This window comes from Arthrobacter sp. NPDC055138, assembly GCF_053607305.1.
Genome location: NZ_JBSGTH010000001.1, coordinates 270,175 through 383,679, shown reverse-complemented (window position 1 = coordinate 383,679; position 113,505 = coordinate 270,175). Strand labels below are relative to the sequence as shown.

Annotated in this window: 106 protein-coding genes and 1 pseudogene (2 of these 107 cut by a window edge); 50 read left to right on the top strand and 57 right to left on the bottom strand. The window is 64.2% G+C overall.

What is annotated here, in order from left to right; genetic code table 11:
- From ACWF5H_RS01830 to ACWF5H_RS01770, 13 genes are all read right to left on the bottom strand, one after another.
- Window positions 1-782: the 5' portion of a DUF4261 domain-containing protein gene (locus tag ACWF5H_RS01830; RefSeq protein WP_452034454.1), read on the bottom strand. The gene continues 103 nt to the left of window position 1, outside the view; 782 of the gene's 885 nt are visible here — the first part of the coding sequence; its start codon is at window positions 780-782; its stop codon lies off the left edge, out of view.
- A 41-nt stretch (window positions 783-823) separates the two neighbouring features.
- Complete coding sequence (locus tag ACWF5H_RS01825; RefSeq protein WP_452034452.1) at window positions 824-1,252, bottom strand: hypothetical protein; 429 nt, start codon at window positions 1,250-1,252, stop codon at window positions 824-826.
- 135 nt (window positions 1,253-1,387) lie between these two features.
- A complete protein-coding gene (locus ACWF5H_RS01820) occupies window positions 1,388-2,026 on the bottom strand; it encodes a hypothetical protein (protein ID WP_452034450.1) in 639 nt (212 codons plus the stop codon).
- Window positions 2,027-2,036: 10 nt separating this feature from the next.
- The gene (locus tag ACWF5H_RS01815; protein ID WP_452034448.1) at window positions 2,037-3,386 is read right to left on the bottom strand and encodes an MATE family efflux transporter; all 1,350 of its coding nucleotides are present in this window, start codon (window positions 3,384-3,386) and stop codon (window positions 2,037-2,039) included.
- 89 nt (window positions 3,387-3,475) lie between these two features.
- On the bottom strand, window positions 3,476-4,627 hold the full coding sequence (locus ACWF5H_RS01810; protein WP_452035319.1) for an MFS transporter: 1,152 nt from the start codon (window positions 4,625-4,627) through the stop codon (window positions 3,476-3,478).
- Between the two features lie 144 nt (window positions 4,628-4,771).
- Complete coding sequence (gene allB, locus ACWF5H_RS01805) at window positions 4,772-6,124, bottom strand: allantoinase AllB (RefSeq protein WP_452034447.1); 1,353 nt, start codon at window positions 6,122-6,124, stop codon at window positions 4,772-4,774.
- Between the two features lie 39 nt (window positions 6,125-6,163).
- Window positions 6,164-6,979 (bottom strand): bifunctional allantoicase/(S)-ureidoglycine aminohydrolase, encoded by an 816-nt coding sequence (locus tag ACWF5H_RS01800; protein WP_452034446.1) that lies wholly within the window; start codon window positions 6,977-6,979, stop codon window positions 6,164-6,166.
- Entirely contained in the window at window positions 6,976-8,262 is a 1,287-nt protein-coding gene (locus ACWF5H_RS01795; protein WP_452034445.1) for a DUF6986 family protein, read from the bottom strand. Before ACWF5H_RS01795 ends, ACWF5H_RS01800 begins: the two co-directional genes overlap by 4 nt.
- Entirely contained in the window at window positions 8,262-9,860 is a 1,599-nt protein-coding gene (aceB, locus tag ACWF5H_RS01790; RefSeq protein ID WP_452034443.1) for a malate synthase A, read from the bottom strand. The genes ACWF5H_RS01795 and aceB overlap by 1 nt, the downstream gene beginning before the upstream one ends.
- Before the next feature lie 62 nt (window positions 9,861-9,922).
- Entirely contained in the window at window positions 9,923-10,831 is a 909-nt protein-coding gene (gene pucL / locus ACWF5H_RS01785) for a factor-independent urate hydroxylase (RefSeq protein ID WP_452034442.1), read from the bottom strand.
- 5 nt (window positions 10,832-10,836) lie between these two features.
- Window positions 10,837-11,178, bottom strand: a complete 342-nt coding sequence (gene uraH / locus ACWF5H_RS01780) for a hydroxyisourate hydrolase (RefSeq protein WP_452034441.1) — start codon at window positions 11,176-11,178, stop codon at window positions 10,837-10,839.
- Complete coding sequence (gene uraD / locus ACWF5H_RS01775) at window positions 11,175-11,669, bottom strand: 2-oxo-4-hydroxy-4-carboxy-5-ureidoimidazoline decarboxylase (protein WP_452034440.1); 495 nt, start codon at window positions 11,667-11,669, stop codon at window positions 11,175-11,177. Before uraD ends, uraH begins: the two co-directional genes overlap by 4 nt.
- A 793-nt stretch (window positions 11,670-12,462) precedes the next feature.
- A complete protein-coding gene (locus tag ACWF5H_RS01770) occupies window positions 12,463-13,041 on the bottom strand; it encodes a TetR/AcrR family transcriptional regulator (protein WP_452034439.1) in 579 nt (192 codons plus the stop codon).
- 179 nt (window positions 13,042-13,220) lie between these two features.
- Here ACWF5H_RS01770 and ACWF5H_RS01765 point away from each other — a divergent pair, with 179 nt between their 5' ends.
- The 5 genes from ACWF5H_RS01765 to ACWF5H_RS01745 all read left to right on the top strand — a co-directional run bounded on the left by ACWF5H_RS01765 (window position 13,221) and on the right by ACWF5H_RS01745 (window position 18,942).
- Window positions 13,221-14,660 carry an APC family permease gene (locus ACWF5H_RS01765; protein ID WP_452034437.1) on the top strand — a complete coding sequence of 480 codons (1,440 nt, stop codon included), beginning with the start codon at window positions 13,221-13,223 and terminating at the stop codon, window positions 14,658-14,660.
- Window positions 14,653-15,726 (top strand): MBL fold metallo-hydrolase, encoded by a 1,074-nt coding sequence (locus ACWF5H_RS01760; RefSeq protein ID WP_452035317.1) that lies wholly within the window; start codon window positions 14,653-14,655, stop codon window positions 15,724-15,726. Before ACWF5H_RS01765 ends, ACWF5H_RS01760 begins: the two co-directional genes overlap by 8 nt.
- Before the next feature lie 45 nt (window positions 15,727-15,771).
- Window positions 15,772-16,107: a cupin domain-containing protein gene (locus ACWF5H_RS01755; RefSeq protein ID WP_452034436.1), complete on the top strand. Its 336-nt coding sequence runs from the start codon at window positions 15,772-15,774 to the stop codon at window positions 16,105-16,107.
- A 23-nt stretch (window positions 16,108-16,130) separates the two neighbouring features.
- Window positions 16,131-17,432: a flavin monoamine oxidase family protein gene (locus ACWF5H_RS01750; protein ID WP_452034435.1), complete on the top strand. Its 1,302-nt coding sequence runs from the start codon at window positions 16,131-16,133 to the stop codon at window positions 17,430-17,432.
- Between the two features lie 73 nt (window positions 17,433-17,505).
- Window positions 17,506-18,942, top strand: coding sequence for an aldehyde dehydrogenase family protein (locus tag ACWF5H_RS01745; protein WP_452034434.1), 1,437 nt, complete (start codon window positions 17,506-17,508; stop codon window positions 18,940-18,942).
- Window positions 18,943-19,202: 260 nt separating this feature from the next.
- Here ACWF5H_RS01745 and ACWF5H_RS01740 read toward each other — a convergent pair whose 3' ends face one another.
- Together ACWF5H_RS01740 and ACWF5H_RS01735 are read right to left on the bottom strand one after the other, a co-directional pair.
- Window positions 19,203-20,564: an MFS transporter gene (locus ACWF5H_RS01740; protein WP_452034432.1), complete on the bottom strand. Its 1,362-nt coding sequence runs from the start codon at window positions 20,562-20,564 to the stop codon at window positions 19,203-19,205.
- Between the two features lie 35 nt (window positions 20,565-20,599).
- Window positions 20,600-21,841, bottom strand: a complete 1,242-nt coding sequence (locus ACWF5H_RS01735) for a M20 metallopeptidase family protein (protein ID WP_452035315.1) — start codon at window positions 21,839-21,841, stop codon at window positions 20,600-20,602.
- Between the two features lie 118 nt (window positions 21,842-21,959).
- Between ACWF5H_RS01735 and ACWF5H_RS01730 the strand changes: the two genes are divergently transcribed.
- The 3 genes and pseudogenes from ACWF5H_RS01730 to ACWF5H_RS01720 all read left to right on the top strand — a co-directional run bounded on the left by ACWF5H_RS01730 (window position 21,960) and on the right by ACWF5H_RS01720 (window position 25,820).
- Window positions 21,960-22,961 (top strand): Lrp/AsnC family transcriptional regulator, encoded by a 1,002-nt coding sequence (locus tag ACWF5H_RS01730; RefSeq protein ID WP_452034430.1) that lies wholly within the window; start codon window positions 21,960-21,962, stop codon window positions 22,959-22,961.
- Window positions 22,962-23,083: 122 nt separating this feature from the next.
- Window positions 23,084-24,480: pseudogene (locus ACWF5H_RS01725) on the top strand (IS1380 family transposase).
- A 383-nt stretch (window positions 24,481-24,863) separates the two neighbouring features.
- Complete coding sequence (locus tag ACWF5H_RS01720) at window positions 24,864-25,820, top strand: formylglycine-generating enzyme family protein (protein ID WP_452034428.1); 957 nt, start codon at window positions 24,864-24,866, stop codon at window positions 25,818-25,820.
- 43 nt (window positions 25,821-25,863) lie between these two features.
- Here the strand turns inward: ACWF5H_RS01720 and ACWF5H_RS01715 are convergent, their stop codons facing one another.
- Window positions 25,864-26,505 carry a TetR/AcrR family transcriptional regulator gene (locus ACWF5H_RS01715; protein WP_452034427.1) on the bottom strand — a complete coding sequence of 214 codons (642 nt, stop codon included), beginning with the start codon at window positions 26,503-26,505 and terminating at the stop codon, window positions 25,864-25,866.
- A gap of 309 nt (window positions 26,506-26,814) precedes the next feature.
- Here ACWF5H_RS01715 and ACWF5H_RS01710 point away from each other — a divergent pair, with 309 nt between their 5' ends.
- The 6 genes from ACWF5H_RS01710 to ACWF5H_RS01685 all read left to right on the top strand — a co-directional run bounded on the left by ACWF5H_RS01710 (window position 26,815) and on the right by ACWF5H_RS01685 (window position 33,497).
- Complete coding sequence (locus ACWF5H_RS01710) at window positions 26,815-28,401, top strand: amidohydrolase (protein ID WP_452034426.1); 1,587 nt, start codon at window positions 26,815-26,817, stop codon at window positions 28,399-28,401.
- A 41-nt stretch (window positions 28,402-28,442) separates the two neighbouring features.
- On the top strand, window positions 28,443-29,429 hold the full coding sequence (locus ACWF5H_RS01705) for an ABC transporter substrate-binding protein (protein ID WP_452034425.1): 987 nt from the start codon (window positions 28,443-28,445) through the stop codon (window positions 29,427-29,429).
- Between the two features lie 30 nt (window positions 29,430-29,459).
- On the top strand, window positions 29,460-30,227 hold the full coding sequence (locus ACWF5H_RS01700; RefSeq protein ID WP_452034424.1) for an ABC transporter permease: 768 nt from the start codon (window positions 29,460-29,462) through the stop codon (window positions 30,225-30,227).
- Window positions 30,224-31,003 carry an ABC transporter permease gene (locus tag ACWF5H_RS01695; RefSeq protein WP_136787816.1) on the top strand — a complete coding sequence of 260 codons (780 nt, stop codon included), beginning with the start codon at window positions 30,224-30,226 and terminating at the stop codon, window positions 31,001-31,003. Before ACWF5H_RS01700 ends, ACWF5H_RS01695 begins: the two co-directional genes overlap by 4 nt.
- An 89-nt stretch (window positions 31,004-31,092) precedes the next feature.
- Window positions 31,093-31,902 (top strand): ABC transporter ATP-binding protein, encoded by an 810-nt coding sequence (locus ACWF5H_RS01690; protein WP_452034422.1) that lies wholly within the window; start codon window positions 31,093-31,095, stop codon window positions 31,900-31,902.
- Entirely contained in the window at window positions 31,899-33,497 is a 1,599-nt protein-coding gene (locus ACWF5H_RS01685) for a sulfatase family protein (protein ID WP_452034420.1), read from the top strand. Before ACWF5H_RS01690 ends, ACWF5H_RS01685 begins: the two co-directional genes overlap by 4 nt.
- A 456-nt stretch (window positions 33,498-33,953) precedes the next feature.
- On the opposite strand, the gene ACWF5H_RS01680 is transcribed toward ACWF5H_RS01685, so the two are convergent.
- The 5 genes from ACWF5H_RS01680 to mobC all read right to left on the bottom strand — a co-directional run bounded on the left by ACWF5H_RS01680 (window position 33,954) and on the right by mobC (window position 38,858).
- Entirely contained in the window at window positions 33,954-35,048 is a 1,095-nt protein-coding gene (locus ACWF5H_RS01680; RefSeq protein WP_452034418.1) for an ATP-binding protein, read from the bottom strand.
- Between the two features lie 173 nt (window positions 35,049-35,221).
- The gene (locus ACWF5H_RS01675; protein WP_452034416.1) at window positions 35,222-35,521 is read right to left on the bottom strand and encodes a hypothetical protein; all 300 of its coding nucleotides are present in this window, start codon (window positions 35,519-35,521) and stop codon (window positions 35,222-35,224) included.
- 128 nt (window positions 35,522-35,649) lie between these two features.
- Window positions 35,650-36,885 (bottom strand): hypothetical protein, encoded by a 1,236-nt coding sequence (locus ACWF5H_RS01670; protein ID WP_452034414.1) that lies wholly within the window; start codon window positions 36,883-36,885, stop codon window positions 35,650-35,652.
- A 31-nt stretch (window positions 36,886-36,916) separates the two neighbouring features.
- Entirely contained in the window at window positions 36,917-38,548 is a 1,632-nt protein-coding gene (locus ACWF5H_RS01665; protein ID WP_452034412.1) for a relaxase/mobilization nuclease domain-containing protein, read from the bottom strand.
- A 4-nt stretch (window positions 38,549-38,552) separates the two neighbouring features.
- The gene (gene mobC, locus ACWF5H_RS01660) at window positions 38,553-38,858 is read right to left on the bottom strand and encodes a plasmid mobilization relaxosome protein MobC (RefSeq protein ID WP_452034410.1); all 306 of its coding nucleotides are present in this window, start codon (window positions 38,856-38,858) and stop codon (window positions 38,553-38,555) included.
- Between the two features lie 323 nt (window positions 38,859-39,181).
- On the opposite strand from mobC, the gene ACWF5H_RS01655 reads away from it, so the two are divergent.
- Window positions 39,182-39,493, top strand: a complete 312-nt coding sequence (locus tag ACWF5H_RS01655; RefSeq protein WP_452034409.1) for a hypothetical protein — start codon at window positions 39,182-39,184, stop codon at window positions 39,491-39,493.
- A 1,125-nt stretch (window positions 39,494-40,618) separates the two neighbouring features.
- Here ACWF5H_RS01655 and ACWF5H_RS01650 read toward each other — a convergent pair.
- From ACWF5H_RS01650 to ACWF5H_RS01620, 7 genes are all read right to left on the bottom strand, one after another.
- Window positions 40,619-40,831, bottom strand: coding sequence for a hypothetical protein (locus ACWF5H_RS01650; RefSeq protein ID WP_452034408.1), 213 nt, complete (start codon window positions 40,829-40,831; stop codon window positions 40,619-40,621).
- Window positions 40,832-40,853: 22 nt separating this feature from the next.
- Window positions 40,854-41,129 (bottom strand): DNA/RNA non-specific endonuclease, encoded by a 276-nt coding sequence (locus ACWF5H_RS01645; protein ID WP_452035313.1) that lies wholly within the window; start codon window positions 41,127-41,129, stop codon window positions 40,854-40,856.
- 178 nt (window positions 41,130-41,307) lie between these two features.
- Window positions 41,308-43,029, bottom strand: coding sequence for an ABC transporter substrate-binding protein (locus ACWF5H_RS01640; RefSeq protein ID WP_452034406.1), 1,722 nt, complete (start codon window positions 43,027-43,029; stop codon window positions 41,308-41,310).
- Window positions 43,030-43,151: 122 nt separating this feature from the next.
- On the bottom strand, window positions 43,152-44,306 hold the full coding sequence (locus tag ACWF5H_RS01635; protein ID WP_452034405.1) for a class II histone deacetylase: 1,155 nt from the start codon (window positions 44,304-44,306) through the stop codon (window positions 43,152-43,154).
- A 30-nt stretch (window positions 44,307-44,336) separates the two neighbouring features.
- On the bottom strand, window positions 44,337-45,386 hold the full coding sequence (locus tag ACWF5H_RS01630; protein ID WP_452034403.1) for an ABC transporter permease: 1,050 nt from the start codon (window positions 45,384-45,386) through the stop codon (window positions 44,337-44,339).
- Window positions 45,387-46,898 carry an ATP-binding cassette domain-containing protein gene (locus ACWF5H_RS01625; RefSeq protein WP_452034401.1) on the bottom strand — a complete coding sequence of 504 codons (1,512 nt, stop codon included), beginning with the start codon at window positions 46,896-46,898 and terminating at the stop codon, window positions 45,387-45,389. It lies immediately after the preceding gene.
- 14 nt (window positions 46,899-46,912) lie between these two features.
- Window positions 46,913-47,896: a sugar ABC transporter substrate-binding protein gene (locus tag ACWF5H_RS01620; RefSeq protein ID WP_452034399.1), complete on the bottom strand. Its 984-nt coding sequence runs from the start codon at window positions 47,894-47,896 to the stop codon at window positions 46,913-46,915.
- 354 nt (window positions 47,897-48,250) lie between these two features.
- Between ACWF5H_RS01620 and ACWF5H_RS01615 the strand changes: the two genes are divergently transcribed.
- The 9 genes from ACWF5H_RS01615 to ACWF5H_RS01575 all read left to right on the top strand — a co-directional run bounded on the left by ACWF5H_RS01615 (window position 48,251) and on the right by ACWF5H_RS01575 (window position 58,712).
- Complete coding sequence (locus tag ACWF5H_RS01615; RefSeq protein ID WP_452034397.1) at window positions 48,251-49,000, top strand: polysaccharide deacetylase family protein; 750 nt, start codon at window positions 48,251-48,253, stop codon at window positions 48,998-49,000.
- On the top strand, window positions 48,997-49,809 hold the full coding sequence (locus ACWF5H_RS01610; RefSeq protein WP_452034395.1) for an SDR family NAD(P)-dependent oxidoreductase: 813 nt from the start codon (window positions 48,997-48,999) through the stop codon (window positions 49,807-49,809). Before ACWF5H_RS01615 ends, ACWF5H_RS01610 begins: the two co-directional genes overlap by 4 nt.
- A gap of 53 nt (window positions 49,810-49,862) precedes the next feature.
- Window positions 49,863-51,014 (top strand): C45 family autoproteolytic acyltransferase/hydolase, encoded by a 1,152-nt coding sequence (locus tag ACWF5H_RS01605; RefSeq protein ID WP_452034394.1) that lies wholly within the window; start codon window positions 49,863-49,865, stop codon window positions 51,012-51,014.
- Entirely contained in the window at window positions 51,007-51,738 is a 732-nt protein-coding gene (locus tag ACWF5H_RS01600) for an SDR family NAD(P)-dependent oxidoreductase (RefSeq protein WP_452034392.1), read from the top strand. Before ACWF5H_RS01605 ends, ACWF5H_RS01600 begins: the two co-directional genes overlap by 8 nt.
- A 32-nt stretch (window positions 51,739-51,770) precedes the next feature.
- Entirely contained in the window at window positions 51,771-53,117 is a 1,347-nt protein-coding gene (locus ACWF5H_RS01595) for an APC family permease (protein ID WP_452034390.1), read from the top strand.
- A gap of 87 nt (window positions 53,118-53,204) precedes the next feature.
- Window positions 53,205-55,262 carry a hydantoinase/oxoprolinase family protein gene (locus ACWF5H_RS01590; RefSeq protein ID WP_452034389.1) on the top strand — a complete coding sequence of 686 codons (2,058 nt, stop codon included), beginning with the start codon at window positions 53,205-53,207 and terminating at the stop codon, window positions 55,260-55,262.
- Between the two features lie 2 nt (window positions 55,263-55,264).
- Window positions 55,265-56,923 (top strand): hydantoinase B/oxoprolinase family protein, encoded by a 1,659-nt coding sequence (locus tag ACWF5H_RS01585; protein ID WP_452034388.1) that lies wholly within the window; start codon window positions 55,265-55,267, stop codon window positions 56,921-56,923.
- Complete coding sequence (locus tag ACWF5H_RS01580; protein ID WP_452034386.1) at window positions 56,920-58,332, top strand: NAD(P)/FAD-dependent oxidoreductase; 1,413 nt, start codon at window positions 56,920-56,922, stop codon at window positions 58,330-58,332. Before ACWF5H_RS01585 ends, ACWF5H_RS01580 begins: the two co-directional genes overlap by 4 nt.
- Entirely contained in the window at window positions 58,332-58,712 is a 381-nt protein-coding gene (locus ACWF5H_RS01575; protein WP_452034384.1) for a cupin domain-containing protein, read from the top strand. The genes ACWF5H_RS01580 and ACWF5H_RS01575 overlap by 1 nt, the downstream gene beginning before the upstream one ends.
- 234 nt (window positions 58,713-58,946) lie before the next feature.
- On the opposite strand, the gene ACWF5H_RS01570 is transcribed toward ACWF5H_RS01575, so the two are convergent.
- The 16 genes from ACWF5H_RS01570 to ACWF5H_RS01495 form a co-directional block, all read right to left on the bottom strand.
- A complete protein-coding gene (locus ACWF5H_RS01570; protein ID WP_452034383.1) occupies window positions 58,947-60,122 on the bottom strand; it encodes an NAD(P)-dependent malic enzyme in 1,176 nt (391 codons plus the stop codon).
- A 77-nt stretch (window positions 60,123-60,199) separates the two neighbouring features.
- Window positions 60,200-60,682: a hypothetical protein gene (locus ACWF5H_RS01565; protein WP_452034382.1), complete on the bottom strand. Its 483-nt coding sequence runs from the start codon at window positions 60,680-60,682 to the stop codon at window positions 60,200-60,202.
- Window positions 60,682-61,431, bottom strand: coding sequence for a maleate cis-trans isomerase family protein (locus ACWF5H_RS01560; protein ID WP_452034381.1), 750 nt, complete (start codon window positions 61,429-61,431; stop codon window positions 60,682-60,684). Before ACWF5H_RS01560 ends, ACWF5H_RS01565 begins: the two co-directional genes overlap by 1 nt.
- 60 nt (window positions 61,432-61,491) lie before the next feature.
- Entirely contained in the window at window positions 61,492-62,295 is an 804-nt protein-coding gene (locus ACWF5H_RS01555; RefSeq protein WP_452035311.1) for a GntR family transcriptional regulator, read from the bottom strand.
- 2 nt (window positions 62,296-62,297) lie between these two features.
- Window positions 62,298-62,567, bottom strand: a complete 270-nt coding sequence (locus ACWF5H_RS01550) for a hypothetical protein (RefSeq protein WP_452034379.1) — start codon at window positions 62,565-62,567, stop codon at window positions 62,298-62,300.
- Window positions 62,564-63,424, bottom strand: a complete 861-nt coding sequence (locus ACWF5H_RS01545; protein WP_452034377.1) for a nitrilase-related carbon-nitrogen hydrolase — start codon at window positions 63,422-63,424, stop codon at window positions 62,564-62,566. The genes ACWF5H_RS01550 and ACWF5H_RS01545 overlap by 4 nt, the downstream gene beginning before the upstream one ends.
- Before the next feature lie 4 nt (window positions 63,425-63,428).
- Window positions 63,429-64,571: a DODA-type extradiol aromatic ring-opening family dioxygenase gene (locus ACWF5H_RS01540; protein ID WP_452034375.1), complete on the bottom strand. Its 1,143-nt coding sequence runs from the start codon at window positions 64,569-64,571 to the stop codon at window positions 63,429-63,431.
- A gap of 2 nt (window positions 64,572-64,573) precedes the next feature.
- Window positions 64,574-65,587, bottom strand: a complete 1,014-nt coding sequence (locus tag ACWF5H_RS01535; RefSeq protein WP_452034373.1) for a hypothetical protein — start codon at window positions 65,585-65,587, stop codon at window positions 64,574-64,576.
- A 14-nt stretch (window positions 65,588-65,601) separates the two neighbouring features.
- The gene (locus ACWF5H_RS01530; protein ID WP_452034372.1) at window positions 65,602-66,375 is read right to left on the bottom strand and encodes an SDR family oxidoreductase; all 774 of its coding nucleotides are present in this window, start codon (window positions 66,373-66,375) and stop codon (window positions 65,602-65,604) included.
- A 93-nt stretch (window positions 66,376-66,468) separates the two neighbouring features.
- Window positions 66,469-66,663, bottom strand: coding sequence for a ferredoxin (locus ACWF5H_RS01525; protein WP_452034371.1), 195 nt, complete (start codon window positions 66,661-66,663; stop codon window positions 66,469-66,471).
- Window positions 66,654-67,925, bottom strand: a complete 1,272-nt coding sequence (locus ACWF5H_RS01520) for an NADH-ubiquinone oxidoreductase-F iron-sulfur binding region domain-containing protein (protein WP_452034370.1) — start codon at window positions 67,923-67,925, stop codon at window positions 66,654-66,656. Before ACWF5H_RS01520 ends, ACWF5H_RS01525 begins: the two co-directional genes overlap by 10 nt.
- Window positions 67,922-68,596: an isochorismatase family protein gene (locus tag ACWF5H_RS01515; protein ID WP_452034368.1), complete on the bottom strand. Its 675-nt coding sequence runs from the start codon at window positions 68,594-68,596 to the stop codon at window positions 67,922-67,924. Before ACWF5H_RS01515 ends, ACWF5H_RS01520 begins: the two co-directional genes overlap by 4 nt.
- Window positions 68,593-69,972, bottom strand: a complete 1,380-nt coding sequence (locus ACWF5H_RS01510; RefSeq protein ID WP_452034366.1) for an aromatic ring-hydroxylating oxygenase subunit alpha — start codon at window positions 69,970-69,972, stop codon at window positions 68,593-68,595. Before ACWF5H_RS01510 ends, ACWF5H_RS01515 begins: the two co-directional genes overlap by 4 nt.
- Window positions 69,973-70,030: 58 nt before the next feature.
- Window positions 70,031-70,579, bottom strand: a complete 549-nt coding sequence (locus ACWF5H_RS01505) for an aromatic-ring-hydroxylating dioxygenase subunit beta (RefSeq protein ID WP_452034365.1) — start codon at window positions 70,577-70,579, stop codon at window positions 70,031-70,033.
- Between the two features lie 113 nt (window positions 70,580-70,692).
- Window positions 70,693-72,630 (bottom strand): oxidoreductase, encoded by a 1,938-nt coding sequence (locus tag ACWF5H_RS01500; RefSeq protein WP_452034363.1) that lies wholly within the window; start codon window positions 72,628-72,630, stop codon window positions 70,693-70,695.
- Window positions 72,631-72,711: 81 nt separating this feature from the next.
- Window positions 72,712-74,262 carry a purine-cytosine permease family protein gene (locus tag ACWF5H_RS01495; RefSeq protein ID WP_452034361.1) on the bottom strand — a complete coding sequence of 517 codons (1,551 nt, stop codon included), beginning with the start codon at window positions 74,260-74,262 and terminating at the stop codon, window positions 72,712-72,714.
- Between the two features lie 323 nt (window positions 74,263-74,585).
- Between ACWF5H_RS01495 and ACWF5H_RS01490 the strand changes: the two genes are divergently transcribed.
- From ACWF5H_RS01490 to ACWF5H_RS01475, 4 genes are all read left to right on the top strand, one after another.
- Complete coding sequence (locus ACWF5H_RS01490) at window positions 74,586-75,365, top strand: VOC family protein (protein WP_452034360.1); 780 nt, start codon at window positions 74,586-74,588, stop codon at window positions 75,363-75,365.
- Between the two features lie 165 nt (window positions 75,366-75,530).
- Window positions 75,531-76,352 (top strand): SDR family oxidoreductase, encoded by an 822-nt coding sequence (locus tag ACWF5H_RS01485; RefSeq protein WP_452034358.1) that lies wholly within the window; start codon window positions 75,531-75,533, stop codon window positions 76,350-76,352.
- A complete protein-coding gene (locus ACWF5H_RS01480; protein ID WP_452034357.1) occupies window positions 76,352-77,125 on the top strand; it encodes an SDR family NAD(P)-dependent oxidoreductase in 774 nt (257 codons plus the stop codon). Before ACWF5H_RS01485 ends, ACWF5H_RS01480 begins: the two co-directional genes overlap by 1 nt.
- A 77-nt stretch (window positions 77,126-77,202) precedes the next feature.
- A complete protein-coding gene (locus ACWF5H_RS01475) occupies window positions 77,203-78,033 on the top strand; it encodes an SDR family oxidoreductase (RefSeq protein WP_452034355.1) in 831 nt (276 codons plus the stop codon).
- A gap of 148 nt (window positions 78,034-78,181) precedes the next feature.
- On the opposite strand, the gene ACWF5H_RS01470 is transcribed toward ACWF5H_RS01475, so the two are convergent.
- Window positions 78,182-78,823 carry a flavin reductase family protein gene (locus tag ACWF5H_RS01470; RefSeq protein WP_452034353.1) on the bottom strand — a complete coding sequence of 214 codons (642 nt, stop codon included), beginning with the start codon at window positions 78,821-78,823 and terminating at the stop codon, window positions 78,182-78,184.
- 309 nt (window positions 78,824-79,132) lie between these two features.
- On the opposite strand from ACWF5H_RS01470, the gene ACWF5H_RS01465 reads away from it, so the two are divergent.
- Together ACWF5H_RS01465 and ACWF5H_RS01460 are read left to right on the top strand one after the other, a co-directional pair.
- Entirely contained in the window at window positions 79,133-79,720 is a 588-nt protein-coding gene (locus tag ACWF5H_RS01465; protein WP_452034352.1) for a recombinase family protein, read from the top strand.
- Between the two features lie 48 nt (window positions 79,721-79,768).
- Complete coding sequence (locus ACWF5H_RS01460; protein WP_452034351.1) at window positions 79,769-80,626, top strand: hypothetical protein; 858 nt, start codon at window positions 79,769-79,771, stop codon at window positions 80,624-80,626.
- A gap of 155 nt (window positions 80,627-80,781) precedes the next feature.
- Here ACWF5H_RS01460 and ACWF5H_RS01455 read toward each other — a convergent pair whose 3' ends face one another.
- Together ACWF5H_RS01455 and ACWF5H_RS01450 are read right to left on the bottom strand one after the other, a co-directional pair.
- Entirely contained in the window at window positions 80,782-81,675 is an 894-nt protein-coding gene (locus tag ACWF5H_RS01455; protein WP_452034350.1) for a hypothetical protein, read from the bottom strand.
- A gap of 244 nt (window positions 81,676-81,919) precedes the next feature.
- A complete protein-coding gene (locus tag ACWF5H_RS01450; RefSeq protein ID WP_452034348.1) occupies window positions 81,920-82,591 on the bottom strand; it encodes an Abi family protein in 672 nt (223 codons plus the stop codon).
- A gap of 423 nt (window positions 82,592-83,014) precedes the next feature.
- Between ACWF5H_RS01450 and ACWF5H_RS01445 the strand changes: the two genes are divergently transcribed.
- The gene (locus ACWF5H_RS01445; RefSeq protein ID WP_452034346.1) at window positions 83,015-87,142 is read left to right on the top strand and encodes a hypothetical protein; all 4,128 of its coding nucleotides are present in this window, start codon (window positions 83,015-83,017) and stop codon (window positions 87,140-87,142) included.
- On the opposite strand, the gene ACWF5H_RS01440 is transcribed toward ACWF5H_RS01445, so the two are convergent.
- Complete coding sequence (locus ACWF5H_RS01440; protein WP_452035309.1) at window positions 87,130-87,600, bottom strand: nuclear transport factor 2 family protein; 471 nt, start codon at window positions 87,598-87,600, stop codon at window positions 87,130-87,132. The two genes, ACWF5H_RS01445 and ACWF5H_RS01440, sit on opposite strands and share 13 nt — an antisense overlap.
- Before the next feature lie 58 nt (window positions 87,601-87,658).
- On the bottom strand, window positions 87,659-88,333 hold the full coding sequence (locus ACWF5H_RS01435; RefSeq protein ID WP_452034344.1) for a TetR/AcrR family transcriptional regulator: 675 nt from the start codon (window positions 88,331-88,333) through the stop codon (window positions 87,659-87,661).
- 128 nt (window positions 88,334-88,461) lie between these two features.
- On the opposite strand from ACWF5H_RS01435, the gene ACWF5H_RS01430 reads away from it, so the two are divergent.
- On the top strand, window positions 88,462-89,241 hold the full coding sequence (locus ACWF5H_RS01430) for a DUF4386 domain-containing protein (protein ID WP_452034343.1): 780 nt from the start codon (window positions 88,462-88,464) through the stop codon (window positions 89,239-89,241).
- A 215-nt stretch (window positions 89,242-89,456) separates the two neighbouring features.
- On the opposite strand, the gene ACWF5H_RS01425 is transcribed toward ACWF5H_RS01430, so the two are convergent.
- Window positions 89,457-90,665: a cytochrome P450 gene (locus ACWF5H_RS01425; protein ID WP_452034342.1), complete on the bottom strand. Its 1,209-nt coding sequence runs from the start codon at window positions 90,663-90,665 to the stop codon at window positions 89,457-89,459.
- Window positions 90,666-90,833: 168 nt separating this feature from the next.
- On the opposite strand from ACWF5H_RS01425, the gene ACWF5H_RS01420 reads away from it, so the two are divergent.
- The 11 genes from ACWF5H_RS01420 to bcp all read left to right on the top strand — a co-directional run bounded on the left by ACWF5H_RS01420 (window position 90,834) and on the right by bcp (window position 101,583).
- A complete protein-coding gene (locus ACWF5H_RS01420) occupies window positions 90,834-91,616 on the top strand; it encodes an IclR family transcriptional regulator (protein WP_452034341.1) in 783 nt (260 codons plus the stop codon).
- Window positions 91,594-93,273, top strand: coding sequence for an HAL/PAL/TAL family ammonia-lyase (locus tag ACWF5H_RS01415; protein WP_452034340.1), 1,680 nt, complete (start codon window positions 91,594-91,596; stop codon window positions 93,271-93,273). Before ACWF5H_RS01420 ends, ACWF5H_RS01415 begins: the two co-directional genes overlap by 23 nt.
- 376 nt (window positions 93,274-93,649) lie before the next feature.
- Window positions 93,650-94,573, top strand: a complete 924-nt coding sequence (locus tag ACWF5H_RS01410; protein ID WP_452034339.1) for an ABC transporter substrate-binding protein — start codon at window positions 93,650-93,652, stop codon at window positions 94,571-94,573.
- Window positions 94,570-95,514: an amino acid ABC transporter permease gene (locus tag ACWF5H_RS01405; RefSeq protein WP_452034338.1), complete on the top strand. Its 945-nt coding sequence runs from the start codon at window positions 94,570-94,572 to the stop codon at window positions 95,512-95,514. The genes ACWF5H_RS01410 and ACWF5H_RS01405 overlap by 4 nt, the downstream gene beginning before the upstream one ends.
- Window positions 95,511-96,278, top strand: a complete 768-nt coding sequence (locus ACWF5H_RS01400; RefSeq protein WP_452034336.1) for an amino acid ABC transporter ATP-binding protein — start codon at window positions 95,511-95,513, stop codon at window positions 96,276-96,278. Before ACWF5H_RS01405 ends, ACWF5H_RS01400 begins: the two co-directional genes overlap by 4 nt.
- Window positions 96,275-96,397, top strand: coding sequence for a hypothetical protein (locus ACWF5H_RS01395; RefSeq protein ID WP_452034334.1), 123 nt, complete (start codon window positions 96,275-96,277; stop codon window positions 96,395-96,397). Before ACWF5H_RS01400 ends, ACWF5H_RS01395 begins: the two co-directional genes overlap by 4 nt.
- Window positions 96,394-97,689, top strand: a complete 1,296-nt coding sequence (locus tag ACWF5H_RS01390; protein ID WP_452034333.1) for an alpha-hydroxy acid oxidase — start codon at window positions 96,394-96,396, stop codon at window positions 97,687-97,689. The genes ACWF5H_RS01395 and ACWF5H_RS01390 overlap by 4 nt, the downstream gene beginning before the upstream one ends.
- Window positions 97,667-98,803 carry a histidinol-phosphate transaminase gene (locus ACWF5H_RS01385; protein ID WP_452034332.1) on the top strand — a complete coding sequence of 379 codons (1,137 nt, stop codon included), beginning with the start codon at window positions 97,667-97,669 and terminating at the stop codon, window positions 98,801-98,803. The genes ACWF5H_RS01390 and ACWF5H_RS01385 overlap by 23 nt, the downstream gene beginning before the upstream one ends.
- Window positions 98,804-98,850: 47 nt before the next feature.
- Entirely contained in the window at window positions 98,851-99,816 is a 966-nt protein-coding gene (locus tag ACWF5H_RS01380) for a PDR/VanB family oxidoreductase (RefSeq protein WP_452034330.1), read from the top strand.
- A gap of 299 nt (window positions 99,817-100,115) precedes the next feature.
- Entirely contained in the window at window positions 100,116-100,982 is an 867-nt protein-coding gene (locus ACWF5H_RS01375; RefSeq protein WP_452034328.1) for an SGNH/GDSL hydrolase family protein, read from the top strand.
- 136 nt (window positions 100,983-101,118) lie between these two features.
- Entirely contained in the window at window positions 101,119-101,583 is a 465-nt protein-coding gene (gene bcp, locus ACWF5H_RS01370; protein WP_452034327.1) for a thioredoxin-dependent thiol peroxidase, read from the top strand.
- A gap of 171 nt (window positions 101,584-101,754) precedes the next feature.
- Here the strand turns inward: bcp and ACWF5H_RS01365 are convergent, their stop codons facing one another.
- On the bottom strand, window positions 101,755-103,014 hold the full coding sequence (locus ACWF5H_RS01365; RefSeq protein WP_452034325.1) for an MFS transporter: 1,260 nt from the start codon (window positions 103,012-103,014) through the stop codon (window positions 101,755-101,757).
- Between the two features lie 96 nt (window positions 103,015-103,110).
- Here ACWF5H_RS01365 and ACWF5H_RS01360 point away from each other — a divergent pair, with 96 nt between their 5' ends.
- From ACWF5H_RS01360 to ACWF5H_RS01350, 3 genes are all read left to right on the top strand, one after another.
- Window positions 103,111-104,208, top strand: coding sequence for a WD40/YVTN/BNR-like repeat-containing protein (locus ACWF5H_RS01360; RefSeq protein ID WP_364649100.1), 1,098 nt, complete (start codon window positions 103,111-103,113; stop codon window positions 104,206-104,208).
- Between the two features lie 15 nt (window positions 104,209-104,223).
- A complete protein-coding gene (locus ACWF5H_RS01355; RefSeq protein ID WP_452034324.1) occupies window positions 104,224-104,526 on the top strand; it encodes a MoaD/ThiS family protein in 303 nt (100 codons plus the stop codon).
- 69 nt (window positions 104,527-104,595) lie between these two features.
- Window positions 104,596-104,811, top strand: a complete 216-nt coding sequence (locus tag ACWF5H_RS01350) for a hypothetical protein (protein WP_452034322.1) — start codon at window positions 104,596-104,598, stop codon at window positions 104,809-104,811.
- A gap of 46 nt (window positions 104,812-104,857) precedes the next feature.
- Here the strand turns inward: ACWF5H_RS01350 and ACWF5H_RS01345 are convergent, their stop codons facing one another.
- Window positions 104,858-105,397 (bottom strand): DinB family protein, encoded by a 540-nt coding sequence (locus ACWF5H_RS01345; protein ID WP_452034321.1) that lies wholly within the window; start codon window positions 105,395-105,397, stop codon window positions 104,858-104,860.
- A gap of 34 nt (window positions 105,398-105,431) precedes the next feature.
- Here ACWF5H_RS01345 and ACWF5H_RS01340 point away from each other — a divergent pair, with 34 nt between their 5' ends.
- Window positions 105,432-106,016 carry an LOG family protein gene (locus ACWF5H_RS01340; RefSeq protein WP_452034320.1) on the top strand — a complete coding sequence of 195 codons (585 nt, stop codon included), beginning with the start codon at window positions 105,432-105,434 and terminating at the stop codon, window positions 106,014-106,016.
- Between the two features lie 135 nt (window positions 106,017-106,151).
- On the opposite strand, the gene ACWF5H_RS01335 is transcribed toward ACWF5H_RS01340, so the two are convergent.
- The 3 genes from ACWF5H_RS01335 to ACWF5H_RS01325 all read right to left on the bottom strand — a co-directional run bounded on the left by ACWF5H_RS01335 (window position 106,152) and on the right by ACWF5H_RS01325 (window position 109,843).
- Window positions 106,152-107,132, bottom strand: a complete 981-nt coding sequence (locus ACWF5H_RS01335; protein WP_452034319.1) for an ABC transporter substrate-binding protein — start codon at window positions 107,130-107,132, stop codon at window positions 106,152-106,154.
- A gap of 209 nt (window positions 107,133-107,341) precedes the next feature.
- Window positions 107,342-109,030 carry a long-chain-fatty-acid--CoA ligase gene (locus ACWF5H_RS01330; protein ID WP_452034318.1) on the bottom strand — a complete coding sequence of 563 codons (1,689 nt, stop codon included), beginning with the start codon at window positions 109,028-109,030 and terminating at the stop codon, window positions 107,342-107,344.
- Between the two features lie 126 nt (window positions 109,031-109,156).
- Window positions 109,157-109,843 carry a transglycosylase family protein gene (locus tag ACWF5H_RS01325; protein WP_452034317.1) on the bottom strand — a complete coding sequence of 229 codons (687 nt, stop codon included), beginning with the start codon at window positions 109,841-109,843 and terminating at the stop codon, window positions 109,157-109,159.
- 477 nt (window positions 109,844-110,320) lie between these two features.
- Between ACWF5H_RS01325 and ACWF5H_RS01320 the strand changes: the two genes are divergently transcribed.
- Complete coding sequence (locus ACWF5H_RS01320; RefSeq protein ID WP_452034316.1) at window positions 110,321-110,854, top strand: OsmC family protein; 534 nt, start codon at window positions 110,321-110,323, stop codon at window positions 110,852-110,854.
- 82 nt (window positions 110,855-110,936) lie between these two features.
- Here ACWF5H_RS01320 and ACWF5H_RS01315 read toward each other — a convergent pair whose 3' ends face one another.
- Complete coding sequence (locus tag ACWF5H_RS01315; RefSeq protein WP_452034315.1) at window positions 110,937-111,461, bottom strand: metallophosphoesterase family protein; 525 nt, start codon at window positions 111,459-111,461, stop codon at window positions 110,937-110,939.
- Between the two features lie 37 nt (window positions 111,462-111,498).
- Window positions 111,499-112,119, bottom strand: coding sequence for a LysE/ArgO family amino acid transporter (locus ACWF5H_RS01310; protein WP_452034314.1), 621 nt, complete (start codon window positions 112,117-112,119; stop codon window positions 111,499-111,501).
- Window positions 112,120-112,189: 70 nt separating this feature from the next.
- On the opposite strand from ACWF5H_RS01310, the gene ACWF5H_RS01305 reads away from it, so the two are divergent.
- Window positions 112,190-113,089, top strand: coding sequence for a LysR family transcriptional regulator ArgP (locus ACWF5H_RS01305; RefSeq protein ID WP_452034313.1), 900 nt, complete (start codon window positions 112,190-112,192; stop codon window positions 113,087-113,089).
- 110 nt (window positions 113,090-113,199) lie between these two features.
- Window positions 113,200-113,505, top strand: the beginning of a protein-coding gene (locus ACWF5H_RS01300) for an acetyl-CoA hydrolase/transferase family protein (protein ID WP_452035307.1). 1,206 nt of this gene lie beyond the right edge of the window; the window shows 306 of its 1,512 coding nt (coding positions 1-306); the start codon lies at window positions 113,200-113,202; the stop codon falls past the right edge of the window.

Sequence of the window (113,505 nt, the reverse complement as noted above, 5' to 3'; positions counted from 1 at the left end):
TCCGGACCGTTCAGCTGGGCCTTGGACTGGATCACCGGCCCGTGCTCGTAGAGATAGGCCGCCACGTTGAAGGCCAGTTCCACCAGCACGTTCGGGTCGACGTCCCGGAAGTGCACCTGCACGTCCGGCAGGCCCAGTTGATACATACCCAGGCTGTCCACCACTATGGCGCCCTCGTCGTTGCTGACCAGGAAGAACCGCATGTTAACCGGGCCGGCCAGCGGGTGCGCCGCCTCCAGGTCGTCCGGGCTGCGCCAGTGGGCGTTGTGCAGCCAGCGGATGGCGGCCGGGCCGGTTTCCGCGGCCAGCAGCCGCAGCACCCGCTGGAAGGACTCCACCCGCGGCTTGGGTTCGAAGCCGCTGGCCACCACTTCCGTGACCAGGATCCGGTGGCTGCAGCCGGGCACCTCCTGCTCCGCCTCCGGCCAGGACCAGCTTTGGTCCGTGGGCGTGGTTTCCATTGCCTGGGCGGAGGACAGCGGCGAGCGCGGAACGGCTACGCCGGTGCTCAGGTGGACGGTCTGCACGCCGGCGGTGCCGTTGATGTCGAAGGAATGCTCCGCGTGCGGCAGCAGGGCCACGCCGTCGGAAAAGGTGGCGCCGGGAAACTCGGCCGTCAGCCGGTTCCGGAGTTCATCGCCGAAGAGTCCGGGGTCGGAGCGGTACCAGAGTTCCGCCGCCAGGGTGGTCTTACCTTCCGGGGCTTGATCGGGGTTCGCGGCGGCGGTGTCGCCGGGGTCGGCCGGGAAGGGATGCTGCGCGGAAGGGTCGCCGGAAGTCATACTCCCAGCTTGTCAGGCACGGGCGGGCCCGCGCCAGCGGATCAGCGGGCGGCGCCGTCGCCGTCGTCGTTATGCGACAGACGGTTCCCGGCCTGGCCGGGATTCTTGGCGTCTTCCGCTGCCTGCTGCTCTTCCACCTGCGCCCGGCTCTGCGGCGTGCCCGGGGCCGGCACGGTACCCGCACCGCCGGGGATCTTCGACGAGACCCGGTGGATCCCCGAGCCTTCGCTGAGGTGGCTGGGGTTCTCCTTGGTGGACATGGTCAGCACCGCCACCACCAGCAGGGAGGCGATGAAGGCAATGCCGGCGGCGGTCACGCCGAGGTCCCAGCGCAGCAGGTTGCCGGACCCGCCGGTGGCGAAGACCATGGTGAGGAAACCGGCGATCACGGCCAGCACCGCCGAAAAGATCAGCGGGCCCTTGACGGACATCCGCTTTTCGTCCGGGCGTCCAGACGCGTTTTTGCCCACGATGATTCCTCCTGCTGACGGGGTAAAGCCATATCCAGTCTACCGGTCGTAGAAGTTCTCCGGGTGGTGCCGGTGGCCGGCGCCACACTGGCTCGGCCCGGGCAGCGCCAGCTCAGCCGGCGGGGCAGCGCCCGCTCAGCCGGCGGTGGGTTGGCGCGCGTCGTGGCGCAGGCTCAACGCGGCGATCAGCAGCACGACGGCGGTGATGATCGCCGCCCCGCCCAGCACGCCCAGCAAGGCGTGCGGGCCGAGGTACGAGAAGAACGGCAGGGCGATGCCGAAGCCTACGGACACCGCCCCGGTGATCAGCCAGTCGCGGGCCAGCACCGATCCGGCGCCATCGGCCCCGGCTGTGGATCCAGACGCGGCGGCGGGGGCGGTGCCTGCTGCGGGCCGGCCTTGCGCAGCGGCGCTGGACGGCCGGTTGCTCCAGCCGAGCATCAGCTCTGCGCCGCCGGAGACCAGCAGCGCGGCGGTGGCCAGCACGGTGAACATCGGCACGGTTTGGAAGACGCAGGCAAGGACGCCGGTCACGGCCAGCACGGCGGCCTGCAGGAGCAGCAGTTGGCGATGCGCCGCGGCGGCCGGTTGGCGGGCCAGCAGCCAGACCGCCCCGCCGCTGAGCAGCAGGTAGAGTCCGCCGGCCACCGCCATCACGGTGCGGCCGGGCTCTTGCCAGAAGATGGTGATGGCGCCGAAGGCGGCGGCCACCAAGGCACGGATCAGGACCGGCTGCCAGTACGCGGCGGCCTGGGTAGTACTCGGGATCGTCACGGCTTCCAGCCTAATGCGCCCCGGTGATCATCCACGCATCGTTGCGCACCCGCCAGCCCAGCGTCGCGGCGCGCGCCGCCGTGTAGCCGAGCGCGAACGCCGCCCACAGCCAGAGCAGACCCTCGGTGCCGGTCAGTCCGGCCCGGTCCACCCACACCAGCAGCGGCGCATAAACGGCCAGATTCACGACGCCGGCGATCGCCAAATACCGCGCGTCACCTGCGCCGATCAGCACGCCGTCCAGCACGAACACGAACCCGCAGATCGGCTGGCTCAGGGCCAGCACCCAGATCGCCGCGGTGAAGGCCTGGTGCACGGCCGGATCGGAGGTGAAGACCCAGCCGAGCACCGGAGCAACGGCGGCCAGCAGCAGGCCGGTCACCGCGCCGAAGCCGATGCCCCAGAGGATCATCCGCCGGGTCAGCGAGTGGGCCAACGCCTTGTTCGACGCGCCCAGTTCCTTGCCGATCAGGGCCTGGGCAGCGATCGCGATGGCGTCCAGCGCGAAGGCCAGGAAGCTGTACATGGTCATCACCAGCTGGTGCCCGGCCAGGCTGACCGGTCCCTGCGAGGTGGCCACAAAAACGGTGGCCAGCAGCGCGATCCGCATGCTCAAGGTCCGGAGCATCAGCCAGGACCCCACGTGCGTGGTGGCCTTCAGCCCGGCCCAGGTGGGCCGCAAGGGCACGGAGTATTTGACCGCCCCGCGGTAAACGATGGCCAGATAGACCGCGGCCATGCCCCACTGCACCAGGCTGGTGCCCATCGCCGACCCGGCCACGGACAGCCCCATGCCGTAGACCAGCAGGAAGTTCAGCCCGATGTTGACCAGGAACCCGACGCCGGCCACCAGCAGCGGGGTCTTGGTGTCCTGCAGCCCACGCAGCACGCCGGTGGCGGCCAGCACTATCAGCATGCCGGGCAGGCCCGGCATCGACCAGCGCAGATAGTCCACGGCGAAGTCCTGCACCGGTCCGGTGGCACCCATCGCGGCGGTCAGGTCGGGCGCGAAGAACCAGCCGGCCACCGCCATCACGATGCCGACGGCCAGCGCCAGCCAGATGCCGTCACGGCCGACGCCGTAGGCCTCCGCCAGCCTGCCCGCGCCCAGCAACCGTGCCACCGCGGGCGTGGTGGAGTAGGCCAGGAAGATCATCAGGCCCACCACGGTCTGCACCACGGTGGCGGCCAGCCCCATGCCGGCCAGTTCCGCCACACCAAGGTGTCCCACGATGGCAGAATCGGCCGCGAGGAACAGCGGCTCGGCGATCAAGGCCCCGAACGCGGGGATGGCAAGCGCAAGGATGCTCCGGTTCAGGCCCTGTCCCTGCTGCCGCGCAGCCGTCTTCTCCGGATTCACGCCTTCCAGCTTAGGCCTCGAGCCGCCCCGAGTCCGTCACGATGAACGGACGAGGCCCCGGAGCCTCCTGATCACGGCTGCCGGCACCCTCATTCGGTGCCGCGCCGGCGCAGGGCGAGCACCGCCGTCGTCCCCGCGATGACGGCGAGCGCCGCGGTGAAGGCCGCGACGCCGGTCCAGCCGAACCGGCCGAAGAACAGGCCGCCGGCCCAACCGAACAGACTGGAGCCCGCATAGTAGAACAGGTTGTAGAGGCTGGAGGCCTGCGCGGCCCCCACCGTGGCAAGCCGGGGCGTCCAGCCGGACGCGACCGAATGCGCGGCGAAGAAGCCCGCAGTGAAGAGCAGCAGCCCCAGCATGATCAGCGGCAGCGAATCAACCAGCGTGACCGCCAGCCCGGCGATGCTGACCGCGATCCCGCCCAGCAGCACCGGCAGTCGGCCGGTCCGCACTGTCAGTCCGCCGGCCACCCGGGAACTCACCGTGCCGGCCAGATAGGCCAGGAACAGCAGCGACGCCAGCGACGCGGGCAGGAAGAACGGCGGCGCTTCCAGCCGGAAGCCCAGGTAGTTGTAGACGGCCACGAAGCCGCCCATCAGCAGGAACCCCTGCGCGTACAGCGCCAGCAGGAACACCGAGCGCAGGTTGGCCAGGATCCGCCGACCGAGCCCGGGTCCCTGGCCGCGCGGCAGCGGACGGAATCCGCGCGGGGCCGGAGCCAGCCGGACGAACAGCACAGCGGCGAGCGCGGCCGCGAGGCTGACCGCCAGCACGCCCGCGCGCCAGTCGGCCCACTCCCCCACCGGTCCGGCGATCAGGCGCCCGGCCAGGCCGCCGACCGTAGTGCCCGCCACGTAGGTGCCGGCGGCCACGGCCGCGTGCAGCCGCTGCACCTCCTCATTCAGATAGACCAGTGCGACGGCGGGGATCCCGCCCAGCGCGGCGCCCTCCAGGAAACGCAGCGCCAGCAGGGCCGGGAAGTTCGGCGCCAGCGGCAGCAGCAGGCCCAGTACCACGGCCGCGCTGATGGCCCAGGTCATGGTGCGCTTGCGGCCGGCACGGTCCGCCACCGCCGACCAGGGAATCACCGCGAGTGCCAGGCCGATGGTGGCGGCAGAGACGCTGAGTGCCGCATCGGCCGGGCTGACGTGGAAACTGCGGGCGATGCCGGGCAGCACGGCCTGCACGGAGTACAGCTGGGCGAACGTGGCGAAACCGCCGAACAGCAGGGCCAGCAGCATGTTGCGGTAGCCCCGGCTGCCTTTCGGGTGGCCTGCCCAAGGTTGCTCCGCACTACTCACGGATCCGATGCTATGCCGGAAGCCGCCGCCGGCCGGAATTGGGTGGCAGCCGCGGGCGCCGCCGCGTTCCGGCGTCGGGCCTTTTCAGTCTTGGCTGCGGCGCAGCAGCCGTCCGCGCGGCATCTCGTCGTCGACCGGAACGCCGCGCAGGAAGGTGCTGCGGATGACGCCCGTGAGGGTTTTGCCGTCGTAGGGGCTGACCGGGTTCTTATGCTTCAGCGCCGCCGCGTCCACCACGAAGGTTTCCGCGTCGGCAAAAACGGCTAAATCGGCGTCGGCGCCGATCTCGATCCGGCCCTTGCGCCCCAGGCCCGCGATGGCGGCCGGCCGGGCGGACATCCAGTCCACCACCCGTTCCAGCGCTACGCCGCGCTGGCGTGCCTCGGTCCAGACCAGCGGCAGGCCCAGCTGCAGCGAAGCGACTCCACCCCAGGCGGTGCCGAAGTCGCCGTGCTCCGGGTCCTTCAGGCCCAGCGGGCTGGGTGAGTGGTCGGAGACCACGCAGTCGATCGTCCCGTCGGCCAACCCTGCCCAGAGCCGGTCACGGTTGGCTGCCCCGCGGATGGGCGGACAGCATTTAAAGGTGGTGGCCCGGTCCGGGATGTCCTCGGCCGTCAGCGTCAGATAGTGCGGGCAGGTCTCGACCGTCAGCCGGATCCCCGCGGCCTTGGCCTCGGCGATCTCCGCAAGCGCGTCGGCGGAGGACAAATGCACTATGTGGACGCGTGCCCCGGTGCTGCGGGCCCGGTCGACCACCTCCGCTATCGCCGCGGTTTCCGCGCTGCTAGGCCGGGAGGCCAGAAAGGACGCATAGCTGGTCCCGGCAGGATGCGGCGCCCGGTCGATGGTCGCCGCATCCTCGGCGTGCACCAGCATGAGCGAGTCGAAGGCGGCCAGCTCGGCCAAATCCTTCTCCAGCTCCGCCGGGCCAAGCGGCGGGAACTCGTCCACCCCGGAGTGAATCAGGAAGCACTTAAAGCCGAAGACCCCGGCGTCATGGAGCGGCCGCAGCTCCGTGCTGTTGCCCGGCACCGCACCGCCCCAGAAACCGACGTCCACGAAGGCCTGCCCGACGGCGGCGGCCCGTTTCTCCTCCAGCGCGGTCACATTCACGGTGGGCGGGATGCTGTTCAGCGGCATGTCCAAGATGGTGGTTACGCCGCCGGCTGCCGCAGCGCGGGTTGCGGAGGCAAACCCTTCCCACTCGGTGCGCCCCGGCTCATTGACATGGACGTGCGTGTCCACCAGGCCCGGGATCAGCACCTCGTCGGCTGCCAGTTCAAGGATTTTGTCGCCCTGCAGCCCCGCTCCCAACGGTGCAATCGCCGTGATCGTCCCGGCCCGCACGCCGATCTCCCGCGGCCCCGTTCCGTCCGGCGTCATCACCCGCGCGCCACGGACCACAAAATCGTAGGCTTGTCCTTCGGTGTCGGCCACGCGGCTTGCTCCTGTCTCGAATCGCGGCGGTTTCCGGCCCTAGAGCATGATCTGCCGGTTGACGTCCTTGTACAGCAGGTAACGGAAATTGGACGGCCCGCCGGCGTAGCAAGCCTGCGGGCAGAAGGCCCGGAGCGACAGGTAGTCGCCCTCCTGCACCTCCACCCAGTCGCCGTTCAGCCGGTACACCCCCTTGCCTTCGAGCATGTAGAGCCCGTGTTCCATCACGTGCGTTTCCGTAAAGGGGATCGAGCCGCCCGGCTCGAACGTGACCACGTTGACGTGCATGTCGTAGGCCAGGTCATCCACCGGCAGCATCCGGGTGGTGCGCCATCGGTTGTCCGTATCCGGCATCGGCACCGGCTCGATGTCCTGCTCATTGCCGAAGACCGGCTTGGCGCTGTGGCCCTCCAGCGGCTGGTAGGCCTTGCGGATCCAGCTGAATTGCGCGGGCGCATCGCCGTCGTTGCTCACCGCCCATGCCGAACCCGCCGGGGCGTAGGCAAATCCGCCCGGGAGCAACTGGCGACGCTCGCCCTCGATCGTCACGGACAGCTCGCCGCTGACCACGAAGATGAAACCCTGCACGGTCGGCTGCTCTTCCGGCCGCCCCGATCCCCCGCCGGGGTCCACCTCCATCAGGTACTGCGCGAACGTGCTGGCGCCGCCCGGGACCGGCCGGTTGAGGATCCACGTGCGCGTACCGGCCCAGCCGGGCAGCGCGCTGGTAACGATGTCGCGGAGCACGCCGCGCGGAATCACCGTGTAGGCCTCGGTCACGATGGCGCGGTCACTGAGCAGGTCGGTCTGCGGTGGCAGTCCGGCCGGATTCGCGTAGTAGTGCGGTGTGCTCATGGCGTTCCCTCCGGCACGGAGACTCTGGGCGGGTAAGCCAGTTCGCGGAGCCGCGACACCGGAACGTCCGCCAGCCGGAGGAACTCGGCCTCCTCCACCGCGCCGCAGGTCAGCCCGCGGTCGATGAAGCCCGCCAGCGCGCGAACGGTGGCGGGTTCATCCAGGACCGTTCCCTCGATCCCCTGCACATAGTTCCTCAGCCGCGTGGCAGCCGACTCCAGCCCGCTGCGATAAAACGCGTAGGTGGCCAGGAACCGGGTGGCCAGCTGGGCCGGGTGCAGGTCCCAGCCTTGATAGATGCCGCGTTCCAAGTGCCGGCGGACCAACCGGGCGTGCAGCGCCCAGGCCGCCCTGACGTTCTCGGCGTCGCCGACTGGAAGGATGTTCGTGGAACCGTCGGAGAGGCGCACGCCGGTTCCCGCCACGGCAACCTGCATCACGCTCTTGGCGTGGTCAGCCGCCGGATGCTCCATCGATTGGTAGCCAGCGGCGATTCCCAGCGAGGCACTGTAGTCGTAGGTTCCGTAGTGCAGGGCCGACACGCGCCCGGCGCCCTCGTGGATCAGCCGGGCCACCGGCACCGTGCCGTTCGCGGCGAGGATCAGCTGGGGCGTCTCCACCTGGACTTCGAAGCGCAGCCGTCCGGGTGTGAGAGCGTGCGCGCGCTCCAGTTGCTCGCAGGCGTACACCATGGCCCGGACCTGGTCCACGGTGCTGACCTTGGGCAGCGTGAGCACCAGCCCGTTGGGCAGGCCGTGTCCGCCGGCATGGTCGATCAGGGACGAGATGAACAGGTCCAGCGTGCGCAGTCCACGGGCGCGGGTGGCCGCCTCCAGACTCTTGAACCGGATGCCGACAAACGCAGGCGCCGTCCCCTCTGCAGCCGCCCGGGCCACCAGCTCGCCGGCCCGAACAGCCGCGGCGTCTTCCTCCTCGTCGTCGCGCTGGCCGTAGCCGTCCTCGAAGTCCACGCGCAGGTCTTCGATCGGTTCGGTCTCCAGCTTGCGCCGGACCAGCTCGGCCAATTGGTCGGATTCTGCCAGTTCCAAAGACACCGCCAGCCGTTCCAGCCCGCCGTGGGCCTTGGTAACCGTCAGCGCCTCGGTACCCCACCGAGCGGGCAGCTCCGGGACGTATGCGTCGGCGGGAATATAGACGGTGTGGACCGGCTGGCGGCTTGCCGTCTCGCCCGGGTAATGGGTGGCGAGAAGGCGGTCGGTGGCGGCGAGCTCGGCATCGATCCAGGCCAGGGCGTCCGGCCCCAGGGCCAGTCGGCGGGCCATCAGGACACCAGCTCATAGGCCGGCAGGGTCAGGAAGTCCACGAACTCCGCCCCGGTGGCCAGCTTGCCGATCAGCCTGCTGGCGGGCAGGTAGTGGCGTTCAAACTCCTCGGGATCCACTTCCCCGCGCAGGCGTTCGGTTTCTTCCGCCAGCATCTTCTCGACCAGCTCGGCGGTGACCGTGTTGCCGGTGTCCGCGAGCACCACCTTGTTGTGCAGCTGCTGCCAGATCTGCGAGCGCGAGATCTCGGCGGTGGCGGCGTCCTCCATCAGGTTGTGGATGGCCACCGCCCCGTTGCCGGACAGCCAGACGGCGGTGTAGGCCACCGCCACGTAGAGGTTCAGCCGCAGGCCGGCCTCGGTGACCTCGCCGCCGGCGGACGGAATGTCCAGCAGTTGATCCGGCGTGACCTGCACGTCGTCGCGCAGCCGGCCCAGCTGGTTCGGTTTGTCACCCAGCACGGCGTCGAACACTTCCTGACAGATCTGCACCAGATCCGGGTGGGCCACCCACGAGCCGTCGAAGCCGTCGCCGGCCTCCCGGGTCTTGTCCGCGCGGACCTTCTCCACCGCTCGGGCGGTGGTGTCCGGTTCGCGCCGGTTGGGGATGAACGCGGCCATCCCGCCCATGGCGAAGGCGCCCCGGCGGTGGCAGGTCTTGACCAGCAGCTCGGTGTAGGCCCGCATGAACGGCGCCGTCATCGACACACTCGCGCGGTCCGGCAGGACAAAGTCCGCGCCCGCATCACGGAAGTACTTGATGATGCTGAACAGGTAGTCCCAGCGGCCGGCGTTCAAACCCGAGGCATGCTCGCGGAGTTCATAGAGGATTTCTTCCATCTGGAAAGCCGCCGGGATGGTCTCGATCAGCACCGTGGCCCGCACGGTCCCGCGCGGGATGCCCAGCGCGTCCTGCGCAACGGTGAACACCTCGTTCCAGAGCCGCGCCTCCAGATAGCTCTCCATCTTGGGCAGGTAGTAGAACGGACCTTGCCCGGTGGAAGCCAGATGCGCCGCGTTGTGGAAGAAGTGCAGACCGAAGTCCACCAGTGCGCCGATGGCGGGAGTGCCGTCAAACGTCAGATGCTTTTCCGGCAGGTGCCAGCCGCGCGGACGGACCACCACCGTGGCCAGCGGCGCGTCGGTGCGCAGCCGGTACTCTTTGCCCTCGGCGGAGGTGTGCGACAGCTTGCCCCGGGCGGCTCCGTAGAGGTTGACCTGCGCATCAATGATGTTGTGCCAGGTCGGCGCGCAGGCATCTTCCAGGTCGGCCAGCCAGACCTTGGCGCCCGAGTTCAGCGCGTTGATCGCCATCTTGGCGGGCGACGCGGGCCCGGTCATCTCCACCCTGCGGTCCTGCAAAGCCGCCGGAGCCTCGGCAACGCTCCAGTCGCCGGTGCGGACGTGCTCGGTTTCCGGCAGGAAGTCCAGCCTGCCGGACTCCGATGCGGCGCGGCGGCGCTCGGCGCGGTCGGCCAGCAGCGCGTCCCGGGTGCCGGCGAACCTGCGGTGCAGGTCTTCGATGAAGGCCAGCGCCTCCGGCGTGAGGATTTCCTCGGCCCCGGCCACGGGCGGCTGGTCCGTTATCGCGATCGTCATCGTGATCCTTCCTGAGGGTTCGTCCTAAGGCATCGGTCTGTGCGTCGGCCGCCGCCGTCGGGCTAGCAGAATCCCGGCATGGTCGCCCAGATCCGGTGGCTGGCCGGACTCCCCTCGCGCTGGATGGCGGCCTCGATCAGCCCGTACGGCCGGTCGGCGGCAAAGAACACCTCGTTCGGGTTATCCAGCCCGAACGGCTGCAGGTCCACGGCGAAGTGGTGCTTGTTCGGCAACGACATCCTGATCTCGTCGATCTCCGGCTGCGCTTCCAACACCAGCCGTCCCATCTGGAACATGGTCTGCTGCAGCGCCAGAGAATGGGTCTCCGCGAAGCCCTTGAGCAGCAGCGACCGGACACCGGCGTAGACCGCGTCGAAGTCCACCTCCGTGCTCCGGTAGCGCCAGCGCGCCGTGACGTCCGTGGCCAGGATGCGGTCGGTGGTCTCCTGCAGCGTGGTGTACCTGTCCCGCGGGAAACCGTGGAACTCGCTGCCGGTGGACTTGAGCACCGTCAGGCCCTGCAGCCCGGCCACCACGGTGGCCCCCGTTTCGGAGATACCGACGACGGCGGTGCGCACCTCGCTCTTGTTGCGCGAGAAGGCGTGGTCATGCTCATTGATCCGGTCCCAGAAATACTGCTCGGCCGCCCAACGTCCTCCGGTGACCCAATCGAACCTGCCGGTGAAATACCGTCCCAGTCGGAGCAGGAATTCCTCGGGAGTTCCCACCCCGTCCCGGGCGAGGGCGTAGACCGTGTTCTTCTGCGTATCCGTCGCGACCACGTGCGCATTGTCGCCGGCGACGTGGGCCCGCTCGAAGTCTCCGTGCAGCTGGGACGTGACGTTGAGGTCCTGGATCCGGTGCCGGTCGGTGTCCCGGGTGATTTTGACCAGGCGAACTTCTGCCTTGCCGTACTGGTTGGGGCCGAGGACCACCCGGCTGGCAGCCCCGGCGTTGGCTGTTGTGCTCATCCTGGCTAGCTCCCTCGGTAGGTTGAGTAAGCAAACGGGCTGATCAGAAGCGGCACGTGGTAATGCTGGGCCGGGTCCTTGATCTCGAAGGCCACGTCCACCGACGGAAAGAAGGTCTCCGTTCCCGCCGCCTCGAAGTACGGCCCCGTCTCGAACCTGATTCGGTAGATGCCGGCCTCGACTGCCTCTGGGCCAAGGTTCTTGATCCGGCCGTCGCCATCGGTCTTCCCCTCGGCAACTTCCTGCCAGCCGGACGCCGATCGCGCTTCCAGCACGGCCTTCACGCCGACCGCGGGCTTCCCGGTTCCGGTGTCGAGGATGTGGGTGGTGATCTGGCTGATGTTCACGGCTCGATCGCTCCCTCCAGCCGCAGGAGGGCGATCTCCCGCAACTGCCGGCCCACCACCTCGATCTCATCCTCCGGCGAGTTGTCCAGCCGGCTGTTGAGCTGCTCCAGAATCTCTTCGGTGCTGCGGCCCGCGGCGCGGATCAGGAAGACGCGGCCAAACTTTTCCTCGTAGGCAAGATTCCGCCGACGCAATTCCGCCTGAACCGCACCATCACGCGGCACCCCGGCCTGTTCACCGCGGGACATTTCCGCTTCGGCGCCGGTGCCCCCGGCACGTTCGCCGATGCGCGGGTGGCGGGCCAGCGCAGCGTCGATTTCTGCCTCGCTCCAAGGCTCCGCCGCGGTTTCGGCAGCGGCCAGCAGTTGCTCCTTGCCAGCGAACGGGCGGGCAGCCACCAGCTCCGCCACCCAGCGGGAATTATCCACGCACGGACGAAGCAGCGCGGCTGCCTCGGAAGCCGGAAGGGAGTTGAAGGACGATAACCTCATGGCAGGCGTCAGCTCTTTCGTCAGTTTCCACCCCAGCGCTGAACACCCTTGACCATCGCCAGAAAGCGACTTGATTCGATGTCTTTAAATGGTGGAACTCATCAGGTGGGCCTCAGTCTAGGCCAAGCCGTCACCCATGTGAACCTTTCCGGATGCAACAGTTGCCACTCCTCCCGGGGCCGAAGCAGGGCCACAGCGTTGCTCTGGCCATAAAGCCGATAACCGACGATATGTAAAGTCGTTGCCTCTGGAAACCGTGTAAACGCTCTGCACTCCAAATGCACTCATCGGCGGCGATGCCAGCGCGAGGCAATCGCTTCACGGTAGAGGATTTCACTGGCGGGGCTGCCTGCACGGTAGATCCTAGCGCGCGCCTAGGATGGGCAGGTCGTCTGTCAGACGGGCCCAGTAGGCCCAGGAGCGACCGGTCAGGGCCTGGAATGCAAAGAGGATGAGCGGGAACAGCTGGGCGGTTTCGGTGCCTTGGGCGCACCGGCCGCAGGCAACGCCTGGGCGCTTCTAACGGCAGACACCGTTACGAAACAGGGGCCGCCCAGAAGGTGCCGGGCCACTTTCATGGTTGTTTGAGACGGGACGCTGGCTCCGGTGAGTGTCATAGAGATGCGGGCCGCCCACTGTCAGAGTGAGCCGGCACCCAAACCTGCCGCGGCATGTATTCAGCTGTAGCCTCGGGTTAATAAATCAGGCGGAGAAGAACCCGCATTGAAGGAGTCTCCCCTTCCCGCATGCAGGGCGGGTAGGGGGTCGGCGCATAGCAAGCGATATTAGGCCTTCAGCCCACGAGGGCGCTGGCTTGGAGCTTCAGCAATTGGCCGAGCTTCGTTATCGAAGCACTGATCTCCTCGCGTGAGGCGACGGTGACTTGTTGGAGGACCAGTCCGTCGAGAGCGGCGAAGATGACACGCGCCGTGGCCTTGTCACGAGGAAGGCCATACTCCTCCAGGGTGTCGAGCATGACGCCCAGATAGCTCTCATACAAGGCGGCGGCCATCCGGCGCATTTCCTCGCTTCGGCCAGAGGCCAAGATCATTTGGTACTGGAACAGCTGCAGATGCGGCTCTTCGGCCACGATCCGCGTCAGCCGCTCGGCGAACGCCTCATCCAGCGAAGAGCCGGCGGCGAGATCCGTGACCTGCTGTGATCTGGCGACAGCCCACTCAGTTGCGGCTTCCAGCAGGGCTTCCTTCGAGCCGAAATGATGTGAGATCAGCGTGTTGTTCACGCCCGCCCGTTCAGCAACCTTGCGGTAGCTGAACGCATCAAGTCCCTGCTCGGCCACCAGTGCGACCACTGCGGCCAATAACGCTTCCCGGCCTTGACCGTACTTCTGGGCCTTTTCGCTGTTATCCACGACACAAGCCTATCTCAAAACTAAGCACTTGCAGGGTATTGACAACTAGAACTAAGCGAGTGCAGAGTTGAGATCGACGTCACAGCCTGTAGCACAGGATTTTCTTGCTTGGGCGTACTAAGAGTGCAGCGCAGCGCTCCGCCCCTTCCCGCCGTTCCTTACTTTCAAAGGTGATACTCATGGCAGAAACTACCCTGCAACCTCATGTGCGCAAGGGCCTGCGGGCCCGGGACACCGTCGCTATGTGCATGCCTACGACGAGTGCCGTCTTCGTTGTGGCCGGTTCAACGGCCGGCGCACTCGGGATCTGGGGTGCAGCGTTGGTCTGCATTGTGTTGGCTCTCGTGTCCATGCTGCAGAACTATCTCTTTGCCGAGATGGCGGCCATGTTCCCGGATAAGTCAGGGGGAGTGGCGCTGTTCGCCGCCGAGGCGTGGAAGAAGTTCTCGCCGCTCCTGGCCTCCGTTGCGTCGTTCGGCTACTGGTGCGGCTGGGGGTTGGCCCTTTCCCTGGCAGCAGTCCAGATCGGGCACATCGCGACAGTTCAGTGGGTCCCCAGCGCTGCCGACTTCAGTGTCGACCTGGGCATCGCTTCCGTCGGGCTGCCGCAGATTCTCGCCGCCGTAGTGATCATGGGGGCCATCGGTGCCAATTTGTTGGGGCTTAATGTCACCGTGAACCTGAATAAGGCGGTGGCAGTAGCAGTGGTCGCTGTGCTGGCCGGCTTGGTCCTGCTGCCTATGTTCACGGCGGACTGGTCAACGGCGAGCTTCACCTTCAATGTATTCGGTGAAGGTACTGGTCTGGCCTCGATCCTGGTGTGGATGTATGTAGGGGCTTGGTCCATTTACGCCAGCGAGCTGTGCGCGACCTTCGCACCCGAGTACCGGCGGCCAGTTCGCGACACGAAACGTGCCTTGAAGACGATGGCCATGGTTTTCATCATGGTCTACGCCCTTGTCCCGATCATGACGGCCGGCGCCGTTGGAGAGCAGGGCGTAGTCACCGACCCGGTTAATTTCGGCGTCAACTTCTACCGCGAGACGTTCGGTGAGACCGCGGGCGCAGCCGTGGCCGTCATTCTGGTGCTGGCGCATGCCGCCGCCCTCCTGTCCGCTTCGGCCGATGCCTCGCACGCGCTCAAAGGTCTCGCCGAGGAAAAGCTGACGCTCAGGCAGCTGGCCCGCACAAACCGGAACGGAGCACCGGCCGGTGCTCTGGTCTTCACGCTCATCGTGAACCTCGTGCTGATCTTTTTCGTGGGTAGTCCTGTAGCCATCGTCATCGCGGCGAACCTCGGGTACATGCTCTCGGTCACCCTTGCCACAGTCGGATTCCTCGTCATGCGCCGCACACACGCCCATGTTTCGCGCCCGCTGAAACTGGGTCGGCAATGGATACCGGTGGCGGCGGTCTTGAGCATCTTCAACGGAACCATCCTCATCGTTGGTGCTCTGAACCCGGGCCTGGCAGCCGGTGGCGAAGGCTCGGAGATCATCATCGCCTTGGTCCTGCTCCTCCTTGGAGCCGTCTTCTACGTCATCCGCCAGCATTTGCAACGAACGCAAGACCTTGGCGACCAGAAAGAAACAATCAAGGAGACCAGCAACAATGACTAACGCGACGACAACTCCGGGGGAACAGACTCGGATCAGCCGCGAAGACACAGGTGAAGCCGTCACGCTTACCTTCCTAGGAACGGCGGCGGGACCACCCGCCGTCGTCGGACGCACGGGAATCTCAACGGTCCTCTCAGTTGCCGGACGTCATTACATCATCGATTGCGGCCGAGGATCGCTGACCCAGTACCGGGCCGCAGGATTCGAAATGGAAGATCTCGCGGGAATCTTCATCACGCACCTTCACGTCGACCACACCATCGACCTGATCCAGTTTCCGCTGCTGTACGCTACGGAGTTCGCGGCCCCCGACCGCATCAGGCCGCCGCTGCCGATCGTCGGTCCCGGCGCACCGGTAAAACCAGTTGGACAACCCACCCGCGGCCAGACTTGGGCTCACGGCTCCACGCCAGTAGGCCTGCGGAGAATGCTGGAGCTCCAGTTCGAGGCGTTCTCGCAAAGCACCGACTTCTTCCTCCTCGAAGACATGGCAATGAACCCCCAGTCGTTCGTGGATGTGCGCGAGATACCGCTCCATGCCGGCGCTTCGCTCAATACGGTCCTCAGCGGAACCGTCTTCGAGCCCCTCGACATCTTCCAAGACGAGCACATCGCGGTCCAAGCAGTGCCCGTTCCCCACGGCGCGGTCTTCCCCGCCTACGCGCTGCGCTTCGAAACGGCCACCCGATCGATCATCTTCTCAGGCGATACGGCTGTCTCCGAAAACGTCGTGCAGATCGCCCGCGGAGCCGACTGCCTGGTCCACGAAGTCGCCTGGGTCGACAAATGCATCGAGCTCGGATGGGACGAAGCGATCGAACACATGCGCACCGTCCATACCGACATCGCCGACGTCGGTATGGTCGCCCACCGGGCCGGGGTGGAAACGCTGATTCTTTCCCATCTCGCACCGGCGGACCCGCGCATCGTCTCAACAGCCGAGTGGAATCGGCGTCTGGCGGAAAGCGCTGAACGCCACGGTTACGCCGGAAACGCTTTCACAGCCGAAGACCTCATGTCTTGGACCGTTCCGGCCCGGATTCCCTCCCCAACCCACCACCTCTAGAACCTCTGCAACACAAACCCTCACCCGCAATCCAAGGAGATCACCATGACCTCACCCGTTTTCCACGCCGACCACACCGAAACCCAGTATGAGCCGTTCGAGGTCGGCCAGGTCCAGTGGCTGCGCCGCAACGGCGACGGCGGCAATCAGGCCCTCGCGTCCGGTATCTGGCATGTCACTCCCGAAGACGCCCCGGAGCCGTTCGACCTGCCCATCGAAGAAGACGAGACCATTTACATCGTCTCCGGCCACCTCCACATCGAGGTCCTCGACGGCGACACCTTCGACCTGAAGGCCGGCAGCATGGCCTCCTTTTCCAAGGGAGCCAAGACCCGTTGGACCGTGGTTGAACCCACCGTCGAATTCTTCGTCTACAGCTGACCATTCCCCGAAAGAAGCAACCAATGAGCACCACTACTGACGTCGTTATCATCGGAGCCGGGTTCGCGGGCCTGACCGCTGCCCGCGAACTTTCGCAACGCGGACATACCGTGAAGATTCTCGAGGCGCGCGACCGGGTCGCAGGCCGCACCTGGGTGGACGAGCGGATGGGCCGCGGCCTTGAACTCGGAGGCACCTGGGTCCATTGGGTGCAGCCCCATGTGTGGGCGGAGATGACCAGATACGGCATCGGTGTGGTCGCCGGCGCGGAGTTCGAGAAGGCCTATTGGTGGGCCGATGGACAACGGCACGAGGGGCCAGCCGAACGGGTACTGGAGATCATCGATGAACCCAACAAGCGCCTGTTGGAGCAAACCCGTGAACTGGTCCCGTTGCCGTACCAGCCGCTGAGCAACCCCGCGGTCAAGGGCGTGGATCAGGAGAGCGTCTCCGCCAGGATCGACGCGCTGAACCTGGACGAAGAAGCCCGTCAGCTTCTGCGCACCTTCTGGTCGCTGAACTTCAACGGAAAAATTGAAGACGCGGCCTTCACCCAGGCACTGCGCTGGTGCTCGGCCGCCAGCGGCGACTGGATGCTTATGTTCGAAGCATGCGCCACCTACAAGGTGCAGGGCGGAACGGCCGCCCTGGCCGCCGCGATCCTGGCGGATACAACGGCAGATCTGCACCTCAACAGTGTCGTCAAGCGAGTAGAGCAGAACGACGCCGGGGTCACCGTCACCACCGCGGATGGAGTGGTCCATTCGGCAAAGGCAGTCATCGTCACGCTGCCGTTGAACGCCCTGAATACTGTCGAGTTCAGCCCGGCCCTGTCAGAAGGCAAGCAGGCCGCTGCCTCACGCGGCCAAGCAGGCCTGGGGGCGAAGGTGTGGATCAAGGTTAAGGGCAAGTGGGACCGGTTTGTAGCCTTTGGCGCCGAAGACTGGCCCATCAACTTCGTCCAGTCCGAATACTTCGACGAGGACAGCACCACCTTGGTCGCCTTCGGACCGGACGGTAACGCCGTCGATGTCGAAGACCGGGACGCGGCGCAGGATGTGCTGGAGAAACTGGTCCCCGGGATTGAGGTTCTTGAAATCACCGGGCACTCGTGGGTCGGCGACGAGTTCGCCAAATCCACCTGGCCGATGCACTACACGGGATACCTGTCGGAAAGTCTGGAAGAAATGCAGCGCCCCGAAGGGAACGTTTTCCTCGCCGGTTCCGACTACGCCAACGGCTGGGGCGGATTCATCGACGGCGCCATCGAAAGCGGTCTGTCCGCCGCGCGCGCCGTCGCCGGCAAGCTCGACCAGCACAGGTAACGCACGAGGCTTGAGCCTGCAGTCCGCTGACAAAAGCAGGCCTCACCACATCATGATCTACAAGGAAGACATTATGAGCATCGAAACGACCACACACGCAAGCTACGCCACGGCGGCGGAACTGCTAGCCGCGGTCCAGCCGGCCCACGGCGGCCGCGACATCCTGGACCCGGCCACCGGCGAACTTGTCGGCCGCGCGCCCGAACACACGGCAGCGGACCTCGAATCCGCCGTCACCTCTGCCCGCGAGGCACAACCGGAGTGGGCCGCGCTCGGACACGGGGAGCGCAGCGCTTACCTGAACCGTGCAGCCGACGCCGTCGAGGCCTCGGCCGAGGCCCTCGCCGAGCTGCTCTCCCGCGAGCAGGGCAAGCCGTTGAACGGGCCGAATGCGCGCTTCGAGGTCGGGGCCTGCGCGGCCTGGCTGCGCGCCACCGCATCGTTCGAACTCGAACCCGAACTGCTGGTCGACGACGACGGCGGCCGCGCCGAACTCCACTACCGCCCCCTCGGCGTGGTCGGCGCGATCGGCCCATGGAACTGGCCCATGATGATCGGCGTCTGGCAGCTCGCCCCCGCCCTACGCATGGGCAACACCGTCGTCATGAAGCCCTCCAGCTCGACGCCACTGTCGGTCATCGCCCTGGTGCACGTTCTGAACACAGCGCTCCCGAACGGCGTCTTGCACGTAGTCTCTGGAGACCGGACCGTCGGCAACCTGCTGGTCGAACACCCCCAGATCGCGAAGATCATGTTCACCGGCTCCACAGACGCGGGCAAAGCGATCATCCGCAACTCCGCCGACACCGTCAAGCGGCTGACCATGGAACTCGGCGGCAACGACGCCGGCATCGTCCTGCCCGACGCCGACCCGCAAGCGATCGCCGAGGACCTGTTCTGGGGCGCGTTCATTAATACCGGCCAGACCTGCGCGGCGCTGAAGCGCCTCTACGTGCACGAGGGAATTTACGACGACGTCGTCACCGCGCTGACCGAGGTTGCGAAGGCCATGCCCATGGGTGTCGGCCTGGACGAGAACAATGTGCTCGGCCCGCTGCAGAACAAGAACCAGTTCGACGTCGTCTCGGACCTGGTCCAGGCGGCCAAGGACTCCGGCGCCCGCATCGTGCTCGGCGGCAACCCCGAACAGGGCCAGCCGGGCTACTTCTACCCGACCACCCTGGTAGCTGACATCGACAACGACAACCCGCTCGTCGCGGAGGAACAGTTCGGCCCGGCCCTGCCGATCGTTAAGTACTCCAGCTTGGACGAAGCCATTGAGATGGCCAACGCTCTCGAGGTCGGCCTCGGCGCCTCTGTATGGTCATCCGACAAGGACAAGGCCCGCGAGGTCGCCGCCAGGATTCAGGCTGGCACGGTGTGGATCAACAAGCATGGCGCCGTGGACCCGCGGGTACCGTTCGGCGGTGCGAAGCAGTCCGGCTACGGCTTGGAGTTCGGCGTCGAAGGCCTTAACCACCTCGGCCAGCCCCACGTCATCAGCTACTAATAACGCCATCAGCTCCAGCAATAGGAACGGTGGAAAGGGGGCTGGCATGCCGAACGGCGAGCCAGCCCCCTTTCGTAATGTCGGAACCTTCATCGTCCCTTGGCAAAACTTGGCATATGCGTCGTTATCGGCCTCCGCTTTGGAAGCCCCTGAGGGAGATGCCTATGGTTCCGGATATTCGGAGTGCGCCGGCCCCGGGGACTATTCGGGTAGCGATGGTTCCGGATCCGCACGCAGTGGCGGTCACCCGGTGGTGCAGGCTACCGGTTGCCGAGGTCGACGCCACGGCATTCGCGCAGAGTGAGCACCGTTGCAGCGCCGACGAGCAGCAGGCCGATCGTGTACAGCCCGAAGGCTGTGGCGCCGGCTTCGCCGAACCAGACGCCAAACCCGGCCTGCAGGTAGGCCGCGGTGCCGCCGAACGCCGCGACGCACAGGGCGTACGGGATCGCGACACCGATGGTGCGGACGGCAGTGGGAAAGAGTTCCGAGTACACCGCTGGCATGATCGAGGCGGATCCGGCGATGAAGACCAGCATGGCGGACATGGCCAGACCCAGTTGCACGGCCGAGTGCTGGACGAACCAGGTGGCGGGGAAGAAGAGGGTGGCGCTGCCAATGCCGCTGATGAGCAGGACCGGTTTGCGGCCGATCCGGTCCGAGAGCCGGCCCCATAGTGGCAGGGCAACGATGAAAACCAGATTGGCTGCGACCCCGGCCCAGAGAGCTTGCGTCGCGTCGATCTTGAGCACGTTGATGGCATAGGCCGGGGTGGAGACACCCCAGACGTAGTAGGCGACGGTCAGCCCGACGGTGAGGCCGATGACCTGCAAGGCCTGGCGCCAGTGCCGGGCCAGGTCGGTGAACAGGCCGCCGCGGGCCGGGGCCGGACGGCCGGGGACGGCGGCGTCATGGGCGGCCGTCTGGGATTCGAAGAGTGCGGACTCCTCCATGCGGGAGCGCATGACCAGAGCGACCAAGCCGAAGACCGCGCCGAGGAGGAAGGGGATGCGCCAGCCGTAGGCGGCCATGGCCGATTCCGGCATGACACTCGAGAGCACCGCGCCCAGCAAAGTACCGAACAGGATGCCGACCGTGCCCGAAGCATAGATCAGCGAGGCCCAGTATCCGCGCCGGGAGGCGGGGGCCATTTCCGACAGGTAAGTCTGGGCACTCGGCAGTTCGCCACCGTGCGCGAGGCCCTGGATGAGCCGTGCGATGAGCAGCATGAGGGACGCGCCGGCGCCGATCGAGTCGTACGTGGGGGTCAGACCGATCGCGAGGGAGCCGAGCGAGGCCAGCCCGACGCAGAGCGTCAGCGATGCCTTGCGGCCGACCTTGTCGCCGATCCAGCCGAAGATGAAACCGCCGAGCGGGCGGGCCACGAAGCCGACGGCGAAAATCGCGAGCGTTGCGAGGAAGGCACTGGAGGGGTCCTGCTTGCTGAACAGCTGGGAAGCGATGAAGGAGGCGAAGGTGGCATAGATGGCCCAGTCGTACCATTCGACGGCATTTCCGGCACCGGTGCCAATCAGCGTCTTGATGATTTTGGACCGGGGCGGCCGCATCTCGGGAGTGGACCCGTTGGCATGCTTGGCGGTGTGGGGGCGGGTGGCGGACATCGAAGTCTCCTGGGCAGGGGAAGGGAAGTCAGGGGTCAGGCGGACGCGAGGCGTTCGAGCGCCAGGCGTGCGTAAAGTGCACTGCCGTCGGCCAGCACGGCGTCGTCGAACACTGCGAACGGCGAATGGTTGTAGGCGGCCTTGGCATAGTCGGTGCCTGCAGGCACGGCGGAGAGGAACAGGAACGCGCCCGGCACCTCGGCCAGGACACGGGAGAAATCCTCCGAGCCGGCCAGCGGATTGGCCAGCTCCCGGTAGCGCTCCGGGCCGAACAGCTCTTCGACGGCGCGCCGCGCGAACGCGGACTCGGCGCCGTCATTGAAGGTCAGCGGATACTCCTCGATGTACTCGACCGTGACCTCCAGCCCGTGGCCGTCGGCGATGGCTCCCAGCAGTCGCGGAATCGAGGCTTTCAGCCGCGTTTTGGCCTGCGCGGAGAAGGAACGGATGGTCGCTTCGAAGCGGGCCGTGTCGGGGATGACATTGCGCTTGGTGCCCGCATGCAGCATGCCGACGGAAAGCACGACCGGGTCGAACACATCGAACTGGCGGGTGATCATGGATTGCAGCGCCATGATCATTTCGGCAGTGACCGGGACCGGGTCCTTGGCAGCGAACGGCGCAGAGCCGTGCCCGCCGGCACCATGTACGGTGACGACGAGTCCGTCAGAAGAGCTCATCACTGGGCCCGGACGGGAGAGGACGGCACCGCTCTCGCCGAGGGCGCTCATGACGTGCAGTGCGTAGGCGGCATCCGGGCGGCTTCCGGCGGCTTCTAGGACGCCTTCGCGGATCATGACACCGGCTCCGTCGAAGCCCTCTTCGCCGGGCTGGAACATCAGGACGACATCGCCGCCCAGCTGGTCCTGCCGGGACGCGAGCAGGTTCGCCGCGCCCACTAGCATCGCGGTGTGCAGGTCATGGCCGCACCCGTGCATGGCGCCGGGAATCTCTGAGGCGTACTCAAGGCCCGTCTTCTCCTGTACCGGAAGGGCGTCCATGTCGCCGCGCAGCAGCACTACCGGGCGCTCCGCTCCGCCGGCCGGCGTTCCCGCCGATCCTCGCAGCACTGCCGTGACGGACGTGGTGTCCGTGCCCGTGAAGATCTCATAGCCCAGACCGTCGAGGGCGGTGAGAACCTTCTCCTGGGTGCGCGGAAGCTCCAGGCCGATCTCCGGCTCGCGGTGCAGGCGGTGGCGGAGGTCGGCGATATCGCCGGCCAAGGCCGCCGCGTCTTCGCGCAAGGCGACGGTCAGATCGGCGGAGGATGCGGGCAAAGCCAAAGCGGCCCCTTTCGCTGGAAAACAGATCCCTCGAGTGTGACGTGGTCCGGCTCACCTGACCTCACAACGTGGGAAAATTGCATTGTCCCCTCTCCAAACCGAAGGATCCTGCATGGAACTTCCTGCAGAGGAGCTTGAACTGGTTCATGCCCTCCAGCTCTCTCCCCGTGCCACCTGGGCCCAGCTCGGATCCGTGCTGGGCCGGCATCCCGCGACCCTCGCCGCCCGATGGGAACGGCTGCGCTCGGACGGCCGGGCCTGGGTCACCGGCCATATCGGAACCGCCGAAGGCCAGACATGCGTCACCTTCATCGGGCTCGATTGCCGCCCCGGGCACCGGAGCAAGGTACTGGAACGCCTATGTGCCGTCCCGGAGATCGGAACCATCGAGGAAGCGGCCCGGGCGTGGGATCTGCGGCTGACCGTCCTAACGCGCAGTTGGGAGCAGGTAGCAGGGCACGTGCTGCCCATGGTGCGCACTGATCCTGACATTCTGCGCAGCCAAGTGACGCTGGCAACCAGACTTTACGCGGCCGGGAACAACTGGAGGCTGGATGTCCTGTCCCCCGAGCAGCAGCGGCGCATTGCTGCCTTGCATCCGGGCGTGGTCCGTCCGCCCGGAGCTACGCCTCCTACGCTGCCACAACTGATGTCCGTGTTGGCCCGCGACGGGCGGGCTACAGCAACCGAGATCGCGTCCGAAACGGGTACGCATCCGACGACGGTGGCCCGGCACCTGCGCCAGGCCCTCGAAACGGGCCTGGTGGCGTTGCGCTGCGAACTCGCCCAGGATTACTCGGGCTACCCCCTCGGGTGCCAGTGGTACGTGCGCGTTCCGCCTGCGCAGTTGGAGGCCGCGGTCAGCTACCTGCAGTCCCACCGCACACTGCGGCTGTGCGCCGCCACCACCGGAGACGCCAACCTGACATTTTATCTCTGGCTGCGCACCCCCGGTGCCATCGCCGACGTGGAAGCCGGGCTCCAGCAGGCGGCGCCGGGAGTACAGGTCATCGAGTCCGATATCGGGGTCCGTACGCACAAGCGCACGGGATGGATGCTGAACGAGGATTCCACCGCCACCGGCGAAGTGATTGTCGGCACCGATGTGGCCTAAGCCTTGATCCACCGATCCGATTCGGGGTGAGATCGGCGTTTTAAACGGGAGATGCCCGTCTTTTGAAGGAAACTTGGCTTACCACAGTCAAAATTCCGACCTCAAGAGAGGGCATCCCGTAGATGCAACTTTCCCATACCCCCGGCTCGATGTCAGTTTCCTTCGACGATGCCAACCTCGTGTCGACCGCCGGACTGGTCCCGGTCATGGCTTTGGCCCGGGAAGCCGGACTGCAGGAACTGGCCGACGAATGGCTGAGCGTGCCAACTGACAAAGGCGCGAACGCCGGCCTGAAAGTCGCCTCGCTGATCGCCGGCATGACCGCCGGCGCCGACTCGATCGATGACATGGGCCTGCTGCGTCACGGCGGGACGGGCAAACTGTTCAAGGCCCGGTACGCGCCCTCGACTCTGGGGTCGTTCCTGCGCGCGTTCACGTTCGGCCATGTCCGCCAGCTCGACGCGGTCGCTTCCCGTTTCCTGGCCGGGCTGGCCTCCCGGGCCCCGGTGCTTCCGGAAACGAACGGCGGCTACACCTTCGTGGACGTCGACGACACGATCATTGAAGTCCATGGCTACGCCAAGCAGGGCTCCGGCTACGGCTACTCCGGCGTGCGCGGACTGAACGCGCTGCTGGCCACCGTCAGCACCACCGGCTCGGCGCCTGTAATCGCAGCGCAGCGGCTGCCCAAAGGAGCGGCAAACTCAGCCCGCGGGGCCGGGAAACTGGTCACCGAGGCCCTGGCCACTGTGACGAAGACCGGCCCCGGCGCCAAAGTGCTGCTGCGTGCCGACTCGGCATTCTACGGTCGTGCCACGGTCGCCGCGGCGATGAAAGCCGGCGCCGATGTCTCGGTGACCGTGCGCATGGACCCTGCGGTCAAACGCGCATTACCGGGATCGGCAAGGATGCGTGGACACCGATCGAATACACCGACGCCGTCTATGACGAGAGCGCCGGAGCCTGGATCTCCAAGGCCGAGGTCGCGGAAATACCGTTCACCGCGTTCAGCTCACGGAAGATCGCCGAACGCGTCCCCGGCCGCCTGATCGTCCGACGGATCCCGGAACTGAACAGACAGGCCGGTGACGGGCAGGGCACCTTGTTCGATACCCACCGGTTCCACGCCTTCTTCACCACCGCAGGTGCCGATTCGATGGATACGGTTGCCGCTGACAAGACCCACCGCGCCCATGCGGTAATCGAGCAGGTCAACGCAGACCTGAAGGACAGCGCACTGGCGCACCTGCCCTCGGGCGTTTTCAGCGCGAATGCTGCCTGGCTGGTACTGGCCGTGATGGCCTTCAACCTCACCCGGGCAGCCGCCGCCGTGGCCGGAAACGGGCTGGCGAAAGCCAGAACCGGCAGCATCCGCCGGAAACTGATCAACATCCCCGCCAGAACAGCTTCCAGCGCCCGGAAGATGCTGCTTCACCTGCCCAAAGACTGGCCCTGGGAAACCGCCTTCACGAACCTTTTCGCAGCCGTCCTGAAGCCACCAGCGGCAGCACCGGCCTGAGCGGCCATCACACCGTCCGACCGACACGAAACCCAGTGGAACTCTCCCGGCAGCGAGGCCGGCAACTCCACCACGCCCTCAACCGGCTGAAATCACCCGCACCGATTTGGCCGCGACCGCAACTGCTGATCGGTGGATCGAGGCTAAGCGCGCCCGCCCGAAACGGTGGGGGAGAGCGATGGGTAGCTCCTCATAGGATTCAGCCCCCGCATAAGCCGGCCGACTGGCTTGCGGGCGCGGTGGGCCAGCGACACCGTCGCGCGTCAGTCAATCGCGCGGGTTCAAATACTTTGCGGGCTTTTCATCTTTGATGAAAATATTGTGCAGAGTCTGTACTCCCTCGAGCTGTAAGGGACAAGGAGGTTGCGATGGATTGTTGCGGTATGCCTACGCGTACACCAGGGCACGAGCAACCGGATGCGGCGTCTCGTCCTGCCGCTGCTCCGGCCCCTGGCCCGGTGCGCCTTGGACTCGGAGTGCAGGAGCCAGCGGTGACCTGGGAAGTCAGCATTCCCGGAGGGCGGTTCAGCATGGGCGATCACCACGGGGAGGGCTATGTGCCGGATGGTGAGAGACCGGTCCACGCAGTTGTTGTCGACGGTTTCCGACTGGACAGCACGGCCGTCACCAACGCGCAGTTCGCGGGATTTGTTGAAGCGACCGGCTATCGGACGGAATCCGAAAACTACGGATCCTCCGCGGTGTTCCACTTGCAAGTGCGGGCCGAGGCACAGGACATTCTGGGGCAGGTATCGGGGACACCTTGGTGGCTGAATGTTCGCGGTGCCGACTGGGCGCACCCTCACGGGCCCCTTTCGGACTGGCAGGAGATCGCGGACCACCCGGTGGTACAGGTGTCGTGGAACGACGCCGAAGCGTACTGCCGGTGGGCCGGGCGGCGGTTGCCCACGGAGGCCGAATGGGAGTATGCCGCCCGAGGGGGACTCGACGGTAAACGTTACCCGTGGGGCGATGAGCTTTACGGTCCTTCGGGAGAGCACCTGTGCAATATCTGGCAGGGCGAGTTTCCGGCGGCGAACACGCTCGAGGACGGGTATTTGGGCACCGCTCCGGTTCGCAGTTTTGAGCCGAACGGATTTGGCTTGTATGAGGTCAGCGGGAATGTGTGGGAGTGGTGTAGCGACTGGTTCCTGCCGAAGTATTATCTAAAGGCCTCGAAAGAGAACCCGCAGGGCCCCACGATTGGCCGTGGCCGGGTGATGCGTGGTGGTTCGTTCCTTTGCCACGACTCCTACTGCAACCGCTATCGCGTTGCGGCGCGCAGCTCCAACAGTCCTGAGTCCGCCAGCAGCAACTGCGGATTTCGCACCGCTGCCTGAAGCAGCGCGGTTCGGCAAGCGCAGCGGGCAGGAAAACCCCGGCCTAGCTACGTTTCCCTGGCTCCCCGGCGTAAACAAAGGACCCGGCCACGCTAGCGGCGAGCATTTCCACTAACGCCGCAGAACGATCCATGTCAGGGTCGGCCAAGTGCTGCATGCTGATGCCATCGATGCCGGAGATGAACAGTCGGGCTGCAAGCTTGAGGTTTGACGGGAGAGGTTCACCCGCATTGCGGGCTGCCGTTTCGAACAAATGGCAAGTGGACCTGATCCAGCCCTCGTACATGGACCTGTTGCGGGCCAGTGCAGCCGGCTCTTCGTCGGGGTTGACCCGAAACCGGCGCAGCAGAAGCTCAAACGTCGTGACCTGCTCATGGGGTTCGGCTAGCATGCGTTCCCATACCCGGCGGGCATGGGCGAGAACCACGGACTTCAAGCCTGCGTCGGAAGCGGGGACAGGAGGCAGCGCCTGGGCATAGTCACGGCTGAGGTAGTAGTAGACCTCTTCCAATAACTCGTCCTTACTGCGGAAGCAGTAGTGCAGCGAGGCGAGCGGGGCGTCTGCTTCCGCGGCGATGCGGCGGGTCGTGGCCGCACTGAGCCCGTCCTGGGCGATCACTCGCGCTGCAGAACGGACAAACTGGAGCCGACGTTCGGCTGTGGGGACTCGGGCCAATGCATTCACCTCCGGCTCAATAGTTCGATCCTAGCGGCCGCGGAGGCGACATATTTCAGCTGGCCAGCCGTGAGCTGCCGCGGGATTCCAGTCAAGTCTAGAACGACTTTTCCCAAAAAGGTGGTCAAGTGACCAAGTCATGCGACATACTTTCTCGAAGTAGTAACCCCGATCACATGAGGAGCCGCTGTGGGCAGCAGTCCAGAAGCTGCAGGGAAAGCCGACCTGATGGTCGTCAACGGCTCCCTTCCGTATGCCCAGACGGGTGCCAGATTCAATATCGCGGTCAGCGGCGGCCGGATACAGAGGGTCGGGGGAATGGACGTCTTGGAGGCAGTGGACGCAGGAACGCGGGTCATTGATGCCGATGGCGGGGCGGTTCTGCCAGGGATCAACGATGCGCACCTGCATTTCTTTTCCTCCGCCATGGTCCGGTTCGGACACCTGAACGTCGACAGTCAAGCGGCCGACAGTTGGGCTGCCGTGACCAAGTTGATCGAAGACTGTCCCGCAGGCGCGGATGGCTGGATCAGGGCACACGGCTGGGACGAACTGCATTTGGGGCCAGGCGGCTCGGCTGCCATTCAAAGTTGCCGCCCGGGCATCCCCGTGGTGGCCTTCGACAAAACCGGGCACCAGCTGCTGGCGAACCGCACTGCCCTGCAGCGGGCCGGCATCACGGCATCAACTCCCGCGCCCGCGGGTGGAATCCTCGAACGTCACGACGACGGGACACCCACCGGCAAACTCGTCGATGGCGCCACGGAACTGATGACCCGGGTACTTCCCGATTTGCCCGTTGGAACGATGCGCAGCGCAGCTTTGCAGTTCCAGCGCTTCCTGCACGCACAAGGCATAACCTCACTGACCGAGCCGGGACTTGGCCCCGGAGCGGGAGGACTGCTCGATGGCTCCGGCACTACTGCCGCCTTGGATGTACTGGCGGATCTCGCCCTGGACGGCACGTTGAGCCTGAGGATCAACACCCTGCTGCTTTTCGCCGGCACCGGCGGTGTCAGTGCCGCCGCGGTGCGTGCCGGACTGGAATCCGGGCTTCAGCAGACCTTCCGGGACAAGGGCATCGACCCTGCCCGGTTGCGGATTGCCGGGGTAAAAGTGTTTGCTGACGGCACGCCGCGCAGCGGCACCGCCTGGATGAGCGAACCCTACGGACACAGCTGTAAGCACGGTTCTCTCGTAGTCGCGGGCGCCAACGATGCTGAACGCGTAGCCGAGCTGGACGAGATCATCCGACTGATCGAATCAGCTGAGCTGCAGGCGGGCATCCACGCTACCGGGGATGCTGCAACAGCAGCAGCCGTCACGGCGGTTATCCGTGCCCAGCAAGGGGGTGCCGGCACCAACCGGCACTACATCATTCACGGCTCGTTCGCCTCCAACGCCTCGCTGCCGGCCTTCGCGGCGAACGGCATCGGCTACAGCACGAATCCGATGATCCGCTTCGGCGGCGGAGCCATGCTTGAGGGCATCCTCGGGCAGGAGCGGTTTCGGCGGCACCAGCCGCTGGCGTCCGCTGCCCGGGAAGGCGTTAAATTCAATCTCGCGTCGGACTCCCCGGTGACTACGACCGACTGGCGCCGGACGATGCTCGCGGCGATCACCCGTGCCACCGTGGACCATCCTGGTCCGGTTCACGACGGTGAGGGAGTCGGTTTGCGTCAGGCCTTGGCCGGCATGACGTCGCTGCCGGCCTGGCAGGACCACGCCGAGCACATGAAGGGCAGCGTGCGACCTGGCATGGCCGCAGACCTGTGCATCCTGGATGGCGCGTGGCCGAATGACGACGAGCCCGACGAGTTGATGGAGCGCCACGTCATGTGGACCGTCAGCGCCGGTCAGGTTGTCCACGAACCGGCAGCGGTGCCGGCAACCGGGTTTTTCTAAATATCCACAGCACTATCTACTGATCTACCAAAGGAGAAACGATGCGAAGCAAACTCCCTATCGCGTTGGCAGGCGTCCTGGCACTGGGGCTGTCCGCCTGCAGCACGGCAGCGTCTGATACCGGTTCCGATGCCGCTGGCACAACAACCCTGAAGGTCTCCACGATCGGACTCACTTCGGATGCCGGGCTGATGCTCGGCATCGACAAGGGCTTCTTCAAGGACGAGGGGCTGGAGATCGAGGTGTCCACGGTTGCGAACCCGCCGGCTGGCATCGCGGCGGCTCAAAGCGGCCAGATCGATCTGGCCTACACACCGACCATCCCGCTGCTCAACGCCATGAGCCAAGGTGTGCCGTTGAGCATCGTCGCAGCAGCCGACGGCTATGAAGACGGGGCAATCAACGGTGATGACCTCACCACCGTGGACGACACCGGTCTGGTGGTGGCCAAGGACGCCGGCATCGCCAGCCCGAAGGATCTGGAAGGCAAATCGGTGGCCATCCCGGCCCGGAAAGCACAGCTGGAAGTGACCGTCAGCAAACTCATCAAGGACGACGGCGGGGACCCCGCCAAGGTCAACTGGATGGTGCTGGACTTCGCTTCAGCCGTGCAGTCGCTGAAACAGGGCCGCGTTGATGCGGCTGCACTGGTCGCCCCGTTCATTGGCAGCGCCCAGGAAGCCGGCGGGGTCCTCCTGGCGTCGCCGGGGATCGAATTCTTCCGCGAAGGCGCTGTCGGCGTATGGGTTGCGGGGCAGTCGACGGTTGACGGCAAGCACGAAGCGCTGGCCAAATTCCAGACCGCGATCAATAAGGCCAATGCCTACGCGAACGAGAACACGGACGAGGTGCAGGCCAAGGCGGCCGAAGTGACCAAGCAGCCGCTGGAGGACATCCAGAGCGGTACCGACACCTACTGGCCCACCGAGGTGCGGGCCGCCGACGTCGAACGCGTCAACAAGGCTCTGGTCGAACTCGGGTTCCTGACCGAAGAAGTGAACCTGGATCAGGTCCTCTTCACCAAGTAACAGAGAAACCGCGCAACCAAGGAGTCACGGATGAAGCTACACCCATTGCTGGCGGGGACCATGGGTCTCCTCGCGGCCGGGGTGCTGTGGGAGGCGGTGGCGGTCGGCCCAATGGCCGGCACCGCCCTCCCCAGCCTCAGCAGCACCCTGCAGACGTTGGTGTCCGACGCCTCCGGTCAGGAATTCTGGACTAGTACGCTGCAGACAGTCGGGGTGGCGCTGCTGGGATTGACGGCGTCTGCCGCCGGTGGGGTCCTCCTCGGCGTTCTCATCGGCAGCTTCCCCTCGGCACGCTATGCCACGTTGGCCGTGGTGGAGTTTCTCAAGCCGATTCCGCCGATCGTGGTCCTGCCGCTCGTTGTGCTGATCTTCGGTCCGACGCCGACCATGGCATGGGTGCTGGTCATCATCGGCTGCCTTGTGCCGATCCTGATGCAGACCATTTCGGGTGTCGACGACACTGATCCCGTGGCCCGGGACACCGCGCGGTCGTTTGGGATGGGGCAAGCGGAGATCCTGTTCCGCATCGTTCTGCCCAGCGCACTCCCGTTCATCGGGACCGCGATGCGGATTGCGGCACCGATTTCCCTCGTCGTTGCGGTTGTGGCCGGCCTTCTAGGCGGCGGCCCTGGCCTGGGCAGAAGCATCTTCCAAGCCCAGGCCGCCGGCAACTATCCATCCCTGTACGGGCTGGTGCTTGTCCTCGGGTTCCTCGGTCTGTGCTTCATCGGCGGTTCCCGGGCCATTGAGCGGCGCTTGCTGCACTGGCATGAATCCTATCGGGAGGTCTCGGTATGAGCATGAGGAAGCAGTTCTATATCGGCCTCGGTATCGGTACGCCCGTGCTGTTGCTCGGGCTCTGGTTTCTCCTCTCGGCGGGCTCCACCAACACGTTCTTCCCGCCGCTGTCCACCATCCTGGTGCGATTCCAGCAGCTGTGGGTTTTCGACCACTTCGCCTCGGATGTGCTTCCCAGCCTGGCAAATCTGCTCATCGGATTCGCGGTGGCGGCCATCGCCGGCGTCGTGCTCGGATTCCTCCTGACCTTCATGCCGCGGCTACGTGGCTTCGTGGACCCGGTCATCCATCTGTTCCGCAGCATCCCGCCGGTCGCACTGATCCCGATCCTGATCTCGCTCCTCGGCTTCGGCGTGGAAATGAGGGTTTACAGCATCGCGCTGGCCGCGGTGTTTCCCACCTTGATCGCCACCATGGACGGGCTGCGGAGTGTGGATTCGACGCTGAAGGACGTCAGCTCCGTCTACCGGCTCAGCCTCCCGGAGAGAATCACCCAAGTATATTTTCCGGCTGCCAGCCCGCAGATCGCTTCCGGACTTCAGGTCAGTCTGCAGACAGCGTTCGTGGTGATGATTGCCAGCGAAATGCTCGGTTCCTCCCAAGGCATCGGTGCCATGACGCTGCTGGCACAGCAAAGCTTCATGATCTCGGACATGTGGGCCGGGATCCTGCTGCTCGGAGTGATCGGCTTCCTTACCAACATGGTCTTCGAACTGGGCCGACGGCGGGTGCTCGCCTGGTACATCGGCTCCCGTCGCCTCGCTAGGAGTAACTGATGTCCACCGCCCACGCAAGGCCAACCAAGACCACTCACCGTTCACGCCGCGCCCACGCCGGCCCAATCGACCACCGGGACGAAACAGACATGACAGACATAACGATGAAAGACCAGCAGCTGGGCCCGGTTCCGCCCCGGCTGGACGTGGCCGGCCTATCCAAGACCTACGGCTCTGGCCCGCGCGCCAAGACCGTCATCGAAGACCTCACCTTCACAGTGGAGACCGGCGAGATCGTCTGCATCGTCGGGCCGTCCGGTGTTGGCAAGACCACCCTCCTGAAGTGCCTTGCCGGGCTGCATCCTGTCAGCTCCGGGGCTGCGGCCATCGACGGCCGGCCCATTGATGGTCCGCCTGCGGAGATGGCACTGGTTTTCCAGGACTACAACCGGTCGCTGATGCCTTGGCTGACGGTGCGCAAGAACGTCCGGCTGCCGCTGCGCCACCTGCGTCTCCCCGCGGTCGAACTGAATCAGCGGATTGATACGGCGCTGGAAGCTGTTGGCCTGACTCAAGCCGCGGCCCAGTACCCTTGGCAACTGTCCGGTGGCATGCAGCAGCGCGTGGCAATTGCGCGGGCATTGGCCTACCGACCGGAGATCCTCATCATGGATGAGCCGTTCGCCTCCGTTGACGCCCAGACCCGGTTCGAACTCGAAGACCTGTGCCTGAAAATCCGTGACGACTTCGGTATGACCATTCTGGTGGTCACCCACGACATCGACGAGGCTGTCTATCTCTCGGACCGTGTCGTGGTGCTCGGCGCGAAGCCCGCGCGGGTCCTCGACGTCGTCGACATCAATCTGCCCTCACCGCGGGACCAGATCAGCTCGCGTGCCCTCAATGAGTTCGCCGAGCAGCGGACCAAAGTCCTATCGATGATCCGGAAGCCGGTATGACCGCCGCACCATCGGTCCGCCCGAACGTACTCGTTCTGATTGCCGACCAACTTCGGGCCGATCATCTGGGTTTCGCCGGTAACTCCACGGTTCGCACGCCCAACCTGGACCGGCTTGCCGCGGAGAGCATGATCTTCACCGAAGCCACGGTTACCAATCCCACCTGCATGCCCAACCGGGCAAGCCTGCTGACCGGCCGGTGGCCATCGGCGCACGGCACCCGGTTCAACGGCATACCGCTGGATCCGGACGCCAACAATATGGTTCGGCAGCTGTCCTGTGGCGGCTACCTGACGACGGCTGTGGGTAAGCTGCACCACCAGAACATGGGCTGGGACTTTGAACCGGTGCAACGCGCCGAAATCGAGAAGACGGATCCGCTGCTCCTTGACCCGACTGCCGCGGACGCGCGTTCCGTCCAACGCCCAGACGGCTGGGACCAGTGGGAGAACCGTGCAGCCCACGACCAAGGATTCATCCCATTGCCCGACGACTACTATGGCTACCGGCAGGTGGATCTCGTGGTTGGGCATGGCGACCGGCCCGGCGGGCACTATATACATTGGGCACGCGAGCGGGGCATCGATCCGCTGGCCGTCGGCGGAGTAGAGAACTCAGAACGGCGCTTGCCCGGGTGGGACCAGGTGTATGAGACAGCCATCCCGGCAGAAGTGCATCCCAGCAGCTATGTGGGGGAGAAAGCGGTCGAACACTTGGCGGAATTCGCGCAGGCGGATGATCCCTTTTTCATGTTTGTTTCGTTTCCGGATCCACACCACCCGTTCTCACCCCCGCAGGGGTACGCGGACATGTACTCGCCGGACCAGGTGGAACTGCCGATCGGCTTCTACCAGGACCACGCGAAGTCGCCGCCGCATATCCGGGAGATGTTCCAACGCCGCGGCGAGCCCAACGAAGATCCGACGATGACGTTCGCCGCGAACGAGGTCCAATACCGGCAGGCCGCGGCGGCGCAGTACGGCCTGATCACGCTGATGGACGAGCAAATCGGCCGGATACTGACAGCCTTGGAAGTCCAGGGGCTGGCGGAGAACACCATTGTCGTCTTCACCAGCGACCACGGTGACCTGTTCGGGGACCACGGACTCATGCTCAAGCACTTCAGCCACTACCGCGCTGTCACCAACGTACCGCTGACCATTAAATCCCCTGGAATCAGACCCGGCGCATCCCACGCCTTGGTTTCCACGGCTGACTTGGCACCAACTCTGCTCGAACTGACCGGGGCAAGGGCCTACCGCGGAATCCAGGGACGGTCGCTGGTGCCGCTGCTCGAACGTTCCCAGGACTCGGTCCGTGACTCCCTGATCATCGAGGAAGACCAGCCCTTCGGCCTGCCGGGCCTGCCCGGCCCCGTCCGCACCCGTTCAATCCTTACGAAAGACGGACGCTTCACCAGATACTTCGGCACGGACATCACCGAACTCTATGATCACCAAACAGACCGCGAGGAGCTCAACAACGTTGCAGGACAACAAAAATACGCAGACCTGCAGGAGGATCTGACTAAAGCGATGCTTGAAGGAATCGCCGAATTAGCCGATGCGGGATCCGCACCAACGGCAGCGGCATAGTACGGGCCACCGAGGTCTCACATTGACGGCAGCCGCCAAGGCTGGTCTCGTAGCTACTTCCACTCCCGTTCTTTAAACGCCGATAAGCTACCTTATGACAAGTAATTGCCTGAGGCAACGGCGGGTAGCCCTTGTCGCTTCAAGCCCTGAGCCTGGTCTACCACGCTAGGAAGCGGCGGCCCTCCCCGTTCAAGAGGGCCGCCGCTGTCATATCTCAGTGGGCCACATCCCGCCAGTTGGGACTGGCGGGCCGTTCGCATGAGGAGCCACTGGTCCCACGCTGTCACCGCATTTGGGAAACGTCCAGCCTCTCGCGCCCTTACGCAGTAAACCGACGAGGAATCAGGCTTGGAATTGCCGATAGGGAAACGGAATTTCATCGGAAGTTCCGCATTATTCCAAGCCGCTCCAGGCTGCCCAGAGGTGTAAGAAAAATTCGTGCAGCAATCCGTCAGGTCATGATTGAAGGTGTTCGCGCAGGCCGGGGATGGCGAATTTCACGAGGCCGTGTCCGGCTGCTTCGATCAGGCCGGCGTCAATCAATCTTGCGCGGTAGTTGCCGACCGTGTTGCGGGCGTCCCCGAGCCGTTGTCCGATGTCGGCGGTCCTGGAGGGGCCGTCGTCCTCCGCCATCGCGTAAAGGAACTCCCGGTCCTTGGGTGACGCCGAGGCCAGAGCCGCCTCGATGACCATCCGGGTGTTACGCCGGCGCGCGGCCGCCACGGCCAGACGGACCTCCTGGTCCCCTAGCGGCCGCCCGGTGGACTCGGCAATCTGCCACAGGTGATAGCCGACCAGCTGAATCAGGAACGGATAGCCGCCGGTGGCTACAGCCGCGCCGTGCAGGAGTTCTGGCTCTATCGGGTGTGCCAAGGAGGCAAAGACGTCCCGATACGATGCCTCGACCTCCTCCACCGCCGCCGCGTGCAGGTCAATCCGGTCAGCACGCCGCAGAAAGGTGGCCACGCCCTCGTCCAGCAGGTCAGAGACCGCTGCCGGCAGACCCGCGAAGACCAGCGCCACTGGCAATCCGGCACGGATGAAATGCTGCACAGAAGCGGCCAGCTGCGCCAGCTCGTCCCGATTGGCCCCGTGAATCTCGTCCAGAGTGATCGCCAGCCCGGTTCGCTGAGCGTCCAACAGTCTCAGCAACTGCTCCCCCAGCTGACGCCAGCCGGTCTGCTGCTCGGGAGGAAGTTCGGTCTGAACTGAGAACCCGCCGAGCCCGATCCCCGTGATCCTGCGGCCCGCCGGGCCGGGCCCAAGCTCTTCGGTGAGCTGGCGCATCACCTCGCCGATCCGCCCAAGAAACCCGCGCGTGGCCGTCTCGGAAATCACCGCCCAACCGGCCGCGCGAGCGGCGTCCTCTGCCTCGCCCAGCATCACAGTCTTGCCCACACCGCGGGCCCCGGTAAAGATAGTCAATAGGCCCGGGGCACCGGACCGGATCCGCAGCCCATACACGAACTCGTCCAGCAGGCCCGCCCTGCCGACCAGTTGCGGCGGTTCTGCTCCCGCGGTAGGCCTGAACGGGTTAGGAAGCGCTTCCATATGCACCTTGTCAGTGAACCTTTGTGAACATTGTGAATTTGAGTGTACATGGTGATCTTGCATGAGCCTGCGAGGTGTAGGGCAATTTCGCGGCCTGCCGTGGCCACTTCCCTGTCTGCGGCGCGCCCACTCTGCGGGCGGCCCACCGACCATAGCGGAGGCCCAGAGCGGTGTCAGGCCGGTGACCGGCCCTCGGCGTCCCCGACGTCGCGGTCTGAGGCTCCCATGTGTTTGGCCAGCTCGACGGCTGCATTCAGCTCCCTTACGGCTTGGCGAAGCCTTGCCGCGCGGTCCCGTACCAACTCCAGTGGGTCTTCCAGCAGCCAACCGCGGCCGAGCATCTCGTCATCCGTTGCGTCCTCGAAGGCATCCCCGAGGAGCTTGTATGCCCGCAGCATTCGGGAAGCCTCGTCCGGGTCCAGATCATCAAAGTCGTTCGTGTCGCTCGGGCCGGCGTAGGGATGCTCTCTCATCGACCGGCAGCCTTCCCGCTAGAGCTTCTCGTCCTGGGCATGAAGATCATTCTTGCACCGGCTGACTCGTCCTGCGGCAGCAGAATCCTCGTGGGCCCTAGGCTGAACGTGCCGTCCCTGGCCCTTGATCAGCGGCTCGGCCTGCTCTTGGTCCGCTCCGCGCCCATGGCTGCCGCGGGTCGGGTCTTTTTGGCTTTGGCTACGCCTCTACTTGCGGTGACGGCTGCGCCGGGGTGTGCGCCCTCGCTGCGTTCCGCAGCGACACGTCCCCGGATTTGGGTTTCGTTGGCGCCGGTAGTGGCAAGGGAGGCGGCGAAGGCTTCCTGGCGCTCTGCTGATCCATAGTCCACGGCGGATGTGCTGTCCGTCTTCAGGCTTTGGTCATCGAGCCGACTGCTGTCGTTGTTGCCGGTGACGCGGTTCTCGATGTCGTGGCCAACGCCTTCGAGGCGGGTGAAGAGTTCCTTCTCGGCTCGCTCGTAGCGCTGTTCCATCGACGCGGACTGGGAACCGGTGAATCCGCCCTCCGCCAGCAGCCTGGTCTCGCGCATCTCCTTCGCGGCTTTGACGAACGCGGGATCCTTGAAGTGCGAGTCGCCGGCCCCGTTGACGGTGGTCGCGGTTTCTTGGCGCAGCTGGTCAATATCGGGTCCGTTGATCCCGTCCTTGCCGATCAGGAACAGGCGTTCCATAATCCTGGCATCGGCCGCTGCCACGGCGTTGGGGGTTTTCGCGTTGTGCGCCCGTTCCAGGGCTTGGGCTAGCTCGGGGTTGGCCAGGTACTCGACGGGTACTTGGTGGCGTTCCATTTCAGGGGCCAGTTTCTGGGCCTGGGTGCGGAGTTCTTCGGCATGGGCCGCTGCGAGCAACTGCATGGCCTTCTCGTGTTCGGCGGCCGCCTTGCGCGTCTGGTCCTGGCTGGCGGCCAGCGCGTCCTGCCGGGCCTTTTCCGTGGTGATGGTTTGGAGATATGACTCCAGATAGGCGCCGTCCTTACCGACGTCGTGTGTGTCGATGGCGTAGCGTGTCAGGACTTCCTGGCGGATTTTTTCCGAGGCTGCCAAGGCGGCGGGGTCGTGGTCTTTCCAGCCCTCCGCGACGGCATGCGCGGCGGCGATGTCATGGGACTGGGCTTTGTCCCACCACTGGTCTTTCTCCACTGGTGCCAGTGCGGCGCGCGCGGCGCTGCGCTCAGCTGCCAGGCGTGCCCCGGCGTCGTGTGCTGCCTGGGCGTCCGCGTGTTCCTGCTGCCGCAGGGATTCCTGCCGGCGTCGGGCAAGGGTTTCGGCAATGCGGGAGGCGATCAGCAGGGCCTGCCGCATTCCGTTGTCCAGGACATCATCCATTCCGTCTGATTCACTCATGGTGTTTCCCTTATCCCTTGGCGTGGTCTTTTTAGCGGTCGAGTACAGGTCCGGACCCGCGCCCGGTGTGTTGGCTGGTTCTTGCTGGGGTTGGAGTGGTCGGCACGGCCGACCCCGGGCGGGTGGGTGCCATGCCGCGCAGGCCAAGCTCCACCGACTTCAGTCCAGTCGTCTGCCCTGGTGCTGCCTGCTCCGGTGAGCCGGCCGTGACGGGTCGGGGCATGGTCGCTGCGAACGGTTTCAGCTGCTCGGTGACGACGGCGCGGATCCGTTGCGCTTCTCTCGTTCTTCCGGACTGTTGGTGCATCTCATGGATGGCGAAGGCAGTGTTGACCAGTTGCAGCATGAGCGCTGACTGGGCGGCCGTTTTGTTCTTGCTCGATGCCGCCATGAACAGCATCGCCGTCCCGGCGATGGACGGCAGGGGGGCGGGTTTTCCGTGTGCCTTGGGGGTCCGGAGTTGGGCTGTGCGGGACAGTTCAGCCGCGGTGGCCGCCAGCGGTCCGGGTGTTGGTTCCAGGCGGTGCGACCACGCCGAGAATGCACCGGATACTTCCCGTGCAGCTTTCGCCCACGTGGCGTGATCATCATGCGGCAGTGCCCGCAGCTGCTCGACCAATGCGGTTGCGTTACGGGTGTACTCCACCCACGCTTCTGCCGGCGGAATGGTCTTCTCGGGGCCGGTCCTGGATATCTTGCGCTTGTTGCGTGCGGCGGCGTTCCATTCGGCTGCTGCTTCCGTCGCCGACTGTGGCGAGTCCGTCCATCCTTCACGCAGTGCGGTGAGCTTGAGGTCGGAGGCGAGGGTGCCGCCACCGAACCAGATAGGCCTCTCCCCCGGTCTGGGCCGTTCGGCTACGGAGTACCCGACGATGACGTCCGTGGTGTTTTTCGCGTAGCGCGGCCGGACCAGTAATCCGGTGTCGCGGGCGCGGCGGACGAACTCCGCCTCGGATACCGAGGCGCCGGCGCTGGCACGCACCTTCCGTGCCAGTGAGGACCGGTGCATTTCGCGCTCATCCCTGACCGCGGTGGCCTTTTCGGCACGATCGTAGCCGCGGGCGGCGTGCACGGTGGAGAGCTGTTCCAGCCCGTACTTGGCTTCCAGTTCGCGGCAGGTGTTCTGTGCACGCTTGTAATCGCCATGGGTGGAGGCTTTGGTGCCGTCCTCGCGGACCAGTGACACCGCGATGTGGATGTGGTGGTTGCCGTTTTCGCTGGTTCCGTGGTTGATCGCCGCCCACCGGCACTGCGCCTTGCCGCTGGTCTCGGTGAAGCCCATCGCGTCCACGAAGTCGTTGGCGATATCGCCCCACTGCTGATCGGTCAGGGCTCCTTCTTCGGCGCGCAGGCTCAGCGAGCAATGCCACACGTCGGCCTGCTTATACCCGTTCTCCACCCGCCGCTTCGCCGCCTGGTCCCAGCGGAAGTCTTTCTGCCGGACCTCGACCCCGTAGACCCTGCGCGGCTGGTCCAGATGCTTCGCGATCGCCAGCACGTCGGCGTGGTCCAGGACCCCGTCGTCGTACCACGCCATGATCGCCGCATCACCGGCGACCAGGTGCGGATCCGTGTGCGCGTTCTTCGTCTTATCCGCATCCGTTGACGCCAGATACACCAGCAGCCCGGCCATTCTCGAGCCGCGGGTAATGTTCGGAATCATCTCCCTACATCAGCCCCTCGACAGCGCGATCGATCCGCCCCGCCACCTGACGCACATACCCCAACACCGCCGCCGCATCCTGCGGGAAGTCCTCCCCCGCGTTGGCATGCCGGGCGATCTGGTTCACGTTGTTCGACACCCGCGCCAACAGGGTGTGCAGGGCCATCAGCTCCGCCATCGCCGCCTTGCGCTCCGTGGGCGTCTCGGCTGACTCGGACAAAGCAGCGGACATCAGCAGGTTCGGCACCGTCACCCGCTCACGCGCAGCCCGGGCAACCAGCCGGGCCTCCTCCTCAGCTGTCACCCACACGGTGCGCCGCTTCTTAGAACCCGCCGGCGCGTTCTCCCGCCGCCGCTTCCCCAAACGGCCGCGCACCACCGGTTCCTCAACCAACGCGCTTTCACCGCCCTTCCCAGCGACCCTCCGAATGCCCAGCGCAGCGACCCCGGAACCCCGGGGACCACACCCCCAGTGTGCCCGACCCGACAATAAATGTCGAAAGGTTTCACCACTTACAGGTACGTAAGTGTATAGCTTGCTCCGCCGGAGCTGATTTCCAGGGGCCCGACGCCCTGGGGCCCTGGGCCGTTTGGGAGATCTGGTTTGTCGTGCCGTCCGGTTAGGCTGGCACCATGGCTACCCTCGATATTGAGCAGACACGTAACCAGGCCCGCGCACTCTTGGACTCGCGGATCGAATCCGTCACCGCACTGGTGAAAACCCGCCAACGGATCAGCGACCTCAAAGAACAACTCGCCGAAGCCGAACGCGACGACAAGCGCGCCTACGTGCGCGCCACCAAGGACGGCTGGAGCCCCGAGGAACTCAAAAAGCTCGGACTCGAAACCGGCGCCGCCGGCCGCCGCAAGAAAGCCGCCGGCCGCACCGCCGCAAACGATTCCGAGACGCGAACCGAGAGCGCCGCGACACCGGCAGGCCAGTAGCGTTTCCCCTCGCCCACCTGTGCACGGCAAAAGCTAAATCCTCCGGGCTTTTCCCGCACACACCTGGACGACGGGACCCAGCCGTCCGGCTGCACACAACCGCCAGGTCACCACCGGTCCCGACCCTCACCACCGCACCCCGGCGGTCATGCACAGCCTCCACCCCGGGGCGGTCGCCAGCGGCAGACCTCCCCTTCGTCCGAGGCGTCACGCGCCCGACGCCCCGTATTGCGGGGCCGGTTCCTAATAGCCTTGGACATTGCCGGTCGAGGCCGGCGGAGACACGAGAAGGCCGGCACCCTTTCGAGGTGCCGGCCACAACCGCCCTGGTGTGGAGGCTGTGCCTCCGGCACCAGCGTTGGGGGGTGCGTGGACAACAGAAAAGAGCCGGCTTGCGGGCCGGCGCTTTTCCGCTCCCCGAACAGAGGAAGTCCGTGGTCCGCACGCAGCGGAATGTTGTCTCGAACACGCCCCGCGCATTTAAGCGTGGCGCCCTTGGGTCCCGCCGCGAGTGCCTCTTAGCCCGCCGGGAGCTGCAGCACTTTGTTGCTGACTGGTGGCTGCGTCGAACGGCGGTCCGCCCCTTCGGAAGGGTTTCCGGCCAACACGCCAGTGGGTGCCCCGAGGCCGTTGGCGGGGGGAGCTAGGGCTGCGCCTGTGGGCGGGTTCCCGGTCTCGATGCAGATGGCGCAACCGAGAGGCGACCGTGAAGATTTAGACCATTGACCGTGAGCAGGATGACGCGTTGCACCAGGCCCTTCCACTCGAACAGACCGCTCGCAGGCTGCTGGCTTATCTTGAGCAGGACGACCCCGAGGCACAAGCCGTGGGTGGGTGGGGCGGCTCTTGGTGACCGGCCAGCGGCCCCCTTCTCCCCCGTTATTTTTTGTTTCTGGCAAGCTCGCTTGCTCGGCCCCCTACGCAGGCCCGTCACCCCGTAGGGCAAGGGGGAGGAATTTCCCCAAGGAAATCAGCGATGAAGGAGCGCCGGAGGGACATTTCCCACCGCCGCAGGGCCCCGACGAAGGAGGGGCCGGACGGGCCGGAGCCGGCGCCTAGCATCCACAGGAATCTCAATGATGTTGTCCACGGATTTCTGGTGGTGCCGCTCTCGCGGGACGTCGGTCAGTTCGCCCAGTTCCGGTGTCTGGTCCACCACGTATTCGACGGCCGCCAGCTCTCCCTGGGGGATGAACACGGTGACCTTGAAGAAGCACAAGGGATCTCCACGCCCCGATACGCGGGATCTTGGGCGCTGAAAATCGGCCCGGTGAAGACGACGACCCTGTCGCGGTACTCGGCGGCATGCTCCTTCAGGTAAGACTCCAGGCCCAGCAACAGTTCGAGGCCCTGGTTGAAGTCAGCCGTCTAGGTGCGGCGTTGGGGTAGTGGAAGGTGTCTTCGTTAGCCTGCTTCGCCTCGGCGACCGCGTCGCCCCAGACCGGCGAGGCCTGCGGACCATGTGGCCGCGGTCGATGTCGTTCCGGGCGTAGACCCGCTCGCCCGTCTGCTGGTCAGGGGCCAGCCGGGGACCCCGCCGCCAGGGGGTCCCGGCCCGGTCCAGGCCCATGAGCTTGCTGCCGTCCATACCCATTCCTGTGACGACGGCCCGGCGCTCGTTGGCCCCAAACTGAATTGATCTGGCAATCTACGGAACGGAGCCGATCCAGCAGATCTGACAGTTCCGTGTCCGTTGGCTTCGGCGGCCCGATGGGCGGTGGTACCGCGCTGCAACGCCGGACGCATACCAAATTGCAACAAGGTGGGACGGTACAGTCTGTAAGCTGAACACGGTTTCGGTCCGTCGGTTCGGGTCACCGACCGGGTGGTAGTTGCAACCGGTTCATCGAGCCGAAGAGTGATGGACTGAGCACCACCGAGCGCCCGTCCTGGATCTGTGAGGTGATTAGCGGCTGACCCAGGGTCGGATCCGCTGTGCCGTCCGGGTAGCTGAGCGGGGACTGGCCGCCGTCGCCGAAGTAATAGATGCCGTTCAGCCCTCGGTGGATCTCCTCGCGCAGCACTTTGCATGTGCCCGCGGGCACGGTGCTGCCGTTGCGTGCCCAGCTCCAGGCCAACAACTGGACCTGGTCGTAGGCGGCGCTGGCCTGAGCAGGGCCCGGCTCAACCCCGAAGCGCAGCAGGTAATTACGCTGGAACCGGCTCGCCGAGGCCGAATCAGTGCGGGTAGTCACCGAACTCCACACCGCCCCGTTAGCCAAAGGTCCCAAGACATCTTTGAACCTGGGGATCGAGGCTCCATAGACGTAGTGCACCAGACCCGTGAAGTTGTGCTCCCTCAGCAGCCTGTGGAACAAGGCGATCTCATCCGGGATGAAGTGGGCAACCAGCACCACATCCGGTTTCGACTCCGAAATTTTCCGGGCAATCCGTCGCCAATCCGTTTGCCGGAACGGGGCAGATTGCTTCGAAGAAACGCTCCAGCCCACTGTGGACAATGCCTCCTCAAATCCGTTCCCTGTAATGTGTGCGCTCGAAGAGTCCATTTCCACGACCGCCACCTCGCGGTTGACAGGGACATAAGTCCGGCTGGAATCCAACTCCTGCAGGAAACGCCGGAATGCCATTGCATAGTATTTCTCTGACGGGCAGGTCTGGTAAATCATCCAATAGCGTTCTGGGCGGGACCGCACCAATTCAACGTGCTCCTCGAAAGTATCGAGGTGTAGGAAAGGCCGGCTGAAGTCAGCTGCCATGTCCAAAATGAATGGGTTCTCGGCGCTGATGTAGTTTGTCGTGATGGCATCCACGCCTGAATCGATCAACCGCTGCATGGCTGCCCGGACATCGACCGGATTGAACAAATCGGCATCGGCAACAATGTGCTCGATCGGACGGCCGGCGATGCCACCATTCAGATTGATTTCCTCGACGGCTAGGGCGGACCCGCGAACGAGCTCTTCGCCATCGTCGGTAGCATTGCCGGACAGGGACGCCAGAGTGCCCAGCAGGATCGGCCGGCGAATTGCTGGGAGTGCCACCAACGCACGGACCCGTTCGGGATTGCTGCTAAGCATCCGGGCAAATTTCTCCAGCCCGACGGCGGCGATTGGCGCCACCCCATCGACACCGCCAGGCACAGGCAAGGCAAGCAAGTTGCTATCCACTGTCATGGCGGCCAGGCCAGCGCGGCCACGCTGGTCCAGCTTTTGCAGCAGACGTTCGATCTGCGTGGAGACTGTCCGGGGACTGGTTCCAAGCCGTTCGGCGATCTCAATGTTGGTCAGGCCGAGAGACACGAGGGTCAAAACGTCGATTTCGCGTTTTGTGATCCCCTGCGGCAATACCACTTGGCTGGTAGTGACAAGAGCGTGATCCTGCTGGTCACCCCTGCCGCGGTGGCGCTCCATACGGACGGCAAGCCACATATCGTCAGCGCGATAAAGGAACTGTGCTTCGGGCCGGTTGACCAGCAGGAAACCCCGCGCGAACAGAACAAGCTCAGTAGTCGGTTGCTCACCCTTGAGGACAACCGTCTTTCCCTGGTGGTCCGCTGTGAACTCGGACTGGGACATTGTATGCCTGTTCCATTCGCCTAGAGCCATCCAGCCATTCTGCGTGCGTTCCACCACTGCCAACAAACTGGTGGTCGGGGTCCTGCGGCTGCCTCGAGTGAAGGCGGCCGGCGGGATAAAGCTCAGGCAACGGGTGCGGGTACTCTCCCGGCAAGAACGGCTGCCTGCTGGATCGCTTCCTCCTGCCAAGGTTCGACGAATCGCTGCGGGTAATTCTGGAAGAACACAAGGTAGGGATCGTCTACGGCCGACTTCACGCCAGTCAGTTCCTCAAGCACGGCCATGCCACAGAACGGGACATAGTGCGCCGAGTAGCCACCTTCGTGCGCGAATACCAGCTTGCCGCCGCTCAACTCCTCGGCGGCGTGGATGACCATGCGCGACATACGGCGGAAGCCGTCACTCGTGACCATCATTCGTCCCAAGGGATCAGTGGCGGCCGCGTCCATGCCACTGCCCACGATGATCAGCTCTGGTTCAAACCGCTGCAGCGCAGGAATTACTACGTGCTCCACGGCCCGCACATAGCCGCCGTCTCCCGTACCGGCCGGCAGCGGAACATTTAGAACGCTGCCCTCGGCTCCCGGTCCACCGGTTTCCTCTCGAAATCCGGAGTCCACTGGGTAGAGCCGGTCTTGGTGGAGCGAAATCGTCAGTACGTTGGGGTCGTCCCAGAAGACCTTCTGTGTTCCATTCCCATGGTGCACGTCCCAGTCCACAATGGCGATCCGCTTGACCCCGAACTCTTCCTGCGCGATCGTTGCCGCGATGGAGGTATTGGCTAGGATGCAGTATCCCCGACCCCGGTCCGGCTCCGCGTGATGTCCCGCTGGACGGACCAGCGCGTATGCATTGCTGACTTCGCCTGACAGGACCCCGCGGACAGCGTTGGCGACGGCACCAGCTGCCAGGCGGGCGATCCGCAGGCCCTGCGGTCCAAAATCCGCATTTTCTCCAGCGTCTCCTCCGGTAGGGTCCATTGCCTTGAGCCGGCGAAGGTATTCCGCCGTATGGACCCGGAGGATCTCCTCATCGGTAGCTTCGGTCGCATCCAGGCGCTTCATCTGCCTGTCGAAGCCGCTGACTTCCACGAGCGAAGCAAAACGACCCTTAGTTCCCGGCGAATCAAAGGCTTCGTAGGGCTGGATAAATCCGCCAGGGGGGAAAAACCCGGATCCGTTTCCGGTGTTGTGCCAGTTGAAGGCTTCATGCCAAATCCAACCAGTGGTCACTTGCTGCTCCTCGGTTCGAACTTCAAAATGATTCCACGGAATCACGGGGATGTGCTTGTTGGCCGCGCCCAAGGCTCAGGGCCGCAGCGCCAGCCCGGCGGGGGACTGAGTGTTCTCATCAGGGCGAGATCTTTCCGCCAAGGCCGCACGGCCTCGGTTTTCCCAAGACTTCTTGACGATCTTCTGGATGGATTCGTCGAGGGCGACCGCGACCACGAGAGTCAGACCCACAATGATTGTCTGCAGGAACGGGGATGCCTGCAAGAAGACCAGCCCGTTGCGCAGGACGCCGAAAAATAGCAAGCCGGCAACCACGCCACCGATACGACCACTGCCGCCGGCAAACGCGACGCCTCCCAGCAGGACCACGGTCAGCCCGCTCATTTCCAAGTTAAGGCCGATGGCAGGACTGACGGACTGAACCTTGGCGGCCAGCATAATGCCGGCCAGCGCGGATGACACACCGCAGGCCACAAACAGTCCGAAGCGAATCCTGGTCACCTTAATCCCCATGAGGAAGGCAGCACGCTGGCTACCGCCTACCGCATAGACTTCCCGACCGATGCGATGCCGGTTGAGCACATACCACGCCAAGACGATAGCGGCGACTAACATGGCTAGGCGAAGCGGCAGCGGCCCGATCGATGCCGTGCCGATCTCCCGGAATCCGTCCGGCAGCTCCGTCCTCGTCACGGTGCGCCCGTTGGTCATGAGCATCGCATACCCGCCCCACACACTAAGGAAGCCCAGGGTCACCACGATGGGGTTCAGCCCCAGGTAGGCCACGAGGAACCCGTTCAGCATGCCGGCCAATGCGCCGAAAAGGAGCCCTGCGGCGAACCCCAGAACAATCGAACCTGTTGCGCTCATGGTCAGCGCCGCATTGACAGCCGCAGCGGAAGCGACGGACCCGACGGACAGGTCCACGGCACCGGAAATCAGCAGCAGTGCCAAAGGCAGCGCGATGATTCCCAATTCGGCGACCTGCAGGAGGACGTTCATGGCATTTCCCGTGCTGAAAAACTTTGGGTTCAGCACAGAGAACAAGACAATGAGCAGGACGAGGGCCATGAAGATCCCGTTGCGCGCCGCAAAGGTCTTGATTTCGCCGACGGAGAGTTTCATTTAAGCGACTTCTTCCTTGGAGGATTTCGGATCAGACAGCTCGAGAAGGGCGGACAGCAGTTTGCCGCCAAACCCCGTTGTGCGGTCCACGGGGGCGATCCGGCCCCCATTCATCACGTAGGCCCGGTCGCACAGCAGGTCGATCTCATCGGATTCGGCCGAGGCCACCAGAACCGTTGTACCTTCCGCCGCCAAGGCACGGACGGCTTGGGCGATGTCTGCCTTCGCTCCGACGTCGACACCTTGGGTCGGCTGGGCGAGGAGAAGTACGCGCGGAAGGCGGGGAAACATCCACCGGGAAATCAAATGCTTCTGCCTGTTGCCACCGCTGAATTCGTCAATGGGGGCGCTGCTTCCGGGTCCCAAAATGTTTAGTGCGCTCCGCGCGCGGGCGTAGACCTGCCGGCCAGCCTTGGGCCCGATCCAAAATCCCCTGTGGTTTCCCTCGCGGTACCAGGGCAAGAAGACCGTGTCCAAAGCCGATGCTCCCGAGATCAGGCCGTCGTTTTCCCGGTCCGCAGGCACCAAATGGATCCCGTGTCGGATGGCCTGGGCTGGGGAGGCAATGGCAACCGGGCGACCGCCGAGCCTGAACCCGAACCTGTGATGAAGCCCAAACATGCTCTCGAGCAGTCTGAACTGCTCGCCGGCTGCCATCCCAAAAAGGCCGACCACCTCTCCTGCCCTGCAGGAGAGGGCCGCGGCCGGTTGCTCGCACCCGATGGACTCGGGTCCCCCCGTGCGGGCAGCAACAAACCTGTCGACCTTCGCGTCCGGCGCCAGGGCCTCAGCCAAGGTCCGTCCGTCGAATTGCGTGGCGGGGCCGTCCACCTCTAGACGGCCGGACCGTAGCACCAGTATTCGCCGACAGACATCGAGAATATCCGGAAGTCGGTGCGACACATAGATGACAGTCACTCCCTCCGCTGCCAGGTTCCGGATCAGGCGATGCAGCGCTACGGTCTCGGCGCGGCCGAGCGCTGCGGTTGGCTCATCCAGCAGCAAAATCTTCATCTCGCCGCGCAACATCCCCCGGGCGAGATCCACCAGTTGGCGCTCTCCGAGGGACAAAGTGCCTACGATCCGGTTCAGGTCGAAGGTGGCACCGACCCGGGCAAGCGCCCCGTGCGCAGCGCCAATCCGGTCCTTGCGAAACAGTTCGGGCTGTCCAAGGAAGAGATTGTCGATAATGCTCAGGTTCGGTGCCAGAGCCGGTTCCTGGTGGATAACGGTAACCCCCAGCCTGGCCATGTCCATTGGGGTGGAACGGGCACCCACCCGGACGCCGTCAATGAGGAAATGACCTGAGGAGGCTGGGAACACTCCGGAAACAACATTGAACAAAGTGGATTTTCCCGCTCCATTATGTCCTAGCAGCCCCACGATTTCACCAGGTGCGATGCCAACGCTCAATGACTCAAGCGCCCGGGTGGCCCCGAATTCCACGGTCAGCGATCTTAGTTCCAGGCGGACCGCATCAGTGGCCACTGACGGGCCACCTGCTTCAGCCATATGCCCCATGGGAGTTACTTGACCTTTTTCGTGTAGAACTGGTCGGCGTTTTCAGGGGTCACGCGTGTCGAGGCGATGTTGATATCACCCTTCAACGTTCCTTCAGCAGCGCCCAGCAGCAGCTCCACATTCTTCTCGGCTAGTTCCTTCGCGGGCAGAATGTACCCCAGTCGCCAAATACCCTTCGGTTCCTTGATCAGATCCAAGGATTCATTGGTGGCATCCAAGGCGCCAAGCAGGTAATTCGGATCGTGGGGATCGACTCCGTACTCTGTCAAGGCACGATAGGCGCCTATCATTTGCCCGTCGCCAGTGGAAAGCCACACCTTAGTATCCGGATTCGCGCTGAGCTGATTACGCGTATTTTCCATGCCGTCCTCAACCGTGAGCGCTGGCATGTCGGCGATCTTGACATTTGCCCCGGCATTTATCAGGCCCTTCTTGATGCCTTCGGTCCGGTCTCGCCCAAGATCGGTTTCGTAGTAACTGAACAGCCCGACCGGAACTTCGGCCTTGCCATACTTTTCGACGATCCATTTACCGGCTTCCTCACCAAGCCTGACACCGTCTTGGAAGTTATCGATGACCAGCGCAGCCTCGATGCCGTCCCATTGGGTTGCATAGCCGACCACGGGAATACCTGCCGCATTGGCCTGCTCCGTGACAGCAGCCATGGAATCGGACTGTACGGGATAGCCCATAATCGCCTTCACATCGCCCCGCTGGATCCATGACTCCCAGCTGGACACCTGGTTCTGGATGTTCCACTGCGGATCGTCGCTGAGCAGTTCGTAGCCTGCTTGTTCAATGGCCGGCTTCATGTATGCCAGTTCGTCCACCCAGATCTGGATGTCCAAACCAGCAAAACTCATCGCTACTGCACCTTTGCCTTGGCCACCCGAATCTGTTCCTTCGGCACCGGCCGGTCCACAGCCGGACAATACCAGGCAAGCAGCAAGGCCCGCGGAGGCGAGCAAGGGGATCATGCGAGATTTCATCTTTTCTCCTGAAATGGACAGTCCAACATCATTGGCGGATGTCTTCGCGGTGCGGGGAACGAAATTCCCATTCGGCTAATTCGTTGAATGCCATGACACACTGCCAAAGGAGCGGGTGACATGCGTCATATGACGTACATCAGGTAACGATTCAAGCCCCCGCCGGAAAGCGGCCCGGGGGTATCTGTCAGCATCACCAGACCTGACAACGGAATACGTCAAATGACGCATGACGAACCGCTGAATGTTCCCAACAATGGGTCGACCATCGAAGTTCTGCCAACTCGCTGCCAGCCGCCGAAGACCAGGAGAGAAATGTTCAATTGGCCCCATGGCCACCGTTACGGGGCAACGGTGAGCTTTGACTTCGACGCCGAGGAAGTTTGGATCGGCGAAAACCCCGACAATGCCGACAGGCCCGGGGTCCTTTCGCAAGGGGCTTACGGCCCGAAGGCCGCTATCCCCCTGATCCTCAGTTTGCTCGAACGGCACAATATCTGCGCCACCTTCTTTGTCTGCGGCCGCGACGCCGAGCGCCACCCGGAATCGATCCGGTCCATCCTTGCAGCGGGCCACGAAATCGCCCATCACGGTTATACGCACGTTTCCCCGACCGTCCTGTCCCTCGAAGAGGAGACCTTTGAACTCAAGCGCGGGATAGAGGCACTGCAGGATCTGGGCGCCGAGGTGGCAGGCTACCGGTCACCGTCCTGGGACTTCAGTGCAAACACGCTTGATTTGCTCGAATCCCACGGATTCTTGTACTCGTCCAACCTGCTGGATGATTTCGTCCCTTACCGGCATACCGCGCACGATCTGGCCGAACTCCCGGTGTCATGGATCCTCGACGATGCACCTCACTTCTGGTTCGCCAATGACACGTGGGAAAAGACCATCCGGTCCCCGAGGGAGGTACTGGACGTCTGGCTGCCGGAAATTGAAGGTATCGCCTCCCTCGGGGGCCACGTCATGCTCACCATGCACCCGATGATCATCGGGCGGCCTTCCCGTCTGGCCATGCTTGATCAGGTGCTCACACACCTGATCGCAACCGGAGCATGGATCCGGAGCGCCCGCGAAACAGCGCAACTGGTGGGCAAATGAGCGTCTTAAAGGCATGGCCGGAGGGAACAACCACGGGAGACGGCCAGGAAAAGGTGGCCATTGTCACCGGAGCCGCAGGGGGTCTGGGTAAATCCATTGCCTTGGCCCTGCTCGAGAACGGCTACCGGGTTGTCGCCAGCGATGTGGCTCCATCCCTGCCGGAGTCCCTGCGTGCCCCTGCCGGAACCGGCCCGCTGGTCCATGCGGTGATGGATCTGGCCGATCCTGAAACCGGCCATGAGCTGGTGGAACTGACCTTGGACACCTTCGGGCGCTGCGACGCCGTGGTGAACAATGCTGGCGTCGGCGGTCCCGGCGTGGAACTTTCCGCGACCACCGACGCACAGTTGACCGCTGTCTTTGAGATAAATCTGCTGGGTGCCGCACGGCTATGTCGTGAAGCGATCCCGCACCTGCGCCAAAGCGGGCAGGGACGCATCATCAATATTGGTTCGCTCTTTGCCGATCATCCGGCACCCGATGGTGCGGCGTATTCCATGTCGAAAGCTGCCTTGGCCGCCCTGACCCGGTGTATCGCCGTCGAAGAAGGCAGGCACGGTATAACCGCCAACACTATTGCACCCGGCTACATGCTGACCGAAATGCATGAGCAGGAGGCGGCCCTGCAGGCGCAGCGGCAAGGTGTCCACTTCGAGGAATATCTGGCGCAACTGCGCTCCATGGTCCCCCTTCAGCGGCACGGCACCGGGCGCGACGTCGCCAGCGCCGTGCTGTGGCTACTCACGGACGGGGCGGCATATGTTTCCGGACAGACAATTCCGGTTAATGGCGGACTGGTTTTTTCCTAGCAGGATTCCGGCAGAAGACAACGTGAAACATTCGGGCAGAAGGGGCCGTCACGATGGTCGCAGGCAAATTTCCACGAATCAGAGTCTCCGGGGATCCCTTGGAGCGGGGGCGCCAATACGGAACGCAGGCGAGATCTCAGGTGTTGGCCGCCAAGGCCGGCTACGAACGGTCCTTCGCGGGAGCAGGCTTGCGCTGGACTGAAGCATTGGCTTTCTCCAAACGCTATCTGGAACCGGTCCGGGAATCATTCCCTGCGCAGATTGCCGAAATGCACGGAATCGCTGACGGTGCCGGAATACCTTTCGACGATATTTTCGCCATGAACTGCCGAACCGAAATCCTCTGGACGGCGTTCGCCAACCGCGCTGGTCAAGCCCCGTGGCGCTACGGTGCTGAATGCAGCTCCTTCGCCCTCACACCGACTAGGACGTCGTCAGGTAATACACTCATGGGACAGAACTGGGACTGGCTGCTGCACGGCTTCGAGAGTGTGGTGCTGCTGGAAGTGGAGCGCCACGACGGCCCCAATTTTGTCACGATCGTCGAAGCGGGCCTGCTGGCCAAAACAACGCTGAATTCGGCTGGCGTTGGCATAGCCGTCAATACCTTGGTCTCGTCCCTAGACAATGGCCAGCCAGGCCTACCGTTCCATGTCCTGATCCGCGCTCTGGCGGACTGTCGGACAGTCTTCGACGCCATCGAAACCCTCTCCGCCCATTTCCGAGCTTCCTCAGGGAACTTTGTCGTTGGAAGCCCCGGCGGAGCGATAGTCAATATCGAAACGGCGCCGGGGGAAATTCGCACTGTCCGACCGTTAGTGGCCGCCGCTGGTGCACTGGTCCATACCAACCATTTCCTCGACAACATTGCTGGCGGCCACGACCTCGCCGGCAGTGCCATGGCTGACAGCTTCATCCGCCTACAGCGTATGCGCGAACTCGTGGCCCATCCCCCGGCCCCGGCCACTATTGACTCCCTCGACGCTGCGTTGGCAGACCACATCGACTATCCCGGTTCCATCTGCTGCCATCCCGACCCCCGGTCCACCGAGCACGAACGCTGGTCCACCGTCATGTCCGTGGTGATGGATCTGGAGCAGCGAACCCTGTACCTGAGCGAAGGAAATCCCTGCGAAGCAGAACGGGAACGACTGAACTTTGGCCCGCTTCTCACCGAAAACAGCAGGCAGGCAGCCCATGTCTGAACCCGCCCCGGTACTGGCAGTCACTGGAGCCGCCTCCGGAATTGGCGCCGCCACCGTGCAACTGGCACTCGAGAGCGGCTACCGAGTGGCGGCACTGGACAGGAAGGCACCACATTGCACCGCCCAGGAGAACCTGCTCCAGCTTGCCTGCGACGTCACGGACACGGCTTCACTCGAGCACGCCTTAGGATGCGTCGAGGAACGCTGGCCGGCCGGACTCGAGGCTCTGGTTCATTGTGCCGGCATCTACCGGACGTCAGCAGCCGAAACCCTGGACTTAGCGGTTTGGCAAGAAGTCCATGATGTCAACGTCACAGGAAGCTATATGGCCGCCTCCATCCTGGGACGTCCGCTGCTCAGGCGGGGCAAAGGCAGTATCGTCCTGCTGAGCTCGATCGCCTTCGCGCTTGGAGACGGGACGGAGCCTGGAGCTGCGTACGCAGCCAGCAAAGGCGCAGTGGTGTCGCTAGGACGCCAGCTGGCCGCCGAGTGGGGTCCGCGCGGCGTCCGAACAAACGTGGTGGCTCCTGGAGTCATCCATACCCCGATGACGACCATCGTCAACAGTCAGGAAGGACTAGGCAAGGTCCTGGAAAACATTCCGCTGCAACGTCTCGGGGCAGCCGATGAAGTCGCCCATGTCTGTCTCTATCTGGCTGGCCGCAACTCCAGCTACGTCAACGGTGTGGTCCTACCCGTCGACGGCGGCCAGACCATCGTCTAGACCGAGCCCATATTAATAAGTCAGGAATACACATGTCTACTGCAGCGAGAACGGCACAAGGAACAGGACTTAAGAAAGTCCTTCGCCTGCCTTCGGCCGTATTGTTTGGCCTTGCGTACATGATCCCGCTGACCGTTTTCACTACCTACGGCATCGTGAACCAGCTCACCGAGGGCCACATTGTCTCTTCCTACTTGGTCACCTTGGTGGCGATGCTGTTCACGGCGGCCAGCTACGCGAAGATGGTCCGCGCCTTCCCCCAAGCAGGCTCGGCGTATACCTACACACGCAGGACCCTCGGCGGGGACATCGGCTTCCTGAGCGGGTGGACGCTGCTTCTGGATTATCTCCTGATGCCAATGATCACCTATCTGGTGATTGGGATCTATATGAGTGCCAGTTTCCCGTCCATCCCGCAGTCCGCCTGGATTGTCCTGTCTCTTGTTCTGGTGACCGTTTTGAACATCCTCGGCATCAAGTTCGTGTCCAAGACCAGCAGCATTCTGCTGGGCGTGCAGGCCGTCTTCCTCGTGGTGTTCGCCGTCATGGCGCTGCGGGCTGCATCGGGGAATCCAATGCCGTCCATCGCCGACATGATGTTCGGGCAAGGCCCGGGCACGGCGGTGATCTTCGCCGGCTCCGCCATCCTGTGCCTGTCGTTCCTAGGCTTTGACGCGGTTTCCGCGCTGGCGGAAGAAACCGTCGATGCCCGCAGGGTGATCCCGAAGGCCATTATCCTGGTCACGCTCGCCGGCGGGCTCCTCTTTGTCGTCATATCGCTGATCGCCAACTTGGCCTTCCCGGACTGGACCGCCTACTCCAGCGTGGACTCGGCCGCACTCGACGTCATGGCCGTCTCCGGCGGAAGCTTCTTGGAGGCCTTCTTTACCGCGGCATACATCGCCGGCTGTTTCGGCGCTGTCCTGGCTTCACAGACAACGGTCTCGCGGATCCTCTACTCGATGGGGCGCGACGGCGTCCTGCCGAGGAGGGTTTTTGGCTACCTTCATCCACGGTTCCGCACTCCCGTATATGCGACATTGGTTGTCGGCGCCATCGGTCTGGTCGCCCTGTTCATCGATCTAACGCTGGCCTCTTCGCTGATCAGCTTCGGTGCCCTCGCCGCCTTCACCATGGTCAATATCGCCGTCATCAAGCACTACTTCATCGACGAGCGCCGCCGCTCCGGGGCGGACGCCGTCCGCTACCTGGCCGCGCCGCTGGTGGGCGTCGGGCTGTGCGCCTGGCTCTGGACCAGCCTCTCCGGGACCGCCTTTATGGTGGGTCTCTCCTGGATGATCATCGGCGCGGTCTACCTTGCCGTCATCACCCGGGGCTTCCGCAAGGCTCCGCCTGAATTGGAGTTGGCCGACGCCTAGGCCGCACCTCCTCGTCCACTCGTCTACGTTTACAGCGGCGTCACCGCCGCCGTGCCGTTCCGGCACGCCCGGAAGAAAAGGATCCACATGTCTCCCAACCCATCCTGGACCGTCAGCATTGATGCCGGCGGAACATTTACCGATGCGATCGCGCGCTCCTCCGAAGGCATGTCGCTTGTAGCCAAGACAGCCTCGACCCCGGAAGATCCGTCCCGGGGCCTGACCAATGCCGTTGCAGAACTGGCAGCGCAGGGCATGAACCTCGACGACGTTGCTCTCATCTGCCACGGCACCACCGTGGCTACCAACGCCACGTTGACCGGAAATTTGGCAAGAGTCGCCCTGGTGACCACCAAGGGTTTCCGCGATGTGCTTGCCTACCGCCAAGGCAGCCGCCCGAATGTCTACAGCCTCTCCCCCGAACGGCCGCGCGAACTTGTAGACCGCTGCGCACGGTTCGAGGTCGACGAGCGGATTGGCAGCGACGGCAACGTCCTCACCGCCCTGCGCGACGATGACGTAGCCGCCGTCGTCGACGCCGTGGCCGAAGTGAACCCGGAAGCCATCGCCGTCAGCCTTTTGTTCAGCTACCTCAACCCTGCCCATGAGGAAAAACTTCTCACCGCGCTGGCAGCACGCTTCCCGGACACCCCCATCAGCCTATCCAGCCACATCGCCCGTGAGTTCCGGGAGTACCCGCGGACGGCGACAACCGTCATTAATGCCGCCCTGCGACCCGTCGTGGCCGCCTACCTGCAACGGGCGGCAGACGCGCTGGCGGATATGGGCATGACGGCTCCGTTCCAGGTCATGCAGTCCAACGGCGGTTCCGTGCCCGCCGAACGGGCGGGACGCCAAGCCCACCGTTTGATTCTCTCGGGGCCGGCCGGCGGCGTGAGCGGGCTGATTCGGGCCGCGGAGCAACACGGACTCGCCAATGTCATCAGCTTGGACATGGGCGGCACGAGCGTTGACGTGTGCCTGGTCCGGGACTCCCTGGCACCTTACACCAGCATCCAGCAGGTCCAGGACCATGTTCTGATCGCGCCCACCGTGGACATTCACACCATCGGGGCCGGAGGCGGCAGCATCGCCTGGGTCGACCGGTCGCAGCGCTTGCGCGTCGGACCGCAGTCCGCCAAGGCGGTTCCTGGGCCGGCCAGCTACGGCCGCGGCGGAACGGAGCCGACGCTGACCGATGCTCATGTGGTGTTGGGAACGCTGGGTACGGAAAGCCTCGCGGGCGACCTCCGCCTGGACAAGGCCGCCGCAGAAACGGCGGTCAAGGAGGTTGCCGGCCAGTTGGGCATGGACGTGAGCGAGGCCGCCGAGGCGATACTGGCCATCGCGCTGGCCCATATGGTCCGAGCGGTTCGCAAGGTCAGCGTCGAACGCGGACTGGACCCCCGCGACTTTACGCTCTTCCCTTTTGGCGGCGCCGGCCCGCTGCACGCAGGAATGCTGCTGCGCCACTTGGGGCTTGCCAGCGTGGTGGTACCGTCCCAGCCGGGGCTCTTCTCTGCCGACGGGCTGCTCGCCGCCGGGCTACGCGTCGATGATGCCCAGACCGTGCTTAAGCCCTTCAACGCCGCCGCACTTCCGCCGATCGCCGAATGGCTGGCAGATCGAAAGCGGGCCTTGACCACTCAGGTCGTGGAGGACGGGGCATCTGCCGAGACCCTCGAAGTCCTTGTCACTGTGGACGCGCGCTACCTAGGGCAGGGCTATGAACTCACCGTCAACCTGGACGGAACGGAGTTTGAGAGCCTCGCGCAGATCGCCGACAGGTTCCATCCGACCCACCGTGAACTCTACGGCCACAGCTCGCCGCAAGAAACTGTGGAAATCGTCACTGTACGGATCGCCGTCACCGGTCGCTTCGACCGCGTGGACAACGACTCGGTCCTTCCAAGCGGCTCCGAACAGCTTGCGCCCGAGGCGATCGTCGGATCCCGGCTGGTCCGGATGCCCGGCAGCGGAGAGATATCGACCGCCATTTTGGACCGGACCAAGCTCACGGTCGGCAACATCATTGCCGGCCCCGCCATCATTACCCAGATGGACGCCACCACCGTCATGCTCGCTGGACAAACGGGTCTGGTGGCAGCCAACGGCGACATCATCATCACGGAGGGTCAGAAGTAGCCATGACAACAACCGAACAACAGATCGCAGTGGACACAGTGACCTTTGAAGTCATTTCCTCGGCCTTGCATTCCATTGCCGAGGAAATGGGGGTCATCCTCAAACGCTCGAGCTACAGCCCGATCATCCGCGACATGGACGACTTCTCCTGCGCCCTGTTCACCCCCGAGGGAGACCTGGTTGCACAGGCCGACTACATCCCGGCCCAACTCGGCGCCATGTCGCTCGTCGTCAAGGCCATTATTGAACGCTGGGAGGGACAGGTCAGCGACGGCGACGCCTTCATCTGCAACCACCCATTCCTCGGTGCCATGCACCTACCAGATGTCAACGTAGTCACGCCGATCTTCGTCGGCGGCAGGCTCGAAGGCTGGAGCGGCACGGCCGCGCATCATATCGACGTCGGAGGGGTCAACCCCGGCAGCGAAGGACCGGAACTGGAAGACATTTTTGCCGAAGGCCTCATCCTGCCGCCGGTCCGGCTATCGATCGCCGGGGTGGAAAACCCGGATGTCATCTCCATCATCACGGACAACATCCGGGATCCGCTGAGCACGGTCAGCGATTTGCGGGCCCAACGGGCAGCTTGCGTGCTCGGTTACCAGCGGCTCAACGAACTAGCTGAGCAGTACGGCATGGATGTGGTCTCCGCCGTCATGGTCCGATCCCTCGACGTCGTGGAAAAAGCAGTGCGCAATTCACTCCGCGACCTGCCCGACGGCAGTGGCGAGGCCGAGGGTTTCCTGGACGACGACGGGATCGACGGGCCTCCCACCCGAATCCACGCCAAGGTCACCAAGCGGGGCGACGCCCTGACCATTGATCTGTCGGGGTCGAGCGCCCAGGTGCGGGGTGCGATGAACGTGCCATGGGCCAGCGCCCGCGCCGGCATCGTTTACGCAGTGCGGGCTGTAGTAGCCCCGGACCTCGGCGCCAACGACGGGTTGCTCCGAGCCGTGGAGGTCATCGCCCCCAAGGGCAGCGTATTGAACCCGGAGGCACCGGCAGCGGTGTCCATCCGGCACAACACCTGCCAGCGCTTTGCTGACACTTTGATCCAAGCACTGACCGACCTCTGGCCTGAAGAAGCCGTCGGCAGCAGCACGGTCAGCTTCTTCTGCATGAATGTTGGCAGCACCTCGCCCATCACCAACCGCCCCGCCGTTATGGCAGACGTCGTCGGCGGCGGCACCGGAGCCACCAACACCGGCGACGGTGTCGACGGTGTGGATACCTACATGTCCAATGTTGGCGTCATGCCTGCAGAGGTAGTGGAAACGAACTACCGGATCCGCATTCTCAAGAACGAGTTCGTGCCCGGATCCCAAGGCACAGGCAAGTTCAACGGCGGGATGGGCCTGCGGCGCGAGTACGAAATCCTGGACCAGCCTCAGCGCGCCACGTTCTACGCCGAGCAGACGAACGGCAGGTTCGCCCCGCAGGGCGCTGCCGGCGGCACTGCTGCCCAACCGACTCGCATCACGGTTATCGCCCCGGACGGCACCGAATCGGTGGTGGGCACGAAGACGTCAACCACACTGCAGCCCGGCACCGTTGTCCGTGTGGAGACCGCTGGCGGCGGTGGGTTTGGACTGGCTGCGGAGCGGCCCGCCGAGTTGGCAGAAGCGGACGTTCGGGACGGAAGGCTGGTGCAGGCATGACAACCACCGCCACGGACCGACGCCGGGCTGAGCAATCCCTGGCCAACGCTAAGTATTCTTCCGTCTGGTTCGAGGGCATGGCCGAGACGGAGGGGGAAAAACTGGCCGGACAGCACAACTGCGACCTGCTGGTGATCGGCGCCGGTTTCGGGGGTCTCTGGGCAGCGATGCGGGCGAAGAAACGGCATCCGGACTGGGCTGTCACGGTAGTGGATTCGCATGCCATCGGCCAAGCGGCCTCCGGGCGCAACGGCGGCTTTGTCTCGTACAGCATCACCCACGGACTGGCGAACGCCCTCGCCCGCTGGCCGCATGAGGCCGAGCTGCTGGAGCGGCTAGGACTGGCAAACCTCCGCGCTTTCAAAGCGGATCTGGAGGAGGCAGGGATCGACGCCGGCCTCAGCACGGCGGGCAAGCTCCAGGTGGCACTCCAGCCGCACGAACTGGCCGAACTGGAAGCATCCGTGGAACCGGCGCGCCGCTTCGGCCGCCCGCTTCAATTGCTATCCGCCGAGGAGACCCGTGCACGGATCAACTCGCCGGCCTTCATCGGCGGCGTCTTCGACCCCACGGGAACCTACCTGGTAGAGCCCTACCGATTAGTGCACGGAATGCGAAAGCACTTGGAAGCGGAGGGAGTGACGTTTTTCGAGCACACTCCCGCGGAGGGCCTAACGGACGCCGGCGACCAAATGGAAGTGAAAACCCCTTACGGTCTAGTCCAGGCCGGCCGGGTCATCCTCACCACCAGCGCCTTCCCGTCTCTATTGCGGCGGAACCGGCTTGCCTCTGTCCCCGTCTACGACTACGCGCTGGCCACCGAACCACTCACCGCAGAGCAGTTCGAAACCATCGGCTGGTCCGGGCGTGAAGGGCTGACAGACGCAGCCAATCAGTTCCACTACTCGCGCATCACCGCTGACGGGCGGATTCTGTGGGGTGGCTATGACGCGATCTATCATTACGGCAGCCGCATCTCCCCGGAACTGGAACGGCGCCCTGAAACATTCAAGCTGCTCGCCGAGCAGTTCTTCGAGACCTTCCCGCAGCTCGAGGTAAGGTTCAGTCACGCCTGGGGCGGCGTCATCGATACGTCCACCCGGTTCTCCGCGGCATACGGCACCGCCTACGGTAAAAAAGTCGCCTACGCCGTCGGCCATACCGGCCTCGGCGTCGGCGCGAGCCGTTTCGCGGCGGACACCATGCTGGATCTTCTGGCTGGAGAACGCACGGAACGAACCGATCTGCAGATGGTGCGGCGTCCAGCCATCCCGTTCCCACCCGAACCGGTGCGCGCCGCGGGTATCAACCTCACCCGGCACGAGCTGGCCCGGGCCGACCGCAACGCAGGCCGGCGGGGCCTGTGGCTGAAGACACTGGATGCACTCGGATTGGGGTTCGATTCCTGATGGACAGCACACTGATTCCCGGTAAGCCGCTCGATCTCGACGACCTGGCTTTGGAGCACCGGCCTGTGCCCGAGGACCAGGTGACCGCCGGCAGACCGACTACCGGCGTACACCGCCTGGGCGTGTTCGACGGGCTCGACGTTGGTGTCTGGGAGATGTCCGCGGGCGGGATGCACGATATCGAATCCGGGGAACTGTTTATGGTGATATCCGGCAGCGCAACCGTGCAATTTCATGACGAAGACGATCAGGGCCCTGCCGGACGGGTGGCGTGGCTAGGCCCCGGGACCCTGTTGCGACTGTCCGCAGGCATGCGTACGACATGGTCGGTGCACGAGAGCTTGCGCAAGATCTACTTCACGCCCTCCGCACTGCCCTAAGGTCTCAAAACCACTGAGGCAGATGCTGCAGCTCGGCACCCTATATCATGTGAGGTCCATCTCCGCTAACAGACAACCCACGGCGAGAACTCAGAACCAAGTTTCGACATATTCACGGTTATCGGCATCCCACCGGGTGATGCAGGCCAGCATTCTGGTGGAACGGCTACATCGGGCCCATGCCTCGGCGTCGACGCTTCTATCGGCTCGAGCAGGTGCTCCTTCGCGGAGAGTTTACTCGAAGGAGGCGGCTGCTACAGCGGCGCTTACAGCAGGGGCCACCCGCTCATCCAGTGCGCTCGGGATGATGTAGTCCGCGGCTAGGTCCTCACCCACCAGAGATGCGATGGCGTCTGCGGCCGCCAATTTCATCGCGGGTGTGATCTGCTGGACGCCTGCATTCAGTGCGCCCAGGAAGATCCCGGGAAATGCCAAGACGTTGTTAATTTGATTGGGGAAGTCGCTGCGTCCGGTGGCTACTACGGCGCCGTACTCCAGTGCGACGTGCGGATCCACCTCAGGCGTTGGGTTCGACAACGCAAAGATGATGGCGTCAGTGTTCATCCGAGCGAGACTCTCTTCGCCGACTCTCGACGAGGAGACACCAATAAAGACGTCCGCCATGTCCAGGGCCTCGTCGATGCCGCCGGTAAGTTTTCGGGGATTGGTTCGCGAGGCGAAGCTCGCCTTGACCGGGTTCATCCGGTTTCGGTCTTCGTGAAGGATTCCTTGTGAATCCAGCAGAACGATATCGGGTATGCCTGATTTGAGCAGAATTTCGGCCACTGCGATACCGGCAGCGCCTGCTCCGGATATCACGACACGCAAGGTTGGCAAGGACCGGCCGGTGAGCTTGGCCGCATTGGTTAGCGCCGCGAGGACTACGACCGCGGTGCCATGCTGGTCATCGTGCATCACCGGACAGTCAAGCGCCCGAATCAGTTTCTCTTCCAGTTCAAAGCAACGCGGCGCGGAGATATCTTCGAGGTTAACGGCGCCGAAGCTGGGCCGTAGGCGTACCAGTGTCTCCACAATTTCGTCCACATTGGTGGTATCCATAACCAACGGAATGGAATCGAGGCCGGCGAATGTCTTGAAGAGGGCCGACTTGCCCTCCATGACCGGCAATGACGCCCGGGGACCAATGTCACCCAAGCCCAAGACCGCTGTGCCATCACTCACCACTGCCACTAGACGGGAGGTCCAAGTGTACTTAGCGGCCAACGATGCGTCGCGGGCAATTTCATTGCTGACCTGGGCTACGCCAGGCGTGTAGCCAATGGACAAATCTCGGGTTGTTGCCAGGGGAACGGTGCTGTTAACGGACAGCTTCCCACCCTCATGAGACTTAAGAATCTCCTCAGTTGTCAGGGCGAGCTGCTGGGTGGCGGCGGTAGATTCGGGGCTCATTATTGGATTTCCTGAAGTCTGCGTTGGAGTAAAGGGAATACGATCTAGGAGCGGCGTCTGGTGTAGCTGTAGATCAGCTACATCAGCAGCGAACTGCGGCTGAGGGCTTGGTCAAGCGCGACGACAAGCGGTTCACGGCCAGTGGTACCGGGCGGTACAACTGTCAGACGGGGGAAGTCGGTTACTAGCACGGGCAACGCCCAGACAGGTCCTTCAGCGATTAAAACGACTTCCGTTCTTTGTGTGCTCTCGTCGGACTCCAGATGCGACAGCAGAACGATCAGCGACCACAGCTCTTGCGGCTCATAACCTATGACCATGGCCACCGGCATTTGGCTATCGGCGTCTTGTTTCGCTTCGGAGCAACTGGGCACTTCGGTCGAAATGCTCCGGAGCCATTCCCGTGTGAAAAAGGTATCCGGATACTCGGTCACGCGGGTGCCGCTCGTCTTTGCCCACTCCTGTAGGGCATCCCGCTGCTGGCGAAACAAAGGTGCCCCAAGGTTCACGCTGATTGCCGCAGGTGCCGGCGGCACCGTCGAAACATCAGCGCCGGGCATTACGCACCGCCGAGCAAGGCACCCGCCCGCGGCGCCACCGCCTCAAGCCCCAGGTCGGTCAGAATACGCCACACCGTGGCCGACGCGGCGGAAAGGACGGGAATGTCGAAATTCTGCTGGACTACGTCCAGTACCGGCAGCGAGGGCATCTGGACACAGGCACTCAACACCAGTGCATCGGCGCCAACCGTATTGACCCGCTTCGACAGCTCGATCAGCTGTTGCGGATCCAGCCGGCCGACCTCCAGATTATCGGGCACTTCAAGGCTGATGGAATCAATCACTTCGATCCCCTCGCCGCCGATGTAGTCGCAGACCGTCGCGGTTAGATCCTTCATGTATGGCGCGATGACGGCAATCTTGCGTGCCTTCAGGTGATGCAAGGCTTCCACCAAGGCACCGGCGGAGGAGACCACCGGAATCCGGTAGCCCGATTCGTCCTCGGCGACCTCTGCCAGTTTCTTTTGGGAATCTCGGTGATACCCCTGCCCCTGGGCCATAATCGCGACGAGGCAGGCATAGGCCATGACATCTACCCGGGCGTCTGCCAGCTCTGCCGCGCAGCGCAGAGAATCCCTATCCATTGCTGTCAATTCCTCCGGGGTGACATGCTTCATGCGCATTCTGGAGGAATGAAAGCTGAACCGCTCTGGGTGCGTCTGTTCGCGGCCCCTGAGGATGGCCGGAATTTCGGTCTCCATCGTGGTGTTGGAACTGGGCACGATCAGTCCGGCACGGTAAGTGGTCATGTCTCTCCTTGTGGGAATACGGGGCATGTCAGTCGCCGGCAAAGCGTTCCAGATGAAGGGTCAACCGGCGACATAATGCAGATTCGAAGTCTTAAGTTCAGGCAATTCTGGTGGCTCCCCCTGAAGCCACCGCACCCGGTACGGTCGTACAGCATCGGGCTCGCCGAGTCCTTCGATTTCCATGTGCATCGCTTGGACGGCGACCTTCAATACCTTGAAGGTGTGTTTGGGTTCCGCTTCAAGGACAAGTCCGATGGCAGCATCCAATAGATGGAACTCCAGGAGGTGCCGGGCACGCCCACCATTTCGTTCCATGACTGCCTGGAGGAAGATTCTGTCGAGCCAAGTGAAGTCGGCGATGGCGACCGGTCGGCCGAAGTACAGCCGTTGGTACCGGTAAATTTGGGCATGCAGTTCCTTGGTCAAGTCCGCGGACGCTTTGGGATAGCGGTGCAGCAGCACGTTGTGGTACTCGCTGTGCGCTTCTTGGAAATCACGGGTCGAGACTGCCGGCTGTTCCATCCGGGACAGCGCCCGTTCCATCACCGCGATATCTTCCTCCGTCACTTGGGGAGCGATGGCGGCAATAGTGGCAGGTTCAACCAGCAGCCGAAGATAGTAGGATCCCTCCACGTCTACGATCGACGCCGGAGCCACTTCCATCCCGCGGTTGGCCTTGCTGATGACCAGGCCCTCGTGCGTGAGCCGTTGCAGTGCCTCCCGCAGGGGCGTCCTGGAGACTTCCAGTTCCGCCGCGAGTTCCTGCTGAGAGATCCGCATCCCGGGTGAGTAGACTCCCGAGATGATCCGTTCGCGGATCTTCTCAAGGGTTTCATCGACCGCAGTTCCCGGCCGTTTGAGCATGGTCACGCCTGGTCCTCCAGCGTTTCGTCCGCGCCAAGGTGCTTTTGGTACATCCGGCTGAAGGTCTCCGGGTTCTGCAGTGAGATGATTTCAAGCTGCATGGCATCCAGCAGAATCCGCGTTTCGGTCCTGGGCACCAACAGCTCAAGCCGTTCACCGTTCCGTGTGTAGACCTTGCGGACGCTCACACCAGCAAACTCATTGCCGATCCCGAACCATTCGTCGGCTGCTATCACTCCGGTCGGCAGAGCATCTAACGTCTCGTCACTCATGGGTTCTCTCCTTCTGTTCGGATCTCCAGTACTCGTGGGTCAGCCGAATAGGCCTCTGGTTTCGTTCCTTGCAGGACGGGCAGAGACGCGCGGGCCCGGTTGACCTCTCCGACGTCAAGGGTGAGCACTTGCACGGCCGGGGTCTCTACACCCAGGTCGGTCATGACTTCACCCCACGGAGACACGATCATTGCATGTCCGTACGTTTCGAAGGCGTCGTAACCCGGCCCCTGGGGCGACCGGACGGTCGCCGGGGCCACGACGAAGCAGCCGTTCTCGATGGCCCGCGCGCGCAAAAGCGTCTCCCAGTGAGCTTCGCCCGTCGACTGGGTGAACGCCGAAGGCACCAGGAGTATTTGGGCGCCCGCGAGAGCCAGCCGGCGGTGAAGCTCGGGGAACCTGACGTCATAACAGATTGTAAGTCCGATGAGCGTTCCATTGAGGTCGAGCAGAACCGGCTCGGTACCTGGCCGCTCTACACTGCTGGCCTCGAAGGACTGCCCGTTCACCCGCGCGTCGAACAGATGGATCTTGTCGTACCGTCCCGTCAGCTGTCCCTTGGGATCGATGACGAGGGCCGAATTGACCACGCCGCCCGGCGTGGCATTCTTCATGCCCCCCAAGATCACAGTTGTGCCGTACTCCGCGGCCGCCGCCCGAACCGCTTCGACCTCGGGTGCGGCCTCGGACAGGACCCGCTCGCGCATCTGTACGTTTGTACCCAGCATGAGGCCGTTTTCCGGCAGGACAACCAGCTCAGCCTCCTCCGCCGCCGCCTTCCCAATGAGATCGACGGCGACGGAGAGGTTGGCATCGACGTCAGTAGTGGCGTTCCACTGGGTCAATCCGACTTTCAATTGTCTAGCCACCGTGAACGGCCGCCCCTGCGCTAGTGATTGAAGCTGCGGATCCACCCGCGGCCTCCAGGTCCATGTGCACGACGGTCCACCCTCCACCGGAGGCGTCCATGGGTTCGTAGGCGTACACCTTCCCGCGCACGCCCGGCCCCACAATTCCCAGCATGATGAGCCAGTTCATGAACTCATACTGTCCGTGGTCCAGCAGTGGGTACGGCTCGAAGCCGCCGAGGTCCAGACCCCGTCCGGCCTGGAGCATTTGCAGGATGAAAGTGTCGAACTCCGGATCCACGTGGCCGAACTTGCCCGGGTCCAGCCAGTGCGAGAGGCCGCCGGTGGCGAGCATCGCCACGCGCAGGCCGGATTCCTCGATGGCCTGCCGAAGCGCCTTCCCGAATTCGCGTGCAGTGAACGGTGAGTAGCTGCGGTGTGGTTGGGTGATGATCGGGATGACGGGAATCTCTGGCCGGGGCAGGATCAGCCGCAGCGGGACAATCAGCCCGTGGTCGAGATCGACCTTCCCGGATTCCTCGACTTCCAAGCCCGCGCCTCGAACGGCGGCGATCAGGCTGGCAGCCAGTTCCGGTGCACCGTTGAGTTTAAGGTCAAGATCGGGGCGCTTGAAGAACTCCATGGAGCCCGTATGGCTGTCTCCGTTGCCGATCACAATGTGGGCGGTGTCGAAGCTTTGGAAATGGCAGTCAGCTGTCACCAACACGACATCGGGATTGGCCGCTGCCAGGTCCGCGCCCAAGCGGCGGTAGCCCTCCAGCAGTCGTTCCACTCCCTCGCTCGGGTCGATTTCGGGCCGTGCAAGCAGGTCAGGCACATGAGAGCATCCGCCGGCAAAAACAAGACCACGCGGCAGGTCCGCCGGCGGCAGCGGTGTTTCCTCATCGACGACGAACATACCGGTACTCTCGGTGTCGCCTAGATTGTCGTTGAACCAGCGGCTGACAAGGATCGTGATCCCGTCGTTGACGCCGGCGGAACGGAGCCGGTCCCTGTCGCCGGCCACGATGGCTGACGCCCATGATGCGTCGATACCCAGAAGATCTGCAGCCTGCTCCGGGTTCGAACGGATTTGTTCCAGCAGGTCGGAGTCGCGGGCCAGCGTCAGGATGGCCTTTTCCAGTTTGGCTCGCATGTTTACTCCTCCACCAGGGCGCCGCCGGTGACCACCGCTGCGCCGTCGATAGTTACAGTGCAGTCCCGCATGGGAACGTCCAAGTGGGCGGGGGTCTCGCGGTCGGCGAAGCGGTTGGAGCCTGTCGACCACATGAAGTTCCCCGCGGTCGAACGCAGTTCTTGGCCGTAGAGGGTCCGCGGGTCGTAGACGTCGAACGCCGACCAGCGCGCAACCGGCAGCAAGCCCCAGCCCATATGGCTCAGTGCCCAGACTTCGGAGTCGTTCCAGCTCTCGAAGTAGTCGCGCAGCACGTGAGCGTCGGCCCCGTTTCCGGAGATGTCCTTGATGAACCCCTTTTCCACGGAGATCGTCACGGTGTCACGGACGTAGCGCTGCCAGGGGATCAACGCGTCGCCCGGCTGGAGGACAATCTGGCCTTCGGCGGTCCGGTCGCGGGGGAAGCAAGCGACGAATCCGCTCGGCCAGTGGTCCCAGCGGCCCGGTTCGTCTACATAACCCCACTGGTGAGTGATTGGCAGATCCTCACCCGAGATGTCGGCGGTGAGGTCTGTTCCTGCTGGGCTGGTCACGTGCAGGACGCTGCCCTCTCGGAGCTTCCTGCCGCCGGCCTCAACGGTGTTACGCAGCTCCGGGCCGCCCATGAGGCGTTCCAGCACATCGTTGGGTTCGGCGATGAAGAGCATCCGCTTGCCGTTGCCCGTAATCCGCGTGCGCACGTCTGAGTGGATGAGCCCGCCCACGGTCACATCTACTACAAAGTCGCATTCGCCGGCGGCGGCCAGCAGTGCCGCCACCTCGCGGCCGTCAGCCTGATAGGGGGGCAGCATGGGGCTGGACAGGCTGGACGCGTGCAGAACCAGTGCGCTTGCGCCGAGCTGGCGGGCGGCCGCTACTGCTGCGTCAACATACGACTGCTTCTGCCCCAGCTCGGCGATGACAGCGACCGTCTCGCCCGGGGTTACTTTGCACAGGCGGAACTGCTCAACGAAGTTCTCGGTCAATGTACGAGGCATGTCTTTCCTTCTTCCTAGTTGGAGGCCGCGACGGCTCCGCCGTCGACCGTAATAGTGGAACCTGTCATGAAACTTGCCCGGGGCGAGACGGCAAACGCCACTACGTCGGCGATCTCCTCGGGTTCGGCCCAGCGACCCAGCGGGATACCGGCCACCACATTGGCAATCTCCTGATCGGGAGTGGTTCCGTGGGTGTCGGCCTTGGCGGAGACAATGTTCTGCATCCGTTCAGTACCCGTTGCTCCCGGCATCACCTGCAGAACGCGAATTCCTTCCGCAGCCACCTCACGCGCCAGCGTCTTAAGCATTAGGGAGGCCGCGGAGCGGTAAGAGGCGGACAATGCCCCCCCAGGGGCGGGCTGGCGCACCCAGGTGGAGGACAGCAAGACCATCGTCCCGCTGCCCTGCTTCCGCATTTGCCGGGCACCAGCCAAGGCCAGCTGCACCACGGGACGCAGGAGCGTGTCGTGGGCGGCGTACCAGTCCTCCCAGCTCGTTTCCAGCACGGGCGCGATCTTCGGGCCGGGGGTGTTCAGCACCAGCACGTCCAAGCGCCCATGCTGCCGGACCACGTCGCCGACCAAACGGCCGGTGGCTTCGGCGTCGGAGAGGTCGCTGACGATAGGAATGATGTTTCCTTGACCGCGTTTTTCCTCTTCCCGCTCGGCTGTCCGTGCTCCGGCGACCACTGTCATGCCCTCATCCGCCAACCGGCAGGCCACGGCCCGGCCGATTCCACGGGAGGCTGCGGTTACCAGTGCCGTCTGCCCTGCGATTTCCAAATCCACAAAAAGCTCCTTCGGTTGTGTTGGGCCCGGGGCCCCGTGGCGGCGGGGCTCCCGAAGACCGATGCCTGAAACTGGCGCCTTAAACGGACCGGATCATCCGCTTCGCCGTATGGCATTTTCCGGGCAGAGACTAATCGCCTTGAGCACCGCTTTCTCTTCTCCGTCAGGTACTGTTCCGTCTCCGGTGGTGGCAACGTAGCCCCAGTCGTCCATGTTGAAGACGCTCGGGCAAATATCGACACAGGCGCCGTAGCCTTCGCATTTGGTAGCGTCCACAGTTACACGCATGTCTTTTCTCCGTTCAGTACTGGCATCGAACGCCTGCTTAGCTCATCCGAGATGCTGCGGGCCAGAGTGGCAGATCCATTCACGAACGCGCAGGCACCCCGTCCGGAGAGCGTGGTCCCCCACCGGAGGAGGTTTTCCCGGTCCAACTGGGAGTCAGTTCCGTCAGACGCCCGCCTCAGGGTTTTGTGGATTGATTTAGTGCCGTTGATGCAGACGCCGCACTGGCCTGCTGACTCCTGCTGGAACCAGGCGGCGAGCTGTGCAGCAATGGCCACCACGTCATCGTCGGGACCCAGCGCCGTGATGGCGGCTGCACCAAGCCCGCTGCCGCGTGCAGCCACCGCTTCATAAGAGCAGGCCAGAGACAGCAGTTCACCCTGCAGAACACCCCCGAACCAACCGCCCATCAGTAATCCGCTGTAGTTCTCGGGCTTCCCTCCGGCCGCCGCAAACAGCTCACCGATGGTGCTGCCCATCGGCGCCTCATAGATCACCCCGTCCAGATCGGGAGCGAGGAGGGTGAACAGCGCGGTGCCACTGGAGGCTTCGGTCCCGCAGACCCGGAAGGCCGCAGCCCCGTTGTTGGCGATCCAGGCCGCCTGTGCCAGTGTCTCGACATTCGAGACCAGGGTCGGCAACCCGTCCACACCCGCCTCGAACGGCCTTGGCGGTTTGTCCGTCGGCAGGGCCGGGCCGCCGTTGATCGCCCGGCACACCGCGGACTCTTCACCGGCCACGTAGCCGCCGCTGGCTTCAAAGCATTCGAGCCGAAGACCGGCAGGAACCAATCCGGCGGCTGTAACCTCAGCGATGGCTTGCCGGACTGCCCCAATGGAGTCCGGGTGGGAGACATAGACGATCGCGCGGTCCGCGCCCACGGTGGTGGCCGCAAGGAACAGGCCGTCGAGCACCAGATGCGGACGGTTCGTCAGGAGCCAGCGGTCCTTGGCCGAAGCCGGCTCGCCTTCGTGTCCGTTGGCCACCACGACCTTGCGGCCGGAGGCGCTGGCCACCGTCCGCCACTTGATGTGTGCCGGAAACCCGGCGCCGCCGCGGCCGCGAAGCCCCGAGGACTGCAGCTCGTCGAGGATCGCAGCGCCGTCATAGGTGAAGTATCCAAGTTCGCGCTCCGATGCCAGCCCCCAGCCGGGTGCCTGGGCTTCCTCCAGAACGAGGCGGGCCGGGCCTCCGAGGAGGACTCGTGCCTGGCCGAGCGCCTGGGGCGCACGGGAAAGTTCGGTCAGTGCCTTATTAATGCTCATGGCGCCGCTCCAATAATTTCTAGGGCGTCGTCCAGCGACACCACATCTGCGTACTTCGCGTCCATATCCAGTAGTGCCCCGTCGTGTGGGCGCTGTTCCCGGTCCCCCACGCAATCGCGCACGACGAAGGTAGGCAACTCTAAGGCGCACGCATCCACCACACTGGCCCGAACGCATCCCGAGGTAGTGGCTCCACATATCAGTAGCGTGTCCACCTCATCGCTCCTGAGCTGTTCGGCCAGATTGGTGCCAGCGAAGGCGGACGCAGCCTGTTTCATCACCACTGACTCGCCTGGCTCTGGCGCCAGCCGCGGGTCGATTTCGTCCCAGCCGCTGTCTGCCCGCAGGACGGACAGCACCGGCATCTTGGACAGCCAGACCGATGACTTGGCCTGAGCGTCAGTGAAGGAGATGGCGGTGAAGTAGACCGGACGGTTGGCCTGCCGTGCGTTCTTGACTAGCTGGACAGTCCCGGCGACGACGTCATCCAGGTCGAAGCCCGGCCCACACTGCGGATTGGTGAACCCTGTCTGCAGGTCGACGACGACGACTGCGGGACTCTTACCGGGGCGTAGTCGTCCGGCCAACCCCGATTCCCGGTACCGGTCACGGACTTCGCTGATCCACTGTGAATCCTGTTCGTCCGCAGAAGGGTTCGTTGCAGGGTTCACAGTTTGTTCTCCGGCCATTCGCCGGGCTCGGCCCGCATGATTTCCGTGTAGTACCGGTAGAGGTTCCGCTGGACGCCTTCCTCATAGCGGGTCCAGTAGGCCACCCCGGGGCCAGGCCAGTCCGTAACCTCTTTGGCGATGCCTACGCCGGGCATGCCCATCTGGTAGTTAAGTGAGAAATCGAGCACCTCGGCAGCCACCGAACGACCCGTACGTCCGACGGTGATCCAAGGCTCCGTGTCGTCCATTTCGAAGGAACCACCGACGGAGAACGTGCCCAGGCCTGCACGGTAAGCGCGTTCCTTCTGCTCGGGGCTCATGTTCTTGTAGCCCAAGAACCAGTTCCAGATCTCGATCTGGCCAGGCCCCTTGGGTTGCCATGTGCGGATGGTCAGGATGCCCGTCGGTTCGTGGTGGGCGCCGTCCTCGGACATCGGCAGCGCAAGGATCGAAAAATTCGGGAACACGTTGCCCACGAACACTCTGGCCCGCCGGGCAATCTCCAACTGATGTTCGCTGATCCGTGCGGTGTCGAAGTGCTCGGCCAGATCTTCCGGGAAGCCAAAAAAATTGGGACCGGGTTCGTCCGCGTCCTCTGCCATGGAGAAGGAAAGTGAGTGTCCCTTGGCGGCCTGAACGTGGTAGCCCATCATGTTTTCGCTGAATGGCACTGGAAAGGCACCGATGGACCAGACCGATCGGTGCAGCGTGCCCAGATGGTAGTCGTCGCCGGAAAAGTTATCCGATCCGGATTTCCAGTTCGCATCCACCACGAAGCGCTGGGGCGCCCCGAGGACTTCTACGCCGTCCTTGTCCAGACCGAAGACAAGGTCCATGTACCAGCCCATGCCGCCTAGATACTCTTCCAGAGGCGGGGCTGTGGGGTCCAGGGTGGCAAAGACCAGCCCGTGATAGGACTTCACTTGGGCGGCCTTGGTAAGGCCGTTCTTGGACTTGTCCATGCCCCCGAAGGCGTTCTTCCACAGCGGCGCCCCAACAAGGGAACCGTCGGACGAGTAGGTCCAGCCGTGGTACGGGCAGCGGAAGTGCGAGCTGTTGCCGGAGTCCGACCGGCACACCTGCACGCCCCGGTGCCGGCAGGCGTCGAAGAGGACGTGTATCTGGCCTTCTTCATCGCGGGAGACGATGAAGTTGTCTTCGCCGATCTTGCGCACCACGTAGTCGCCGTTAGCAGCGATCTCCGATTCGTGGGCCAGGAATACCCAGCAGCGGCCGAAAATCTTGCGCAATTCAGCTTGGTAGAGGCCCGGATGGCCAAAAATGGATGCCGGCACCTCGCCGTCCGGCAATCCGTTTTCCAACTGCGTCAGCAGGCGGTCGACTTGTGGTGACAGGCTTTGCTCGGTGTTGGTCATGTTCGCTCCTTGCGTCCTGGCGGGTCGCAGAGTTCGGGCTTGGTCAGAAGTTTCAATTTCAGAAGAACAAAGACAGGTTGTGAGTACCGATGACTGTCAGGTCAAGGTTCACCACGCGCCGGAGCAGTTTCCATCCCGCCGCCTCATTGCGCAGAATGTCCATCCGCTCACCGGACAAGATCTGGGGAGTGGTCTGTTCCTGACGCGTCCGATAAATCAGCACGTTGCTGCGCACGTGCAGCAGGTTAGGATCTGTGTCCTCACGAACCCGGATCCCGGTGATGAAGTGACGCACCCGGGACGGCGGGTCTTCAGCCCATGCATACGGCGTCTCGTTGCGGGCCACTTTGCTTTCCAAGGAGCCGTAGTTCTCATTCAGGTGATAACTGCCGTCGACAAATCCAGTCCCCCGTGCGCGCTCAACGGTCTGCCGCAAGGGCAACTGATATTCGATGTCCTTGCTGACCAGGTGCTCGAGCCATTCACGCTCCTTCAGGTCGTCAAGCAGCTCTGCCTCTAGGTTCAGGAAATCCACGGCAACGGCATGCTGCGGACTTCCGACAGAAACCGGCCGCGTTGCCTGCAATACCCCGTTATTTGAATACATTTTTGTATGTACTCCTTCCATTCGCAATCTTGCCATGGTGTGTCGGATCGCACAAGAGGTCCCGCGCAAAAATTCTGCAGAGGGCTCTTATGCAGCTCATTACGGTGAAATCCTCACGCGAGGCGAGCGGCAAAGTATGCCGAATGGATGGCGTCGAAGACCCGACCCGGAACGGCAGCGGAGCCAACGATTTGCACCTCGATGCCAGCTTCCTTCAATGCCTCGGACAGACTGTGGTCCTGCTGCCGCCTCCCAGTGGCCAGTACGACGACGTCGGCCCAAAGGGTCCGGGCGGCCCCTCCTTCCGTTTGTACCCGGACGCCGGCGTGCGTCACGGCCACTGCTTCCGTGCTGGTGAGGACGTCCACGCCGGCCAACGCCAATCGTTGTGGCAGGACGGCGATGTCAGTAAAGACTTCATCGCCGCCGAGCAAGCTTGGCCCCCGCTCGACGACGGTGACTTTTGTGCCTGCCCGGGCGGCAAGGCGCAGGGCCGTCTCGCTGCCCTGTAAACCGCCGCCGATGACCACCACGTGGCCGTCGAGTTTGGCGGACTCCGTGGCGGCTTGGGGCCTGATCACCGGCACGGCCGAGTCGATCGGGAAGTCAGCCTCACGGTCAGGGGCTCCGGTGGCCAGGAAGACGGTGGCGTATCCGCCCTCGATCAGTTCCCGGGCGGTCGCGGCCCGGTGGATCACCGTGATGCCGCGCCGACGTACTTCATGTATCAGGTGCCTCGTCAGTCCTGCAAGATCCTGCTTAATATCGGATCCGAGTGAATGGGCCAGCAGCCCACCAAGTTCGTTGGGCTCAAAGAGCGTCACGTCGTGTCCCCTGTCGTGCAGCAGGGCCGCGCTTCGCAGTCCCGCGGGCCCGCCGCCTGCCACTGCTATCTTTCGGGATGCCGGCGCCGGGTTGATCGGGAAGCGGCCTTCCTCGGATACGTTGGGATTGACGCTGCAGCCGACGCTGCGCCCGGTATTGATGCCGCGGTGCAGGCAGCCGTCGTTACAGCGGATGCACGGGACGATCTCCATTGCCCTGCCGTCTTGCGCTTTTTTCGCCCAATCCGGGTCGGCCAGCAGCGCCCGTCCGAGCGAGACAAAGTCGGCGGACCCGGATGCAAGGATGTCCTCGGCCACGTCAGGGACGACTATCGAGCCGGAGGCGATGATCGGGATGGTGACGGCCTTGCGGATTTCCTCCCAGCCCCAGCGGTGCGGCGTTCTTGGCATGAACCAAGGGCTGACCTCCCATTCCATCAGGGCGTGGTGGCCGCCGGATGCATGGACGACGTCGACCCCGTGTTCTTGGAGGAGCCGACTCAGGGCCACTGTCTCCCCGATGGGAATTCCGTCCTCCTCATAGTCCGTAACGGAGAGGCGGATACTCAGGGGGAAGGATCTTGGCACATGCGCCCGGATGCTGTCGACGACTTCCAAGAGCAGCCGGGAACGGTTTTCGAACGAGCCCCCGTATTCATCGGTCCTGTCGTTTGTGTGCGGCGACAGGAAATTGGTGATCAGGTAACCATGGCCGGCGTGGACCTCCACGATGTCGAAGCGCGCGGCGTGGGCACGGGCGGCGGCTAAACCGAAGGCCTCCACCACTCCTTTGATCTCGGGCACGGTCATGGGGACGGGCTGGTTGCCGTACTGCGACTCCACGTAGTCCCATGACGAGGTGGACGCGGATTTCATTGACCCTTGGCCGAGGAATTTCTGCCGGCCTGTGTGCACCAGTTGGATGCCCACTTTGGCTCCGGTGGAGTGGACCTCGTCCACCAGCCAGCCGAGGCCGGGTATGTGTTCGCGTCGACTGATGCCCACCTGGCCGTGGATCGATTTGCTCGCGTCGTCGTCGACGTAGCTGTACTCCATCAGCACCAGTCCAACCCCGCCTTCACCCAGTCGGCGGTAGTGGTTGACGGTCCGCTGAGTTACCGTGCCGTCGGGGTTGGAGGTGGCGGTGGTTTGCGGTGATTTAATCACTCGGTTCCGTATTTCAAGATTCCCGATTCGACCCGGGGTAAACAGGTGCTCGAACTCCATTCGGCTGCCTTCCTTCTTGGTTCGTTGAATGGCAACACTCCGGTCACCGTGCCGCTCGGCCCGGTGACCGGAGCGTCGAGGTCACTGGGCCGTGGTGGAGGCCGTGCGGCGTCCAGTGGCGCAGGCGTCGCAAATCGGGGCCAAGTCGGCGTGGACGTCACGGTCCATCTCGATGGTCACATAGGAGCGGTCGCAGATGTGGCATTCAATCCAGTGCCGTTCCGGGTCATCGACCTCAGTACGGGGATCGGGCTTGGACGCGTCGACCCGTGTAGGAGCCAGCGTCAGAACCAGGGCGTAGAGCACGGTGGCGGTTACCAGCGCGACGATGGCGGGAATGGCACTCAGTGCTACTGGGACGCCGGGCACTTCGGCCACAAAGATGCCTGCCCCGGCGGAGACTACCCATACGCCCAGCCCCCAAGTGACAACTGGGAGCCGCTGTGCCCGGAATTCCGGTCCGTGGTTCCTGTCCCTGGATACCATCGCGTAGTGCGTGAGCGCGATGGCCACCCAGCTGACCAGGAACACTCCCTGCCATGTCAGTGCCTTCTGCAGGTACGCGAAGACGTCGGTGAGCATCATTAGGAACACCAGGACCGCAACAAAAACCACCCATACGCCACGATGCACGCGCCGTCCGGTCAGTCCGGTCCAGATGCGGTCCCAGTTGGTGGACGCCTGATAGTAGTTCAGGGTGTTGATACGGGTTTGGGATATGACGATCAGGATCAGCCCCAGCACCCCGCTCGCCCCCAGTATGGCCAGCACAACGCCGGTCTCTGCGGCCGGCTCGGTCGGGATCACGGCGCGAACAAGGAATATCCCTGCGAGTCCGTTGACCAGAAACAGAACGAAGTAGAAGACCGGGCCAAAACTGACACGCGAATGGAACCTCTCATCCTCGATCCGCCCAAAACGCGCGAAGTCCTGTGTGGTGGGCATCAGCAGCCAGATACCCATGTACAGCACAAAGCCCAGCAGCCATCCCGGGTACGCCCGCCCCTCGACGGGCACGATCCCGTCGAAGCTGAGCCAGTCACTGCCGGGGTAGTTGATGGCGGTGATGATCAGGACCGCGATCAGCCCCACCCCGTAAAACGGCAGCAGCAGTCCGTTGACCCGAGCCATCCATGTCTGGACCCCGCCCAGCATCAGCGGCAGCATGGCGATCACGATGATCGCGTACCAGATGCGGATATCCCAGTCTGGGGTGTAGTAGTGGAACGCCACCGCGAGGGTGCTGCTCTCGAAAACCGCGTAGTACGTCGTGTTCGCAGCGATCAGAATAGCCGTCAGGAACGCACCGGCTGTGCCGAACATGCGCCTGGTCAGCATGGTGCTGTTCAACCCGCTGCGAATCCCCCACCGGGTAAATAACCGTCCCATAATGGAGTAGGTGAGCACGCTGAGCACGATCGCGATTACAGCGTTGACGCTGCCGTACAGGCTCGCGACCAGCGCTCCGTAAAACAGCCACACCATCGCACTGATCAATGACCAGAATGACATAGTCAGCTGCCAGCGCCCGATCCGGGCTGACACCGGCACCACATGGTTGCTGTAATCGTTCGCCAGTTGCTCGGCAACTACTTGGGGATCGTCGGTTACCCGGCTCTTTAGGGGTGGCATAGATATTTCAGGCAGAGAAGAAGACATCTTGGCTCCTGAACCAGAGAGTGTATACAAAAATGGATGCGCAGCCGCTGCTGCTTCATTGAAGCTGTGATTGCAATCACTGTCAATGAATTTGGCAAATATTTATGCGCGGGCGGTTTGGGGACAAAAGATGGGGCGATCTAGGCGACCAGGTAATAGTTTCGAAAACCGTTGACGCCCCTTGAGGATGGGGCTAGGTTCAAAGTGTCTTCAAAAGTGTATCCACAGGAAGGGATTGTGCGTTGAAAATCTACGGGCTGTCGTGGCTGGGCTCCAGCAGCCAAAATTTGGACGGGATGACGAAGCTGCTCGGCGACGTCTTGGGGCTCGACGTTGAGCTGGAACAGGACCATGCGCGCGTCTTCAGCTTTCCGGACGGGAGCTCCTTCGAGGTGTTCAAACCGACGGACTCGAACCATGACTTCTTTGAACACCCGGTCGCCGGCATCCTTGTGGATGACGTCCGGGAAGTCCGCATCCACATGGAAAAGGCCGGGATCGAATTCATCGGCGACGTGCACGATGGCGTTGCCGATTCGTGGGCCACCGCGTGGTCTCATTTCCGGGCACCCGACGGTTACATGTATGTCCTTGTCAGCCGGCCCTCACTCGCGCCGGAGGAACACCGACGGACATTCGATGAGCTACGAATTTGCTTGAAGGTCAAGGATTTGGATTCGGCGGTGAAGTTTTACCGCGATGGTTTGGGTCTTGATGTCGTGGATGATTGGACCCATCCGGGCGGGCAGCGGGGCGTCCTCTTCAATGTCAGCTATGCCTCGATCGAATTGTTCGACGAGGACCAGTGGGATCTCGTGGACCAGTCCGAAACGGGCACGCTTCTGGAGACAGACGTTGCCCTCCGCGTGGAAGCCCCCGACGTCGGCCGGCTCAAGGAACTTGCCTCGCATCTGACCGACGCTGGCGGAAAAATCTCAGGAGAAGTCACCGACACCCCTTGGGACCAGACCGTCCAGCGCCTGGAGGTTCCCGGCGGACATCAGCTCTCGCTCTTCGTACTTCCTGAGGAGGAGCGCGTGGTCCGCGAACGCGCCAGAAGGCGGCTTCAGCCCTGATCAGCAACAAATAGTCATTCGAAGCCAGAAACAATTCGGCACGGGTCCTAGCTTCACCAGCGACCGAGCGCCGGTGCACCAAAGGAGCTAAGGAATGCTTTTACTCAAGACTGCAATGCGAGAACCAGCCTGCCTTCGGGCTTTCACAACTAACGGAGGAATCCGTTGACCCGGCTTGAAGGGCAGGTCATCGTCCTGACCGGCGCCGGGTCCGGGATTGGCAAGTCCGTCGTCGAGCGGTACGTCGCGGAAGGCGCCCGTGTGGTGGCGGTCGACATTTCCGGTGAGCGAGTGTCCCGTCTGCGCGACGAGTTGGGCGACGCCGTCGAACCTATTGCTGCCGACGTCAGCTCCTGGGAGGGCAACCTGAGGGCGGTCAACCGGGCCGTTGAACGTTTTGGACAGCTGGACGTGTTCGTCGGAAACGCCGGCATCACCGACGGCGCCACCATGCTCGAGGACATTGACGGAGAGGGCCTGGAATCGGCCTTCAACGAACTGTTCGGAGTCAATGTGCTGGCGCCGCTGCTGGGGGCGCGTGCTGCCCTCCCCCACCTGATTGCGTCCAACGGAAGCATCATCCTGACCGCTTCATTCGCCAGCTCGCATGCCGCAGGCGGAGGCGTACTGTATACGGCCTCCAAGCATGCGGTCCTGGGCGTGGTGCGGCAGCTCGCTTACGAGTTCGCCCCCGATGTCCGCGTCAATGGCGTGGCTCCCGGCGTCGCTCCCACACGTCTGGGCGGCATCAGCGCGCTGGGGCAGTCCTCCCACAATTCGGTGCTGGACGGCACCGGTGCCGTCCTGCCGCTGCAGGAGGTTCCGACCACCGAATCCTATGCCGGTGTCTTCACCCTGCTGGCCTCCCGGGAGGACTCGGGCATCATGACGGGCACCGTCATCACCGCGGACAGCGGCCTGGGTGTGAGGGGCCTCAGCAGGCCGGGCGGTCGCGTCGGTCGAGCTCGGACGAAGGCAGGCGCTTGATGGAAGGTACGGACAGGGCGCGCCGTGCCATTGTGACCGGGTCCCGCCAAGGCATTGGTGCGGCCATTGCCCAAGCGCTGGCCCGGGCTGGACACAGTGTGATGATCTGCGCGCGGTCCGGTCCCGAAGCCATGGCCGAGAGCGCCACGCGGCTTCAGGCGGAGACCGGCAGCCGCGTGGCCAGCTTCACCGGAGATCTAACCCGCGAAGAGGACATCGGTCAACTTCATGATGCCGCCGTCAGCGTTTTCGGGGGTGTTGACATCCTGGTAAACAATGCCGGCGGATTCCTCGAAGCACCGCCGGCGCTTCAGACCCAGCGACAGGACTGGCAGCAGCAGCTGGACGTTAATCTCACCTCGCCATTCCTGCTCTCGCAGCGTTTCCTGCCCGCCATGATCGAGCAGGGCTGGGGCCGGATTGTAAACATCGGGTCCGTCGTGGCCCGCTCGCCCGCACCGGGAAACGCCATTGGTTATGTGGCGGCCAAAGCCGGCCTGGTCGGCATGTCGCGGCAGCTGGCGCTGGAAGTCGCCCGGACCGGCGTGACCGTCAACGTCGTCCACCCGGGCAGCATCGGCACCGAACATTTGGACGATTATTTTATGACAGCACCGGACGGCACCAAGCAACATCTGATGGACAACATCCCGCTGGGGCGGCTGGGTCGCGCACCCGAAGTTGCCGCGATCATCCCCTATCTGGTGTCGGAGGACGCCGCATTCACAACGGGCGCGAGCATCGATGTAAATGGCGGCGCCGTAATGGCCTGATCGACGAATCAATCTCACTCAGACCATCGTGGGCCCTTCGTGACCCACGATTTCTGAATACCTGAAGGAAACACAACATGTCAGACCTGACTGGGAAGTCCGCACTCATCACCGGCGGCGGTGCGGGAATTGGACGCGCAGTAGTTAGTGCGTTTCTGGAGGCCGGAGCCCGCGTGGCCGTGCTGGATCGCGACAAGTCACGCCTGCAGGAATTGACAGCGGAGTTCGGCAGCGAAGTGGTTACCTCGCTGGGATGCGTCGAATCGCTGGACGACAACCAGCGGGCCGTCGATTCCGCCGTCGATGCGTTCGGCCGGCTGGACATTTTCGTGGGCAACGCCGGCGTGGGCGCCGGGAATCTCTCGTTGGCGCAAATTCCTGCCGACAAACTGGAAGAGGCGATCGACGAAATTTACGCTGTGAACGTCAAGGGCTATCTATTGGGAGCCCGAGCCAGTCTGGGACCTCTGCTGAGGTCCCGTGGCACCATGATTTTCTCTTGTTCCTTGGCCAGCTATAGGGCCGTCGACGACGGCGTGCTGTACGTGTCCACGAAACACGCGAATCTGGGAATTGTCCGTCAATTGGCATGGGAGTTTGCACCACAGGTACGCGTAAATGGAGTGGCGATTGGCGTAGCCCGGACCCGAATGGAGGGTCTGCGCTGCTTGAGCCAGGATCCGATCGATGCCGTGCTTCCGGGGGCGGAGTCTGTTATCCCCCTGCAACGAATTCCCGAGCCGGAAGATTACGCCGGAACCTTCGTCTATCTCGCCTCCGCCAAAGCGTCCGGACACGCCACCGGCGAATGTGTATGGGTAGACAGCGGATTCGGTGTTCGAGGCATTGGCCGACCCGCAGGCGGTACGGACCTGAATGCCGACGAACTGGATGCCATCCGGGCCTAAAGCATTGCCTGGTCACAGGTCCGGTTGTCAGAACAAACCCCAAAAAGTTTGAAGGGTGCGCAAAGCATCCATCATCAAAGCGGTAGCCACCGCGATCGTCACCTTCGGCCTGGAGGCTGAAGGTTCTACGCCCGCTTTCTGGCCCGGCTCAGTCCCCCTGCCTGCAGACCGCTGAGCTGGGCTGGAACGGGCCGGGCCATTCCGCCCGCCGAATGCGCTTGAGCTCTCTCACTTCACCTACGACTGCCCATTCGTCCCGGCCCAAACGGGCCAGAGGCTGCAGGCAGCCGATACGAGGATGATCGCCGTCAAGGACAGCGGATGAGACAGCTGCATGAATCACCTCACCGAAAACCAAAGTGCAATCCCCCATAACGATTGCTTGGTGCAGTCGGCATTCCAGCGCCACAGGGGACCCCTGCACTCGGGGCGGTCTTACGCTGTGGCTAGGTTCGCGGACGAGTCTCGCCATGTCGAACTCGCTGACGTCCGGTGAAAAATTGGTCCCGGTGGCGTTGACCTCAGCCATCAGGGAAGCGGTAGCAAAGTTCACCACAAATTCCCCTAGCGCTCTGATATTCCGCAACGTATCTTTTTCGCCAACCGAGGTGAACTGCACGATCGGCGGATTCACGGAGGCGACAGTGAAAAAGGAGTGTGGTGCGAGATTGTCTATGCCGTCATCGGAGGTACTCGAGACCCAAGCGATCGGACGCGGGACAACCACGGCAGTCAGAAGACGGTAGAAGTCACGGTGAGTTAGGTCCTGGGGCGTGAATTCAGTGCGCACCCAGATATCCTAGCGACCGCGCATGGCCCTAGATACTGTGAATGGCCGCGTTCCCATGTTCGGCTCGCATTGCTACGAACTCCGCCGGCTTATCGCAAAACCTCCGCGCCAAGATTCGACCGCGGCACCGGAAGTTGCTTTTGGTGCGTGGAGTACCGGGAGCGTCCCACTAGCCGGTCCTCCACCGCGACACTTACGGACCGCTCCAATGCCGCGAAAAATCCCATATAAGTACTGGCTTCTCAGATTCGCGTATACCCTGCCCGCAAAAAAGCCCGGTGAAGGTGGCCTCAACGCTACAGTTAGGGCATGTCCGCGCACATCATCGGCTACGCCCGCGTCTCGACCAACGAGCAGGACCTCACCGCCCAAAGAAACGGACTGGCCGCATTAGGTGTCCCCGAAGACAGGATCTATACCGACCACGGGCTCACCGGCACCAACCGCGACCGGCCCGGCCTCCGTGAAGCCCTTGCCGCGGTCCGCGCCGGCGACACCCTGGTCATCACCAAACTCGACCGGCTCGCCCGATCCCTGCCCGACGCCCGCGACATCGTCGAAGAACTGACAAAGAAGAAGGTGAAGCTAAGCATCGGCGGATCCGTGCACGACCCGACCGACCCGGTCGGCCGACTCCTCTTCAACGTCCTGGCCATGGTCGCCGAATTCGAATCCGACCTCATCCGCGCCCGCACCCGCGAAGGCATGCAGGTAGCCAAGGCCAAAGGACGGCTCCGCGGCAAACAGCCCAAACTCTCCAAAAGCCAGGAAGCCCACCTAGTCTCCCTATATAAGGGAGGAGAACACACCACCGCCGAGATCGCCGAGCTGTTCAAAGTCGCCCGCAGCACCGTGTACCGCATCGTTCACCGCACCCACTCCAACAGCGCACAGTAGCACGCAACAGTATTTCGGACTTATAAGAGTCAATTGGAGAGTCCTGCAATGATGGATTCAAATGCTAGTTCACCCGCTGAAGATCCTCAGGCTGGCAGCAAGCACATACTCCTGACGCGCCTTGAACACGATCAAGAAATTGCAACAGATCTTAAGGAGCTATTCCCGGTTCAACAGGGCAGCGTTTTGGAGCTAGATGACCGAGCTTTAGGTGATTATGCTCTTTCTGGTCTGGTCATGGATCTGCTGACAACTGCCACCCATGTTTCCAGCAGCCTGCGAAAGCTCATTGTCATGGAGACCGAAGAAGGGTCCCGCGTCTTAGCCCCTCTGCATGGTCCCTACGCGCTCGTCCGAGCTCACTTAGAGGCTATGAGCCAAGCATTGTGGCTGATGACGCCACAATCACGACGCGCAAGAATAAAAAGGTGCATCCAATACTGGTGCGCTGAGGTTAAACTCCTGAATGGCTTTCAAGCAGAATGGGCAAAATCATTCTCCATGCCAAGGCGCATTGGATACGAAGATTTGAGAGTCATCGCTGCTGAAGCGGGGTTGCCCCTCGAGGGGTTCCCAGCGAAGAAGAAGTGGATCCCTATCGGTTCGGGCGATATCCTGAAGTCAGTGGAGTTCGCTCACGAAGACGCGACAATTACTTGGTTCAATACTTGGCAATTGTGTAGCGGATTTGCACATAGCAAGCAGTGGGCTTCCAAGATCTTCAACGAACGACCCTCTGCTTCCGGCGAAGAAGGCCAAGAATCCAGGGGGGAAGCGAATACTTCATTGCCTGTGCTGGCTGGTGTCGTTCATGAAGCTGGGCTACTTCTCGATGAGGCTGCTCGACGTTATGGCCAATTGTCGATGACACCGAATGCCGCTTGGCCCCGGCGAGGTGTCCTGTAAAACAGCCTCAGAAATGCTGCATTCCATAGTGAGACTCCTGTCCCTGGCCCGCATAGCTCCCCCCTCTAATCGAATCCAGCCGCAAGGAACGAGTCGCGCGGCCGACTTATGCTTTGATCTCGGAAAAGTAGCTGAGATGTTCGTTCATTCTCAACTCAACCGGGGGCTTCAGACCGACGAGGAATCTTTGCAGCCAGTCTTGCCTGTGCAGAGGCCATGATGGTCGACAGCTGAGGTGCGTATCCTGCGTAATCTGCGAACCTGAAAACCCCATAAGTGATTACCGCGTTCGCTAGTTCCAAGATTTTGGTTATTGCCACCGGGTCTGGCGTTCGACTGGTTGCAAAGGTACCTGGCGCAATCTCCTGCCCCGGGTTTACCAGTTGCAGTTCCAGGGAGGGCCATCTCTTCCCATGCGCAGAGCCCGCCGAGGCTCTCCATAGCCTCTCGACAACTGTTGGGTCCGCCAAGTCGGCATCTGCACTTCCCTTCGTAGCCACCGTTGCGACAGCTCGTTTGACGATATCCATATACCCCGGAAAACGGATGACTTCTGTATCGCCGATAACGAATTTCATTCGTTCGAGGACGATCGCTTGGGCTTCTTTGAGTCGATTCTTGCGATCGGCCTGTGCTGCCTTCCGTTGCTGATCCAAGTCGTCAGAAACCAAGCAAAGGTGGCGTCGGATACACTCTTGTGCTGTATCCCCATCCATAACCCAAACGGCATGGGCTGAAGATTCGACGGCGGCCCGGGAAAGTGTCTGAACGGGCCTGAAAGTGTGAATTACTTCTGCTTCTGGATGGAAGCGGAGTGGTGCAGCATGGTCGGCCCAGAGCTTCATGTGCTCGATCCCTGCCACCAGGAACTCGCGGCACCAATCCGAGGACCTCTCAAAGGGATATAGAGCGTTAATCTGTTCAAAGTTTGATCCCTTGATCGGCTCCCCGATTTGTGAGAGGACATCCTCTAGAAGCCTAGAGGAGTGGGCGACCGCTACCCAAGGCTCGACAATGTCCCTTGAAAGCCCAACCCGCGTATCCACCATTACTTCATCCTACGGCGCATCGAGGACCGGCTGGCCTCTTGCCAGCGTGCAATGGTTCCAGATGCCACTTTCTATCTACCTCGATAGGCGACCATCTCTGGTCCGCTTGCGACCGATGAGACTGAGTGTGGGGTTCGAAATGTGGGCACTCTCTTACAGGATGAATGACGCAAAGGCACTGGTCGCGCCTAGAGGCACCCCCTGTCGCCTACTTACTACCCAGAAGTTATAACCATGCCGCGCATTAAGGCTTGGAAGCGAGTAGCCCGGCGACAGTGCTGTGGGTGCGAACATGCAATTGAACATCGCGATCTAGGACACTTAGCAACCAAAATAGGTCACGATGCGCCTTATTGGCTTTTTTCAGGTTGGGCTCGTGATGCGCTAGTCGGTTTCTGACGCCGTTGAGGGTTCGAAGCCGCGAGTGTACGTCATGCCTGGCGACCCCTTGGGAGAAGGCCTTGTGCAGCGCTTGAGTCCAAAGCGTACCCTCGAAGCGAGTGTCGAGAAGATCGACCCACGCCCCGAATGTCAGGTCTGCAACGATCCGGCCCTCGATTAGCGGGTTGAGTTGAGGAGCGAACTCATCACAGCCAAATTTCTGTCGAGATTCACGGAGCCTGTTACGGAGCCATTCGTTGGCATCGAAAGGGGTGCCGGCTTTGTTTGTAGTCATCGCGACCGGGAACAGGGTTTGAGCGGTTGGGGCAGCCAGCCAAGAAAGTGCGGGCTGAACCAAAGCACTGAGTTCGCGGTGAAGGGCGTTTCTAAGCGCGACTTCAAGGTGCGCAAAGTCATGCAGTAGGGCAGCGTTAACAGCTGTGTTCCATTGGTACAGGTCAAACGCTCGCTGGGTATTGTTTCCGCCGGCTCGAAGGTACGTCTTGAATCGGTCAATGGTCAGCCAGTCCTGCACCCACGGCGCGAAGGCAGACCCATTGGGATGCAATTTCGTGGCCTTTCCGATACGATGAGGGAGCAAGTTCAGGATAGCCTCTGGCGGACAAGGGCCGTTACCGTTACCTGAGCGCATAACTTGGTCGCCCCGGTATTCCGTCCTCGAACGGACCCGGGGCGTTCCCATGCCTAGACCCGTTTGCAAGTACAAGTAGTGGGCCTCGGGCACCTGGCACGTCACTCAAGTTCAGTTCGCAAGCCCGCGGTTCTGCATAAGCATGAACAGGAGTCGAGCGGTGATCCACTAGGTCACAGGCCTAGATAAGCCTTACCAGTCGAGAGACGTCGATGAGCTGGGGGAAGATAGCAAGGTGTTCCTGCACCGCGCTGACCACGACTTGGCAGATGATTCTCGAGGGGAGGGAAATCGATGGCTCTAAGAATGGTGCATACCCGGTTTTGGCTGCAGCGCGAAGCAGGCCTCCAGGAAATCGATGGATTCCTTCCGGATTTGGAGAGCAGTTGGTTGGGAGCCGCCGGTAGCAGCCGTGGCCTTCTTACCTACTCCGACATCACCGCCGCACGGTGTCTGGTTATGCTGGGCCCTCCGGGCGCAGGGAAGACCTCCTACATCGAGCAGCACCAGCCGCTACTTCCTGCCGAAGTCAATGCCGTCCTGCACAAGGTCGATCTGGGACTCTACGGGTCTGAAGACAGGCTCGTGCGGAATCTGACCGAATCACCGGCGGTCATCGCGTGGACTGAGGGCGGAGACGAACTGTGCCTCTTGCTGGATGGCTTGGATGAGGTCCAGCAGCGCATCCCGCATTTTGCCTCCGTCCTGACCAGCCTGCTTGACGAGTGGCCCTTGGACCGGTTGTGGTTCCGCGTGGCCTGTCGCTCGGCGGAATGGCCGCCAGTTCTGGATCAGTGGGCAAAAAAGACGTGGCCGGATGCAGCAATCGTGGAGCTGGCGCCCTTCCGCCGAAGGGATGCCATCACGGCCGCAGCTGATCTGCCGGACGCGGAGACCTTCGTTGCAGGTATTGAACGCCGAGGGCTGGCTCCGCTGGCGGCACTGCCGCTATCGCTGAGCCTTCTTCTCCGCAGCTATGAGACGAACGGCAGGATCCCAGAAGACCGCGCGGAAGCATATGCGGAGGGACTGCAGGCAATGTGCGAGGAGGCGAGCCCCCGACGGCGCACCACCGGATTCTCCGAATCATCGACGCCCCCTTCCGTTGTCTTGGATGCAGGCACCGAGGCAGCTGCTGCGATGGTCTTCTCCGGCCGACAAGGGCTGTGGACCGGGCATTCGGCGGAGAGTCCCGCAGGCGACTTATCCACGAACGAACTTTTCACCTTTGCGGCTGGGGCACTTCCGGCCATGACACCCACAGTGATGGCTGACCTTGTGAGGTCATCCCTGTTCCACGGAGCAGGGGCAGAACGCCTCGTGTGGTCACATGCGACATTTCCCGAGTTCCTCGCGGCTCAATGGTGCCTGGTCCATCATCTCGTTCGGCAACAGGTGCAATCGATGCTGCTCGCTGATGACGGCAAAGTGGTCCCGAGGCTTCGCCGCGTGGCTGCGTGGCTTGTCTCCATGTCGCCGTCGGCCTACGCCTGGATCGCCCACACCGACCCCGAAGGAATTGCCACTGAAATAGATGTCCCTGATGACGCTTTACGGCAGGCCGTCGTCGACGGCCTGCTGAAGGAAGCCTCAGCAGGCGCCCTCATTCGCGAGTGGGGGGTTACTTATGAGAATCTTCGGCATGCCAGCCTGGCCGACCAACTACGTCCTTATCTTCTTGAGGGCGCCGACACCGCGCGGGACCTGGCCGTGCAACTCGCCGTAGACGGGCACGCTGTCGAACTCACCAACGACCTGCTCACCATTGCGTTGCACCCCCGGGAACCCGAGCACCTCCGCTACCGCTGCATCCTCGCCCTGATCGGCCTTGACTGGCAGGGGAACGAGCTAGCGGACCTCCTGGAGAGCCCGGACCTTTTGGGAGACGACAGCAACAGAGAGTTGCGCGGAGCCATCCTGGAAGCATCTTGGCCACAAGTCCTGTCGACGTCTGAGGCTTTGGATCACATCAGTGTTCCGCCAAAACCATGGTTCATAGGCCACTACGCGCTGGTCGTTACACAGATTTCCAAGGCCTTAGGGCCGAACGAGGTTGAGGCGGCGGCTCGATGGCTCAACCGCCCTTTCGCCGATTCCGAATTCCATGCGGAACTGAAAGACGCATGCCTTGCCTTGTGTTCCGACCATTTGGAGCAGCCAGCCGCGCGCACCGCGGCCCTCACCGCCGTGCGACGACGATTGAAGCAGTTCCGGCCGATCCGAGGTGAGCGAGGAGAGCGGGTAGCTCCGTGGCCCGATGCCCGTCGACACGCCCTAATCCTCGCCTTGATCGAGGAAGCCGACAGCCAGGAGCTAATCGGCCTGGTAGATCACCAAGGGGAGGGAGACATTCTCCACCCCAAGGATCTTCCCTGGCTGATAACCCAACTAGACCAGTCACGAGAAGCCGGGACCGAGGCCCTGGAGACCCTCATCGTGCACCTCTTTAACCCAAACAATTTGGAGCATGCGAACACCCTGGCATCACTGCCGGAGGACCACCCTCTCGTTACAGGATCCTTAAAACACTGGTGCGGATCCATCGATCTGAACTCTCCCCAGGCGGCGCACCAGCGGGAGCAGTGGGAGAGCTTCACCTTGCCCCGTCGAAGGAAATCAGATGCCGAGGTGTCCCAATCCGATGAAGTCGACCAATGGATCGCGCACAATCTCGACCTCTTCGAGCAGGGCGATGCTCCGGCGTATGCGCATGCTTTGCGCCTGATCACAGTCAGGCCCGGAACCAGAAAGTTCTGGGAGGAATATAAGTCTGACCCCATGGCGCACCCGCGGTGGCAAGCCATGGAAGAACAGACCTGCCAACGGTTCACTGAGGGTGCCCGGAAATACCTTGACATCGCCACCTGTGGTGAACCCGAAATCTGGGAAGCTCCAGGACAATTGACGCCAGCAGCGGCAGGCGCTTACAGGGCGTTCGTCCTGCTGCTGCGAACCCACCCGCACGAACTGGAGAACCTGAATCCGGAGATTTGGCGCAAGTGGGCACCGGCCCTGGTCTTTTGGAGGTTCACCTACGATGAAGCTTCCCAAAGTGACAAGCGGGTGCTCATCCAGCACGCCCTTCCCCATGCGCGGGCAGAACTCCAGCAGGCCGTTACCGCGTTGATCTCCACCGCCGAACGAGAAGGGCAGGTGCTCTCCGTCAATGCTGAGGCCGACCTTGTCTGGGACGACGACCTCGCCGCAGAGCTTGCTGGGCTCCTGGCCAGGGGCCTACCCGACCAGACTCAAGCCGCGACTGCGGGCCTCCTGATCTCCCACACACCCCGCCTTGCACGATCAATCCTTACCTCATGGCTTCAACCGTCCGCAATCGCTGAAGACGCACGCCGCGCGACGCTGGCATTTAACCTGCTCCTCCAAGGAGACGGGAAAAACTCTTGGCCGGCCCTCCGGGAAGTATTGGATCATGCCCCTGAGATTGCCGAACAAGCGATTCTCGACCTCGCATACTCCCGACACCGAAGCGGCTTCGATCTCTGCGACGATCAGTTGGCCTACCTGTATGAATGGATGGACGCCCGATTCCCAAGCGAGGAAGACCCCAATGTAGAGGGAGCGCACACCGTTTCCCCGCGAGAATTAGCAGGCCGATTGCGGCAACAATTGTTGGACACACTCGTTGCGTCCGGTACCTCGGCCGCGTGTGAGATCTTACGCCGTATGGCCGATGCCCACCCCGAGCAGTCTTGGCGCAAGGTGGTGCTTTCCAAAGCCCGAAAGTCACGCCGGAACACGGTATGGGAGCCGGTCCCGATCGACAACCTGCGCCAGCTCGGACGGAGCCCTCGCGCACGTCTTGTGAATAGCCGGGAACAACTCGCCGCGCTGGTACAGGAAACCCTCATCCCGGTCCAGGACCTGCTCACAGGGGAAACACCGGAATCTCACCTTCTCTGGGACACGCGCGTTATGCGACCCAAATCTGAAGATGAAATAAGTGACTACCTGATGCACCGCCTGCGCAACCGTCTCGAGGGCGAAGGCGTGATTATCAATAGGGAGGTTCAGGTACGCCGCAGCAGGCCTAGCGGCATACCTGAACGAACCGACCTGCGCATTGAAGCATTCGACAACGCCCAGTCGCAGGCATCACTGTTCCGGGTCGTCGTCGAAGTGAAAGGCGCCTGGAATGTCGAACTCATGACGGCAATAAATGACCAACTGGTCAAGCACTACCTGCAGGACATCCGGCCCGCATACGGCTTGTACATAGTTCTCTGGCCCGATCACGATTCCTGGGCAAACGATGTGAGTGCTACGGAAAGAAGGCGGCTCGCCAATCTGGACCGCCAAGAAGTTGAAACGCTCTTGTCACAACAGGCGGAGGAAGCCTCTCTAGCAGGGGATCCTGTAGAAGTCGTCCACCTCGACATCCCTTACCGCCGCCTAGTCCAGCACTATAACCGCTGATGCACAGTCCCAAACAATGACAGTTCCACCCTGCCCAAGAACGGACAGGAAACGCCGATAACAGCGCGTATGTTCGTTGCGGTGAGCCGCATGGAGCTCGGCTTCCACGTGCATGAGCGAGCCGAGGACCGCAGGTGTACAGCTACCCCTGTGGAGTTACCGATCCTTCGACGATCTGCCAGCGGGTCGATAAGTTGCCAAGTTCGCCGCCATCTCAGCATCGCTTCTATTGGCTGGCCTTTATCCGACAGTTCCGTCCTGGCGATCGTTTCCGTCGTGCCGCCGCCGCTGCACTCCGCAGTCTTCCGCTCGGTTTCCTCGATTCGACTGAATCGGGTGGCTCCGCTTCGATGCGCTTCGAGATCTGCGTGCTTACCGATGACGGAGCCACCCGGCAGGGTGAAACGAAGGCCGTCTCCGATCAGCTTGTCGAGCGCTTCGACGTCGCTGGCACGCATGGCGTCGAGCAGGGCATCTTCAGCCTGGTCAAGTGTCTGGCCCGACTCGTCGCGACGCTCAGCCGGCATCACGTGCTCTCTCAAGGCTGTCCAGAATCAAGTTGAGGCCGTATTCGAATTCATTCGCGTGTTCGTAGCCGGGCTGCATCACGTGGTCTGTGACGAACTCAGCTAGATTCGGGTATTCCTTGGCAGGGAAGGGCTCGAACATGTCCTCTGCCATGGTGGCCATTTCGGCCTCGGTTTTGAATGGGAAGTTCATCGTCGTCGTGGCATAGCCGTAGATGTAGCTGTCGAGCAGAGAGTATGCGTGCGCAACCATCGCAACGTCGAATCCGGCCGCCCGCAGCTTCCCAATCACTGCGTCGTGGTGTCGAAGGTTGGCTGGCCCCGGGTGCCTTCGCGATTCCATCAAGCCGATCGCCCAGCGGTGACGCGAGAGAACGTCGCGCAGGGAAATCCCGCGATCGCGCATGGCTGACTTCCAGTCGGCGCCACCCAGCGGCAACGCGATCTCGCTGAAAACGACGTCGATCATCGCATCGATGAGGTCATCGCGGTTCGCCACGTGTCGGTAGAGGGCCATCGGCGCCGACTTCAGCAGGCCCGCAACCGCGCGCATGGTGAGTGCTTCCAGGCCGGCCTTGTCGGCATGCTCAATGGCAGCATCGACTATTCGCTGCCTGGTGAGAGCGAGGCGTGGCTCCAAGTTCGGTGCCGGCGGAGAAGGCATCAGGATTGCTCCTTCAATGGGTGCAAAGAAAATACTTACGTTTGGATGTGTACAGCATACGCAATAATGTGTACATTGTACGCATGACGGGCTCGTCACACAAATCAAAACGGTCAGGAAGGAAGAGCATGCAGCACTCGAACGGGGTTTTCGCAGAGCAACCAACAGGAGTACCTCCCACATCGATAAAACGCCTTGCGCGAATAGCCGGCGTCTTCTATCTCGCAGTGGGCATCACCGGAGGCTTTTCGGAGGGCTTCGTCGACCCTTCGCTGTATGTGGCAGGTGACGCCGCAGCGACAGCAGCGAACGTCGCCGCGAACGAAGGCCTCATGCGCATTGCCGTCGTCGCTCACCTCACGGACGCGGTCTTCTTCCTTCTCACCGCTGCCACCCTCTACTTGCTCCTGAAGCACGCAGGTAAACATGCCGGACGCCTGATGCTGTTGGCAGTGATCATCGCCGCCGGCATCATCTCGATCAGCGCGGTCTTCACATTCGTGGCGATGCAAGTCGCAACAGACGGCACCTACGAGAGCGCATTCGGGGTCGCCGGATCCCAGGCGCTTGTGCTGCTCCTGCTAGACATCCAGCACTACACCGTACTCGCCGCTCAAGTCTTCTTCGGCCTCTGGCTGGCACCCCTGGGATACCTCGCCTACAAGTCACGCCTCTTCCCGAAGCCACTTGGAATCATCCTGATTGTCGCGACGGCCAGCTACCTCACGGATGTTCTCGTGGCGTTCCTGCTTCCGGAACTGGCCGCCCAGATCCACATCTTCCTGGGTATAGTCCCCGCGGTCGCCGAAATCTGGATGGTCTTCTATTTGCTCACCGTCGGGGTGCGTTCCACGCGATCAAAAGTGAACCAGCCGCCGGCACCTGCCGCAACCGCCTTCCCGGCCTAACCAGACACTCGCGCCAGCGATTCAGCCGGATCGCGAGACTTGTGGCGGCGGCACCCCCGCCCGCCGCCAGATTGCCCCAATCCGCGGCTTGCCTGGAGAAACGGTTCCGCGCGCGACAGGTATCCCCGGGGAGCAACCTCGGATGACCTAACGCCGATGACGGCGCATGTCGTCCCGTGGCTGCTTCGTGGCGAGCCCTCGCCGCGGCCACCCTGCTAGGCCGGAATGAGGCGCACCGGAATGGATTGCCAGCCTCGCAGCGTGTTGTGCAGGAAAGGCACCGGTTCGGCGGTGAACTCGATGGCCTTCACGCGCCGGGCCAAAGTGGTCAGCAGCACGTCCATTTCCAGCCGGGAGATGGGCTGGCCCACGCATTGGTGGATCCCCATGCCAAACCCCAGGTGGCCGCCGGCCTGCCGGTCAATCCGGTACTGGTGGGCATCGGGCCCCCAGTGGTCCGGATCGCGGTTGGCCGCGCCGACGAAGACCGCCACTTTGGTGTCGGCCGCCAGTTCGATGCCGTGGAGGACGGTATCGCGGCTAGTGGTGCGGAAGAAGGACTGGAAGGGGGACTCGTACCGGAAGGCCTCGTCGATGGCGAACTTGGTCAACCGGGGATTCTCGTGCACCTTGGCCCACTCCCCCGGATGCTGTGCCAGCGCCGCCAGCGTGTTGCCGATCGAAAAGATGGTGGTATCCAGCCCCGCCGAAAGCATGGCCCGCACGAGCAGCGCAGCCTGGGCTTCGGTGACCTCGCCGCGGTCGGCGTAGTCCCAGATCTGTGCCCCCAGGCTTCCCTCGGCCAGGCGCTCCCGGGCCGTGTTGGCCATAGCCCAGTCATTAGTTCCGGCGCCCTGACGGAAAAACTCCTTGGACCGTGCGTCGTCCGGGCCGAAAGTGCTGAAGTTCATCGCCCCGAGCGCGAGCAGGTTCTCGGCTCGCCCCGCGCGGGGAATCCCCACCGCATCGCCAAACACCCGCAGCGGGAAGACCTGGGCGAAGTCGGCCACGGCGTCGAACTCACGTAGTTGCAGCACCTGCTCCACCAGCTCGTCCGCGAACTCCTGGAACTGCCCGCGCAGAGCGCGGGTTCCCTTGGGTGAAATCACACCGGCCATCGTCTGGCGCATGGCAGTGTGGAGGGGCGGGTCGGATTCCATGATGCCCTGCGGACGCCAGGACGGTTCGTGGTGCAGGTTTTTCGGCCCCGCGCCCGCGCCGGATATAAAGGTGGCGTAGTCGTCGAGGATGTCCTTACAAGCACCGAAACGGGTGAATGCCGGTACGCCGTACTTGTCCAGCCACACTCCAGGCCCGGCTTGGCGCATCCGCTCGAACAGCGGATACGGGTCGGTCAGATTCACGTCGGAATACGGATCGTCGGAAATAACGGGGGCTGCTGTCACCGGCAGGACGGTTGTCATGTGGGCCTCCTTAGCGTTGCGGCGGGGAATGGCCTCAACGTAGCGGTGTTTTGAGACTGGCGCTGAATACCATTCTCACAGTGCGAGAATGACGATTGCCGGTGGGCCGGCTTCAGTGGAGCATCTCTGGAGTGCCCTGGGTGCCGGAAGAGCTGTGAGGAGGCTGGGTTGACATCATTCGAGCGCGGGCTGGCCATCCTGGCCGAGGTCGCCGCCGACGGCGATGCCACCATTGACACGGTGGCTACCAAACTGGGTATCCCGCAAAGCACCGCCTACCGGTACTTCAAAACGCTCAAGGACCGCGGCTTCGTCCAAGAAGACGGCGGCCGCTACGGGCCCGGGCGGGCCCTGCTGGAACTCACCGGCCGGCGCCACGTGCAGTCGCACCTGGCCGAGGTGGGCACCGCGGTGCTCAAAGGTGTGGTTGACGCCGTTGGCGAGACCGCCGTCCTGATTATTCGGGTGGGTACCCAGGCCATGTGCCTGCGTCGGGTCGAGCCAGACAAATCGCTCAAATACACCTTCGCTATCAACGAAATGCTGCCGCTGCATGCCGGGGCCGGGCAGCGGATCCTGTTGGCTTGGGCGCCGCCGGACGTCGTCCGCCAGGTGCTGGACCGCCAGCTGCCGCGGTTCACGGACAACACCCCGACGGCCGAGCAGGTACAGGCGGTCCTGCCGCAGATCCGTACCGCGGGACGTGCGGTCTCACGCGGTGAACTGGATTCGGGCTCGGTTTCCGTGGCCGTGCCGGTCTTCTGCCGCGGCGAGGTGGTCTGTTCGCTCAACGTCGCCGGGCCCGAAAGCCGCTGCGGAACCACAGCTTGGATCAGTTCCGCGCTCAAGGCCCTCGACCAGGCCGCCCGAAACCTGACCGAATCGCTCGAGTCCACCACCAGTTTCCAATCAACCAGGGAGATCGCCGATGAACACCCAGACCGTCACTGAAGCCCCCGTCGTGGTGGGGATTGCCCGCACTACGCTCGAGGACATGATCCAGGTGGCGCGGTTCCGCCGGCCGGTGGAGATTTCCGACGAGGTGCTGGCCCGGATGGAACCGAGCCGGGCCTGGCTCGGAGCGTTCGTGGAGCAGATGGAAGCCGGCCATCCGACGGCGCCGATCTACAGCATCAATACCGGTTTCGGTTCCCTCGCCGGACGCAGGGCCTTCGACGATGCTTCCGACGCCGCGGAACTTTCCCGCCGGCTGGTCCTATCGAACGCCGCCGGCGTTGGCCGGTACGTGGACGAGGAAGTGGTGCGGGCAACCATGTTCATCCGGATCGTGAGCCTGATCCAAGGGCACTCCGGCATCCGGGCGGAAATCGTCACCACCCTGGCCGAGATGCTCAACCGGGGTGTTTGCCCTGCCATCCCAGAGTACGGCTCGCTGGGCGCCTCGGGTGACTTGATCCCGTTGGCGCACGTGGCCATTGTGATGACCCGTTCGCACACCGGCGAGGACGAGGAACTGGACTCCGGCGAGGCTTTTCTGGACGGCGCCGTGGTCAGCGGCAAAACCGCGATGGCCGCCGCCGGCCTCGACCGGCTGCCGCTTGGCGCAAAGGACGGCTTGGCACTGCTCAACGGCACCTCCTTCTCCTGCGCCCAGGCGGCCCTGGCCCTGTTCGACGCGCAGAACTTGCTGGAGACCGCCCAGGTCACCGCCGCCATGACCATCGAGGCGCTGATGGGCTTTGGCGACGCCTTCATCGCCGAACTGCATGAAGCCCGCGGCCAGAAGGGCCAAATCGAGGTGGCCGCCCGGATCCGGGAACTGCTGGCCGGCAGCTCCCTGATCGACGGCAGCGCAGAGACGGACCCGGTGCGCCAACCGCCCCAGGACGCGTATTCGCTGCGCTGCGTGCCGCAGGTCTTCGGCGCGGTGAAGGACACTTTGGAGTTCGCCGCCGGGATCATCGGCAACGAAATCAACGCAGCCACCGACAATCCGCTGATCTTCCCATCGCTGCCCTCCAGCCGCTCCCTGAAGGCCGTCTCCGGCGGGAACTTCCATGCCGAATACGTGGCCTTCGCCGCGGACTTCATCTCCATCGTGGTCACCGAGATCGGGAATATCACCGAGCGCCGGCTCTTCCGGCTCGACGACGGCACCCTCAACCGAGGTCTACCGGACATGCTGATCGACAGCGAGCAGACGGGCATGGACTGCGGCTACATGCTCCCTCAGTACCTGGCCGCGGCTCTGGTCTCGGACTCGAAGACGCTCTCGCACCCGGACAGTGTGGACTCGATCCCCACCTGCGCCAATCAGGAGGACCATGTCTCCATGGCCAACAACGCCGGCAGGCATGCCCGGCAGGTCGTGGCGAACATCGAGACAGTGGTGGGGATCGAATTGCTCATGGCCTGCCAGGCCCTGGAACTACGGCTGGCCAAGCCTGAGACCGCCTCCGCCACCCTGGCACCGACCAGCCGGGCGGTGCTGGAGATGGTGCGTTCGTCCAGGTCGGCTGACGGCCGGGCTGTCGGCCATATCCGCAAGGACGTGGTGATGTACCCGCGGGTGCGCACGGCCCGCGATCTCGTCCACGGCGGCGCCGTGGTCACCGCCGTCAACGAGGTGCTGTCCGGCGCGGCCTAGGCGGCGATGCTGCACGCTCCGGTGGTGGGAATTCAGCGCCGGCGCCCGGCGCTTTTCGGAAAACAAGAACCGCCCAACATTTCCCTTCCGCTCGGCATCAAATTCCGTCACTGATTTGGATTTATAAGCGATAATTCCAAGGCGTTTTGCCACCTTTTTACTGCAATAGTTTTGTTGCGCCCAAAACACGAACATTTGCTTGATTGGCACGCGTTTTGCCATGTGGGCCCACCGGTTTATTGAACTGGCAAAAGGTCTTGTATCAGGATCCACCTTCTCTTTATGCTGTGAGGGAAACCGGAATTACCAAAGGCGGTTTCCGAATATATTCCATCGATTTTCCGTAGACCGAACAATTATTCAGGAGTGTAGGAAAATGGTATTTTCGACAGTCTCCCCACGTAAGCCCATTCTGGCCGCCCTGGGGCTGTCCGCGGCACTCGCCCTGGCCGGCTGTGCCGGCAGCGCCGACGCCGGCAGCGGCGGGACCGGGGCAGCCACGCCGGCATCGGCCGCGGGGGCAAAGGCGCCCCTGTTCGGTGAACTGCCCGAAGCCATCCAGAAGGCCGGGAAGATCAACGTCGCCAGCAACGTCGAGTACCCCCCGTTCGAGTCCTTCGACACCGACGGAACCACCATCGTCGGCATCGACCGCGAGATCGCCGACGAGCTGGAGAAACAGCTGGGCGTCACGCTCGAATTCAACAACATCGCCTTCGACGCGATCATCCCGGGTCTGGTCTCGGCCCGCTACGACATGGCTATGTCCGCAATGTCCGACACCGTGGAGCGGCAGAAGCAGGTGGACTTCGTCGACTACTTCTCCGCCGGAGGCGGCATCATGACAGCCACCGCCGATGCCGAGAGCATCAAGACACTCGACGATCTGTGCGGCAAGTCGGTCGGTATCGTCAAGGGCACCACCGAGGACGCCGACGCTGCCGAACAGTCTGAGGAGTGCAAAGCAGCGGGCAAGGAGCCGCTGCAGGTCATCATCTTTGCCGGCCAGAACCAGGCTGTGCTGGCCGTACAGAGCGGGCGCGTGGACGCCTTCCTGGTGGATTCCACCTCCGGGTCGGTGATTGCCGCCGAAAGCAACGGTCAGCTGGTTCAGGGACCGCGCTACCAAGACTTGGCCTTCGGCATCGTCTTCCCCAAGGACAGCAAGCAGCTGACCGAGGCCGTGCAGAAGGCGCTGGGCACGCTCAAGGACGACGGCAGCTACGGGAAGATCCTGGCCAAGTACGAGCTGGCCGACCACGCCATGGACGAGTTCCCGATCAACGGGGTCACCGAGTGACCGGGACCAAACCGGGCGGGCGGGATGAGGACCTGCCCGTGCTGCCCGCCCGGTACACCGGCCGCTGGGTGGCGGCAGGGCTGGTCCTGGCCAGCGCCGCGCTGGTGGCGTATTCGATGGTCACGAACGAACGTTTCCAGTGGGACGTCGTCGGCCAGTACCTGTTCGCCCCGCCGGTGCTTGCCGGACTGGGCAAGACCCTGCTGCTCACCGCGGTGTCCATGGCCATCGGCATCCTGCTGGGCGTCGCCGTCGCCGTCTGTCGACTCTCGGCGAATCCGATCCTGTCCTACGCGGCTTGGGCCTATTCCTGGTTCTTCCGCGGCACGCCTCTGATGGTCCAACTGCTGTTCTGGTTCTTCATGGCCGCGCTGGTACCCAAGATCGTGGTCGGAATCCCGTTCGGTCCCAGCTTCTTCGAGATCGACACGAACTCCGTCATCTCGCCCTTTACCGCCGCACTGCTTGGGCTGGCCCTGAACGAAGGCGCGTACATGGGCGAAATTGTCCGCTCCGGCATCCGCGCCATCTCCCAGGGCCAGACCGAGGCCGCCAAGGCCATCGGCATGTCCCGCACCCAGACCATGCGCCGGGTGGTGCTGCCCCAGGCCATGCGGGTGATCATCCCGCCCACCGGCAATGAAACCATCGGCATGCTCAAGTACACCTCGCTGGTGATCGTCATCGGCTACAGCGAGCTGCTGACTTCTGTCTCGATCATCTACTCGCGCACCTTCCAGACCATCCCGCTACTGATCGTGGCTGCCATCTGGTACCTGGCCGTCACGGCGGTGCTCTCCGTCGGCCAGTACTACGTCGAACGCCACTTCGAGCGCGGGTTTTCCCCGGTCCGCCCCGCCAGGGGCGCCCGCCATACCGAGCCGGCCGGACCAGTGCCGGCCGTGGCCTCCCCCGCCGTCGAACTGGAGACTCTGAAATGAATGATCCGATCGTCAGCGCCCAAGGGGTGCGTAAGTCCTTCGGCCAGGTCGAGGTACTCAAGGGCATCAGCCTGGACGTCCAGGCTGGCCAGGTTGCATGCCTGCTCGGTCCCTCCGGTTCGGGCAAGAGCACGTTCCTGCGCTGTATCAACCATCTGGAGAAGATCGACGGCGGCCAGCTGTGGGTGCACGGCGAACGGATCGGCTACCGCCGCGTTGGCAACCGGCTGCGCGAAATGAAAGAGCACGAGACCTCGCGTCAGCGGGCGTCGGTGGGCATGGTGTTCCAGCAATTCAACCTATTCCCGCACCGTACCGCGCTGGAGAACGTGATTGAGGGACCCACCATCGTCCAGCGCCGGTCCAAGGCCGAGGCCGTCGAGGAGGGCATGGCCCTGCTGGAACGGGTGGGGCTGGCGGAGAAGCGCAACCACTACCCGGGTCAGCTCTCCGGCGGCCAGCAGCAGCGGGTGGCCATCGCCCGCGCGCTGGCGCTGAAGCCCTCTGTCATGCTCTTCGATGAACCGACTTCGGCTCTGGACCCGGAACTGGTCGGCGAAGTGCTGGAGGTGATGGTGCAGCTGGCGACCTCGGGGATGACCATGATCGTGGTGACCCACGAGATGGGCTTCGCCAAGGAGGTCGGGGACGTGGTGCACTTCATGGCGGACGGCTGCCTGGTCGAAAGCGGCGAGCCCCGTCAGGTTCTGGAGGACCCGCGGGAGGCCCGAACGCGGGCGTTCCTGTCCAAGGTGCTGGCATGAGCGAGGCCCCCTCGCGGTCCGAGGCCGTGCCGGGCCCTCACCGCGGCACCGGACCTGGCGCCCGGCCCGGTGCCGCGGTGCACAGCAACATCATGGACCAGGGAAAGGTGCTGCCATGAGGCTGACCGAGGCCCTGGGCCTGGTCTCGTTCAGGGTTCCGCAGGGCTCCCGTAGCGAGCGGGCCTTGGCCCGCTGCCACACCGTCGAGGACCTGCGGCGGCTCGCCGCCCGCCGGCTGCCAGGCTCAGTGCTTGACTACATCGACGGCGGGGCCGACTCCGAGCACAGCCTGGCCGGGAATACCGAGGCCTTCGCCCGTCGCCGGTTCACTCCGATCGTGCTGGCGGACGTGAGCGCCCCGGACACCGCGGTTTCCGTGCTGGGCCGGCCCGCTGCCGCACCGCTGGGTTTCGCCCCTACCGGCTACACCCGGATGATCAGCCCGGACGGGGAACCCGCCGTGGCCCGCGCCGCCGCCGGGGCCGGCCTGCCTTATGTACTCTCCACCATGGCCACCACCGCACTCGACGACCTGGAAGCGGGCCCGGAGGCCGACCTCTGGTTCCAGCTCTATGTATGGAAGGACCGCGCCAAGACGTTCGACTTGGTCCGCCAGGCGGCCGACTCCGGCTACCGTGTTTTGGAAGTGGCAGTGGACACCGCGGTTTCCGGCAACCGGCTGCGGGACGTGCGCAACGGGTTTACCATCCCGCCCCGGCTCACCGCCAGCAGCCTGCTGGACATCGGGGCCAAGCCCGGATACTGGACGAAGATGCTGCGCGCCCCCGGGCTGGAATTCGCCAACCTCTCCGACGGCCCGGCCGGATCCGGGTACACGATCGAGAACATCGGCTCCCAGTTTGACCCCGCAGTGACCTGGGCCGACCTGGCCGAGCTGCGCGCGGCCTGGCCCGGCAAACTGCTACTGAAGGGGCCCGTGGGTCCGGCCGACGCCATCCGGGCCCGCGAGCTGGGCGTGGACGGCGTGCATCTGTCCAACCACGGCGGCCGGCAGCTGGACCGGACGGTGGCCCCGGTCGAGCTGATCGCCCCGGTCCGGCAAACCGTCGGCGAAGACTTCGCCGTCGTGGTGGACTCCGGCATCCGCCACGGTGCCGACATCGCAACGGCAATAGCGTTGGGCGCCGACCTGGCCATGGTCGGACGGCCCTACCTGTGGGCGCTGGCCGCCGCCGGCGAACCCGGCGTCGTCCGCCTGGCCGAGCTGCTGGTGGGCCAATTCCGGCGCACCCTGTCACTGCTGGGCGTCGCCAGCACCGCCGAACTGCGCCGGCGCGGCCCGCAACTGCTCGACCACGGAGCCGGGCCCGCCGCGCCCCAGATTCCGGAGGCTTCCCGGCCCGGCCATGACCCGAGGAAGGAACATCATGAGCGTACCCACGGGCAGTGACCGCCCCGCCGTCGGGCGGCCGGAGGTCTCAGCCGCCCCGGCGCCGCGTCCGGGCATCGCCGCACTGCCGGGCTACTCCCGGTCCGCCGGCAAGTCGACGGCGCGCTGGATCGCCTCCTCCAACGAGTCCCCGGTGCCGCCCTCGCCGGCGGTGCTGGCAGCAATCGCCGCCGCCGGAGCTGCGGCCAACCGATACCCGAGCCTGGCCGGAGACGATCTAGTCGCCGCGATCGCCGCCCGGCTGGGCCTCGATCCCGATCAGGTGCTGGCTGGGGCGGGTTCACTGGCCCTGTTGCAGCTGCTACTGTCCACGTACACCGGCCCGGGCGACGAGGTCGTCTATGCCTGGCGCAGCTACGAGGCGTACCCCATCCTCGCCGGGGTCGCCGGAGCAGCAACGGTCGAGATCCCGCTCGACGCCCAGGCCCGGCATGACCTGGATGCCATGGCCGCCGCGATCGGCCCCGCGACCCGGGCAGTGATCGTGTGCAGCCCCAACAACCCCACTGGCACCACCGTCACCGATGCCGAAATGCTGCAGTTCCTGCACCAGGTGCCGCCGCATGTGCTGGTCATTCTGGACGAGGCCTACCGTGAATTCCGCCTCCCGGAACACGACTCCGTGGCACTGCTGGCTGACTTCCCCAACCTGGCTGTCCTGCGCACCTTCTCCAAGGCCTACGGACTGGCTGGGCTCCGCGCGGGCTACCTGGCAGCATCCGAGGAGATCACCACGATGCTCCGGCGCGCAGCCCTGCCGTTCCCGCTCAGCCGGGTCGCGGAGGCAGCCGCCGTCGCCGCCTGGTCCGAACCCGAGCGCACTGCCCGGACGGTGGCGGACATCGTGGCCGAACGGGACCATCTGACCGCCCAGTTGCGCGGGCGCGGCATCCCCGTCCCCGGCAGCGGCGGAAACTTCGTGTGGATCCCCGCCGGCGCCCGTGCCCGCGAACTCGAGGCGGCCTGCCTACAACGGTCCGTGTCCGTGCGGGCCTTCGACGGCGCCGGCGTGCGCGTCACTCTCGCCGGCAGGGAGGCGTCGGCGGCGGTGCTCGCCGCCGTCGACTCCGTCCCCGGCCTCACCACACAGATGTCAGCACCCGCTACACACTGACCCCTGCCGCCGGCATCCGCCGGGCACAATATCAAGGAGAAACCTGGATGGACACCGCACCGCACGACGGCTTCTTCGACGTCGAGGTCACCGGGATCGAGCCCGCGTCCGACGCCGTAGTGGCATTGCGCCTTCAGCATCCCTGCGGCGAGGCATTGCCCGACTGGCAGGCCGGCGCTCACGTGGACGTGCTGCTACCCAACGGGCTGCTGCGGCAATATTCTCTGTGCTCCCGGCCGGACGAAGACTTCTGGCGCCTGGGGGTGCTGCGCGAACCGGCCGGACGCGGAGGCTCGGCCTGGATCCATGACGAGTTACGGTCCGGCACCAAGCTTCAGGTGCGTGGCCCGCGGAACAACTTCGCCCTGCAGCCGGCCGGCAGCTACCTGTTCATCGCGGGCGGCATCGGAATCACGCCACTTCTGCCCATGGTCCGGCAGGCCGAGGCCGCCGGTACTGACTGGACGCTGGTCTACCTCGGCCGCAGCCGCACCTCGATGGCCTTCCAGGACGAACTGGCCGCTTACGGCCAGCGCGTCCACTTTCACGCCGACGACGAGTCCGGCATCTTCCCGCTCGGACCGCTGTTGGCCGGGCTCGATTCCGCCGCACATGTCTATGCGTGCGGACCCGGCCCGCTGCTGGGCGCGCTCGAAAAGCTCACCGCAGAGTGGACGGATCCGGGCAGGTACCACTTCGAGCGCTTTGCCGCCGATCCCGCCGCCGTGCAGGCGGAGGCGGGAGCAGACACCGAATTCGTGGTCGAGACGGCTGACGGCACCGAGGTCAGCGTCCCTGCCGGTACCACCATCCTGCAGGCCCTGATGGACATCGGCATTCCGGTGCTGAACTCCTGCCGCGAGGGCATCTGCGGCACCTGTGAGACCCCGGTCATTTCCGGCGAGCCCGATCACCGGGACAGCCTGCTCTCGGACGAGGAGCGCGCGGCCGGGGACACCATGATGATCTGCGTCTCGCGCTGCAAGGGCAGGCGCCTGGTATTGGATATCTGAGCCCGGCCACGGAACAGTGAAGCGCGGATAGGCATTGCCTGCGTCGAGCCGAACGGGGACTCGCGGGATCCCTGGGTGCGGGATCTTCCGGATCCTCGTGCGGATGGTCAATCAAGCGCCTAATGTTGCCCTGCAAGAGGGATGCCGGCGGTCCACCCCAGGGCTCCTGCCTGATGGGCAGGGGCGGGCCTGAAGCCGTGGAACTGGCTGTCGGATCATAAGCGTGCGGTGCATAGCTTGGCTGCAACCGCAGGCGACAGATGATGGCGCCCGCGGTTCCCGGGGAGCAGTATGGGGTAATGAACGCTTCCAGCGTCGGCGGTCCGCGGCAGAATTTCACTGTTGGGGACGGGAGCACTCTGCACCCGTGGAGCCGCTATATAGCGCTGGGCGATTCTTTCACCGAGGGGCTAGGGGATCCGGAACCGCAGAATCCCGGAGGCCTGCGGGGCTGGGCGGACCGGGTAGCGGAGGAGCTGAGCATCCGCCACGAGGACTTCGCCTACGGGAATCTGGCGGTGCGGGGGCTGTTGCTGCGGCAGATCCTGGATCAGCAGATTGCCCCTGCGCTGGCCCTGAAACCCGATCTCATCACCCTCAACGCCGGGGGAAATGACCTGATCTTTCGCAACAGCGATCCGGATAAACTCGCCGTCAGGATGGATGCAGGAGTTGAACTGCTGGCATCGACGGGCGCAACGGTGGTGCTCTTCACCGGGCCGGACTGGGGTGCGAACCCGGTGCTGGGGCGGACCCGAGGGAAGGTGGCTATCTTCAATGAAAACATGCGTACTATCGCGGCCCGCCATGATGCTCTGATCGCCGATCTTTGGGCGCTGCGAGAGCTCACACACCCACTGACGTGGGATTCTGATCGGCTGCACTTCTCGCCGCTGGGCCACCACACGATCGCCATGATGGTGCTGGATACGCTCAACGTCCCCCACGCGCTTCAGCCGATGACGCTCAAGGACCTGCCCGAGCGCAGGTGGCGCGAGGCCAGGACAGACGACCTTGTTTGGGCTCGTCAGCATCTGGCCCCTTGGGTCCTTCGGCACCTGAAACATCGTTTTTCGGAAGAGGAACGACGGCCGGCAAAACGGCCCGACGTCGGACCGGTCTTCGGAGCGGGGATGCCGCCGGGGTCCACCATGGAGTCCCCGTAGTACGCCGAAAATCACGGGCTGGCCCCCGAAGCCGCACGCAATGGTTGAAGCAGCGGCGCTCTCCGGCGCTGGCCGCGCCACTAGACTCGGTGAGGAAAGCAGTTCCCACTGGTTCGTCCGACGAAAGAGGATATTCGTGTCCCAGCTTCAGCCCGGCATGCCCGCCCCCGAGTTCACGCTCTCCGACGCCGACGGCAAGAAGGTCTCGCTGTCCGACTATGCCGGCTGGAATGTTGTGCTCTACTTCTACCCCAAGGCGGCAACCCCCGGCTGCACCACCGAGGCCTGCGACTTCCGCGACAGCCTCAACTCCCTGCAGGCCGCCAACTACGACGTCATCGGCATCTCGCCGGACGGCCCGGAGGCCATCCAGGCCTTCAGCGACGCCGAGGGCCTGACCTTCCCCCTGCTGTCCGATCCGGACTATGAGGTGGCGAAGGCGTACGGCTCCTACGGCGACAAGACGTTCGGCGACAAGGTGTTCACCGGCACGCTCCGCAGCACCTTTGTGATCGACACGGACGGCACCATCAAGCACGCCGAGTACGACGTGGACGCCAAGGGCCACGTGGCCCGCCTGCGCGAAACCCTCGAGGTCTAGGGCTCGCCCCAACGATCCGCTCCGAGTTTGGCGCCTGCTGCGCGTACGCGCAAACTGGGAGCGGGACGTGGTAACGGCGGCCGGAATCGCTAAGCGGCGCCTCGCCGAGCGAGGAACGAGCGAGGTGTCGAAGCCGCGTGCGATTCCGGCCGCCGGATCTTTATGCGGAGACTAAGCGTCCGGTTCGCTGCGCACGCTCAGCCGGGCCGCGGCCGCTGCGCCCAAGACCGCGCAGGAGAACCAGATGGCGCCACCGGGCCCCAGCGGTGCGGCGACCAGGCCGGCGGCGAGCGGTAGCACCACCTGCCCCACCCGGTTGCCCAGCAGCCGCAGGGCCAGCGCGGCGCCGCGGGACTCCGGCCGGACCGCCTGGCTGATCAGCGTCATGGTCAGCGGCTGGCCCAGCCCCAGCAGGAAACCGCCAACGAACAGCGCCACGGCCGCCAACCAGAAGGGTTCCAGCACAAACGGCGTCACGGCGATCGCGGCACCGGATCCCAGCAGGCTGGCCACCAGCAGTTGGATCCGGCTCCAGCGGTGCACCAGCCAGGGCAGCAGGATCCGCGAGATGATCGACGCGCAGGCGCGGACGGCCAGCAGCACGCCCACCCAGAACGGCGCTACCCCCAGTTCCTCGCCGACCAGCGGCAGGAATGCCACCAGGATGTCGATCACGGACAGCAGCGCCATCGACGCCAGCATGTTCCACGCCACCCCGGGCCGACGCAGGATCTGCAGCACCGGCTCGTTCACGATTGGCGGCCGGACGGCAGCGGCGCCCGCACCGCCGTCGTTCTTTCGGGAGCGGAACCGCCGCCGGGCCGCGCCCGGATGCGCGCCGATCAGCATCACCGGCGCCCCGGCCAGGGCAATCCCGGCGGCCAGCAGCAGGGCCAGATTGATGGCTCCCAGCCAGTCCGGTCCCACGCCTTCCGTCCCGGTGCCCAGCAGCACTCCGGCCAGCAGCGGGCCGAGCAGCTGACCCAGCGAAAAGGCCGCGGTGAACCAGCCAAAGCCGCTGTCCATCTGGCTCAGCGGCGCGTAGCGCGCAATCGCCGACTGGCCGGCGATGGTGAAGACCAAATGCCCCATGCCGAGCAGGGCCATGGAGGCGCCGATCAGCAGGAAGTCCTCCGCCAGCGCCAGCCCCACGTCGGCCACCGCCAGCATCACCGCGCCGAGCGCCACCATGCCCCTGAGCGAGGCAATACGGTCGCTCACCCGGCCCAGCCACAACGCGGCCACCACCGGCAGCACCGCGTAAAGGGCGGTCACCACACCGATCACCGCCGCGTCGCCGCCCAAAGCCAGCAGCTTGTAGGACACCACGGGCCGGGCCACGTTCAGCGACGTCTGGGTCAACACGGCGGCCGCCATCAGGACCCAGAGCCACAGGCGGGACCCCGGCTGGCTTGGCGGCTGCGTGCTCATGTCCTCTTTCTTCGCGTGGCGTCGGCTTCCCCATTCTGCCCCGCCTGTCCCCATTCATCGTAAAAACCGTTGCGCCGGCCGAAGCACGGTGGTCGAATGGGTGGCATGGCGACTGGGGAAACCGTTTTGGCAATCGGGACGAAGAAGGGCCTGTGGCTGGCCACCAGCCGGGACCGGACCAACTGGTCCCTGTCCGGGCCGCACTTTTTGATGAATGAAATCCCCAGCATCGGGATCGACCAGCGCAACGGGTCCACCCGGCTGCTGGTGGGGGCGCGCTCGGAACACTGGGGACCCACCGTCTTCCACTCGGACGATCTGGGCGAGACCTGGACCGAGCCGGAGAACGGCGCCATCCGCTTTAACGACGGCGACGGCGCCGCGCTGGAGCGGGTCTGGCAAATCCAGCCGGACGCAGCGGACCGTCCGGGCGTGGTCTGGGCGGGCTGCGAGCCGATTTCGGTCTGGAAGTCCACCGACGGCGGCGAACACTTCGAGCTTAACCGCGCCCTCTGGAACCACCCGGACAAGGACCAGTGGGGCGCCGGCTACGGCGGGGCGGCCGCCCATTCGATCCTGCCGAGCCCGGACGATCCGGACACCGTGCATGTTGCGATGAGCACCGGCGGGGTCTACCGCAGCAACGACGGCGGCGACAGCTGGCAGGCCCGCAACCACGGCATCAGCGCCTACTTCATGCCCGATCCGAACCCCGAGGTGGGCCAGTGCGTCCACAAGATCGCCCGCGACGCGGTGGAACCGTCCACGCTCTTCGCGCAGAACCACCACGGCGTCTACCGGTCGGATGATTCCGGAGACAACTGGGAATCCATCGCCGACGGCCTGCCCAGCGACTTCGGCTTCGTCATGCTCACGCATCCGCGGAGGACCCGGACCGCCTGGGTGGTCCCGATCAAGGCCGACGGCGAGCGGATCCCGCCGGACGGGCACCTCGCGGTGCACCGGACCGACGACGGCGGTGCCACCTGGGCGCGGTTCGGCACCGGCCTGCCGGACCTGGACTACAACGTGGTGCTCCGTGATGCTGCCGCCGTGGACACCGGCGACCCGGCCGGGGTCTACTTCGGCACCCGCGGCGGTTCGGTGTACGCCAGCGCCGACGAGGGCGAAGTCTTCGTGCAAGTTGCCTCGGGCCTGCCGGACGTCCTCTGCGTCCGGGCCGCCAGTCTGTAAGAGGAGGAACTCCCCATGGTGGGTGTTGCAGAGAAGACGGTCACCGTCGTCGTGCCCAGCCTGCTGGCCAAGGTAACCGGCGAGCAGCGCGAGCTCAGCGTGCCCGCGTCCGCTCCGCGGTCCGTGGCCGAGATTCTGGACGACCTTGCCGGCGACTACCCGGTGTTCAACCGGCGCGTGCGCAATGAGACCGGGGCGATCCGCCGCTACGTCAACCTCTATCTGGACGGCGAAGACATCCGCACGCTGCAGGGGCCGGCCACGCTGGTTTCCCCGGGGCAGGAACTGCTGATCATCCAGTCGGTCGCCGGAGGCTAGGCCGGCGCAGCACCGGCGGATGCACCGCATCCCCCACGTTCAACCGCAGCAGAAACCAGGAGGGCCCCAATGACCAGCACCGGCAACCACGACGCAGAGATCCCGGACGCGGACGAGGCCGACCGCGCCTGGCAGGACCGCCCGGTAAATGAGGATGCCTCGGAGCAGCCGCCTTCGACGGTGCCGCCGGTCGGCTGGGAAGCGAACGAGGCCGACCTGCAGGAGCAACTGGAGGCGGTCAGCGACGACGAGGACGAAGAGTACCCCCGCGAAGAGCCCGAATAATCACTGGCTCGGCCAGCGGCAGTGAACGTCCGCCGTTATCAGGCGGCTACTCCCCGACCAGTCCGTCCACTCCCTCACGCAGCAGGTCGGCGTGGCCGTTGTGACGGGAGTACTCCTCGATCATGTGGACCAGGATCCAGCGGAGGTTCGGAACGCTGCTGTCCCGGCCTGACCTGCCGGCCATCCGGCCCAAGCCGCCGGCGGCCACTGCTTCAGCGGTCAGCACGCGGGAACGTGCCACGCTCTCGTCCCACAGTGCCCGGAGCTGTTCCGGGGTATCACCGGCCGCCGAGTCCCAGTCCCAGTCCGGCTCTGCCGTCCAGTCCACGCTGTCCCAGGGCGGCTGCGGTTCCCGGCCGTGCAGTGTGTGGGAGAACCAGTAGTCCTCCACGAACGCCAGATGCTTGAGCATGCCGCCGAGTGTCATCCGCGACGGCGGCAGCTTGGCGGCCAATCCGTCAGCGTCCAAACCGGAACATTTCCACTCCAAGGTGGCGCGGTGGAACTCCAGGAATCCCAGCAGCGTGTCCAGTTCGTTGGCGGCCAGCGGCGGTTCCGGGCGGCCTTGCTCGTCGACGTCGGTCATGATCCGAGAGTCTAGCGGCTGGGATAATGGCAGCATGCGACTTGCAGTCTTCACCGGTTCGGCCAGCGGAACAGATGCACTTTACGCGCGGGAGGCGGCGGCCTTTGCCGCCGAACTGGCGGCCCGCGGGATCGGCATTGTGTACGGCGGCGGGCAGGTGGGCCTGATGGGCACCGTGGCGGACAGCGCCGTGGCCGCCGGCGGCGAGGTGGTGGGCGTGATCCCGTCCTCGCTGGACCGGACCGAGGTGGGGCACACCGGCCTGAGCACCCTGCACGTGGTGGACTCCATGCACGAACGCAAGCAGATGATGGCCGACCTGGCCGACGGCTTTGTGGCGTTGCCGGGCGGGGTGGGCACACTCGAGGAGATTTTTGAGGCCTGGACCTGGCTGCAGCTGGGCATCCACGAGAAGCCGGTGGCCTTCCTGAACTTCAACGGCTTCTGGGACCCCCTGCTGGCGGCGATCGACTCGCTGGTCCGCGCCGGCTTCCTGAAACAGGCCTACCGCGACGCCGTCATTGTGGCCGGCTCCGCCGCGGAACTGCTGGAGGCCATCGACGGCTGGACGCCGCCGGCCCGCAAGTGGCAGGACCCCGGCGAGCGCAGCCGGATCTGACCGCCCGGCGCTGACAACCGCTCAACGCCGACTGTCGGGCAGAACGCAGACAGCGCCCCTCCCCTGCGGGAGAGACGCTGTCCGGCGCATCGGACGGACGGGGGACCCCGCCGTCGTACTGCTTTGAGGCGCCGCTTACGGGAAGAACTTGTCCAGTTCCGCCGGCTTGGTCAGCGTGCCGTACTTCAGGGCCGCGTCGGCGAGCTTCTGCGCCGCCTCCATGTTGAAGTCCTTGCGGAAGGCCGGCAGGGCCATCTCCGCGCGGGCGGCTTCGTCGATCTTGGTGTAGGTGCCCACAATGTCGCGGACCTCGTCCGGGTTCTCCTGCGCGTATTCCAGCGAGCGGTTCATTGCAGCCTGGAACTTCTTGACCAGTTCCGGATCGTTGGCCACGGTGTCGCCGGTGGCGAAGTAGCCGGAGATGTCCAGCTTCTTGTCGAAGTCGGCGAAGTTGTAGGAGACCACGCGGCCGCCGTCGTCCACGGACTGGGACAGGAACGGATCCAGGATCCAGGCCGCATCAACCTGGCCGTTGGCCAGGGCTGCCGGCGCATCCGGGAAGCCTACCTCCACGAACTTCACGCTGTCCGGGTCGCCGCCGTCGGCTTCGATCACGCTGCGGATGGTGGTGTCGCCGATGTTGGACAGGGTGTTGACCGAGACGGTCTTGCCGGCCAGATCCTTGGGCGACTTGATGTCCGAATCACCCTTAACCACCACGCCGCCGAAGTCGTGCGAGGTATCGCCGGAGGTGGAGTTGCCGTTGGCCACCAGCTGGATGTCCAGACCCTTGTCATTGGCCACCATGACCGAGACAAGGTTGCCGAAAGCGAAGTCGAAGCCACCGCTGACCACGGCCGGAATGGCGGCTGCGCCACCGGCGACATTCTGGATGTCCAGATCCAGGCCCTCTTCCTCGAAGAAGCCTTTCGAATCGCCGAGCCAGAGCGGCGCGGTGTCAACGATCGGGATCACGCCGACGGTCACCGGGGTGAGTCCGCCGGAGGCTGCGGGCTCGCTGCCGCCGGCCTCGCCGCCACTGGGTGATCCGGATCCGCAGGCCGCCAGGCCCAGCGCGGAGACTCCGGCCAGCAGCGTCAGGAATGTTCGCTTCATGTCACTTCCTCAAATCGAAAAACAAAGTGGCAGCGCCCACAGTCTCCCCCAACGGAAGCGCGGTTCAGCACGCGGCCACAGCGCTCTACTATGTCACGGCTCACAACCCTTCCCTGCAGCCGTGCAGGAATGTGACGCGTCACGCACTTGGCCGGCCAATGGCCGAGCGGCCGTTCGGCGCCGGCTCCAGCGCAGCAGAACAAGAGGCACTACCGGGCGGCGAGTTGTTCCTTGACCTGTTTGCGCAGCACCTTGCCGAGCATGGACTTGGGCAGTTCCGGCACGGCAACAATCCGCCGCGGCACCTTGTACGCCGCCAGCCGGCCGCGGCAATAGTCCCGCATCTCGCCCTCGTCCAGCGTGAGGTCGCCTTCCCGGAGCACGACGGCGGCCGTCACCTCTTCGCCTCCCTCGGGCCGCGGGATGCCCACCACCGCCGCATCCACCACGTCCGGATGCGACCGCAGCGCGTCCTCGACTTCCGACGGCGAGACGTTGAAGCCGCCGGTGATGATCAGTTCCTTCACCCGGTCCACAATCCGGGCGTTGTGCTGCTCGTCCACGGTGACAATATCGCCGGTGCGCACCCAGCCGCCGTCCAGCAGCGCGGCGGCGGTTTCCTCCGGCTTGCCCCAGTAGCCCTGGAACACCTGCGGCCCGCGGATCAGCAGTTCGCCGGGCTGCCCGGGCTCCACGTCCTGGGCCGGGCTGTCCGGGTCCACCACCCGCATCTCGGTGCTGGGGAAGGGCACGCCGATGGTCCCGTTCCGGCGGGTGGGTGCGAACGGGTTGCCCATGGCCACCGGGGATGTTTCGGTCATCCCGTAGCCCTCCACCAGCAGGCCACCGGCGGTGTCCTCCCACAGGTCCACGGTGGCCTGCGGCAGGTTCATGGCTCCGGAGATGGCGAACCGCACCGACTCCAGGGACACCCCGCGCTTCCGCGCCTCGTTGGCGGTCCGCTCATAGATGGGCGGCACCGCGCAGTAGATGGTGGGCGGTGTCTTCTTGGCTGCGGAGAGCACCAGGTCCACGTCGAATTTGGGGAAGAGAACAACCCGCGAGCCGGTGAGGACGCCGAAAGTCAGATACAGGGTCATGCCGAAGGCGTGGAACATCGGCAGCACCGCGTACATGACCTCCTTGCCCTCGGCCACGCCGTGCATCCACGCGCGGCCCTGTTCCGCGTTGGCCCGCAGATTCCGGTGGGTCAGCATCGCGCCCTTGGGATGGCCGGTGGTGCCGGAGGTGTACTGGATGGCCGCCAGATCGCTGACTTCGGGGCGGGGGAAGTCCTTCGTCAGCGGCTGGGACTTCAGCAGCTTCTCCCAGGAAACGGTGTTCTTCACCGGGGCGGTCAACGCCTTGCGGGATTTGATGGCGGCCGGGACCGGCAGCCTGAGGGCCAGCCGCTTGGCGCGCGGCATGGCGCGGGTCAGATCCACCGAGACGATCGTCTTGACGGCAAGGTCGGCGGGAAAAGCCTGCAGCTTGGCCACCACGTTGCTCCAGACCACGGCCACCATGGCGCCATGGTCCTCAAACTGGTGCCGGAGCTCGCGCTCGGTGTACAGCGGATTGTGTTCGACGACGACGGCGCCGAGCCGCAGTACCGCGTAGAAGGCCACCACATGCTGCGGGCAGTTGGGCAGGATCAGCGCCACGCGGCTGCCCGGGCCCACGCCCAGCCTGCGCAGGCCTTCGGCGGCCCGGTCCACCTGGCGGCCCAGCTCCTGGTAGCTGGTGGACGCCCCGAAGAAGTCCAGGGCCTCCCGCTTCCCGAACCTGCGGACCGAGCTATCCAGCATGTGTGAGAGCGACTCGGTGGGCATCTCAATCTCGGCGGGCACGCCGGACTGGTAGTTCTGCAGCCAGGGGCGGTTCTCAGCGGTGGGCATACAGCGGCCGGTCCTCTCACTCGGTTTGATGCCAGTCTATGGCTCCCGGCCCCGTTGGCAGACGGAAACGCCCCGCCCTCCGGGTGGAGGACGGGGCGTTTCACAGCATGCTAGTTAGCGTGCTAATTAGCGCGCGGGAACCTGCAGAACCTGGTCCACGAAGATCAGGTTGGGGTCCGACACGGTGTCCGTGTTGGCCGCAAACAGATCTTCCCAGCCGCCCTGGAGTCCCATGGACTCGGCGATGGTGGCCATGGTGTCGCCGGACTGGACGGCGTAGGTTTCGCCGCTCACGGCCGGGGCCTCGACGGCGGGTGCGGCAGCGGGGGCCGGAGCCTGCTGGACCGGAGCCTGCTGGACGGGGGCCTGCTGCTGAACCGGCGCTTCGGCGACGGGCGCCTGCTGGACCGGAGCCTGCTGGATCTCGGCAGACTGGCTGCTCACCTGCGATCCTCCGCCGCCGCCGGACAGTCCCAGCTTGGACGAGCATGCCGGCCATGCACCCCAGCCCTGGTTGTCCAGGACCTTCTCCGCCACCGCGATCTGCTCCGCGCGGCTGGCGTTCTCTGCCGAGCCGCTGCCGCCGTGGGCTGCCCACGTGCTCGGAGTGAACTGCAGGCCGCCCGAGAAGCCGTTGCCGGTGTTGGTGCTCCAGCTACCGCCCGACTCGCACTCGGCCAGCGCATCCCAGGTGGCGCCATCGGCGGCGTTTGCGGCCGGTCCGATCATGGCCACGCTGGCACCGGTCAGGGCCAGGGCGGCGAGACCGCCACGCAGGGCACGGCTGAAGTTCTTGTTTTTCTGTGAGTTCACAATGCTCCGCTGAGGCCGCCTTGCGCTCAGTCCGTCCCCGGACATCCCTGCGCCGCCGTCAGCCACTCGTAAAGATCGAGGTCATGTGGACGTCTGCCATTCTGACGGCGAAAGGCGTGGGCAGCGTCCGGGCATATTCATTTGGGTCATCGCGCCGAGTGTTTCGGCACCCCCTGGCGTGGTCATCTGACCTGCGCACTCCGAGGACGCTACCGGAAAGTAATCAGCGTTGCAAAACCGTGATCTTCTCTGGGCGTGTCCCTGCAGCCGATCGGCGGGGGTCAAGGCTAAGCATGCTTCCCTCCCCTATCGGCAAACCGCGGGGGCCGCACCCCCATCCCCAGCTGCACTGCTGCCGGGGCGCGTGAGTCCGCCCTTTGGGGAGGCGGCGAACGGGCGATTGGCCGCGGATCCATGCGGTTTTCATGGCCTTCGGCACCCGTATACACCGGCGGCCGGCGGGAGCATGATGGGTTCGTGACTACACAGAATCTGCGGGCCATGCAGGCTCCGCTGAAGGCCAAGTATCGGCAGCAGCCCGACGCCGCGATGATCACGCTTTACGCCGAGGGCGAACTTGGTGAAGGAACCAGCTGTTCCGTCGCTACCGGCCGTGCCCTGGTTGCGGCCGGACTGCACCCTGCCACCGGCGGCGACGGCAGCCTGGTCTGCTCAGGGGACATGCTCCTGCAGGCACTGGCGGCATGCGCCGGAGTGACCCTGCAGGCCGTCGCTGCCTCACTGGGGCTGGAGGTGGCCGGCCGCGTCCATGCCGAGGGCGACCTGGACTTCCGCGGCACGCTGGCGGTAGACAGGGACACACCGGTCGACTTCCAACGCATCCGGGTGCGCTTCGAACTGGTCAGCGGCGCCGGCGACGCGGAGTTGGAGACCCTGCTCCGGCTGACCGAGCGCTACTGCGTGGTGTACCAAACGCTGGCGGTCCCTCCGGTGCTGTCCGTGAGCCGGGTCCAGCCAAACAACGACGGCGGTGCCCCGCACCTCCCCTAGGGCCCGTACCTTCCGCCGGCAGCGCCCGCGTCTCCGTCAGTGTTCCGCGGCCCGCGTGGTGTGCCGGCCGGTTCCCGCAGGCCTACCCGTCGGTGCGGCCGGCGGCCTTGTCCACCGGCACCAACCTCACGTCAATGAGCCTGCCGCGGTCGGCCGTCGCCGTCAGGTAGGTACAGGCCGGCTGGCGGCGGCGGTCGGTCGGCGACCCCGGATTGAGCAGCCGCAGGCCGCCGGGGGAGGTGGTGTCCCACGGGATGTGGCTGTGGCCGAACACCAGCACGTCCACCTCGGGAAAGCGCACCTCACACCGCTGTCCCCTGCCTTTGGCGGCTCCGGTCTCGTGGATCATGGCGAAGCGAACGCCCTCAACGGTTGCGGCGGCGATCTCCGGCAGGCGGGAGCGCAGGTCGTCGCCATCGTTGTTGCCGTACACGCCGATCAGCCGCCGGCTGCGCTGCTCCAGCTCATCCAGCAGGTCCGCGGTGACCCAATCGCCGGCGTGGAACACCACATCGGCCGCGGCCACCGCATCCCAGACCTGCTGCGGGAGCCGCCGCGCACGTTTCGGTACGTGCGTGTCGGCTAGGAACAGGAGCTTGCTGGCCATACCGGCATCCTTGCACAGTCTGGACGCTCGGCAGCGCTCAGAAGCCGAAGGCCATCCGCAGCCCCAGCGCCAGCATCACTACCGCGATCAGCCCGTCCAGGATCCGCCAAGAACCGGGGCGGGCGAAGAAGGGGCGCAGCAGCCGGGCACCGAACCCGAGCGCACTGAACCAGGCGATACTGCCGAGCACCGCGCCGGCGCCGAAGTACCAGCGCAGCTCCGGGCCCTGGGTGTTGGCGATGGAACCGAGCAGCAGGACCGTGTCCAGATAGACGTGCGGGTTCAGCCAGGTCAGCGCCAAGGCCGTGGCTGCCACGGCGGCCAGCCCGCCGCCGCGCTGATTCTCCGCGGCGGTGAGCGCGCCCGGTTTGATGGCCCGCTTGGCGGCGAAGACCGCATACGCCAGCAGGAAGGCGGCCCCGCCCAGCCGGATCACGTCCACCACCGCCGGCGCCGCCTCGATCACCGCACCGATACCGGCGATCCCGGCGGCGATCAGCACCGCGTCGGAGACGGCACAGATCAGCACGACGACGCCGATGTGCTCGCCCCGGATCCCCTGGCGCAGCACGAAGGCGTTCTGGGCGCCGATCGCGATAATGAGGGCGAGTCCGGTTCCTAGGCCCAGCAAGACGGTGGGGGCAATAGCGGTAGTCACAGCAGACGACGCTATCCGAGCAATCGTCACCAGTACAGCTAAAGAAATTTAGTATCCGTAAGATTAGCTTATGCAGCCGTTCCAGTTCGTGCATCTGGCGACCTTCGCCGTCGTCGTTCAAGAGGGCAGTTTTGATGCCGCCTCCCGCGCCCTGCAGGTGACTCCCTCCGCCGTTTCGCAGCGGATCAAGGCCATGGAGCAGGCTGCCGGGCAGGTGTTGCTGCAGCGCACTTCACCGGTCCAGCCGACCGCGGCCGGGGACGTGGTCCTGCGGCTGGCGCGGCAGGTGCGGGTCCTGCAGGCCGATGCGCAGCGCGAACTCGGCGGCAGCGTGACCAGGACGGCCCTGCCGCTGGTGGTCAACGCGGATTCGCTCGCCACCTGGTTTCTGGGGGCGCTGGCCCGGATGCCGCGTGACCGGGGCGTGTTCTTTGAGGTGCACCGGGAAGACGAGCAGCATTCCACCTCGTTGCTGCGCTCCGGACGCGTGACCGCAGCGGTGACCGCCACGCCGGAGCCGGTCCAGGGCTGCTCGGTGGAAGCCCTCGGCTCGCTCCGCTACCGGGCCGTGGCCAGCAGCGAGTACCTGGACCATTGGCGGCCCGACGGAACGCCGGATGGCGGCCTGGCGTGGCTGGCGGCGGCGCCGGTGCTGGACTTCGACCGCAAGGACGACCTGCAGGAGCGCTTCTATCGGACCTTGACTGGGGAGGACTTAGCCGCGCCCCGCCACTACATGCCGGCCTCCGGGGAGTTTGCGGCCGCGGTCCGGCTGGGCATCGGCTGGGCCCTGCTGCCGGAACAACAGTGTTTGGCGGACCTCCGCCGCGGCACGCTCCGTCAACTGGCTCCGGAGCTGCCGGTGGACGTGCCGCTGTACTGGCAGCGCTGGAAAATCAGCTCGCCGATCCTCGATGAACTCTCCGCCTGTGTACGGCAGACGGCGGAGGAAGAGCTGCGCCAGCCGTAGCACCGCCGGGCGCAGGACCGGCTCCGCGCGGCGCTTCCGCCCGTCATCGAGGCCCGGACATCTCTGACCGGCGCCTAAGGTGGAGGGGAAGATCCTGACGAAGGGGCATGATGCAAGACCGCATTCGCAATGCCCGCATGCTCGAGCGCGTAATGTCCGCCGAGCAGGCGGCCGAACTGATCCAGCCCGGCATGACGGTGGCCATGAGCGGCTTCACCGGGGCCGGCTACCCGAAGGCCGTGCCGCAGGCGCTGGCCGCGAGGATGGAAACCGCCCATGCCGCGGGCCAGCAGTTCAAGATCCGTGTACTGACCGGCGCATCAACCGCCCCCGAGCTCGACGGCGCGCTGGCCAAGGTGGACGGCATGGAGTTGCGCCTGCCCTACCAATCCGACCCAGCGCTGCGAGAGCGGATC

What these genes read in the sequence shown, in the direction of transcription:
- ACWF5H_RS01490 (WP_452034360.1), top strand. Translation starts at nt 74,586, where the DNA reads ATGACGAAGCTGCTCGGCGACGTCTTGGGGCTCGACGTTGAGCTGGAA.
- ACWF5H_RS01365 (WP_452034325.1), bottom strand. Translation starts at nt 103,014, where the DNA reads ATGAGCACGCAGCCGCCAAGCCAGCCGGGGTCCCGCCTGTGGCTCTGG.
- ACWF5H_RS01600 (WP_452034392.1), top strand. Translation starts at nt 51,007, where the DNA reads ATGTCTGAACCCGCCCCGGTACTGGCAGTCACTGGAGCCGCCTCCGGA.
- ACWF5H_RS01355 (WP_452034324.1), top strand. Translation starts at nt 104,224, where the DNA reads ATGGTGGGTGTTGCAGAGAAGACGGTCACCGTCGTCGTGCCCAGCCTG.
- ACWF5H_RS01665 (WP_452034412.1), bottom strand. Translation starts at nt 38,548, where the DNA reads ATGATTCCGAACATTACCCGCGGCTCGAGAATGGCCGGGCTGCTGGTG.
- ACWF5H_RS01520 (WP_452034370.1), bottom strand. Translation starts at nt 67,925, where the DNA reads ATGAGCATTAATAAGGCACTGACCGAACTTTCCCGTGCGCCCCAGGCG.
- ACWF5H_RS01400 (WP_452034336.1), top strand. Translation starts at nt 95,511, where the DNA reads ATGAATGATCCGATCGTCAGCGCCCAAGGGGTGCGTAAGTCCTTCGGC.
- ACWF5H_RS01685 (WP_452034420.1), top strand. Translation starts at nt 31,899, where the DNA reads ATGACCGCCGCACCATCGGTCCGCCCGAACGTACTCGTTCTGATTGCC.
- ACWF5H_RS01565 (WP_452034382.1), bottom strand. Translation starts at nt 60,682, where the DNA reads ATGCCCGGCGCTGATGTTTCGACGGTGCCGCCGGCACCTGCGGCAATC.
- ACWF5H_RS01335 (WP_452034319.1), bottom strand. Translation starts at nt 107,132, where the DNA reads ATGAAGCGAACATTCCTGACGCTGCTGGCCGGAGTCTCCGCGCTGGGC.
- ACWF5H_RS01560 (WP_452034381.1), bottom strand. Translation starts at nt 61,431, where the DNA reads ATGACCACTTACCGTGCCGGACTGATCGTGCCCAGTTCCAACACCACG.
- ACWF5H_RS01765 (WP_452034437.1), top strand. Translation starts at nt 13,221, where the DNA reads ATGGCAGAAACTACCCTGCAACCTCATGTGCGCAAGGGCCTGCGGGCC.
- ACWF5H_RS01590 (WP_452034389.1), top strand. Translation starts at nt 53,205, where the DNA reads ATGTCTCCCAACCCATCCTGGACCGTCAGCATTGATGCCGGCGGAACA.
- ACWF5H_RS01710 (WP_452034426.1), top strand. Translation starts at nt 26,815, where the DNA reads ATGGACGTCTTGGAGGCAGTGGACGCAGGAACGCGGGTCATTGATGCC.
- ACWF5H_RS01465 (WP_452034352.1), top strand. Translation starts at nt 79,133, where the DNA reads ATGTCCGCGCACATCATCGGCTACGCCCGCGTCTCGACCAACGAGCAG.
- ACWF5H_RS01610 (WP_452034395.1), top strand. Translation starts at nt 48,997, where the DNA reads ATGAGCGTCTTAAAGGCATGGCCGGAGGGAACAACCACGGGAGACGGC.
- ACWF5H_RS01510 (WP_452034366.1), bottom strand. Translation starts at nt 69,972, where the DNA reads ATGACCAACACCGAGCAAAGCCTGTCACCACAAGTCGACCGCCTGCTG.
- ACWF5H_RS01620 (WP_452034399.1), bottom strand. Translation starts at nt 47,896, where the DNA reads ATGAAATCTCGCATGATCCCCTTGCTCGCCTCCGCGGGCCTTGCTGCT.
- ACWF5H_RS01550 (WP_452034379.1), bottom strand. Translation starts at nt 62,567, where the DNA reads ATGAGTGACGAGACGTTAGATGCTCTGCCGACCGGAGTGATAGCAGCC.
- ACWF5H_RS01480 (WP_452034357.1), top strand. Translation starts at nt 76,352, where the DNA reads ATGGAAGGTACGGACAGGGCGCGCCGTGCCATTGTGACCGGGTCCCGC.
- ACWF5H_RS01475 (WP_452034355.1), top strand. Translation starts at nt 77,203, where the DNA reads ATGTCAGACCTGACTGGGAAGTCCGCACTCATCACCGGCGGCGGTGCG.
- ACWF5H_RS01525 (WP_452034371.1), bottom strand. Translation starts at nt 66,663, where the DNA reads ATGCGTGTAACTGTGGACGCTACCAAATGCGAAGGCTACGGCGCCTGT.
- ACWF5H_RS01385 (WP_452034332.1), top strand. Translation starts at nt 97,667, where the DNA reads ATGAGCGTACCCACGGGCAGTGACCGCCCCGCCGTCGGGCGGCCGGAG.
- ACWF5H_RS01795 (WP_452034445.1), bottom strand. Translation starts at nt 8,262, where the DNA reads ATGGCCCGCCGACTGGCCCTGGGGCCGGACGCCCTGGCCTGGATCGAT.
- ACWF5H_RS01415 (WP_452034340.1), top strand. Translation starts at nt 91,594, where the DNA reads ATGAACACCCAGACCGTCACTGAAGCCCCCGTCGTGGTGGGGATTGCC.
- ACWF5H_RS01595 (WP_452034390.1), top strand. Translation starts at nt 51,771, where the DNA reads ATGTCTACTGCAGCGAGAACGGCACAAGGAACAGGACTTAAGAAAGTC.
- ACWF5H_RS01445 (WP_452034346.1), top strand. Translation starts at nt 83,015, where the DNA reads ATGGTGCATACCCGGTTTTGGCTGCAGCGCGAAGCAGGCCTCCAGGAA.
- uraD (WP_452034440.1), bottom strand. Translation starts at nt 11,669, where the DNA reads ATGAGGTTATCGTCCTTCAACTCCCTTCCGGCTTCCGAGGCAGCCGCG.
- ACWF5H_RS01810 (WP_452035319.1), bottom strand. Translation starts at nt 4,627, where the DNA reads ATGCTGCTGGCCCTGCTGTTCGGCGGTTTCGCCACGTTCGCCCAGCTG.
- ACWF5H_RS01315 (WP_452034315.1), bottom strand. Translation starts at nt 111,461, where the DNA reads ATGGCCAGCAAGCTCCTGTTCCTAGCCGACACGCACGTACCGAAACGT.
- pucL (WP_452034442.1), bottom strand. Translation starts at nt 10,831, where the DNA reads ATGAGCACAACAGCCAACGCCGGGGCTGCCAGCCGGGTGGTCCTCGGC.
- ACWF5H_RS01575 (WP_452034384.1), top strand. Translation starts at nt 58,332, where the DNA reads ATGGACAGCACACTGATTCCCGGTAAGCCGCTCGATCTCGACGACCTG.
- ACWF5H_RS01500 (WP_452034363.1), bottom strand. Translation starts at nt 72,630, where the DNA reads ATGGAGTTCGAGCACCTGTTTACCCCGGGTCGAATCGGGAATCTTGAA.
- ACWF5H_RS01495 (WP_452034361.1), bottom strand. Translation starts at nt 74,262, where the DNA reads ATGCCACCCCTAAAGAGCCGGGTAACCGACGATCCCCAAGTAGTTGCC.
- ACWF5H_RS01630 (WP_452034403.1), bottom strand. Translation starts at nt 45,386, where the DNA reads ATGAAACTCTCCGTCGGCGAAATCAAGACCTTTGCGGCGCGCAACGGG.
- ACWF5H_RS01670 (WP_452034414.1), bottom strand. Translation starts at nt 36,885, where the DNA reads ATGAGTGAATCAGACGGAATGGATGATGTCCTGGACAACGGAATGCGG.
- ACWF5H_RS01675 (WP_452034416.1), bottom strand. Translation starts at nt 35,521, where the DNA reads ATGAGAGAGCATCCCTACGCCGGCCCGAGCGACACGAACGACTTTGAT.
- ACWF5H_RS01360 (WP_364649100.1), top strand. Translation starts at nt 103,111, where the DNA reads ATGGGTGGCATGGCGACTGGGGAAACCGTTTTGGCAATCGGGACGAAG.
- ACWF5H_RS01745 (WP_452034434.1), top strand. Translation starts at nt 17,506, where the DNA reads ATGAGCATCGAAACGACCACACACGCAAGCTACGCCACGGCGGCGGAA.
- ACWF5H_RS01425 (WP_452034342.1), bottom strand. Translation starts at nt 90,665, where the DNA reads ATGACAACCGTCCTGCCGGTGACAGCAGCCCCCGTTATTTCCGACGAT.
- ACWF5H_RS01460 (WP_452034351.1), top strand. Translation starts at nt 79,769, where the DNA reads ATGATGGATTCAAATGCTAGTTCACCCGCTGAAGATCCTCAGGCTGGC.
- ACWF5H_RS01720 (WP_452034428.1), top strand. Translation starts at nt 24,864, where the DNA reads ATGCCTACGCGTACACCAGGGCACGAGCAACCGGATGCGGCGTCTCGT.
- ACWF5H_RS01625 (WP_452034401.1), bottom strand. Translation starts at nt 46,898, where the DNA reads ATGGCTGAAGCAGGTGGCCCGTCAGTGGCCACTGATGCGGTCCGCCTG.
- ACWF5H_RS01570 (WP_452034383.1), bottom strand. Translation starts at nt 60,122, where the DNA reads ATGAGCCCCGAATCTACCGCCGCCACCCAGCAGCTCGCCCTGACAACT.
- ACWF5H_RS01435 (WP_452034344.1), bottom strand. Translation starts at nt 88,333, where the DNA reads ATGCCTTCTCCGCCGGCACCGAACTTGGAGCCACGCCTCGCTCTCACC.
- aceB (WP_452034443.1), bottom strand. Translation starts at nt 9,860, where the DNA reads ATGACGATCGCGATAACGGACCAGCCGCCCGTGGCCGGGGCCGAGGAA.
- ACWF5H_RS01375 (WP_452034328.1), top strand. Translation starts at nt 100,116, where the DNA reads ATGAACGCTTCCAGCGTCGGCGGTCCGCGGCAGAATTTCACTGTTGGG.
- ACWF5H_RS01535 (WP_452034373.1), bottom strand. Translation starts at nt 65,587, where the DNA reads ATGCCTCGTACATTGACCGAGAACTTCGTTGAGCAGTTCCGCCTGTGC.
- ACWF5H_RS01730 (WP_452034430.1), top strand. Translation starts at nt 21,960, where the DNA reads ATGGAACTTCCTGCAGAGGAGCTTGAACTGGTTCATGCCCTCCAGCTC.
- ACWF5H_RS01395 (WP_452034334.1), top strand. Translation starts at nt 96,275, where the DNA reads ATGAGCGAGGCCCCCTCGCGGTCCGAGGCCGTGCCGGGCCCTCACCGC.
- ACWF5H_RS01680 (WP_452034418.1), bottom strand. Translation starts at nt 35,048, where the DNA reads ATGGAAGCGCTTCCTAACCCGTTCAGGCCTACCGCGGGAGCAGAACCG.
- ACWF5H_RS01655 (WP_452034409.1), top strand. Translation starts at nt 39,182, where the DNA reads ATGGCTACCCTCGATATTGAGCAGACACGTAACCAGGCCCGCGCACTC.
- ACWF5H_RS01345 (WP_452034321.1), bottom strand. Translation starts at nt 105,397, where the DNA reads ATGACCGACGTCGACGAGCAAGGCCGCCCGGAACCGCCGCTGGCCGCC.
- ACWF5H_RS01695 (WP_136787816.1), top strand. Translation starts at nt 30,224, where the DNA reads ATGAGCATGAGGAAGCAGTTCTATATCGGCCTCGGTATCGGTACGCCC.
- ACWF5H_RS01700 (WP_452034424.1), top strand. Translation starts at nt 29,460, where the DNA reads ATGAAGCTACACCCATTGCTGGCGGGGACCATGGGTCTCCTCGCGGCC.
- ACWF5H_RS01340 (WP_452034320.1), top strand. Translation starts at nt 105,432, where the DNA reads ATGCGACTTGCAGTCTTCACCGGTTCGGCCAGCGGAACAGATGCACTT.
- ACWF5H_RS01540 (WP_452034375.1), bottom strand. Translation starts at nt 64,571, where the DNA reads ATGCGAGCCAAACTGGAAAAGGCCATCCTGACGCTGGCCCGCGACTCC.
- ACWF5H_RS01440 (WP_452035309.1), bottom strand. Translation starts at nt 87,600, where the DNA reads ATGCGTGCCAGCGACGTCGAAGCGCTCGACAAGCTGATCGGAGACGGC.
- ACWF5H_RS01760 (WP_452035317.1), top strand. Translation starts at nt 14,653, where the DNA reads ATGACTAACGCGACGACAACTCCGGGGGAACAGACTCGGATCAGCCGC.
- ACWF5H_RS01580 (WP_452034386.1), top strand. Translation starts at nt 56,920, where the DNA reads ATGACAACCACCGCCACGGACCGACGCCGGGCTGAGCAATCCCTGGCC.
- ACWF5H_RS01755 (WP_452034436.1), top strand. Translation starts at nt 15,772, where the DNA reads ATGACCTCACCCGTTTTCCACGCCGACCACACCGAAACCCAGTATGAG.
- ACWF5H_RS01305 (WP_452034313.1), top strand. Translation starts at nt 112,190, where the DNA reads ATGCAGCCGTTCCAGTTCGTGCATCTGGCGACCTTCGCCGTCGTCGTT.
- ACWF5H_RS01640 (WP_452034406.1), bottom strand. Translation starts at nt 43,029, where the DNA reads ATGTCCCAGTCCGAGTTCACAGCGGACCACCAGGGAAAGACGGTTGTC.
- ACWF5H_RS01690 (WP_452034422.1), top strand. Translation starts at nt 31,093, where the DNA reads ATGACAGACATAACGATGAAAGACCAGCAGCTGGGCCCGGTTCCGCCC.
- ACWF5H_RS01585 (WP_452034388.1), top strand. Translation starts at nt 55,265, where the DNA reads ATGACAACAACCGAACAACAGATCGCAGTGGACACAGTGACCTTTGAA.
- ACWF5H_RS01350 (WP_452034322.1), top strand. Translation starts at nt 104,596, where the DNA reads ATGACCAGCACCGGCAACCACGACGCAGAGATCCCGGACGCGGACGAG.
- ACWF5H_RS01410 (WP_452034339.1), top strand. Translation starts at nt 93,650, where the DNA reads ATGGTATTTTCGACAGTCTCCCCACGTAAGCCCATTCTGGCCGCCCTG.
- ACWF5H_RS01800 (WP_452034446.1), bottom strand. Translation starts at nt 6,979, where the DNA reads ATGAGCACACCGCACTACTACGCGAATCCGGCCGGACTGCCACCGCAG.
- ACWF5H_RS01390 (WP_452034333.1), top strand. Translation starts at nt 96,394, where the DNA reads ATGAGGCTGACCGAGGCCCTGGGCCTGGTCTCGTTCAGGGTTCCGCAG.
- ACWF5H_RS01505 (WP_452034365.1), bottom strand. Translation starts at nt 70,579, where the DNA reads ATGTATTCAAATAACGGGGTATTGCAGGCAACGCGGCCGGTTTCTGTC.
- ACWF5H_RS01740 (WP_452034432.1), bottom strand. Translation starts at nt 20,564, where the DNA reads ATGTCCGCCACCCGCCCCCACACCGCCAAGCATGCCAACGGGTCCACT.
- ACWF5H_RS01455 (WP_452034350.1), bottom strand. Translation starts at nt 81,675, where the DNA reads ATGGTGGATACGCGGGTTGGGCTTTCAAGGGACATTGTCGAGCCTTGG.
- ACWF5H_RS01750 (WP_452034435.1), top strand. Translation starts at nt 16,131, where the DNA reads ATGAGCACCACTACTGACGTCGTTATCATCGGAGCCGGGTTCGCGGGC.
- ACWF5H_RS01380 (WP_452034330.1), top strand. Translation starts at nt 98,851, where the DNA reads ATGGACACCGCACCGCACGACGGCTTCTTCGACGTCGAGGTCACCGGG.
- ACWF5H_RS01605 (WP_452034394.1), top strand. Translation starts at nt 49,863, where the DNA reads ATGGTCGCAGGCAAATTTCCACGAATCAGAGTCTCCGGGGATCCCTTG.
- ACWF5H_RS01705 (WP_452034425.1), top strand. Translation starts at nt 28,443, where the DNA reads ATGCGAAGCAAACTCCCTATCGCGTTGGCAGGCGTCCTGGCACTGGGG.
- ACWF5H_RS01555 (WP_452035311.1), bottom strand. Translation starts at nt 62,295, where the DNA reads ATGCTCAAACGGCCGGGAACTGCGGTCGATGAAACCCTTGAGAAGATC.
- ACWF5H_RS01330 (WP_452034318.1), bottom strand. Translation starts at nt 109,030, where the DNA reads ATGCCCACCGCTGAGAACCGCCCCTGGCTGCAGAACTACCAGTCCGGC.
- ACWF5H_RS01430 (WP_452034343.1), top strand. Translation starts at nt 88,462, where the DNA reads ATGCAGCACTCGAACGGGGTTTTCGCAGAGCAACCAACAGGAGTACCT.